Annotated in this window: 103 protein-coding genes, 4 tRNA genes and 1 other RNA gene (1 of these 108 running past the window's edge); 79 read left to right on the top strand and 29 right to left on the bottom strand. The window is 60.5% G+C overall.

Going from position 1 to position 113048, the window contains the following annotated elements; all coding sequences use genetic code 11:
- Positions 1–1355, top strand: partial view of a DNA helicase Rep gene (gene rep, locus AWX27_RS18160; protein ID WP_004934177.1) — the 3' portion only. 670 nt of this gene lie to the left of the window's left edge; only the last 1355 of its 2025 coding nucleotides appear in the window; its start codon lies beyond the left edge, outside the window; it ends in the stop codon at positions 1353–1355.
- Between the two features lie 178 nt (positions 1356–1533).
- Here the strand turns inward: rep and ppx are convergent, their stop codons facing one another.
- Both ppx and rhlB read right to left on the bottom strand, forming a co-directional pair.
- The gene (ppx, locus tag AWX27_RS18155; RefSeq protein ID WP_047729463.1) at positions 1534–3030 is read right to left on the bottom strand and encodes an exopolyphosphatase; all 1497 of its coding nucleotides are present in this window, start codon (positions 3028–3030) and stop codon (positions 1534–1536) included.
- A 5-nt stretch (positions 3031–3035) separates the two neighbouring features.
- Complete coding sequence (rhlB, locus tag AWX27_RS18150) at positions 3036–4322, bottom strand: ATP-dependent RNA helicase RhlB (protein WP_060424233.1); 1287 nt, start codon at positions 4320–4322, stop codon at positions 3036–3038.
- Positions 4323–4453: 131 nt separating this feature from the next.
- Between rhlB and trxA the strand changes: the two genes are divergently transcribed.
- From trxA to AWX27_RS18050, 20 genes are all read left to right on the top strand, one after another.
- On the top strand, positions 4454–4780 hold the full coding sequence (trxA, locus tag AWX27_RS18145) for a thioredoxin TrxA (RefSeq protein WP_004934187.1): 327 nt from the start codon (positions 4454–4456) through the stop codon (positions 4778–4780).
- Positions 4781–5180: 400 nt separating this feature from the next.
- The gene (rho, locus tag AWX27_RS18140) at positions 5181–6440 is read left to right on the top strand and encodes a transcription termination factor Rho (RefSeq protein WP_004934188.1); all 1260 of its coding nucleotides are present in this window, start codon (positions 5181–5183) and stop codon (positions 6438–6440) included.
- Positions 6441–6736: 296 nt separating this feature from the next.
- Positions 6737–7834 carry a UDP-N-acetylglucosamine--undecaprenyl-phosphate N-acetylglucosaminephosphotransferase gene (gene wecA / locus AWX27_RS18135; RefSeq protein ID WP_004934192.1) on the top strand — a complete coding sequence of 366 codons (1098 nt, stop codon included), beginning with the start codon at positions 6737–6739 and terminating at the stop codon, positions 7832–7834.
- 20 nt (positions 7835–7854) lie between these two features.
- Positions 7855–8907: an ECA polysaccharide chain length modulation protein gene (gene wzzE, locus AWX27_RS18130; protein WP_029988858.1), complete on the top strand. Its 1053-nt coding sequence runs from the start codon at positions 7855–7857 to the stop codon at positions 8905–8907.
- A gap of 85 nt (positions 8908–8992) precedes the next feature.
- On the top strand, positions 8993–10123 hold the full coding sequence (wecB, locus tag AWX27_RS18125) for a non-hydrolyzing UDP-N-acetylglucosamine 2-epimerase (RefSeq protein ID WP_060424231.1): 1131 nt from the start codon (positions 8993–8995) through the stop codon (positions 10121–10123).
- Positions 10120–11382, top strand: coding sequence for a UDP-N-acetyl-D-mannosamine dehydrogenase (gene wecC, locus AWX27_RS18120; RefSeq protein ID WP_060424229.1), 1263 nt, complete (start codon positions 10120–10122; stop codon positions 11380–11382). The genes wecB and wecC overlap by 4 nt, the downstream gene beginning before the upstream one ends.
- Entirely contained in the window at positions 11373–12446 is a 1074-nt protein-coding gene (gene rffG / locus AWX27_RS18115) for a dTDP-glucose 4,6-dehydratase (RefSeq protein WP_172906339.1), read from the top strand. The genes wecC and rffG overlap by 10 nt, the downstream gene beginning before the upstream one ends.
- Before the next feature lie 48 nt (positions 12447–12494).
- Positions 12495–13376 carry a glucose-1-phosphate thymidylyltransferase RfbA gene (rfbA, locus tag AWX27_RS18110; protein ID WP_060424226.1) on the top strand — a complete coding sequence of 294 codons (882 nt, stop codon included), beginning with the start codon at positions 12495–12497 and terminating at the stop codon, positions 13374–13376.
- Positions 13354–14085, top strand: coding sequence for a dTDP-4-amino-4,6-dideoxy-D-galactose acyltransferase (gene rffC, locus AWX27_RS18105; RefSeq protein WP_060424224.1), 732 nt, complete (start codon positions 13354–13356; stop codon positions 14083–14085). The genes rfbA and rffC overlap by 23 nt, the downstream gene beginning before the upstream one ends.
- The gene (rffA, locus tag AWX27_RS18100; protein WP_060424222.1) at positions 14072–15202 is read left to right on the top strand and encodes a dTDP-4-amino-4,6-dideoxygalactose transaminase; all 1131 of its coding nucleotides are present in this window, start codon (positions 14072–14074) and stop codon (positions 15200–15202) included. The genes rffC and rffA overlap by 14 nt, the downstream gene beginning before the upstream one ends.
- Position 15203: 1 nt before the next feature.
- Positions 15204–16454: a lipid III flippase WzxE gene (gene wzxE / locus AWX27_RS18095; RefSeq protein ID WP_049198179.1), complete on the top strand. Its 1251-nt coding sequence runs from the start codon at positions 15204–15206 to the stop codon at positions 16452–16454.
- On the top strand, positions 16451–17536 hold the full coding sequence (locus AWX27_RS18090; RefSeq protein WP_033649866.1) for a TDP-N-acetylfucosamine:lipid II N-acetylfucosaminyltransferase: 1086 nt from the start codon (positions 16451–16453) through the stop codon (positions 17534–17536). Before wzxE ends, AWX27_RS18090 begins: the two co-directional genes overlap by 4 nt.
- Positions 17533–18900, top strand: a complete 1368-nt coding sequence (gene wzyE, locus AWX27_RS18085; protein WP_060424219.1) for an ECA oligosaccharide polymerase — start codon at positions 17533–17535, stop codon at positions 18898–18900. The genes AWX27_RS18090 and wzyE overlap by 4 nt, the downstream gene beginning before the upstream one ends.
- Before the next feature lie 14 nt (positions 18901–18914).
- The gene (wecG, locus tag AWX27_RS18080; RefSeq protein WP_060424217.1) at positions 18915–19655 is read left to right on the top strand and encodes a lipopolysaccharide N-acetylmannosaminouronosyltransferase; all 741 of its coding nucleotides are present in this window, start codon (positions 18915–18917) and stop codon (positions 19653–19655) included.
- Positions 19656–20020: 365 nt separating this feature from the next.
- The gene (locus AWX27_RS18075) at positions 20021–21424 is read left to right on the top strand and encodes a bifunctional threonine/serine APC transporter ThrP (RefSeq protein WP_038874078.1); all 1404 of its coding nucleotides are present in this window, start codon (positions 20021–20023) and stop codon (positions 21422–21424) included.
- A gap of 135 nt (positions 21425–21559) precedes the next feature.
- Positions 21560–21636, top strand: a tRNA-Arg gene (locus AWX27_RS18070).
- Positions 21637–21699: 63 nt separating this feature from the next.
- Positions 21700–21775, top strand: a tRNA-His gene (locus tag AWX27_RS18065).
- Positions 21776–21816: 41 nt separating this feature from the next.
- Positions 21817–21903 (top strand) — tRNA-Leu (locus AWX27_RS18060).
- A 74-nt stretch (positions 21904–21977) separates the two neighbouring features.
- A tRNA-Pro gene (locus AWX27_RS18055) sits at positions 21978–22054 on the top strand.
- A gap of 35 nt (positions 22055–22089) precedes the next feature.
- Positions 22090–22218, top strand: a non-coding RNA gene (locus AWX27_RS18050) — RtT sRNA.
- A gap of 703 nt (positions 22219–22921) precedes the next feature.
- On the opposite strand, the gene hemY is transcribed toward AWX27_RS18050, so the two are convergent.
- Genes hemY through hemC form a run of 4 tightly spaced genes read right to left on the bottom strand, consistent with a single transcriptional unit; the run spans position 22922 to position 26947 of the window.
- Entirely contained in the window at positions 22922–24118 is a 1197-nt protein-coding gene (hemY, locus tag AWX27_RS18045) for a protoheme IX biogenesis protein HemY (RefSeq protein WP_019452550.1), read from the bottom strand.
- Between the two features lie 3 nt (positions 24119–24121).
- The gene (gene hemX / locus AWX27_RS18040) at positions 24122–25246 is read right to left on the bottom strand and encodes a uroporphyrinogen-III C-methyltransferase (protein WP_038874084.1); all 1125 of its coding nucleotides are present in this window, start codon (positions 25244–25246) and stop codon (positions 24122–24124) included.
- A 22-nt stretch (positions 25247–25268) separates the two neighbouring features.
- Entirely contained in the window at positions 25269–26009 is a 741-nt protein-coding gene (gene hemD, locus AWX27_RS18035; RefSeq protein ID WP_060424216.1) for a uroporphyrinogen-III synthase, read from the bottom strand.
- Complete coding sequence (gene hemC, locus AWX27_RS18030; protein ID WP_060424213.1) at positions 26006–26947, bottom strand: hydroxymethylbilane synthase; 942 nt, start codon at positions 26945–26947, stop codon at positions 26006–26008. The genes hemD and hemC overlap by 4 nt, the downstream gene beginning before the upstream one ends.
- Positions 26948–27263: 316 nt before the next feature.
- On the opposite strand from hemC, the gene AWX27_RS18025 reads away from it, so the two are divergent.
- Positions 27264–29816 carry a class I adenylate cyclase gene (locus tag AWX27_RS18025; RefSeq protein WP_019452546.1) on the top strand — a complete coding sequence of 851 codons (2553 nt, stop codon included), beginning with the start codon at positions 27264–27266 and terminating at the stop codon, positions 29814–29816.
- 36 nt (positions 29817–29852) lie between these two features.
- Here the strand turns inward: AWX27_RS18025 and cyaY are convergent, their stop codons facing one another.
- The gene (gene cyaY, locus AWX27_RS18020; protein WP_049200053.1) at positions 29853–30173 is read right to left on the bottom strand and encodes an iron donor protein CyaY; all 321 of its coding nucleotides are present in this window, start codon (positions 30171–30173) and stop codon (positions 29853–29855) included.
- A gap of 78 nt (positions 30174–30251) precedes the next feature.
- On the opposite strand from cyaY, the gene AWX27_RS18015 reads away from it, so the two are divergent.
- The 6 genes from AWX27_RS18015 to uvrD all read left to right on the top strand — a co-directional run bounded on the left by AWX27_RS18015 (position 30252) and on the right by uvrD (position 35929).
- Positions 30252–30458, top strand: coding sequence for an LPS translocon maturation chaperone LptM (locus AWX27_RS18015; protein ID WP_080432960.1), 207 nt, complete (start codon positions 30252–30254; stop codon positions 30456–30458).
- Between the two features lie 71 nt (positions 30459–30529).
- Positions 30530–31354: a diaminopimelate epimerase gene (gene dapF, locus AWX27_RS18010; RefSeq protein WP_049200051.1), complete on the top strand. Its 825-nt coding sequence runs from the start codon at positions 30530–30532 to the stop codon at positions 31352–31354.
- Entirely contained in the window at positions 31351–32064 is a 714-nt protein-coding gene (locus AWX27_RS18005; protein ID WP_060424209.1) for a DUF484 domain-containing protein, read from the top strand. The genes dapF and AWX27_RS18005 overlap by 4 nt, the downstream gene beginning before the upstream one ends.
- Positions 32061–32972, top strand: a complete 912-nt coding sequence (gene xerC, locus AWX27_RS18000; RefSeq protein WP_033654013.1) for a tyrosine recombinase XerC — start codon at positions 32061–32063, stop codon at positions 32970–32972. The genes AWX27_RS18005 and xerC overlap by 4 nt, the downstream gene beginning before the upstream one ends.
- Positions 32972–33688 carry a 5-amino-6-(5-phospho-D-ribitylamino)uracil phosphatase YigB gene (yigB, locus tag AWX27_RS17995; protein ID WP_060424207.1) on the top strand — a complete coding sequence of 239 codons (717 nt, stop codon included), beginning with the start codon at positions 32972–32974 and terminating at the stop codon, positions 33686–33688. Before xerC ends, yigB begins: the two co-directional genes overlap by 1 nt.
- Before the next feature lie 78 nt (positions 33689–33766).
- Positions 33767–35929: a DNA helicase II gene (gene uvrD / locus AWX27_RS17990; protein ID WP_038874108.1), complete on the top strand. Its 2163-nt coding sequence runs from the start codon at positions 33767–33769 to the stop codon at positions 35927–35929.
- Positions 35930–35974: 45 nt separating this feature from the next.
- Here uvrD and AWX27_RS17985 read toward each other — a convergent pair whose 3' ends face one another.
- Entirely contained in the window at positions 35975–36448 is a 474-nt protein-coding gene (locus AWX27_RS17985) for a WbuC family cupin fold metalloprotein (protein ID WP_025160392.1), read from the bottom strand.
- A gap of 445 nt (positions 36449–36893) precedes the next feature.
- Here AWX27_RS17985 and corA point away from each other — a divergent pair, with 445 nt between their 5' ends.
- Complete coding sequence (gene corA, locus AWX27_RS17980) at positions 36894–37844, top strand: magnesium/cobalt transporter CorA (protein ID WP_004934262.1); 951 nt, start codon at positions 36894–36896, stop codon at positions 37842–37844.
- A 16-nt stretch (positions 37845–37860) separates the two neighbouring features.
- Here the strand turns inward: corA and rarD are convergent, their stop codons facing one another.
- Positions 37861–38748, bottom strand: coding sequence for an EamA family transporter RarD (rarD, locus tag AWX27_RS17975; protein ID WP_060424204.1), 888 nt, complete (start codon positions 38746–38748; stop codon positions 37861–37863).
- Positions 38749–38814: 66 nt separating this feature from the next.
- A complete protein-coding gene (locus AWX27_RS17970; RefSeq protein WP_033649641.1) occupies positions 38815–39285 on the bottom strand; it encodes a thioesterase family protein in 471 nt (156 codons plus the stop codon).
- A 203-nt stretch (positions 39286–39488) separates the two neighbouring features.
- Between AWX27_RS17970 and pldA the strand changes: the two genes are divergently transcribed.
- Genes pldA through rhtC form a run of 3 tightly spaced genes read left to right on the top strand, consistent with a single transcriptional unit; the run spans position 39489 to position 42876 of the window.
- Positions 39489–40367: a phospholipase A gene (pldA, locus tag AWX27_RS17965; protein ID WP_004934270.1), complete on the top strand. Its 879-nt coding sequence runs from the start codon at positions 39489–39491 to the stop codon at positions 40365–40367.
- Positions 40368–40410: 43 nt separating this feature from the next.
- Positions 40411–42243: an ATP-dependent DNA helicase RecQ gene (recQ, locus tag AWX27_RS17960; RefSeq protein ID WP_060424201.1), complete on the top strand. Its 1833-nt coding sequence runs from the start codon at positions 40411–40413 to the stop codon at positions 42241–42243.
- A 12-nt stretch (positions 42244–42255) separates the two neighbouring features.
- Positions 42256–42876 (top strand): threonine export protein RhtC, encoded by a 621-nt coding sequence (rhtC, locus tag AWX27_RS17955; protein ID WP_060424200.1) that lies wholly within the window; start codon positions 42256–42258, stop codon positions 42874–42876.
- Positions 42877–42924: 48 nt separating this feature from the next.
- On the opposite strand, the gene rhtB is transcribed toward rhtC, so the two are convergent.
- Positions 42925–43545, bottom strand: coding sequence for a homoserine/homoserine lactone efflux protein (rhtB, locus tag AWX27_RS17950; protein ID WP_025304879.1), 621 nt, complete (start codon positions 43543–43545; stop codon positions 42925–42927).
- 147 nt (positions 43546–43692) lie between these two features.
- Here rhtB and pldB point away from each other — a divergent pair, with 147 nt between their 5' ends.
- Positions 43693–44736, top strand: coding sequence for a lysophospholipase L2 (gene pldB / locus AWX27_RS17945; protein WP_060424198.1), 1044 nt, complete (start codon positions 43693–43695; stop codon positions 44734–44736).
- Positions 44737–44740: 4 nt separating this feature from the next.
- Entirely contained in the window at positions 44741–45538 is a 798-nt protein-coding gene (yigL, locus tag AWX27_RS17940; RefSeq protein ID WP_019452532.1) for a sugar/pyridoxal phosphate phosphatase YigL, read from the top strand.
- Positions 45539–45732: 194 nt separating this feature from the next.
- Here the strand turns inward: yigL and glpQ are convergent, their stop codons facing one another.
- Both glpQ and glpT read right to left on the bottom strand, forming a co-directional pair.
- Entirely contained in the window at positions 45733–46812 is a 1080-nt protein-coding gene (glpQ, locus tag AWX27_RS17935; protein WP_015376272.1) for a glycerophosphodiester phosphodiesterase, read from the bottom strand.
- Between the two features lie 83 nt (positions 46813–46895).
- Positions 46896–48248: a glycerol-3-phosphate transporter gene (gene glpT, locus AWX27_RS17930; RefSeq protein ID WP_047729425.1), complete on the bottom strand. Its 1353-nt coding sequence runs from the start codon at positions 48246–48248 to the stop codon at positions 46896–46898.
- Between the two features lie 364 nt (positions 48249–48612).
- Here glpT and glpA point away from each other — a divergent pair, with 364 nt between their 5' ends.
- The 3 genes from glpA to glpC are packed head-to-tail and all read left to right on the top strand — an operon-like array spanning position 48613 to position 52716.
- Complete coding sequence (gene glpA, locus AWX27_RS17925) at positions 48613–50262, top strand: anaerobic glycerol-3-phosphate dehydrogenase subunit A (protein ID WP_048795660.1); 1650 nt, start codon at positions 48613–48615, stop codon at positions 50260–50262.
- Positions 50252–51520 carry a glycerol-3-phosphate dehydrogenase subunit GlpB gene (glpB, locus tag AWX27_RS17920; protein ID WP_060424196.1) on the top strand — a complete coding sequence of 423 codons (1269 nt, stop codon included), beginning with the start codon at positions 50252–50254 and terminating at the stop codon, positions 51518–51520. Before glpA ends, glpB begins: the two co-directional genes overlap by 11 nt.
- Positions 51517–52716: an anaerobic glycerol-3-phosphate dehydrogenase subunit GlpC gene (glpC, locus tag AWX27_RS17915; protein ID WP_060424194.1), complete on the top strand. Its 1200-nt coding sequence runs from the start codon at positions 51517–51519 to the stop codon at positions 52714–52716. The genes glpB and glpC overlap by 4 nt, the downstream gene beginning before the upstream one ends.
- Positions 52717–52751: 35 nt before the next feature.
- Here glpC and AWX27_RS17910 read toward each other — a convergent pair whose 3' ends face one another.
- From AWX27_RS17910 to AWX27_RS17900, 3 genes are all read right to left on the bottom strand, one after another.
- Positions 52752–53315, bottom strand: coding sequence for a DcrB family lipoprotein (locus AWX27_RS17910; RefSeq protein WP_060424192.1), 564 nt, complete (start codon positions 53313–53315; stop codon positions 52752–52754).
- An 80-nt stretch (positions 53316–53395) separates the two neighbouring features.
- Complete coding sequence (locus tag AWX27_RS17905) at positions 53396–53830, bottom strand: GNAT family N-acetyltransferase (RefSeq protein WP_060424189.1); 435 nt, start codon at positions 53828–53830, stop codon at positions 53396–53398.
- A gap of 41 nt (positions 53831–53871) precedes the next feature.
- A complete protein-coding gene (locus AWX27_RS17900) occupies positions 53872–54531 on the bottom strand; it encodes a 7-cyano-7-deazaguanine/7-aminomethyl-7-deazaguanine transporter (RefSeq protein WP_060424186.1) in 660 nt (219 codons plus the stop codon).
- Positions 54532–54751: 220 nt separating this feature from the next.
- On the opposite strand from AWX27_RS17900, the gene tusA reads away from it, so the two are divergent.
- Entirely contained in the window at positions 54752–54997 is a 246-nt protein-coding gene (gene tusA / locus AWX27_RS17895) for a sulfurtransferase TusA (protein WP_025304890.1), read from the top strand.
- Between the two features lie 89 nt (positions 54998–55086).
- Here the strand turns inward: tusA and AWX27_RS17890 are convergent, their stop codons facing one another.
- Complete coding sequence (locus tag AWX27_RS17890) at positions 55087–57405, bottom strand: zinc/cadmium/mercury/lead-transporting ATPase (protein ID WP_060424184.1); 2319 nt, start codon at positions 57403–57405, stop codon at positions 55087–55089.
- A 681-nt stretch (positions 57406–58086) separates the two neighbouring features.
- On the opposite strand from AWX27_RS17890, the gene AWX27_RS17885 reads away from it, so the two are divergent.
- Complete coding sequence (locus tag AWX27_RS17885) at positions 58087–59550, top strand: serralysin family metalloprotease (RefSeq protein ID WP_060424182.1); 1464 nt, start codon at positions 58087–58089, stop codon at positions 59548–59550.
- Between the two features lie 55 nt (positions 59551–59605).
- Complete coding sequence (locus tag AWX27_RS17880) at positions 59606–59983, top strand: AprI/Inh family metalloprotease inhibitor (protein ID WP_060424180.1); 378 nt, start codon at positions 59606–59608, stop codon at positions 59981–59983.
- A gap of 40 nt (positions 59984–60023) precedes the next feature.
- Here AWX27_RS17880 and AWX27_RS17875 read toward each other — a convergent pair whose 3' ends face one another.
- Complete coding sequence (locus tag AWX27_RS17875) at positions 60024–60650, bottom strand: lysoplasmalogenase (protein WP_049200035.1); 627 nt, start codon at positions 60648–60650, stop codon at positions 60024–60026.
- Between the two features lie 158 nt (positions 60651–60808).
- Between AWX27_RS17875 and AWX27_RS17870 the strand changes: the two genes are divergently transcribed.
- The gene (locus AWX27_RS17870; RefSeq protein ID WP_060424177.1) at positions 60809–61165 is read left to right on the top strand and encodes a DUF2500 domain-containing protein; all 357 of its coding nucleotides are present in this window, start codon (positions 60809–60811) and stop codon (positions 61163–61165) included.
- 3 nt (positions 61166–61168) lie between these two features.
- On the opposite strand, the gene AWX27_RS17865 is transcribed toward AWX27_RS17870, so the two are convergent.
- Positions 61169–61441: a DUF1145 family protein gene (locus AWX27_RS17865; RefSeq protein WP_004934327.1), complete on the bottom strand. Its 273-nt coding sequence runs from the start codon at positions 61439–61441 to the stop codon at positions 61169–61171.
- Positions 61431–62051, bottom strand: coding sequence for a 16S rRNA (guanine(966)-N(2))-methyltransferase (rsmD, locus tag AWX27_RS17860; RefSeq protein ID WP_060424175.1), 621 nt, complete (start codon positions 62049–62051; stop codon positions 61431–61433). The genes AWX27_RS17865 and rsmD overlap by 11 nt, the downstream gene beginning before the upstream one ends.
- Before the next feature lie 242 nt (positions 62052–62293).
- On the opposite strand from rsmD, the gene ftsY reads away from it, so the two are divergent.
- From ftsY to rpoH, 4 genes are all read left to right on the top strand, one after another.
- On the top strand, positions 62294–63964 hold the full coding sequence (ftsY, locus tag AWX27_RS17855; protein WP_060424172.1) for a signal recognition particle-docking protein FtsY: 1671 nt from the start codon (positions 62294–62296) through the stop codon (positions 63962–63964).
- A gap of 5 nt (positions 63965–63969) precedes the next feature.
- Positions 63970–64641: a cell division ATP-binding protein FtsE gene (gene ftsE / locus AWX27_RS17850; RefSeq protein WP_004934337.1), complete on the top strand. Its 672-nt coding sequence runs from the start codon at positions 63970–63972 to the stop codon at positions 64639–64641.
- Positions 64631–65584 carry a permease-like cell division protein FtsX gene (gene ftsX / locus AWX27_RS17845; protein WP_060424170.1) on the top strand — a complete coding sequence of 318 codons (954 nt, stop codon included), beginning with the start codon at positions 64631–64633 and terminating at the stop codon, positions 65582–65584. Before ftsE ends, ftsX begins: the two co-directional genes overlap by 11 nt.
- 317 nt (positions 65585–65901) lie before the next feature.
- Complete coding sequence (gene rpoH / locus AWX27_RS17840; protein ID WP_038874147.1) at positions 65902–66759, top strand: RNA polymerase sigma factor RpoH; 858 nt, start codon at positions 65902–65904, stop codon at positions 66757–66759.
- Positions 66760–66822: 63 nt separating this feature from the next.
- On the opposite strand, the gene AWX27_RS17835 is transcribed toward rpoH, so the two are convergent.
- The 3 genes from AWX27_RS17835 to panM are packed head-to-tail and all read right to left on the bottom strand — an operon-like array spanning position 66823 to position 70491.
- Positions 66823–68841 (bottom strand): hypothetical protein, encoded by a 2019-nt coding sequence (locus AWX27_RS17835; protein WP_369819336.1) that lies wholly within the window; start codon positions 68839–68841, stop codon positions 66823–66825.
- Positions 68842–68884: 43 nt separating this feature from the next.
- On the bottom strand, positions 68885–70102 hold the full coding sequence (locus tag AWX27_RS17830) for a DUF3142 domain-containing protein (protein ID WP_060424165.1): 1218 nt from the start codon (positions 70100–70102) through the stop codon (positions 68885–68887).
- Complete coding sequence (gene panM / locus AWX27_RS17825; RefSeq protein ID WP_049198652.1) at positions 70099–70491, bottom strand: aspartate 1-decarboxylase autocleavage activator PanM; 393 nt, start codon at positions 70489–70491, stop codon at positions 70099–70101. The genes AWX27_RS17830 and panM overlap by 4 nt, the downstream gene beginning before the upstream one ends.
- A gap of 405 nt (positions 70492–70896) precedes the next feature.
- Here panM and AWX27_RS17820 point away from each other — a divergent pair, with 405 nt between their 5' ends.
- The 12 genes from AWX27_RS17820 (at position 70897) to AWX27_RS17765 (ending at position 83308) form a co-directional block, all read left to right on the top strand.
- On the top strand, positions 70897–72012 hold the full coding sequence (locus AWX27_RS17820; protein ID WP_060424161.1) for a branched-chain amino acid ABC transporter substrate-binding protein: 1116 nt from the start codon (positions 70897–70899) through the stop codon (positions 72010–72012).
- Positions 72013–72129: 117 nt separating this feature from the next.
- Positions 72130–73056, top strand: a complete 927-nt coding sequence (gene livH, locus AWX27_RS17815; RefSeq protein ID WP_060424158.1) for a high-affinity branched-chain amino acid ABC transporter permease LivH — start codon at positions 72130–72132, stop codon at positions 73054–73056.
- Positions 73053–74336, top strand: a complete 1284-nt coding sequence (locus tag AWX27_RS17810) for a high-affinity branched-chain amino acid ABC transporter permease LivM (RefSeq protein WP_060424155.1) — start codon at positions 73053–73055, stop codon at positions 74334–74336. Before livH ends, AWX27_RS17810 begins: the two co-directional genes overlap by 4 nt.
- Positions 74333–75103 (top strand): high-affinity branched-chain amino acid ABC transporter ATP-binding protein LivG, encoded by a 771-nt coding sequence (livG, locus tag AWX27_RS17805; RefSeq protein WP_025304904.1) that lies wholly within the window; start codon positions 74333–74335, stop codon positions 75101–75103. The genes AWX27_RS17810 and livG overlap by 4 nt, the downstream gene beginning before the upstream one ends.
- Before the next feature lies 1 nt (position 75104).
- Entirely contained in the window at positions 75105–75806 is a 702-nt protein-coding gene (gene livF / locus AWX27_RS17800; RefSeq protein WP_038874157.1) for a high-affinity branched-chain amino acid ABC transporter ATP-binding protein LivF, read from the top strand.
- 44 nt (positions 75807–75850) lie between these two features.
- Positions 75851–77038, top strand: coding sequence for an aminotransferase-like domain-containing protein (locus AWX27_RS17795; RefSeq protein WP_049202437.1), 1188 nt, complete (start codon positions 75851–75853; stop codon positions 77036–77038).
- 312 nt (positions 77039–77350) lie between these two features.
- Positions 77351–78670, top strand: coding sequence for a sn-glycerol-3-phosphate ABC transporter substrate-binding protein UgpB (ugpB, locus tag AWX27_RS17790; RefSeq protein WP_049195230.1), 1320 nt, complete (start codon positions 77351–77353; stop codon positions 78668–78670).
- Between the two features lie 78 nt (positions 78671–78748).
- A complete protein-coding gene (ugpA, locus tag AWX27_RS17785; RefSeq protein WP_015376293.1) occupies positions 78749–79636 on the top strand; it encodes a sn-glycerol-3-phosphate ABC transporter permease UgpA in 888 nt (295 codons plus the stop codon).
- On the top strand, positions 79633–80478 hold the full coding sequence (gene ugpE, locus AWX27_RS17780; protein WP_019455301.1) for a sn-glycerol-3-phosphate ABC transporter permease UgpE: 846 nt from the start codon (positions 79633–79635) through the stop codon (positions 80476–80478). The genes ugpA and ugpE overlap by 4 nt, the downstream gene beginning before the upstream one ends.
- A 5-nt stretch (positions 80479–80483) precedes the next feature.
- Positions 80484–81554 (top strand): sn-glycerol-3-phosphate import ATP-binding protein UgpC, encoded by a 1071-nt coding sequence (locus AWX27_RS17775; RefSeq protein ID WP_060424153.1) that lies wholly within the window; start codon positions 80484–80486, stop codon positions 81552–81554.
- Complete coding sequence (gene ugpQ / locus AWX27_RS17770) at positions 81554–82291, top strand: glycerophosphodiester phosphodiesterase (protein WP_047729384.1); 738 nt, start codon at positions 81554–81556, stop codon at positions 82289–82291. The genes AWX27_RS17775 and ugpQ overlap by 1 nt, the downstream gene beginning before the upstream one ends.
- A 60-nt stretch (positions 82292–82351) precedes the next feature.
- Complete coding sequence (locus AWX27_RS17765; protein WP_049202434.1) at positions 82352–83308, top strand: AEC family transporter; 957 nt, start codon at positions 82352–82354, stop codon at positions 83306–83308.
- Here the strand turns inward: AWX27_RS17765 and AWX27_RS17760 are convergent.
- The gene (locus tag AWX27_RS17760; protein ID WP_038874168.1) at positions 83289–83618 is read right to left on the bottom strand and encodes a hypothetical protein; all 330 of its coding nucleotides are present in this window, start codon (positions 83616–83618) and stop codon (positions 83289–83291) included. The two genes, AWX27_RS17765 and AWX27_RS17760, sit on opposite strands and share 20 nt — an antisense overlap.
- Before the next feature lie 151 nt (positions 83619–83769).
- Here AWX27_RS17760 and AWX27_RS17755 point away from each other — a divergent pair, with 151 nt between their 5' ends.
- Entirely contained in the window at positions 83770–84630 is an 861-nt protein-coding gene (locus AWX27_RS17755; RefSeq protein WP_048232416.1) for a carboxylate/amino acid/amine transporter, read from the top strand.
- Between the two features lie 36 nt (positions 84631–84666).
- Here AWX27_RS17755 and metR read toward each other — a convergent pair whose 3' ends face one another.
- Positions 84667–85611 (bottom strand): HTH-type transcriptional regulator MetR, encoded by a 945-nt coding sequence (gene metR, locus AWX27_RS17750; protein WP_038874173.1) that lies wholly within the window; start codon positions 85609–85611, stop codon positions 84667–84669.
- A 90-nt stretch (positions 85612–85701) separates the two neighbouring features.
- Between metR and metE the strand changes: the two genes are divergently transcribed.
- The gene (gene metE / locus AWX27_RS17745; RefSeq protein ID WP_072265470.1) at positions 85702–87990 is read left to right on the top strand and encodes a 5-methyltetrahydropteroyltriglutamate--homocysteine S-methyltransferase; all 2289 of its coding nucleotides are present in this window, start codon (positions 85702–85704) and stop codon (positions 87988–87990) included.
- An 84-nt stretch (positions 87991–88074) separates the two neighbouring features.
- Here the strand turns inward: metE and AWX27_RS17740 are convergent, their stop codons facing one another.
- Complete coding sequence (locus AWX27_RS17740) at positions 88075–88902, bottom strand: dienelactone hydrolase family protein (protein WP_060424147.1); 828 nt, start codon at positions 88900–88902, stop codon at positions 88075–88077.
- 487 nt (positions 88903–89389) lie between these two features.
- Here AWX27_RS17740 and udp point away from each other — a divergent pair, with 487 nt between their 5' ends.
- The 12 genes from udp (at position 89390) to hemB (ending at position 100010) form a co-directional block, all read left to right on the top strand.
- Positions 89390–90151, top strand: a complete 762-nt coding sequence (gene udp, locus AWX27_RS17735) for a uridine phosphorylase (protein ID WP_004934432.1) — start codon at positions 89390–89392, stop codon at positions 90149–90151.
- Positions 90152–90281: 130 nt separating this feature from the next.
- A complete protein-coding gene (locus tag AWX27_RS17730; protein ID WP_049209368.1) occupies positions 90282–91064 on the top strand; it encodes a tyrosine-protein phosphatase in 783 nt (260 codons plus the stop codon).
- A gap of 79 nt (positions 91065–91143) precedes the next feature.
- Entirely contained in the window at positions 91144–91674 is a 531-nt protein-coding gene (locus tag AWX27_RS17725; protein ID WP_019455291.1) for a DedA family protein, read from the top strand.
- 140 nt (positions 91675–91814) lie between these two features.
- The gene (gene rmuC, locus AWX27_RS17720; protein ID WP_060424144.1) at positions 91815–93362 is read left to right on the top strand and encodes a DNA recombination protein RmuC; all 1548 of its coding nucleotides are present in this window, start codon (positions 91815–91817) and stop codon (positions 93360–93362) included.
- 78 nt (positions 93363–93440) lie between these two features.
- Complete coding sequence (gene ubiE / locus AWX27_RS17715) at positions 93441–94196, top strand: bifunctional demethylmenaquinone methyltransferase/2-methoxy-6-polyprenyl-1,4-benzoquinol methylase UbiE (RefSeq protein WP_025304918.1); 756 nt, start codon at positions 93441–93443, stop codon at positions 94194–94196.
- A 13-nt stretch (positions 94197–94209) separates the two neighbouring features.
- On the top strand, positions 94210–94818 hold the full coding sequence (locus AWX27_RS17710) for a ubiquinone biosynthesis protein UbiJ (RefSeq protein ID WP_060424142.1): 609 nt from the start codon (positions 94210–94212) through the stop codon (positions 94816–94818).
- A complete protein-coding gene (gene ubiB, locus AWX27_RS17705) occupies positions 94815–96446 on the top strand; it encodes a ubiquinone biosynthesis regulatory protein kinase UbiB (protein ID WP_038874180.1) in 1632 nt (543 codons plus the stop codon). Before AWX27_RS17710 ends, ubiB begins: the two co-directional genes overlap by 4 nt.
- Positions 96447–96526: 80 nt before the next feature.
- The gene (gene tatA / locus AWX27_RS17700) at positions 96527–96790 is read left to right on the top strand and encodes a Sec-independent protein translocase subunit TatA (protein WP_004934452.1); all 264 of its coding nucleotides are present in this window, start codon (positions 96527–96529) and stop codon (positions 96788–96790) included.
- Positions 96791–96793: 3 nt separating this feature from the next.
- The gene (gene tatB, locus AWX27_RS17695; RefSeq protein WP_060424141.1) at positions 96794–97363 is read left to right on the top strand and encodes a Sec-independent protein translocase protein TatB; all 570 of its coding nucleotides are present in this window, start codon (positions 96794–96796) and stop codon (positions 97361–97363) included.
- A gap of 3 nt (positions 97364–97366) precedes the next feature.
- A complete protein-coding gene (gene tatC, locus AWX27_RS17690; protein WP_004934456.1) occupies positions 97367–98137 on the top strand; it encodes a Sec-independent protein translocase subunit TatC in 771 nt (256 codons plus the stop codon).
- 53 nt (positions 98138–98190) lie between these two features.
- Positions 98191–98973: a 3'-5' ssDNA/RNA exonuclease TatD gene (gene tatD, locus AWX27_RS17685; RefSeq protein WP_060424396.1), complete on the top strand. Its 783-nt coding sequence runs from the start codon at positions 98191–98193 to the stop codon at positions 98971–98973.
- 14 nt (positions 98974–98987) lie between these two features.
- The gene (gene hemB / locus AWX27_RS17680) at positions 98988–100010 is read left to right on the top strand and encodes a porphobilinogen synthase (protein WP_033636707.1); all 1023 of its coding nucleotides are present in this window, start codon (positions 98988–98990) and stop codon (positions 100008–100010) included.
- A gap of 45 nt (positions 100011–100055) precedes the next feature.
- Here hemB and rfaH read toward each other — a convergent pair whose 3' ends face one another.
- Positions 100056–100544, bottom strand: coding sequence for a transcription/translation regulatory transformer protein RfaH (gene rfaH / locus AWX27_RS17675; RefSeq protein WP_004934466.1), 489 nt, complete (start codon positions 100542–100544; stop codon positions 100056–100058).
- 246 nt (positions 100545–100790) lie between these two features.
- Between rfaH and pepE the strand changes: the two genes are divergently transcribed.
- From pepE to fre, 3 genes are all read left to right on the top strand, one after another.
- The gene (gene pepE, locus AWX27_RS17670) at positions 100791–101516 is read left to right on the top strand and encodes a dipeptidase PepE (RefSeq protein WP_060424139.1); all 726 of its coding nucleotides are present in this window, start codon (positions 100791–100793) and stop codon (positions 101514–101516) included.
- A gap of 86 nt (positions 101517–101602) precedes the next feature.
- A complete protein-coding gene (gene ubiD, locus AWX27_RS17665; RefSeq protein WP_025304926.1) occupies positions 101603–103099 on the top strand; it encodes a 4-hydroxy-3-polyprenylbenzoate decarboxylase in 1497 nt (498 codons plus the stop codon).
- Between the two features lie 50 nt (positions 103100–103149).
- Positions 103150–103851, top strand: a complete 702-nt coding sequence (gene fre / locus AWX27_RS17660; RefSeq protein WP_004934474.1) for an NAD(P)H-flavin reductase — start codon at positions 103150–103152, stop codon at positions 103849–103851.
- A gap of 172 nt (positions 103852–104023) precedes the next feature.
- Here fre and fadA read toward each other — a convergent pair whose 3' ends face one another.
- Both fadA and fadB read right to left on the bottom strand, forming a co-directional pair.
- Positions 104024–105187, bottom strand: coding sequence for an acetyl-CoA C-acyltransferase FadA (gene fadA / locus AWX27_RS17655; RefSeq protein ID WP_060424136.1), 1164 nt, complete (start codon positions 105185–105187; stop codon positions 104024–104026).
- A 10-nt stretch (positions 105188–105197) separates the two neighbouring features.
- Positions 105198–107387 carry a fatty acid oxidation complex subunit alpha FadB gene (fadB, locus tag AWX27_RS17650; RefSeq protein WP_060424134.1) on the bottom strand — a complete coding sequence of 730 codons (2190 nt, stop codon included), beginning with the start codon at positions 107385–107387 and terminating at the stop codon, positions 105198–105200.
- A gap of 233 nt (positions 107388–107620) precedes the next feature.
- On the opposite strand from fadB, the gene AWX27_RS17645 reads away from it, so the two are divergent.
- The 5 genes from AWX27_RS17645 (at position 107621) to hemG (ending at position 112917) form a co-directional block, all read left to right on the top strand.
- Complete coding sequence (locus AWX27_RS17645) at positions 107621–108817, top strand: MFS transporter (protein ID WP_060424132.1); 1197 nt, start codon at positions 107621–107623, stop codon at positions 108815–108817.
- 112 nt (positions 108818–108929) lie between these two features.
- Positions 108930–110261 (top strand): Xaa-Pro dipeptidase, encoded by a 1332-nt coding sequence (gene pepQ, locus AWX27_RS17640; RefSeq protein WP_060424129.1) that lies wholly within the window; start codon positions 108930–108932, stop codon positions 110259–110261.
- The gene (locus AWX27_RS17635; RefSeq protein WP_060424127.1) at positions 110261–110875 is read left to right on the top strand and encodes an IMPACT family protein; all 615 of its coding nucleotides are present in this window, start codon (positions 110261–110263) and stop codon (positions 110873–110875) included. Before pepQ ends, AWX27_RS17635 begins: the two co-directional genes overlap by 1 nt.
- 35 nt (positions 110876–110910) lie before the next feature.
- Positions 110911–112362, top strand: coding sequence for a Trk system potassium transporter TrkH (gene trkH / locus AWX27_RS17630; protein WP_060424124.1), 1452 nt, complete (start codon positions 110911–110913; stop codon positions 112360–112362).
- A gap of 21 nt (positions 112363–112383) precedes the next feature.
- Complete coding sequence (gene hemG / locus AWX27_RS17625; protein ID WP_025304933.1) at positions 112384–112917, top strand: menaquinone-dependent protoporphyrinogen IX dehydrogenase; 534 nt, start codon at positions 112384–112386, stop codon at positions 112915–112917.
- Positions 112918–113048: the final 131 nt, after the last annotated feature.

Genomic DNA, 113048 nt, shown 5'->3' with positions numbered 1-113048 from the left:
ACGAGCTGGTTAAGCTGCTGGTGGGCAACCGCGCGCGCTTTACCGTGGTGGGTGACGACGACCAGTCGATCTACTCCTGGCGCGGCGCGCGGCCGCAGAACCTGGTGCTGCTGAAGGAAGATTTCCCGGCGCTGCAGGTGATCAAGTTGGAGCAAAACTACCGTTCCAGCGAGCGCATTCTGAAGGCGGCCAACATTCTGATCGCCAATAACCCGCACGTGTTTGAAAAACGGCTGTTTTCCGAGCTGGGATATGGTGAAGAGCTGAAAGTGGTGACCGCCAACAACGAGGATCACGAAGCCGAGCGGGTGGTGGGGGAACTGATCGCCCACCACTTCGTAAAAAAGACCAACTACGGCGACTATGCGATCCTGTACCGCGGCAACCACCAGTCGCGGGTGTTTGAAAAGATGCTGATGCAAAACCGCATCCCGTACAAGATTTCCGGCGGCACCTCGTTCTTCTCGCGCCCCGAGATCAAGGATCTGCTGGCCTACCTGCGCGTGCTGACCAACCCGGAGGACGACAGCGCCTTCCTGCGCATCGTCAATACCCCCAAGCGCGAGATCGGCCCGGCGACGCTGCAGAAGCTCGGCGAATGGGCCAACCAGCGCAATAAGAGTTTATTCCACGCCAGTTTCGATCTGGGGCTGAGCCAGCACTTGACCGGGCGCGGGCTGGAGTCATTGCAGCGCTTTACCCACTGGCTCGGCGGTATCGCCCAGCAGGCGGAACGTGAGCCGGTGGCGGCGGTGCGCGATCTGATCCGCGGCGTGGACTATGAGAGCTGGCTGTTTGAAACCTCGACCAGCCCGAAGGCCGCCGAAATGCGGATGAAGAACGTCAACACGCTGTTCGGCTGGATGACCGAGATGCTGGAAGGCAACGATCTGGACGAGCCGATGACGCTGACCCAGGTGGTGACGCGCTTCACCCTGCGCGACATGATGGAGCGCGGTGAAAGCGAAGAAGAGCTGGATCAGGTACAGCTGATGACGCTGCACGCTTCCAAAGGGCTGGAGTTCCCCTACGTATTCCTGGTGGGCATGGAAGAGGGCCTGCTGCCGCACCAGAGCAGCATCGATGAAGACAATGTCGATGAAGAGCGGCGTCTGGCCTATGTGGGGATCACCCGCGCGCAAAAAGAGCTGATCTTCACCCTGTGCCGCGAGCGCCGTCAGTACGGCGAACTGGTGCGGCCGGAGCCGAGCCGCTTCCTGCTGGAGCTGCCGCAGGACGATTTGGCGTGGGAAACCGAGCGCAAAGTGGTGAGCCCGCAGGAGCGGATGCAGAAGGGGCAGAGCCATCTGGCCAATATCCGCGCCCAGCTGGCCAAGGCCAAAGGCGGGAATTAAAAAGACAGGGCTAGATTACTGACAAAGGAGGAAAAAGCGTGGTTTTTCCTCCTTTGAGGTTATCAGCCGAAAATCAATGAATTGATTTTCCTTATTTTTTATATGCTGTCTTCTGTAAACCTGGCAATGTCATCAGGTTTGCCATTAACCTTCAGGCGCTCATCGCGCCCTGGTCATTTCAACGCTGTTCTTCCAACCGCAGCGTCCAGTGGACGTAGCTCTGCCAGTGGCTTTCCTGCTCCAGCGCCTCGGCGCGCAGCGGATGCTGTTCCAGCCAACCCGGCGGCAAGATCACCGTCAGTTCGTCGTCCTGATTGGCGCGTAACCGCACCGCCGGCAGCGTGTCATCGCGGCGGCGGCTGGCGAAGATGATCGCCAGGCGCAAAATGCGGCACAGACGCTGCGCAGTGCGCGGCGGCAGGGCGTTTTGCTGGTTCAACAGCGACAGGTCGAGGGTGTTGCTCTGGTTTTGCAGCAGGGTGGCCAGCAGTTTTTTCTGCGCCGGGGTAAAGCCGGGTAAGTCCAGGTGGCGGATTAGATAAGCGGCGTGTTGCGGAGCCTGCTTGAAATCGACGCTGAGGCCGAGTTCGTGGATCAGGCTGGCGCTGTGCAACAGCTCGCGACATCGCGCATCCAGCTGCCACTCGTTGGCGACCTGCTGCGAGAAGTTGGCGGCGAGTTGGCTGACGCGTTCGGCCTGCTCGGTGTCGATCAGGTAGCGACGCTGCAGGTTGCGGATGGTGCGGATGCGAATATCCTGCTCCACCGGCAGATGCAGCATGCCGTAAACCAGGCCTTCACGCAGCGCCCCGCCGGCCAGCATCATGCTCTCGATGCCCAGCTCCTGGAAGATGGCCAACAGAATGGACAGGCCGCTCGGGAACACCAGCGCGCGCTCCAACGTCAACCCTTCGATCTCCAGCTCTTCCAGCTTGCCGCACTGAATGGCGCGCTGTTTCAGCTGGCGCAGCTTGGGCAGGGTGATGCGTTCATCCATGCCTTGCGCCACCATGATCTCCTGCAGCGCCTGCACGGTGCCGGAAGCGCCGACGCAGATCTGCCAACCTTGCTGGCGCAGCTGCGGTGCGATCGGCCGCACCATTTCGCGCGCGGCCTGTTCGGCGCGTTCGAAGTTTTCTTGCCCAAGGTTGCGATCGCTGAAATAGCGTTCCAGCCAGGTGACGCAACCCATCGACAGGCTATACAGCTGCGATGCCTGTGCGCCGGTGCCGGTGACCAGTTCGGTGCTGCCGCCGCCGATGTCGACGACCAGCCGCCGATCCGGCCCGCCGGTGGTGTGCGCAACGCCGTGATAAATCAGCCGCGCTTCTTCTTCGCCGCTGATCACCTGCACCGGGCAGCCGAGGATTTGCTCGGCGACCTGCAGAAACTCATCGGCGTTGGACGCCAGGCGCAGCGTGGCGGTGGCGACGACGCGGATCTGCTCGCGCGGAATGTCCTGCAGGCGTTCGGAGAACAGCCGCAGGCACTGCCAGCCGCGTTGCATGGCCTCATGCGACAGGTGATTGTTCTGATCCAGCCCGGCCGCCAGGCGCACCTTGCGCTTGATCCGCGCCAGAGTCTGAATGCTGCCGGCCACCTCGCGCACCACCAACATGTGGAAGCTGTTGGAGCCGAGATCGATGGCAGCATAAAGCGTGCTGGAACTGAGCATGGCGATCAGCTCGAACGTTTACGGTTGCTGCGCGGCGCGCCGCCGCGACGAGGCGCGGAGTTGCGACGTGGGCCGTTGCCGCCGCGCGGACGCGACAGGCGCTTCGGCGCCGGCAAATCGGTCAGCAGCGCATCGCTGTTGTACTTGCTCACCGGAATGCTGTGGTCGATATAGGTCTCGATCGCCGGCAGGTTGAGCGCGTACTCTTCACACGCCAGGCTGATGGAGTGGCCGCTGGCGCCTGCGCGGCCGGTACGGCCGATGCGGTGCACGTAGTCTTCGCAGTCGTCAGGCAGATCGTAGTTGAAAACGTGCGTGACGGAAGGGATGTGCAGACCGCGCGCGGCGACGTCGGTGGCGACCAGGATATCGAGGTTGCCTTTGGTGAAGTCGTCGAGGATACGCAGGCGTTTTTTCTGCGCCACGTCACCGGTCAGCAGGCCGACGCGGTGACCGTCGGCGGCCAGATGGCCCCAGATGTCTTCGCAGCGGTGCTTGGTGTTGGCGAAGATGATGGCGCGATCCGGCCACTCTTCTTCAATCAGCGTCTGCAGCAGGCGCATTTTTTCTTCGTTGGACGGGTAGAACAGCTCTTCTTTAATGCGGTGGCCGGTTTTCTGTTCCGGTTCCACTTCAACATATTCGGCGTTGTTCATCTGCTCGAAGGCCAGTTCGCGTACGCGATAGGACAGGGTGGCGGAGAACAGCATGTTCAGGCGTTGATCGGCCGTAGGCATACGGCGGAAAAGCCAACGGATGTCTTTGATAAAGCCGAGATCGTACATGCGATCGGCTTCATCCAGCACGACGACCTGCATCGCGCCGAGATCGACATAGTTCTGTTTGGTGTAATCGATTAAACGGCCGGTGGTGCCAATCAGAATGTCCACGCCGCTTTCCAGCACTTTCAGCTGTTTGTCGTAGCCGTCGCCGCCGTAGGCCAGGCCCAGTTTCAGGCCGGTGCTCTGGGAGAGCGCTTCTGCATCGGAGTGGATTTGCACCGCCAGTTCACGCGTAGGCGCCATGATCAAGGCGCGCGGCTGATTGGTCTGGCGATCCTGTTTCGCCGGGTGAGTCAGCAAATAGTGAAAAGTAGACGCCAAAAACGCCAGCGTCTTTCCGGTACCGGTTTGCGCCTGACCTGCAACGTCACGCCCGGAGAGCGTGAGCGGCAATGCTAACGCCTGGATGGGCGTGCAATTGTGAAACCCTTTTTTCTCAAGGGCTTCAAGGACTAACGGGTGCAGGGCGAAGTCGGAAAACTTCTGTTCGGTCAAGTGTGTTTTGCTCATAGTGTGGTAGAATATCAGCTAACTATTGCTTTACGAAAGCACATCCGTTGAAATAAACGCGGTGCAATAAAATCACCTTGAGTTGGTTAATGCTACACCAACAAGGTAGACATAATCCTGTGGAGTAGAACATGAGCGATAAAATTATTCACCTGACTGACAGCAGCTTCGAAGCCGATGTGCTGAAAGCGGAAGGGCCGATCCTGGTCGATTTCTGGGCTGAATGGTGTGGGCCGTGCAAGATGATTGCTCCGATTCTGGATGAGATTGCCGAAGAGTTCGAAGGCAAACTGACCATCACCAAGCTGAATATCGATCAGAACCCGGCTACCGCGCCTAAGTACGGTATCCGTGGTATCCCTACGCTGTTGCTGTTCAAGAACGGTGAAGTGGCCGCGACCAAGGTTGGCGCGTTGTCCAAAGGTCAGCTCAAAGATTTCCTGAACGCGAATCTGTAATCGGGCGGGAAGCCCAGTATCAGGCGCCTGGCGGTGATGTTCAATTCACCGCTAGACGCCTGCCAAGAAGCGTGTTAAGTTTAACCACACTGCATATAGAACTTGCCCGAAGTTTTAAATCTAAAGAGTTTGAATCTAAAGCTATACTCTGTGTCGAACCACTGGCGTTGAAAGTAAACTGAACTCAGCCCGTGTTTTGGCAATCAAACGGTTTTGCAAAAATCATTTTTAAGGTACCTTCGATCTTCAACCGTCAATGCGTGCGCCCGATGTAAGCCATTTCTTACCGCGACGGCTCTGCGCCCGGTGATCGAACGTCCAGTAAACAGGCACGCATCTCGCTGCCATACCATTCACGATACAAGTTCGAGACATACCCCGAGTTTAAGAACCCACCACTATGAATCTTACCGAATTAAAGAATACGCCGGTTTCTGAGCTGATTACTCTCGGCGAAAATATGGGGCTGGAAAACCTTGCCCGCATGCGCAAGCAGGACATTATCTTCTCCATTCTGAAGCAACATGCGAAAAGCGGAGAAGATATCTTCGGCGACGGCGTGCTCGAGATATTGCAGGATGGATTCGGTTTCCTCCGCTCTGGAGACAGTTCCTACCTCGCCGGTCCCGACGACATCTATGTATCCCCTAGCCAAATCCGCCGCTTCAACCTCCGCACAGGTGACACCATTTCCGGTAAGATTCGTCCGCCAAAAGAAGGCGAGCGCTATTTTGCCCTGTTGAAAGTCAACGAGGTCAACTACGACAAGCCGGAAAACGCCCGCAGCAAGATCCTGTTCGAGAACTTGACCCCGCTGCACGCCAATTCCCGTCTGCGGATGGAGCGCGGCAACGGTTCGACCGAAGACCTGACGGCGCGCGTACTGGATCTGGCGGCGCCGATTGGCCGCGGCCAGCGTGGCCTGATCGTGGCACCGCCGAAAGCCGGTAAAACCATGCTGCTGCAGAACATTGCGCAGAGCATCGCCTACAACCACCCTGACTGCGTGCTGATGGTGCTGCTGATCGACGAACGTCCGGAAGAAGTGACCGAGATGCAGCGTCTGGTGAAAGGCGAAGTGATCGCATCGACCTTCGACGAACCGGCTTCGCGTCACGTGCAAGTGGCCGAAATGGTGATCGAGAAGGCCAAGCGCCTGGTTGAACACAAGAAAGACGTGATCATTCTGCTCGACTCCATCACTCGTCTGGCGCGTGCCTACAACACCGTGGTACCGGCCTCAGGCAAGGTGCTGACCGGTGGTGTGGATGCCAATGCCCTGCATCGTCCGAAGCGCTTCTTCGGTGCGGCACGTAACGTGGAAGAGGGCGGCAGCCTGACCATCATCGCGACCGCGCTGGTTGATACCGGTTCGAAGATGGACGAAGTGATCTACGAAGAATTTAAAGGTACCGGCAACATGGAATTGCATCTGGCGCGTAAAATCGCCGAGAAACGCGTATTCCCTGCGATCGATTACAACCGCTCCGGTACCCGTAAAGAAGAGCTGCTCACCACCTCCGAAGAGCTGCAAAAAATGTGGATCCTGCGCAAAATCATCCATCCGATGGGTGAGATTGACGCGATGGAGTTCCTCATTAATAAGTTGGCGATGACTAAAACCAACGATGAATTCTTCGATATGATGAAGCGCTCATAATTCGTTAAAAAATTCGCTGAACGCCACGCCTAGTCGTGGCGTTTTTCGCTTTTGGCGGATACGATAAGTAGCAGTAATGGAAAAGTAAGTTGTTTCCTCGACTTATTGAGAATTCATCTTGTTTGTCGGTCGGTTTCTCGCCGGTCGGCTTTGCTGCTGTCGTTTTGTCAGCCGAAGCGAAGAAAATAGGCATGAATCACCGTTGTCATAGGAAATGACCGAAAGGTGGCGGGGGCCGATGGCACAAGCTATTGCCCGTGGTAAGCTGCCTTATCTTCTACAGAGATCTGTTAACTGTGAACTTACTCACTATGAGTACTGAAATTCTATTTGTTTTCCTGTTTTCTTTGGCTTTTCTCTTTGTTGCCCGCAAGGCGGCAAAACGTATTGGTCTGGTAGATAAACCCAATTATCGCAAACGCCATCAGGGGCTGATTCCGCTGGTCGGCGGTATTTCCGTTTATGCCGGGCTGTGCTTCGCGTTTTGGATTTCTGAACAACCTATCGCGCACGCCAAGCTTTATCTTACCTGCGCCGGCATTCTGGTGTTTGTGGGCGCGCTCGACGATCGTTTCGACATCAGCGTTAAAATCCGCGCCCTGGTGCAGGCGTTGGTCGGCATCGCCATGATGGTGTTCGCGGGCCTCTATCTGCGCAGCTTCGGCCATGTGCTGGGCGACTGGGAGATGCTGCTGGGGCCGTTCGGCTATCTGGTGACGCTGTTCGCGGTATGGGCGGCGATCAACGCCTTCAACATGGTCGACGGCATCGATGGCCTGCTGGGGGGCTTGTCGTGCGTCTCCTTCGGCGCGCTGGGCCTGTTGCTGTACCTGAGCGGCCATCATGAGCTGGCGTTCTGGTGCTTTGCGATGATTGCCACCATCGTTCCCTATATTTTGCTCAACCTTGGCATCCTTGGCCGCCGTTATAAGGTGTTCATGGGGGACGCCGGCAGTACCCTGATCGGCTTTACCGCCATTTGGCTGCTGCTGCAAAGCTCGCAGGGAAAGGCACACTCGATTAACCCGGTGACCGCGCTGTGGATCATCGCTATTCCGCTGATGGACATGATAGCAATCATGTATCGTCGTTTACGCAAGGGGATGAGCCCCTTCTCTCCCGATCGTCAACATATTCACCACCTGATCATGCGCGCCGGCTTTACGCCGCGGCAGGCTTTCGTGTTGATCACCCTGGCGGCCGCATTGCTGGCGGCGGTTGGCGTGATCGGCGAACGCCTGACTTTTATCCCAGAGTGGGTTATGTTGGCATTATTCTTGCTTGCTTTCTTCCTGTACGGTTACTGCATCAAGCGCGCCTGGCGGGTTGCGCGGTACATTAAGCGTATCAAGCGTCGCCTGCGGCGTTCGAGCGATAACAAGCAAGTATCTTAACCAGAGGCTTTTTGGCTGTGATGAATCCAGAAACAACGTCTGACAAGCATACCCCGGCGGTGGATAACGAACTTGATATCCGCGGCCTGTGCTGCACCCTGTGGCGCGGCAAACCGTGGATTATCGGCATTGCGGTGCTGTTCGCGGCGGTCGCGCTGATCGTCTCTTATCTGGTTAAGCAAGAGTGGAGCGCGACCGCCATCACCGACAGACCGACGGTGAATGCGCTGGGCGGTTACTACTCGCAGCAGCAGTTCCTGCGTAATCTGGACGTGCGCACGCTGCCGGCGACGGCCGGCGATCAGCCGAGCATCGCGGATGAAGCGTACAATGAGTTCATCATGCAGCTGGCAGCTTACGATACGCGTCGCGATTTCTGGCTGCAGAGCGATTACTACAAGCAGCGTCAGGAAGGGGATGCCCGCGCCGATGCGGCGTTGCTCGACGAACTGATCAACAACATCCTGTTCACGCCGCGCGACGACAAGAAAGTGCCGAACGACGGCGTGAAGCTGACGGCGGAAACCGCCGCCGACGCCAACCGCCTGCTGCGTCAATACGTGGCCTTCGCCAGCCACCGCGCAGCCCTGCACCTGAACGAAGAGATCCAGGGGGCGTGGGCCGCCCGCACCACCTCGATGAAGGCGCAGGTCAAACGTCAGGAAGCGGTGGCGGAGTCGGTTTACAAGCGTGAGCTGAACACCACGCAGCAGGCGCTGAAAATCGCCGAGAGCCAGGGGATAAGCCGCACGCAAACCGACACCCCGGCCGAGCAACTGCCGGATTCGGATCTGTTCCTGCTGGGCCGGCCAATGCTGCAGGCGCGTCTGGAAGGCCTACAGGCTTCCGGCCCGACCTATGACCTGGATTACGATCAGAACCGCGCGATGCTGGCGACGCTGAACGTTGGCCCAACGTTGGATGAGAAGTTCCAGACCTATCGCTATTTGCGTACGCCGGAAGAGCCGGTAAAACGCGACAGCCCACGCCGGGTCTTCTGGCTGATTCTGTGGGGCGCGATGGGCGCTTTGGTTGGCGCGGGTGTTGCCTTGGCGCGTCGGCCGCGTAGTTAAAAATAATATAATAATCTGATGCAGGGCGCGTGAGCGCCCCATTCGCAGGCGGGGCCTGCGATTAACCGACCAAAAGAGATTCGCTGTGAAAGTGTTGACTGTTTTCGGCACCAGGCCGGAAGCCATTAAAATGGCGCCGCTGGTACATGCACTGGCCCAGGATGAGGCCTTTGACGCAAGAGTCTGCGTAACGGCACAGCATCGTGAGATGTTGGATCAGGTATTGCGGTTGTTTGAGATTACGCCGGATTACGACCTGAACATCATGAAACCCGGTCAGGGGCTGACGGAAATCACCTGCCGCATCCTGGAAGGGCTGAAAGGGGTGCTGGAAGACTTCAAACCGGACGTGGTGCTGGTGCATGGCGATACCACCACCACGCTGGCGACCAGTCTGGCGGCGTTCTATCAACGCATCCCCGTCGGGCATGTCGAAGCCGGGCTGCGCACCGGCAATCTGTATTCTCCCTGGCCGGAAGAGGCCAACCGCAAACTGACCGGCCATCTGGCGATGTACCATTTTGCGCCAACCGAAAACTCGCGCCAGAATCTGCTGCGCGAGCTGCTGCCGGACAACCGTATTTTCGTGACCGGCAATACGGTGATCGATGCGTTGTTCTGGGTGCGCGACCGCGTGATGAGCGATGCCGCGCTGCAGGCTGGCCTGGCGCAGCGTTACCCGTTCCTCGACGCCGACAAGAAACTGATTCTGGTCACCGGCCATCGCCGCGAAAGTTTTGGCGGCGGCTTTGAGCGAATTTGCAGCGCGCTGGCGGAGATTGCCCGCAACCACCCGGAAGTGCAGGTAGTGTATCCGGTGCATCTCAATCCGAACGTCAGTGAGCCGGTGAATCGCATCTTGAAAGGCATCGACAACGTCATGCTGATCGAGCCGCAGGATTATCTGCCGTTTGTCTATTTGATGACCCAGGCCTATATGATCCTGACCGATTCCGGCGGTATTCAGGAAGAGGCGCCATCGTTAGGCAAACCGGTGCTGGTGATGCGCGACACCACCGAACGCCCGGAAGCGATAGATGCGGGCACGGTACGCCTGGTCGGTACCGATGTAGCCAAAATTGTTGAAGCGGTGACCCGGCTGTTGACGGACGAAAGCGAATATCACGCGATGAGTCGGGCGCACAACCCATACGGTGACGGGCATGCCTGCCAGCGTATCCTCGAAGCTTTAAAGAATCATCAGGTGACACTATGAGTTTTGACACTATTTCGGTTATCGGCCTGGGTTATATCGGCTTGCCAACGGCGGCGGCGTTCGCTTCCCGCAAGAAAAAAGTGGTGGGTGTAGATGTTAACCAACATGCAGTAGATACCATTAACCGCGGTGCGATCCACATCGTCGAGCCGGATCTGGACAAAGTGGTCAAGGACGCCGTCGACGGTGGTTTCCTGCAGGCGGTGACCAAACCGCTGGCGGCCGATGCGTTCCTGATCGCGGTGCCTACGCCGTTCAAGGGCGATCACGAGCCGGATCTGGCCTATGTCGAAGCGGCGGCGAAATCGCTGGCGCCGGTGCTGAAAAAGGGCGATCTGGTGATCCTTGAGTCCACCTCGCCGGTGGGTGCCACCGAACAGATGGCGGAATGGCTGGCGCTGGCGCGCAGCGATCTCAGCTTTCCGCAACAAGCGGGCGAAGCGGCGGACGTGAATATCGCCTACTGCCCGGAGCGCGTGCTGCCGGGGCAGGTCATGGTGGAACTGATTCAAAACGACCGCGTGATCGGTGGCATGACGCCGAAGTGCTCGGAACGTGCCAGCGCGCTGTACAAGATTTTCCTCGAGGGCGAATGCGTGATCACCAACTCGCGCACTGCCGAGATGTGCAAGCTGACGGAAAACAGCTTCCGCGACGTGAATATCGCCTTTGCCAACGAATTGTCGTTGATCTGCGCCGAACAGGGGATCAACGTCTGGGAACTGATCCGCCTGGCGAACCGCCATCCGCGGGTGAATATTCTGCAGCCGGGGCCGGGCGTCGGCGGTCACTGCATCGCCGTCGATCCGTGGTTTATCGTGGCGCAGAACCCGCAGCAGGCGCGCCTGATCCACACCGCTCGCCTGGTGAACGACGGTAAACCGCTGTGGGTGGTCGACCGGGTGAAAGCGGCGGTGGCCGATTGCCTGGCCGCCACCGACAAGCGCGCGTCCGAGGTCAAAATTGCCTGCTTCGGCCTGGCCTTCAAGCCGAATATCGACGATCTGCGTGAAAGCCCGGCGGTCGAGGTCGCACATCTGATTGCCGAATGGCACGTCGGCGAAACGCTGGCGGTGGAACCGAACGTCGAACAGCTGCCGAAGTCGCTGGCGGGCCATGTGACGTTGATGCCAATCGCTGAGGCGTTGCAGCAGGCCGATGTGATCGTGATGTTGGTCGATCACCAGCAGTTCAAGGCCATCCGGCCGGAAGATGTAAAACAAACATGGGTAATTGATACCAAAGGAGTATGGCGTTGAAACGTATTTTAGTCACCGGTGGTGCCGGTTTTATTGGCTCCGCAGTCGTGCGGCACATCATCGAGGCCACCGGCGATAGCGTGGTGGTGGTGGATAAGCTGACCTATGCCGGTAACCTCGAGTCTTTGGCGGTGGTGGCTGAGAGCGATCGCTATGCTTTCGAGCAGGTCGACATCTGCGATCGCGCCGAGCTGGATCGGGTATTTGCCCACTATCAGCCGGACGTAGTGATGCACCTGGCGGCGGAAAGCCACGTCGATCGCTCTATCGACGGCCCGGCGGCGTTTATCGAGACCAACGTGGTTGGCACTTACACTATGCTGGAAGCGGCGCGCCACTACTGGCAGCCGCTGGCGGCGGAGAAGAAACTGGCCTTCCGTTTCCATCATATCTCCACCGACGAAGTGTACGGCGACCTGCACGGCACCGACGATCTGTTCACCGAAACCACACCGTATGCGCCGAGCAGCCCCTATTCAGCCTCCAAGGCGTCGAGCGATCATCTGGTGCGCGCCTGGCTGCGCACCTACGGTCTGCCGACCCTCGTGACCAACTGCTCGAACAACTACGGCCCTTATCACTTCCCGGAGAAGCTGATCCCGCTGGTGATCCTGAATGCGGTAGCAGGCAAACCGCTGCCGGTCTACGGCAACGGCGCGCAGGTGCGCGACTGGCTGTATGTCGAGGATCACGCGCGCGCGCTCTATCAGGTCGTGACCGAAGGCGTGGTAGGCGAAACTTACAATATCGGTGGCCATAACGAGCGCAAGAATATCGAAGTGGTGCAGACCATTTGCGATTTGCTGGAAGAACTGGCACCGAACAAGCCGCAGGGCGTGGCGAACTACCGCGATCTGATCACTTACGTGAAGGATCGCCCGGGCCACGATATGCGTTACGCTATCGACGCCGGCAAAATTGATCGTGAGCTGGGCTGGCGGCCGCAGGAAACCTTCGAAAGCGGTATTCGCAAGACGGTAGCCTGGTATTTGACTAATGAAACTTGGTGGCGCCGAGTGCAAGACGGTTCTTATGCCGGCGAGCGTTTGGGGCTATCAGATTAATTTAACGCCGCGTCGCTTTGCGACGGTGCGGCGGGTTTTGGAGTAAGTATGAAAGGTATTATTCTGGCCGGCGGTTCCGGCACGCGTCTGCATCCGATTACTCGTGGTGTGTCCAAGCAACTGCTGCCGATCTACGACAAGCCGATGATCTATTATCCGTTGTCGGTGCTGATGCTGGCGGGGATCCGCGATGTTTTGATTATCTCGACCCCGGAGGACTTGCCTTCCTTCGAGCGTTTGTTGGGTAACGGCGAGCAGTTCGGCGTCAATCTCAGCTACGCTGCGCAGCCTAAGCCGGAAGGTTTGGCGCAGGCGTTTCTGATCGGCGAAGAGTTTATCAACGGTGATTCTTGCTGCCTGGTGTTGGGAGATAACATCTTCTTCGGCCAATCTTTCAGCCCGAAATTAAAAACCGTCGCGGCCCGCGCCGAAGGTGCCACCGTGTTTGGTTATCAGGTGATGGATCCTGAACGCTTTGGTGTCGTGGAATTTGATGACAACTTCCGTGCGCTGTCGATCGAAGAAAAGCCGAAGAAACCGAAATCCGATTGGGCGGTGACCGGCCTGTACTTCTACGATAGCCAGGTGGTGGAGTTTGCTAAGCAGGTGAAGCCTTCCGAGCGCGGCGAGCTGGAAATCACCAGCATCAACCAGATGTATCTGGAGCGCGGTGAACTGACCGTAGAGCTGTTGGGGCGTGGTTTCGCCTGGTTGGACACCGGGACTCACGACAGCCTGCTGGAAGCCAGCAGCTTCGTGCAGACAGTAGAAAAGCGTCAGGGCTTTAAAATCGCCTGCCTGGAAGAGATCGCCTGGCGTAACGGCTGGCTGGATGACAAGGGGCTGAAACGCGCCGCCACCTCATTGGCCAAAACGGGCTACGGCAAGTATTTGTTGGATCTGCTGCATGTGCGTCCACGCCACTATTGAGCCTTTGGCGTGGGAAAGCGAGTTTTTCGCGCTGGACAGCGCGAAACTCAGCTTCTCCTCCTCGGCTCCGGCGCTTGCCGAAGCCGACTTGGCGGCTTATGCCCTGGTGCAGGCCAAAATTCCTGCGCAGCAACTGGCATTGGCGGATGGCCTCGCCGGCTTGGGATTTCGTCTGGTTGAGGGTGAGGTCGATCTGGTCCTGGCTCTTGAGCGTGAACGAGCGGCGGAACTCGGCGACGGAGCCCAGACTTCCCGTCTGGCAACCGAGTCCGATATCCCGGCATTGCGTGCCGCGGCGGCTCAGGCGTTCACCGTCAGCCGCTTTCGCGCACCTTGGTATCAACCTGATGACAGCGGCCGGTTTTATGCTTTGTGGATTGAAAAGGCCGTTTTAGGCACGTTCGATCATCAGTGCCTGTTGGCTCTGGACAACCAGGGGCAACCTGAAGGCTTCGTCAGCCTGCGTGACATTGGCGGCCAGGAAATGCGCATCGGCCTGCTGGCGGCTTTCCCCGGCGTATCCGGTCGGGGCATTGGCACTCGGCTGATGACGGCGGCGATCGCCGAATGTCGGCGTCAAGGTATGCAGCGCCTGCGGGTCGCAACCCAGATAAGCAATATCGCCGCATTACGACTCTATCAACGACAGGGTGCCGTGATTGAAAGCACCGCGTACTGGTTATACAGAGGTAGACATGATTCCATTTAACGCTCCACCGGTTGTTGGCACTGAACTGGAATATATGCAGGCTGCCATGGGCAGCGGCAAGCTATGCGGCGACGGCGGCTTTACCCGTCGCAGCCAGCAGTGGATGGAACAGCGTTTCGGCAGCGCGAAAGTGTTGCTGACGCCTTCCTGCACCGCGTCGTTGGAAATGGCCGCCATCCTGCTGGATATTCAGCCGGGTGACGAAGTGATCATGCCGAGCTTTACCTTTGTTTCCACCGCCAACGCCTTTGTGCTGCGCGGGGCTAAAGTGGTGTTCGTCGACCTGCGTCCGGATACCATGAACATCGACGAAACCAAAATCGAAGCGGCGATCACCGATAAAACCCGCGCGATTGTGCCAGTGCACTATGCCGGCGTTGCCTGCGAGATGGATACCATCATGGCGCTGGCGAAGAAATATAACCTGTTCGTGGTGGAAGACGCCGCGCAGGGCGTGATGTCGACCTACAAAGGTAAGGCATTGGGCACCATCGGTCATATCGGCTGCTTCAGCTTCCATGAAACCAAAAACTATACCGCCGGCGGCGAAGGTGGTGCGACGCTGGTGAACGATCCGGCTCTGGTCGATCGGGCGGAAGTCATCCGCGAGAAAGGCACCAACCGCAGCCAGTTCTTCCGTGGTCAGGTCGACAAATATACCTGGCGCGACATCGGCTCCAGCTATCTGATGTCTGACCTGCAGGCCGCCTACCTGTGGGGCCAGCTGGAAGTGGCGGAACGCATCAACCAGCGCCGCCTGACGCTGTGGCAGAAGTACTACGACAGTTTCCTGCCGTTGGCGAAGGCCGGGCGCATCGAGCTGCCGAGCATACCGGCGGACTGCAAGCACAATGCGCACATGTTCTATATCAAGCTGCGGGATATCGACGATCGCACGGCCTTTATCGACTACCTGAAGGAAGCCGAGATCATGGCGGTGTTCCACTATATCCCGCTGCATGACTGCCCGGCCGGCGAACGTTTTGGTCGCTTTGCCGGCGAAGACCGTTATACCTCGCAGGAAAGCGCGCGCCTGGTGCGCTTGCCGCTGTTCTACAATATGTCCGATGTCAATCAGCGTACGGTAATCAATACCATCCTGAGCTTCTTTGCCTGATATGTCGCTGGCAAAAGCATCGATATGGACTGCCGGCTCCACGCTGATCAAAATCGGCGTGGGGTTGTTGGTGGTGAAGCTGCTGGCGGTGGCGTTTGGCCCCAGCGGGGTGGGGCAGGCGGGTAACTTCCGCCAGTTGATTACCGTGCTGGGCGTGCTGTCCGGCGCGGGTATTTTTAACGGCATCACCAAATACGTGGCGGAGTACCACCAGGATCCGCAGCGTCTGCGTCTGGCGGTAGGCACCGCGTCGAGCATCGTGCTGGGTTTTTCGACCTTGCTGGCGCTGGTGTTTCTGTTCGCCGCCGAACCGATCAGCATCGGGCTGTTCGGGCATGCCGATTACGTCGATGTGGTGCGTGCCGTCGCCTTCATTCAGATGGGCATCGCCTACGCCAACCTGTTCATGGCGGTGCTGAAAGGCTACCGCGACGCGATGGGCAATGCGCTGGCGGTGATCGGCGGCAGCCTGATTGGCGTGGTGGCTTATTACCTGTGCTTCACGCTGGGTGGCTATGAAGGCGCGTTGGCGGGGCTGGCGCTGGTGCCGGCGTTGGTGGTGTTGCCTGCCGGGCTGATGCTGTGGCGGCGCAAAACGCTGCCGCTGCGCTATCTGGCGCCGCGTTGGGACAAACTCGTGGCCGGCAATCTCGGCAAATTCACCCTCATGGCGTTGATCACGTCGGTGACGCTGCCGGTGGCCTACGTGATGATGCGTAACCTGTTGGCCGCCCATTACGGCTGGGATGAGGTGGGGATTTGGCAGGGCGTCAGCAGCATTTCCGATGCCTATCTGCAGTTTATCACCGCTTCGTTTACCGTCTATTTGCTGCCGACGCTGTCGCGGCTGACGGACAAGGGCGCCATCTCACGGGAGATCGTGCGTTCGCTGAAATTCGTGCTGCCGGCGGTAGCGGCGGCGAGCTTTACGGTTTGGGTGCTGCGCGATTTCGCTATTTGGCTGCTGTTCTCGGACAAGTTTGTCGCCATGCGCGATCTGTTTGCCTGGCAGCTGGTGGGCGACGTGCTGAAAGTCGGGGCCTATGTGTTCGGCTATCTGGTGATCGCCAAAGCGTCGCTGCGCTTCTATATCCTGACGGAAGTCAGCCAGTTTCTGCTGCTGACGCTGTTCTCGCACTGGCTGATCCCGCTGCACGGCGCGTTGGGGGCGGCTCAGGCCTATATGGCAACCTACATCGTGTATTTCGCGCTCTGTAGCTGCGTGTTCCTTATTTATCGTAGACGAGTATGACCACACTGATTCACGTTCTGGGATCCGATATCCCGCATCATAACCAGACGGTGCTGCGCTTCTTCAACGACGTGCTGGCGCCGCGTTTGCCGGCTGAGCAGACGCGGCATTTTATGGTGGCGGCCAAGGATGTGGCGGCACTGGGTGATTTCCCCGCCCTGAACATTGAGCCCTACGCAGACAAGAAAAGTCTGGCGGCGGCGGTCATCGCCCGTGCCCAGGCCGATCGCGATGCGCGCTTCTTCCTGCACGGCCAGTTCAATCCGGGGCTGTGGTTGGCGCTGCTGAGCGGCAAGATCAAGGCGCGTCAGGTCAGTTGGCATATTTGGGGCGCCGATCTGTATGAAGACGCCACCAGCTGGAAATTCCGGCTGTTCTATCTGCTGCGCCGCATTGCGCAGGGGCGAGTAGGGAACGTGTTTGCTACTCGCGGCGACGTGATTCACTACCAGCAGCGCCATGCGCGGGTGCCGGCCTCGCTGCTGTACTTCCCGACCCGCATGGATCCGGCGCTGACCGACGTTCACGTCGAGAAAAACCTGGCCGGGCCGATGACGATTCTGGTGGGCAACTCCGGCGATCGCAGCAATCGGCATATCGAAGCGCTGCAGGCGATTCATCAGCAGTTCGGCGCCGACGTGCGCGTGATCCTGCCGATGGGTTATCCGGCCAACAACGATGCCTACATCGAGCAGGTGCGCGCCGCCGGGTTGCCGCTGTTCGGCGAGAAAAACCTGCAGCTGCTCACGCAGCAGGTGGCGTTTGAGGACTATCTCAATATTTTACGCGCCTGCGATCTGGGCTATTTCATTTTCAATCGCCAGCAGGGGATTGGCACCCTTTGCCTGCTGATTCAGTTCGGCGTGCCTTTCGTGCTCAGCCGGCAAAACCCGTTCTGGCAGGATTTGGCGGAACAGCATCTGCCGGTGCTGTTCTACGGCGATTCGCTGGACGAGGCGGTGGTGCGCGAAGCGCAGCGTCAGCTGGCGGCGGTGGATAAACAGGCGATCGCCTTCTTCAATCCGAACTATGTCGACGGCTGGCAGCAAGCCCTGGCGTTGGCGGCGGGAGAGCACTCATGACGTTGGCGCAATTCGGCGGCCTGTTTGTCGTCTATCTGGTCAGCCTGACGTTTATTCTGACGCTGACCTACCAGGAGTTTCGGCGCGTGCGCTTTAACTTCAACGTCTTCTTCTCGCTGCTGTATTTACTGACGTTCTATTTCGGTTTTCCTTTGACCTGCCTGCTGGTGTTCCAGTTTGACGTCGAGGTGGTGCCGGTGGAGTTTCTGCTGTACGCCCTGCTGTCGGCGACGGCGTTTTACGCCATCTATTACGTCACCTACAAGACCCGACTGCGCAAGCGCCGCACAGAGCCGCGTGCGGCGCTGTTTACCATGAACCGGGTAGAGACTCATATGACCTGGGTGCTGCTGGCATTGGTGGCGATCGGTACCGTTGGGATCTTCTTCATGCAGAACGGCTTCCTGCTGTTCAAGCTCAATTCCTACAGCCAGATTTTCTCCAGCGACGTGTCCGGCGTAGCGCTCAAGCGGTTCTTCTACTTCTTCATTCCGGCGATGCTGGTGGTCTATTTCCTGCGGCAGGATCTGCGCGCCTGGTTCTTGTTCCTGGTGGCGACGGTGGCGTTCGGTATTCTGACCTACGTGATCGTCGGCGGCACCCGCGCCAACATCATCATCGCCTTCGCGCTGTTCCTGTTTATCGGCATCGTGCGCGGCTGGATCACGCTGTGGATGCTGGCGGCGGCGGGCATATTCGGCGTAGTCGGCATGTTCTGGCTGGCGTTGAAGCGCTACAGCCTGGACGTCAGCGGCGCGGAAGCGTTCTATACCTTCCTCTACCTGACCCGCGATACCTTCTCGCCGTGGGAAAACCTGGCGCTGCTGCTGCAAAATTACGACAAGATCGATTTCCAGGGCCTGGCGCCGATCGTGCGTGATTTCTACGTCTTTATTCCAACCTGGCTATGGCCGGGCCGGCCGGACGTGGTGCTGAACTCGGCCAACTATTTCACCTGGGAAGTGCTGAACAATCACTCCGGGCTGGCGATTTCGCCGACGCTGATCGGTTCGCTGGTGGTGATGGGCGGCGCGCTGTTTATCCCGCTCGGCGCGATTCTGGTGGGCATGATCATCAAGTGGTTCGACTGGTTGTATGAGTTGGGCAAAACCGAACCGAACCGCTATAAGGCGGCCATTCTGCAGGGGTTCTGCTTCGGCGCGGTGTTCAACATCATCGTGTTGGCGCGCGAAGGGGTAGACTCATTCGTGTCGCGCGTGGTGTTCTTCTGCATTATTTTCGGCGCCTGTTTGGTGCTGGCGAAGTTGCTGTATTGGCTGTTCGATACAGCCGGGCTGATCAAGGCCAGAGTGACGCGCACCCGCGCGCTGGCGTCTCCGCCCCGGGCGAACGGTCTTTTGTAAGGGTAATGAGAACGATGGAAGCAAAGATTTCGGTGCCGCAGTATGAGCTGCGCGGTTTCAGCCTGTGGGGCTTTCGCGATATGGCGCACTGCATGGACTTTTTGTTCGACGGCGGCCGGGTAAAACAGGGCACGCTGGTAGCCATGAACGCGGAAAAGATCCTGAAGGCGGAAGAGGACCCGGCGCTGCATGCGTTGCTGGATGAGGCGGAGTACAAGTACGCCGACGGCATCAGCATGGTGCGTTCGATTCGCCGCAAATACCCGGCGGCGGACGTTTCGCGCGTGGCGGGTGCCGATCTGTGGGAAGCCTTGATGCAGCGCGCCGGCCGTGAAGGCACGCCGGTCTTCCTGGTCGGCGGCAAGCCCGAGGTCTTGGCGGAAACCGAGCAAAAGCTGCGCAGCCAGTGGAATGTCAACCTGGTGGGCAGCCAGGACGGCTATTTCAAACCGGATCAGCGAGAGGCGCTGTTCGAGCGTATTCGCGCCAGTGGCGCCGCTATCGTGACGGTGGCGATGGGATCGCCGAAGCAGGAAATTCTGATGCGTGACTGTCGCAAGGTGCATCCGCAGGCGCTGTACATGGGCGTGGGCGGCACCTACGACGTCTTTACCGGCCATGTGAAGCGTGCGCCCAAGGTGTGGCAGAACCTCGGTCTGGAATGGCTCTACCGCCTGCTCAGCCAGCCCAGCCGCATCGGCCGACAGTTGAAGCTGCTGAAGTTTGTCGGCTACTACTACAGCGGCAAGATGTAATCCCTCATCCGGGGCGGAAAGTGCTGTTCCGCTCCGGTCTGCTGTACCAATAATCTGCTTTTGCACGTTTCTCCCGCATATCTATAACCCCCGGCCCTAAACGTCGCTGCATTTATTCCATAAAGTTTTAAATTGCGGTTTGCTTATAGCGGCGAAATGCGAAACGATACCGCCCGGAAATTATCCCTGGCTGCTGAAGCCTGATGCGACAGCGCTGAACGATGTCCCTCTCACGGTAACTTCGCTCCGACTACCCGTTGATGCCAACCCGATCGGCAGGGGATGATTTATTCTTTTAATAATGACAATAACGACCGGCAGCGGCCGGCAGGCAAACACAACCCGAGAAAAATTATTGAGGATTTATGGCACACAAAGAGAAACCGCAAGGGCTACACCGGGGCCTTGAGGCCCGGCATATCGAGCTTATCGCTCTGGGGGGCACCATCGGTGTCGGCCTGTTTATGGGGTCGGCCAGTACGCTGAAGTGGGCGGGGCCGTCGGTGCTGCTGGCTTACATCATCGCCGGGCTGTTCGTATTCTTCATTATGCGTTCGATGGGAGAAATGCTGTTCCTCGAGCCGGTCGCGGGCTCGTTTGCCGTTTACGCGCATAAGTACATGAATCCCTATTTCGGTTACCTGACCGCCTGGGGCTACTGGTTTATGTGGATTGCCGTCGGCATTTCCGAGATCACCGCCATCGGGGTGTATGTGCAGTTCTGGTTCCCGGAAATACCGCAGTGGGTGCCGGCGCTGATCGCCGTGGCGATGGTGGCGCTGGCCAACCTGGCGGCGGTGCGCCTGTATGGGGAGCTGGAGTTCTGGTTCGCCATGATCAAGGTCACCACCATCATCGTGATGATTCTGGTGGGGCTGGGGGTGATCTTCTTCGGCTTCGGCAACGGCGGTGAACCTATCGGTTTCGCCAATTTGACGGCGCACGGCGGTTTCTTTGCCGGCGGCTGGAAAGGCTTCCTGTTTGCGCTGTGCATCGTGGTGGCGTCCTATCAGGGGGTTGAGCTGGTGGGCATCACCGCCGGAGAAGCCAAGAACCCGCAGGTGACGCTGAAACGCGCGATTAACAATATCCTGTGGCGCATCCTGATCTTCTATGTCGGCGCAATCTTCGTCATCGTCACCATCTTCCCGTGGAACGGCATCGGCACCACCGGTAGCCCGTTCGTGCTGACCTTCGCCAAGATCGGCATCGTTGCCGCCGCGGGCATCATCAACTTCGTGGTGTTGACCGCCGCGCTCTCCGGCTGCAACAGCGGCATGTACAGCGGCGGCCGCATGCTGTACGCCCTGGCCAAGAACCGCCAGCTGCCGGCGGCGCTGACCAAGCTTTCCGCCAGCGGCGTGCCGGTGAACTGCATCGCCGTCACCATCGGCTGCCTGTTGGTGGGTTCCGCGCTGAACTACATCATCCCGAATCCGGAGCAGGTGTTCGTCTATGTCTACAGCGCGAGCGTGCTGCCGGGCATGGTGCCGTGGTTCGTGGTGCTGATAAGCCAGCTTTATTTCCGCCGCGCCCATAAGGAAGCGATCAAAAATCACAGCTTTAAGTCGATCATGTTCCCGTATGTGAACTATCTGACCATCGCTTTTCTGATTTGCGTGCTGGTCGGCATGGGAATCAACCCGGATACGCGGATTTCCCTGCTGGTCGGGGCGATTTTCTTAGCCGGCGTCAGCCTGTGCTACTTCGCTTTCGGCATGCACAAGAAACATCATCCGGCTGAAAATCGGGTAGAAACGCGCCAATAAACGGTGAAAAGGGGCTACGGAGTGCGCTTTTGTGCGCGGGAGTGAGCAAAGCGTAATCAAACGCAACATTTCTGCGAAAAAGCACTAGACAGAATTGGCGTAAATCCGTAGTATCCCCTCCCGCAACGGCGCTACGCGCCCGTAGCTCAGCTGGATAGAGCGCTGCCCTCCGGAGGCAGAGGTCTCAGGTTCGAATCCTGTCGGGCGCGCCATTAAGTTTGTGCGCAGGAGCTGCGGTGGTAATATTACCGCGTGAGTAAGAAGAAGTAGTAATGGTGGCTATAGCTCAGTTGGTAGAGCCCTGGATTGTGATTCCAGTTGTCGTGGGTTCGAGTCCCATTAGCCACCCCACTTCCTAACGAAGTGAAGATTTAGCAGTATTTTGTGACAGTGCGAAGGTGGCGGAATTGGTAGACGCGCTAGCTTCAGGTGTTAGTGTTCTTACGGACGTGAGGGTTCAAGTCCCTCTCTTCGCACCACGCAAAATATCTGATAAATATAAGATTTATATGGACAACGGTCTGATAAATCGGGTAGTATGAGCAACACAAATCGGCGAGTAGCGCAGCTTGGTAGCGCAACTGGTTTGGGACCAGTGGGTCGGAGGTTCGAATCCTCTCTCGCCGACCACATTCGAAAAACCTGCTTTTTAAAGCAGGTTTTTTTTCGTCTGTCGTTTATGAGGATGAGCACCTCCGCAGGGGGGTCGAGCCTCGCGAAGCGAGACAACGTTGCTTCAGCAACGGCCCGCAGGGCGCGCATCAAAGATGGGCGTAATCCTCTTTCGCCGACCACTCTCAAAGAAACCGACGCAAGTCGGTTTTTTTACGTCTGTCGTTTATGAAAGCAAGTTCTTCTCAGCATGACGAAGGGAACATCGACAAGCCCGTGCAGCACCGCACGGGCTTTTTGCCTTCCTGGGGGAGCATCTGGTGTCGGCCTGCAAACGTGTTGGTTTTCAGCGACAATACCATCCTGCGCTGTCGTCAGGTTGAGACAAATAATTCATTGATTTTAAAGGGTAAATATAGCTTTGACTTAAGTCGTCGTTTCGAGGCGACAACCTGATAAAGGCCGCCGGCAAGGAACACCAGAGAGTGATTTGTGACGGGAAAGGAAGGGTTAAATAAAAATCCAATAATTTCAATATATTGATGTATATTTTTCTATTTGAGAGCCTAAATTTAAAAGTTGGCACGCCAAATGCTATATCTATTGCGTAGATGCTCATTCCACCTCTTATGTTCGCCTTAGGCCTCATAAACCCTGGGAATGACGCAGAGCCGATTTAGGGTGCCTATCGCCCACGAGAACGATGACTAACCCGTCATCACGCTCAGGGCAGAACGTTGAGTGAGGCACCGCCCCTGTTGTCCTAGACCTGATTGCTTCTTTATACACTTGCCCTGCGGCAAGTGTTTTTTTTGCGTTTCAGAAAGCCATTGGGCAAAAAAAAGCGCGGCATCGGGGCCGCGCTTTTCTCTCTCAGGCAGGGCGTTATTCGCCGCCGTTCTGTTTCAGCGTTAACATCAGTCCCTCACGCCGCATCTGCGCCGCTTCATCCGAACGATGCAGTTTCTCCAGCGTATCGGCCAACCAGGCATAGTCGTAGGCATCCGGGCGCTGTTTCAGCGCTTCACGGAAGGCGTCGGCCGCTTGCTGCCACTCGCCGTGCTTCATCAACAGCTGCCCCAGCGTGCTGTTCAGCAGCGGCGTCGCGCCGTGTTGTTTCATCTGCTGACGCAGCGCTCTTTCCAACTGCTCGGGGTTGCCGGATTTCAGCCGCGGCAGCAACAGCACCAGGCGCTCGTCGTATTGGCGCTTCAGGCTGTCGAGCACAATCTCCTGCGCCAGTTCGTGGTCGTTGCATTCGATAAGGTGTTCCACCATCGCGATTTGCAGCGGCACTTCGTGACGCGTCTTGCGGCTCTGATCTTTCCACCAGCGCTTCAGGCCTTCGCTGCCTTCGTCCGCCATCGCCTGATTCATCAGCCCGATGTACGCCTGTTGCTGCAATGCCTGCAGCTGCTCCTCGCTGTGGAGTTCGATTTTACGCATCGACGGCAGCACTTCCAGCAGCGACGCGTAGGCGCCAGTGCGCAGATAGGCTTGTTCCGCCAGACGCAGCACTTCCGGATGACGCGGTGCCTGGTTCAGCAGGCGATCGACGCCGTGGCGCGCGGCGTGGTTCTCGCCCTGCGCCAGCTGGATACGAACCCGGGTGATGTCCACCGGCAGCTGATCGGTGTCGGCCGCTTCGGCGGCGCGCTCCAGATACTGATTGGTACGGAAGTCGTCGCCGCGTTGCTGTGCGGCCTCGGCGGCCAGCAGGTAGTTCACGACCGGCTGTTCGGCGTGGTCGGCGTTGCGCGTCATCAGCTTCTCGACCTGCTTGTAGTCGCCTTCCGCCAGCTTGATCAGCGCGGCTTTGGTTTGCTGGCGCGCGCGGGTGCGCTTGCGGCCGATAAACCAACCGCGCGTGCGGGCGCCGGTACGGAAGATGCGGCGCAAGATCCACTCGATCGCCAGCAGCACCACGAACAGCAGCACCAGCATAATCACCAGGCCGGTGACGCTGGTTTCAATATTGTAATTGTCGGTCTGGATCAGCACATAGCCCTGATGCCCGGCCAGCATCGGCCCGAGCACCACGCTGGCGATCACCACCAGGAACAGAAATAGCACGCGTAACATGGCTTAACCCTCCTGGTGAGCGGCAGGGGACTGGGTCATCAGGTTGCGCACCCGGGTCTGCATCACTTTTTCCAGCAGCGGCTGGCTTTTCAGCTGATCCGGCACGTCCATCGAGATCGACTGTTGGCTCAGGCTGTCCAGCTCTTCCAGGAAGGCCTTGGTCGCCGGATCGGTGGTGTCGAAATAGGCGCGCACCCAGGTGGAGACGGTTTCCAGCGATTGCTTGTAGGTCTCGTTCTGGTGGCGCGGGATGGCCTGTGCGGCCACCAGCAGGCGCGAACGGATGTTTTCGCGCAGGTAGATGTCTTGGTTCGGTGCCAGCAGCGGCTCGGCGCTGGTGTCGCGGCGACGGATGGTGATGAAGTCGGCCATGAAATTGCGCCAGCTCTTGGCCAGGTTCTGCCGCCACTCGCCGATCGAGCTGGAGAGTTCGCTGCTGTTTTGATCCATCGGCGCTTCGTCGGTGTCGTTATCCGCCAGACGCAGGTTATCCACCTGATTGGACAGCTGATTGACCTTGAGGATGATGCCGTCGTAATCGACCTGGGTCAGCGTAGAAAGCGTGCTGATGTCTTCGGTAATGGCGCGGCGCACGTCGAGCAGGCTCGGATCGTTCATGTCCGCCAGGCTGGCGTCGGCGCTTTTCAGCAGCGCGGCGGCGCTGGTGACGTCCTGATCGCTCCACAGCTTGCGGCCGGCCATTTTCACCAGGAAATCAGCCTGCGCCAGCAGCCAGGTTTTGGCGTCGCTGCCGGAGATGGTCGCCACTTTTTCCTGCAGTTCGCTCAATTGGCGCGCCAGATTCGCCTGCTCGCGATCGGCGGCGTCCAGGGTTTTACCCTGCTGCTGCAACAGGCCCTCCAGCGCATTTCTTTCCTGCTGTTGGCTCTGCTTCACGCCTTCAAGCTGCTGCTGCAGCGCCTGATTGGCGGCGATCAGCTGTTGCGCCTGCTTGTGCGTGTGGTAATAGCCGCCCGCGCCGAGGGCGATGACCAGCACGATAGCGATCGCGCCGAGCACCGGGCCGGTGTTCTTTCCTTTGCGGCTGGCAGCGGCTGGCTGCTGGGAGCTCTCAACCGCGGTGGTTGGCTCTTCAACCGGGGCGGATGGGGTATTTTGTTCCGTCATAGTGGCACATCCCATAGTCAGATTATTGTAGCGCGCGGATCAGCGCGTCATTATCGGCGTTGTCAGCTACCCGAATCGTACGCCAGCCCAAGTCCCGGGCGAGGGTAGCCAGGCGTTCGCTCACTACTACCAGGCTGCAACGCAGCAGCCATGAAGAACGATAGTAATCAGGAACTAAAGTATAGAGCTGTTGTAACATTTCACCGCTGGTCACCACCAGCGTATCCACACCGGCGCGCTGCCAGTGGGCGCTTTGCTCGCTGCCGTCGTAGTGCACCGGGCTGCGTTGATAGCATTCATAATAGCTGACGTCGGCGCCGCGCTCGCTCAGCGTTGTGCCCAGCAGCTCGCGGCCGCCGTTGCCGCGTAAAATCAGCGCGCGTTTACCCGCCAGCTTTTGCAGCGCCGGCAGCAGCAGCAGCGTTTCGCTGATCTCGCGTTCTCGCGGGTATTCCACCGGCAAACTGCTGATACGGTGCAGCGCCAGCCCGGTGGTGCGGCCTATGGCGTAATAAGTCAGGTGCGCGGGCCAGCTCAGCCCGGCGCGGCCGATGACCGAATCGGCATAGTTCACCGAATGCTGCGACAGCACGAACACCAGATCGCCGGTGCCAAGCTTCTGCAACGCCTGCGGCAGCTGCGGCAGATCGCCGCCGGGGGCGAAGTCGATCAGCGGTGCATGATAGGCAACCCGGCCGAGTGCGCGCAGCCGGCTCACTAACTGCTCGCCCGAAGGCGATGGGCGGGTTACCAGGATCGTCATGCCGGCGGATTTCCCTGGTAAACTTCGCGCAGGATCTCGCGTGCGCCGCGCGCCAGCAGCTCTTCCGCCAGCTCAACGCCCATCCGTTCGGCCTCGACGGCCGGGCCGCGGCGTTCGCCGCGCACCATCTGGCTGCCGTCCGGCGCACCGACCAGGGCACGCAGCCACAGGCTGTCGCCATCCAGTTCGGCATAGCTGCCGATCGGCACCTGGCAGCCGCCTTCCAGACGGGTGTTCATCGCCCGTTCGGCGCGTACGCGGGTTTCGGTGGCCGCATGGTTTAACGGCACCAGCAGCGCGCGGGTGACGCTGTCGTCGAGGCGGCATTCAATGCCGACCGCACCCTGGCCGACCGCCGGCAGGCACTCTTCGGCGCTCAGCGGGCTGCGGATGCGTTGCTCCAGCCCCAGGCGTTTCAGGCCGGCCACCGCCAGAATAATCGCGTCGTAATCGCCGTTGTCCAGCTTGGCCAGGCGAGTGCCGACGTTGCCGCGCAGGTCGCGCACGATCAGATCCGGGCGACGTTCACGCAGTTGGCACTGGCGGCGCAGGCTGGAAGTGCCGACCACGCTGCCCTGCGGCAGCTGATCGAGCGAGGCGAAACGGTTGGAAACAAAAGCGTCGCGCGGATCTTCGCGTTCGCAAATGGTGGTCAAACCCAGGCCGGCAGGGAAATCGACCGGCACGTCTTTCATCGAGTGCACGGCGATGTCGGCGCGACCTTCCAGCAGCGCCAGCTCGAGTTCTTTAACAAACAGGCCTTTACCGCCGACTTTCGCCAGCGGCGTATCCAGAATAACGTCGCCGCGCGTGACCATCGGCACCAACTCGACCTGCAGGCCGGGATGGCAGGCCATCAGACGTTGCTGCACATAATGTGCTTGCCAAAGTGCAAGCGGGCTTTGTCGGGTGGCAATTCGAATAATTTTGTCTAACATGCTTGTTACCGTTTTTATATTTCGCCATCCATCCTACCACTGAGAGCCAATACTGTCAGTGCAAGAAGCCGGAGGCGGAAAAAGGACAACGGAATCAAAGGGACGTGTGATGTGCTTTGGGGCAGTTAACACTGCGGGTAAATCGTTTAGGGAACCGCTACAATAATTGTGAAGCGTTACCTCCTTTACGGTCAATCAGCAAGGTGTTAAATTGATCACGTTTCCAGCAATAAGTCGCCAAATATTCTTCTTACACTAACGGCGCTTATGGAATACGGGTTTTTTTCTAAACACCGGGATAATCAGGCGAGACGTCTTGTACCTCTACATCGAGACATTGAAGCAGAGACTGGATGCGATCAATCAGCTACGCGTCGATCGCGCCCTGGCGGCTATGAAGCCCGCGTTTCAACGGGTATACAGTCTGCTGCCCACCTTACTGCACCACCACCACCCGCTGATGCCGGGTTACCTGAACGGTAACGTTCCCCATGGCATTTGCCTCTACACGCCTGATGAAACTCAACAAGATTACCTGAACGATTTAGAAGACAAATGGGGCAGCCCGTTTGACAAACCGGCCAGCGGCGAGCTGCCGATCACCGGCGTCTACTCGATGGGCAGCACCTCGTCTATCGGCCAAAGCTGCAGCTCGGATCTCGACATCTGGGTCTGCCACCAGTCCTGGCTGGACAACGAAGAACGCACCCGCCTGCAGCAAAAATGCAGCCTGCTTGAGAAGTGGGCCGCCTCGATGGGGGTGGAAGTCAGCTTCTTCCTGATCGACGAAAACCGCTTCCGCCATAATGAAAGCGGCAGCCTGGGCGGCGAAGACTGCGGCTCGACGCAGCATATCCTGTTGCTCGACGAATTCTACCGCACCGCGGTGCGCCTGGCCGGCAAACGCATCCTGTGGAACATGGTGCCGGGCGAAGAAGAAGCGCACTACGATGAATACGTGCTGTCGCTGTACGCGCAGGGCGCGCTGACGCCGAATGAGTGGCTGGATCTCGGCGGCCTGAGTTCGCTGTCGGCAGAAGAGTACTTCGGCGCCAGCCTGTGGCAGCTGTACAAGAGCATCGATTCGCCTTACAAGGCGGTGCTGAAGACCCTGCTGCTGGAAGCCTATTCCTGGGAATACCCCAATACCCAGCTGCTGGCGACGGACATCAAACACCGCCTGCATCAGGGGGAGATCGTCAGCTTCGGGCTCGATGCCTATTGCATGATGCTCGAGCGCGTGACCCGCTACCTGACCGACATCAACGACACCACCCGCCTCGATCTGGCCCGCCGCTGTTTCTACCTGAAAGTGTGTGAAAAGCTGTCGCTGGCCAAGGCCTGTGTCGGCTGGCGGCGCGAGATCCTCAGCCAGCTGGTCAGCGAGTGGGGCTGGAGCGAAGAGCGTCTGGCGATGCTGGACAACCGCGCCAACTGGAAAATCGAACGGGTGCGTGAAGCGCATAACGAGTTGCTCGACGCGATGATGCAGAGCTACCGCAACCTGATCCGTTTCGCCCGCCGCAACAACCTCAGCGTCAGCGCCAGCCCGCAGGATATCGGCGTGCTGACCCGCAAACTGTACGCGGCGTTCGAGGCGCTGCCCGGCAAGGTGACGCTGGTGAACCCGCAGATTTCGCCGGACCTGTCGGAAAACGATTTAACCTTTATTCACGTGCCGGTTGGCCGCGCCAACCGCACCGGCTGGTACCTGTATAATCAGGCGCCGGCCATGGATTCGATCGTCAGCCATCAGCCGCTGGAATATAACCGCTACCTGAACAAGCTGGTGGCCTGGGCCTATTTCAACGGCCTGCTGACTCCGCAGACCCGCCTGCACATCAAGAGCGGCAACCTGTGCGACACCGCCAAGCTGCAGGAACTGGTGGCCGACGTTTCTCATCACTTCCCGCTGCGCCTGCCGGCGCCGACGCCGAAAGCGCTGTACAGCCCGTGCGAAATTCGCCATCTGGCAATCATCGTCAATCTGGAAAACGATCCGACCGCCGCCTTCCGCAACCAGGTGGTGCACTTCGATTTCCGCAAGCTGGACGTGTTCAGCTTCGGCCAGCAGCAGCAGTGCCTGGTCGGCAGCATCGATCTGCTGTACCGCAACTCCTGGAACGAAGTGCGCACCCTGCATTTCAGCGGCGAACAGTCGGTGCTGGAAGCGCTGAAAACCATTCTCGGCAAAATGCACCAGGACGCCGCGCCGCCGGAGTCGGTGGAAGTGTTCTGCTACAGCCAGCACCTGCGCGGCCTGATCCGCACCCGCATCCAGCAGTTGGTGTCGGAGTGTATTGAGCTGCGCCTGTCCAGCACCCGCCTGGAGCCTGGCCGCTTCAAGGCGGTACGCGTCGCCGGGCAGACCTGGGGGCTGTTCTTCGAGCGCCTGAGCGTGTCGGTGCAAAAGCTGGAGAACGCGGTGGAATTTTACGGTGCGATCTCCAACAACAAGCTGCACGGCCTGTCTATCAAGGTGGAAACCGATCAGGTGCATCTGCCGCCGGTGGTGGATGGCTTCGCCAGCGAGGGGATCATCCAGTTCTTCTTCGAAGACACCTCGGACGACAAGGGCTTCAACATCTATATTCTGGACGAGTCGAATCGGGTGGAGGTGTATCACCACTGCGAGGGCAGTAAAGAGGAGCTGGTGCGCGACGTCAGCCGCTTCTACTCTTCATCGCACGATCGCTTTACCTACGGCTCCAGCTTCATCAACTTCAACCTGCCGCAGTTCTATCAGATCGTGCAGCTCGACGGGCGCACGCAGGTGATCCCGTTCCGCAGCAACGTGCTGTCCAGCCTGTGCGTGACGGTGGCCGATGGCGCCGCACAGCCGCTCAAACAGCAGTTCCAGCTGCATTGACGCCGCAAGGGCTCGGTTGCCGAGCCCTGCATCGCCTCAGGAAAACTGCAGTTCCTCACCGGCCTGTGCGCTGGCCGCTTCGCTGAGCAGCTGATAAAACGGCTGCCCGCTGCGATCGCATAGCCAGACGCCGTCGCGGTAGTTGAAGTGGTAACCGCCGGCCTTGGTGGCGAGCCACACCTGGTGCAGCGGCTCCTGGCGGTTGATGACGATTTTGGTGCCGTTTTCGAAGCTCAGCGTCATCACGCCGCCATTGGTTTCGTAATCGATGTCCGCATCGCCGTCAAAATCGTCCAGTGTCTCTTCAATATTCAGCATCAGCTGGTCGGCCAACTGATGAAACTCGCTGTCGTTCATATTCAATTCCTATTGCTTTTCATGATCCACCTGCGATTATAGAGACCTTGGACGCATGAATTACAGGCATTAATGCAAATGAAAAAACAACTACGCTATGCGCTGATGGCAGTTCTGCTTACCGGCCTCGCCGGCTGTGGTCTGAAGGGCCCGCTTTACTTCCCACCTGCCGATTCCGCCGGCCAAAAACCGGCCAAGCCGCCGGTGCAAACGGGCGATCAGGTGCAAAAGAACCGGCAGGAGCAGTCTGGCTCTCAGCAAAAACCGTCGATGGTCGACCAGTAACACCCTGTTTGCGGTGGCGAGCGCCGCCGCAAAATCAAGACGGATAGCGCGTCCAGATAGCGGAGTATGATATGCAGTTCTCCAAAATGCACGGTCTGGGCAACGACTTTATGGTGGTCGATGCCGTTACACAGAATGTCTATTTTTCACCTGAGCTGATCCGCCGGCTGGCCGATCGGCACCTGGGCGTCGGCTTTGACCAGATGCTGGTGGTAGAACCGCCTTACGATCCCGAGCTGGATTTTCACTACCGAATTTTCAACGCCGACGGCAGCGAAGTGGCGCAGTGCGGCAACGGCGCGCGCTGCTTCGCGCGCTTTGTGCGGCTGAAAGGGCTGACCAACAAGCGCGATATCCGCGTCAGCACCCAAACCGGGCGCATGGTGCTCAGCGTCACCGACGACGATCTGGTGTGCGTCAACATGGGTGAGCCGAACTTCGATCCGCAGGCGGTGCCGTTCCGCGCCGCCAAGGCCGAAAAGACCTACATCATGCGCGCGGCGGAACAGACCGTGCTGTGCGGCGTGGTGTCGATGGGCAACCCGCATTGTGTTTTGCAGGTGGATGATGTAAAAACCGCCAAGGTGGAGCTGCTCGGGCCGGTGCTGGAAGGGCATGAGCGCTTCCCGGAACGGGCTAACATCGGCTTTATGCAGGTGGTCAGCCGCGATCACATCAAGCTGCGCGTCTACGAGCGTGGCGCCGGTGAAACGCAGGCCTGCGGCAGCGGCGCCTGTGCGGCGGTGGCGGTGGGGATCCAACAGGAATTGCTGTCAGAAGAGGTGCATGTAGAACTGCCGGGCGGCAGCCTGCATATTCGCTGGAAAGGGCCGGGCAACCCGCTGTTTATGACCGGCCCGGCAACCCATGTCTATGACGGATTTATTCATCTATGAAGAGCGTAGAAGAACAGAGCGTCGCCGGCCTGGCGCTGGATGACGACACCGTGATGCAGTATCTGCTGCAGAACCCGGATTTCTTTATTCGCAATGCACGCCAGGTTGAGCAGATGCGCGTGCCGCACCCGGTGCGCGGCACCGTTTCGCTGGTGGAATGGCATCTGGCCCGCCAGCGCAATCACATCGAACGGCTGGAAGAAGAGATCACGCTGTTGATGGAACAGGCCAGCGCCAACGAAGCGCTGTTCGCCCGGTTGCTGCACCTGCAGGCCGATTTGGCCACCGCCGATAGCCTGCAGGACATGCTCAACCGGCTGCAGCGCTGGGCGCGCGGCTTCGGTTTGGCCGGTGCCACGGTGCGCCTGTTCGCCGAACGCTGGAAGATCGGCGCGCCTTCCGACTTTACCCACCTGGCGCTGACGCGTTCGGCGTTCGAGCCGTTCCGCATTCAGCGGCTGGGCAGCGAACAACACTACCTCGGCGGCCTGAACGGCCCCGAACTGCTGCTGCTGCTGCCGCAGGCCAAACAGATTGGCCAGATTGGCTCGGTGGCGCTGTCGATGCTGGGCGACGACGGCGAACTGGGCATGGTGATCTTCAGCAGCCGCGATACGCAACACTATCAGCAGGGCATGGGCACGGTGATGCTCAATCAACTGGCGCGCATGCTGCCGGAACTGCTGGAACGCTGGGTCGAACGCGCATGACGCCGATTGCGCCCAGCCTGCAGCAGCCGGTGGACGCTTTTCTGCGTTATCTCAAGGTAGAACGGCAACTCAGCCCGCTGACGCAGCTCAGCTATTCGCGCCAGCTGGCGGCGCTGATGCGCCTGGCGCAGGAGATTGGCGTCACCGACTGGACGGCGCTGGACGCCGCCCGGGTGCGCATGCTGGCGGCGCGCAGCAAACGCGCCGGCCTGCAGTCCGCCAGCCTGGCGCTGCGGCTCTCTTCGTTGCGCAGTTTCCTCGACTGGCTGGTCAGCCAGGGCGTATTGCACGCCAACCCCGCCAAAGGCATCCGCACGCCGCGCAGCGGCCGCCATCTGCCGAAAAACATCGACGTCGATGAAATGAACCAGCTGCTGGAGATCGATCTCAACGATCCGCTGGCGGTGCGCGATCGCGCCATGCTGGAGGTGATGTACGGCGCCGGCCTGCGCCTCTCCGAGCTGGTGGGGCTGGATTGCCGCCATGTCGACATGGCCGCCGGCGAGGTGTGGGTGATGGGGAAAGGCAGCAAAGAGCGCAAATTGCCGATCGGGCGCACCGCCGTCACCTGGCTGGAACATTGGCTGGCGATGCGCGATCTGTTCGGGCCGGAAGATGACGCGATGTTCCTGTCCAATCAGGGGCGGCGCATCTCGACGCGCAACGTGCAAAAGCGCTTCGCCGAATGGGGTGTGAAACAGGGCGTCAACAGCCATATCCACCCGCACAAGCTGCGCCACTCCTTCGCTACCCACATGCTGGAGTCCAGCGGCGATCTGCGCGCGGTGCAGGAGCTGCTCGGCCACGCCAACCTGACCACCACGCAAATTTATACCCACCTCGACTTTCAACATCTGGCGAACGTGTACGATGCCGCGCATCCGCGCGCCAAACGGGGGAAATCCTGATGCATTTTTATCGCCCGCTGCGCCCGCTGGCGGCGCTGACTTTCGATCTGGACGACACGCTGTATGACAATCGCCCGGTGATTAGACAGACCGAACAACAGTCGGTGGCCTTCCTGCAGAGCTACCATCCCGGTCTGAACAGCTTCCAGTCGGCGGATTTCCACCGCCTGCGTCAGGAGCTGTGCGAGCAGGATCCGGAGATCTACCACGACGTCACCCAGTGGCGCTGGCGCGCTATTCATCTGGCGCTGAGCCGGCAGGGGCTGCGCGATGCCGACGCGGCGATCGGGGCCGATGCGGCGATGCAAAACTTCGCGCTGTGGCGCAGCCGCATCGAGGTACCGGAAGCGACCCACGCCACGCTGAAGGCGCTGGCCGCGCGCTATCCGCTGGTGGCGATCACCAACGGCAACGCCGATCCGGCGCAGTGTGGCCTGGACGGCTATTTCCAGTTCGTGTTGCGCTCCGGGCCGGACGGCCGCGCCAAACCGTACCAGGACATGTATCACCTGGCCGTCGAGCGGCTGGGCGTGGCGCCCGAGCAGATTCTGCACGTGGGCGACGATCTGACTACCGACGTCGCCGGCGCGCTGCGCGCGGGGCTGCAGGCCTGTTGGATCAACGATCGGCAACGGGATCTGATGCGGGCCGCCGACAGCCGCCTGTTGCCGCATATTGAGATTTCGCAGTTGGCATCGCTGACAGCATTGTTATAATCCCTGCCAGAACTCTGTATAAATTTCCAGTGAAAAACCCGCCAGCGGCGGGTTTTCCCTTAACCATTAGTGGTGCCTATGGACGTCTCCGATCTGCTCGACAGCCTGAATGAAAAACAACGTGAAGCCGTGGCGGCGCCGCGCAGCAACCTGTTGGTTCTGGCCGGGGCGGGCAGCGGCAAGACCCGGGTACTGGTGCATCGCATCGCCTGGCTGCTGTCGGTGGAGAACTGTTCGCCGTATTCGATCATGGCGGTGACCTTCACCAACAAGGCGGCGGCGGAAATGCGCCACCGTATCGAACATCTGATCGGCACCAGCCAGGGCGGCATGTGGATCGGCACCTTCCACGGCCTGGCGCATCGTCTGTTGCGCGCCCACCATCTGGAAGCCAACCTGCCGCAGGATTTCCAGATCCTCGACAGCGACGACCAGCTGCGGCTGCTCAAGCGCATCATCAAGGCGCTGAACGTCGACGAGAAGCAGTGGCCGCCGCGTCAGGCGATGTGGTACATCAACGGCAAGAAAGACGAGGGCCTGCGGCCACAGCACGTCGAGACCTACAACAACCCGGTAGAGGCCACCTGGCTGCGCATCTACCAGGCCTATCAGGAAGCCTGCGATCGCGCGGGGCTGGTGGATTTCGCCGAGCTGCTGCTGCGCGCGCACGAGCTGTGGCTGAACAAGCCGCATATCCTCAACCACTACCGCGAACGTTTCACCAACGTGCTGGTGGACGAATTCCAGGATACCAACAGCATCCAGTACGCCTGGATCCGTCTGCTGGCGGGCGGCAACAGCAACGTGATGATCGTCGGCGACGATGACCAGTCGATCTACGGCTGGCGCGGCGCGCAGGTGGAAAACATCCAGCGCTTCCTGAAAGATTTCCCCGGCGCGGAAACCATCCGCCTGGAGCAGAACTACCGTTCCACCAGCAACATCCTGAAAGCGGCCAACACCCTGATCGCCAACAACGACGGGCGCATGGGCAAAAACCTGTGGACCGAAGGCGGCGAAGGCGAACCGATCTCCATCTACTGCGCCTTCAACGAACTCGACGAAGCGCGCTTCGTGGTCAACCGCATCAAGACCTGGCAGGACAACGGCGGGGCGCTGAACGACTGCGCCATCCTGTACCGCAGCAACGCCCAGTCGCGCGTGCTGGAAGAGGCGCTGCTGCAGACGGCGATGCCGTACCGCATCTACGGCGGCCAGCGCTTCTTCGAACGCCAGGAAATCAAGGATGCGCTGGCTTACCTGCGCCTCATTTCCAACCGCAACGACGATGCGGCCTTCGAGCGCGTGGTCAACACCCCGACGCGCGGCATCGGCGATCGTACCCTCGACGTGGTGCGCCAGGCGGCGCGCGATCGCCAGCTGACGCTGTGGCAGGCGACGCGCGAGCTGATGCAGGACAAAGTGTTGGCCGGCCGCGCCGCGTCGGCGCTGCAGCGCTTTATCGAACTGGTGGAGTCGCTGGCGCATGAAACCGCCGACATGCCGCTCCACGTGCAGACCGACCGGGTGATCCGCGATTCCGGGCTGTTCATCATGTATGAGCAGGAGAAAGGCGAAAAGGGGCAGGCGCGCATCGAAAACCTTGAGGAACTGGTGACGGCGACGCGCCAGTTCAGCTATCAGGAAGAAGATCAGGATCTGATGCCGCTGCAGGCGTTCCTGTCACATGCGGCCCTGGAGGCGGGCGAAGGCCAGGCCGACGCCTATCAGGACGCGGTGCAGCTGATGACCCTGCACTCCGCCAAGGGCCTGGAGTTCCCGCTGGTGTTTATCGTCGGCATGGAAGAAGGCATGTTCCCGAGCCAGATGTCGCTGGATGAAGGCGGCCGTCTGGAAGAGGAGCGCCGCCTGGCCTATGTGGGCGTAACGCGCGCCATGCAGAAGCTGACGCTGACCTATGCCGAAACGCGCCGTCTGTACGGTAAAGAGGTTTACCACCGGCCGTCGCGCTTTATCGGCGAGCTGCCGGAAGAGTGTGTGGAAGAAGTGCGCCTGCGCGCCAGCGTATCGCGCCCGGTCAATCACCGCCGCATGGGTACGCCGATCAGCGAGAACGATACTGGTTACAAGCTGGGCCAGCGCGTGCGCCATCCCAAGTTTGGCGAAGGCACCATCGTCAATCTGGAGGGCAGCGGCGAGCACAGCCGGCTGCAGATCGCTTTCCCGGGCGAGGGCATCAAGTGGCTGGTGGCGGCCTACGCTCGCCTGGAAACGGTATAAAGAGAGGGGAGAGTTGCAGGGGCATGCCCCTGCAATCGTTCATTATCAGTGAGGGTAGCGATCGCCGACCTGCGCGGTGGCATACCAGCGCATCACCGCTTCGGTGCCTTCGCCGCCTTCCTGCGGCGCCCATTGCATGCAGTCCTCTTCGGTCAGTGCCTGATACGGGCCCTGCTTCACTTCGAATACCACGCCGCCGGCATCGACCGACAGCACCGCATGCCAGGTAAATGCCGGCATCTCCAGCACTTTGGTTTCTTCGCCGAGCAGGGTGCGCTGCGTGACGACGCCGTCATCGTTGAACTGCAACACGACAAAACGGCCGCGCAGCGGCGTCAGCAATTCCCAGGTTTGCGGGTGACGGTGCGGGCGGATATAGGTGCCGGGTTCCATGGCGATCGCCAGGCGTTGCACCGGGTCGCTCAACTCTTCGTGTAAAGTGCGGTGCGCGCGCAGGCGGGCCACGCTGGCGGCCTGTTCGCTCATCGCGGTCAGTTCATGGGCGGTAATCTGTTTCATCATTTAAATCCGCATGCTTGTCGTACCATTAGGGTGATGTCATCTTAACAACATTCTTGGTGGCGGTAAGCGATCGCCGCGACTTTTTCAGCACGGTTTAAGCGCCATTTTTACCATTGATCATCGTGATGATTTGTTGCGCAATTATCCCGCCTAACGTGTTGACAGGCTTTTTCCTCTCGGCGTAACATGCGCGCACTATTATCATTGAGGACAGACGCCTTGGACACACCCAGTAGATACTGGCTCACTGACCTGCGCCGCAGGTATAACTTCTAAGGCTCTCCGTTTTTGCTGATAGCCTTCGTGGTTGTCGGCGACCCCGCAAAGCGTCGCTATGAGTCAGATCTCTTCATGGTCTGAAACAAATCGGTGATACGCATCCCCTCTGTTTCTGTGCTTCAACGCGTTGTCCGCACCCGTTACCTTCACGGAGTTTTGGCACATGCTGAGCGCTTTTAAATTAGATAACCGCCGCTTGTCCCGTCTGGAGCTGGACGACTCGGATGATCTTACGTCATCGCTGTGGGTTGACCTGGTCGAGCCGGAAGAGGGCGAGCGTGAGCGCGTGCAGAATGAGCTGGGACAAAGCCTGGCGACGCGTCCCGAGCTGGACGACATCGAAGCCTCCGCCCGTTTCTTCGAAGACGAAGACGGTCTGCATATCCACTCCTTCTTCTACTTTGAAGACGCGGAAGATCACGCCGGCAATTCCACGGTGGCGTTCACCATCCGCGACGGCCGCCTGTATACCCTGCGCGAGCGTGAACTGCCGGCGTTTCGCCTGTACCGCATGCGCGCCCGCAACCAGACCATGCTCGAAGGCAACGCCTACGAACTGCTGCTGGATCTGTTCGAAACCAAGATTGAGCAGTTGGCGGACGAGATAGAGAACATCTACAGCGATCTGGAACAGCTCAGCCGGGTGATCATGGAAGGGCATCAGGGCGACGAATACGACGCCGCGCTGTCGACGCTGGCGGAGCTGGAAGATATCGGCTGGAAGGTGCGTTTGTGTCTGATGGATACCCAGCGCGCGCTCAACTTCCTGGTGCGCAAGGCGCGTCTGCCGACCGGCCAGCTGGAGCAGGCGCGTGAAGTGCTGCGCGACATCGAATCCCTGCTGCCGCACAACGAATCGCTGTTCCAGAAAGTGAACTTCCTGATGCAGGCGGCGATGGGCTTCATCAACATCGAGCAGAACCGCATCATCAAGATCTTCTCGGTGGTGTCGGTGGTGTTCCTGCCGCCAACGCTGGTGGCCTCCAGCTACGGCATGAACTTCGAATTCATGCCGGAGCTGAAATGGTCGTTCGGCTACCCGGGCGCCATCACCTTGATGATCCTGGCCGGCCTGGCCCCTTACCTGTACTTCAAGCGCAAGAACTGGCTGTAACCCGGCGGCGCCGGGCTCAGCGCAGCTTGCGCTGGGTATAGAGCGCGTCGAGGGTGAACAGGATCAGCGCCGCCCAGATAAAGCCGAAGGTCACCAGTTTGTCCTGGCCGACGGTTTCGCCGTAGAAGGTGACCGCCAGCAGGAACATCAGCGTCGGGCCGAGATACTGGAAGAAACCGAGTGTCGACAGGCGCAGCCGGGTGGCCGCCGCGGTGAAGCACAGCAGCGGCACGGTGGTGACGATGCCGGCGGCGACCAGCAGCAGGTTCAGCGACCACGGGTTGGCGCTCAGGTGGCTGGTGGGACTGTCGGCGAACAGGAACAGATAGGCCGCCGCCACCGGCAGCAGCCACAGCGTTTCGATCAGCATGCCGGTCTGGGCGTCGATGGCGATTTTCTTGCGCAGCAGGCCGTAGAAGGCGAAGCTGAACGCCAGCCCCAGACCGATGATCGGCAACGAGCCGAACTGCCAGAGCTGTACCAGCACCCCGGTGAACGCCAGCGCCACCGCCACCCACTGCATGCGGCGGAAGCGTTCGCCGAGAAACAGCATCCCCAACAGCACGTTAACCAGCGGGTTGATGAAGTAGCCCAGGCTGGCCTCGAGCATATGGTGGTTGTTCACCGCCCAGATGAACAGCAGCCAGTTGCCGCCGATCAACAGCGCGGTGACCGCCAGCAGCAGCAGCCGTTTGCGATTTTGACAGGCGGCCCGCACTTTCGGCCAGCTGCGGCCCAGCGAGATCAGCGCCAGCATGAAGAAAAATGACCAGATGATCCGGTGGGTGAGGATCTCATCGGCGGGCACTTGCTGAATCAGTTTGAAATAGGCCGGGGCGATGCCCCACATAAAATAGGCGGCCAGGGCGAAGAAAATGCCCTGACGCGTTTGCTTTGCGTCCATGACGTCACTCGGGTGGGGAACGTAAGATGCGGTGAGTGTACTGAAGACGCTCACCGCACACAATCATCAGCCGACCAGATAGGTGGCGGTGGCGCTCGCGATATGCAGGCCGTCGTGGTTATGCAGCTCTACGCGCGCGACGGCGACTTTGTTGCCGCTGCGCAGCACGCTGGCGGAGGCGACGAAGTGCTCGCCGCGGCCGGGGCGCAGGTAATCGACGCGCAGATCGATGGTGCCCATGCGCGACAGCTTGGCGGCGATCTCCTCTTCGATCAGCGGCTCCAGGCGCGTCAGCACGCCGCCAGCGCAGGCCAATCCGGCGGCGACGTCAAGCACCGCGGCGATCACGCCACCGTGCAGAATTTCCTGTGCCGCGTTGCCCACTAGCTTGCGTTGGTTGGTGAAGCTCAGCTCGACGTAATCATCGTCGAAGCGGCGTAGCTCCAGACCAAGCTCGCGGTTGAACGGCATGTGGTAGACAAAAATTTCGCCGATCTTGCGGCGGGCGGCTTCCAGGGTCAGTGGTGTGGTCGACATAGCGGGTTTCCGTTTTTCTTTTGCGTTTTAAGGGAGCTAACTGGTCAGTCCAGGTTAATGGAATGTTGATTTTATGCTTAACCTTTGTTGCTTTCCAGACTATTCCAATAAAACCGGCCTGCGCTGCGGTAAAGCCTCCTTTGTGTGTAAAATGGCCTGATTTTTTCCGGGCTTGCCCTTTTTCGTTGGAGTGAGGAGAGGTTATGCGCATTTTGTCAGGGATCGTTTCCGCCACGCTGCTGATGCCGGCGCTGGCATTGGCTGAGGAAGCCAAAGAGCAGCAGATTCACGATAAGCCGGCGGTGCGTGGCAGCATTATCGCCAACCTGCTGCAGGAGCACGATAATCCGTTCACGCTGTATCCTTACGATCCCAATTATCTGCTGTACACCGACACCAGCGATATCAACAAAGAGGCCATCAAGACGTACAACTGGGCCGACAAGGCGCGCAAGGACGAGGTGAAATACCAGCTTAGCCTGGCGTTTCCGCTGTGGCGGGGCATTGCCGGCGACAACTCGGTGCTCGGCGCGTCTTATACTCAGCGCTCCTGGTGGCAATTGTCCAACCGCGGCGAGTCTTCGCCGTTCCGCGAAACCAACTACGAGCCGCAGCTGTTCGTGGGGTGGGCGACCGATTACCGTTTTGCCGGTTGGACGCTGCGCGATGTTGAAATCGGCGTTAACCATCAGTCTAACGGCCGTTCGGATCCGACGTCGCGCAGCTGGAATCGCGGCTATGCGCGGCTGATGGCGCAAAACGGCAACTGGCAGGTGGATCTCAAGCCCTGGTTCCGTTTCTCGGAGAGCTCGAGCAACGACGACAACCCGGACATCACCAAATACATGGGATACTACCGGCTGAAGGTCGGTTACGCCTGGGGCGACAGCGTGTTCAGCGTCGACAGCCACTACAACTGGAACAGCGGCTACGGCGGCGCGGAGCTGGGCTGGAGCTATCCGATTACCCGCAACGTGCGCTTCTATACCCAGGTGTTCAGCGGCTACGGCGAATCGCTGATCGACTACAACTTCCGGCAGACACGGGTGGGCGTTGGTGTCATGCTGAACGATATTATGTAATCATACCCGGTGGGTGTGTACCGATGAAAAAATGGGGAAGTGTGTGTCAACCGCAGCAGTGATTAACAGAGAGTTGCTGGCCGAGCAGGTATTGCGCGATACCTTTGGCTACCAGCAATTCCGTCCGGGCCAACAAACGATTATCAACGCCGCGATCGGCGGGCAGGATTGCCTGGTGGTGATGCCGACCGGCGGCGGCAAGTCGTTGTGTTACCAAATCCCGGCGCTGGTGATGGACGGCCTGACCCTGGTGGTTTCCCCGCTGATCTCGCTGATGAAGGATCAGGTCGACCAACTGTTGGCCTACGGCGTTTCCGCCGCCTGCTACAACTCGACGCAAACCCGCGAGGAGCAGCTGGACGTTATGGCCGGCTGCCGCAACGGTACCATCAAGATGCTGTACATCGCCCCGGAACGGCTGATGATGGAAAGTTTCCTCAGCCTGCTCGATCACTGTCCGCCGGCGATGCTGGCGGTGGATGAGGCGCACTGTATTTCGCAGTGGGGCCATGACTTCCGGCCGGAATATCGCGCGCTGGGTCAGCTGAAACAGCGCTTCCCGTCGATGCCGGTGATCGCGCTGACCGCCACCGCCGACGAGTCCACCCGCGGCGATATCGTGCGCCTGCTGTCGCTGCAGGACCCGCTGGTGCAGGTCAGCAGCTTCGACCGGCCGAACATCCGCTACACGCTGGTGGAAAAATTCAAACCGCTCGATCAGCTGTGGCGCTTCGTGCAGGATCAGCGCGGCAAGAGCGGCATTATCTATTGCAACAGCCGCGCCAAGGTGGAAGACACCGCCGCGCGTCTGCAAAGCCGCGGGCTGAGCGTCGGCGCCTACCACGCCGGGCTGGACAACGATCGCCGCGCGCAGGTGCAGGAAGCGTTCCAGCGTGACGATCTGCAGGTGGTGGTGGCTACCGTCGCCTTCGGCATGGGCATCAATAAACCCAACGTGCGCTTCGTGGTGCATTTCGACATCCCGCGCAATATCGAATCCTATTATCAGGAGACCGGCCGCGCCGGGCGCGACGGCCTGCCGGCCGAAGCCATCCTGCTGTACGATCCGGCCGACATGGCCTGGCTGCGCCGCTGCCTGGAGGAAAAACCCGCCGGGCAGCAGTTGGACATCGAGCGCCACAAGCTGAACGCCATGGGCGCGTTCGCCGAGGCGCAAACCTGCCGCCGTCTGGTGCTGCTCAACTACTTCGGCGAAGGCAAGCACGAGAACTGCGGCAACTGCGACATCTGCCTCGATCCGCCCAAGCGCTACGACGGGCTGGAGGACGCGCGCAAGGCGCTGTCCTGCGTGTACCGCGTCGGCCAGCGCTTCGGCCTCGGGTACATCGTGGAAGTGCTGCGCGGTTCCAACAACCAACGCATTCGCGAATACGGCCACGATAAGCTGCCGGTGTACGGCATCGGCCGCGATCAAACCACCGAACACTGGACCAGCGTGCTGCGTCAACTGATCCACCTGGGCTTTATCACCCAGAACATCGCCATGCACTCGGCGCTGCAATTGACCGAGGCGGCGCGTCCGGTGTTGCGCGGCGAGGTGGCGCTGCAGCTGGCGGTGCCGCGCATCCAGAGCCTGAAGTCGCGCAGCAGCGCCAACCAGAAATCCTACGGCGGCAATTACGATCGCAAGCTGTTCGCCAAGCTGCGCAAACTGCGCAAATCGATCGCCGACGAAGAAAACATTCCGCCTTACGTGGTGTTCAACGACGCCACGCTGCTGGAAATGGCCGAACAGATGCCGATCAAGGCCGGCGATCTGCTGAGCGTCAACGGCGTCGGCCAGCGCAAACTGGAGCGTTTCGGCGCGCCCTTTATGGCGATGATCCGTGACCATCTCGACAATGATGAAGACTGAGGGCGATAAATCATGCTGATGCTGTTTCTTACCGTGGCGCTGGTACATCTGATTGCGCTGATGAGCCCGGGGCCGGACTTCTTTTTCGTGTCGCAAACCGCCGCCAGCCGCTCGCGCCGCGAGGCGATGATGGGCGTGGTCGGTATTTCGCTCGGCATCGTGGTGTGGGCCGGCGTGGCGTTGATGGGGCTGCATCTGATCCTGCAGAAGATGGCCTGGCTGCATCAGATCATCATGGTCGGCGGCGGCATGTACCTGTGCTGGATGGGATGGCAGCTGCTGCGTTCCGCGCGGGCGCAGCAAGCGCAGCCGGCGGCGGAGACTCAGGTGGCGTTGCCGAAGGCCGGGCGCAGCTTTATTCGCGGCTTCCTGACCAATCTGTCCAACCCGAAAGCGGTGATCTATTTCGGCAGCGTGTTCTCGCTGTTCGTTGGCGACAGCGTCGGCGCCGGGGCGCGCTGGGGACTGTTCCTGCTGATCGTCGCCGAGACCTTCGTCTGGTTCAGCCTGGTGGCGGTGGTGTTCGCGCTGCCGGCGATGCGCCGCGGCTACCAGCGGTTGGCCAAGTGGATCGACGGGGTGGCGGGCGTGCTGTTTACCGGCTTCGGGTTACACCTGATCTTTACCCGCTGACCGGCGGTGACATGCCCAAGGCCGAACAGCGATGCCCGGCCTTTTTTGTCAGGCTTTGCGGGCGGTCGCCAGCAGCCCTGCCACCAAAATGAACAGCGAACCGAACACCCGGTTGAGCAGCTGCATCTGGCGCGGCGTTCTCAGCCAGCCGGCGATGCGCGTCGCCAGGGTGGCGTAACCGATCATCACCAGAATATCCACCACCACGGTAGTGACGCCGAGCACCAGATACTGCTCGGCCTGCGGCTGATTAGGCAAGATGAACTGCGGGAACAGCGCAGCGAGGAACACGATGCTTTTCGGGTTGGTCAGGTTGACCAGCACCGCGCGGCGGAACAGACGGCGGCGCGGCATGCTGCCCGCCAGCGCATGCAGATCCAGCGCTCCGGCGGCGCGCCATTGCTGGATGCCGAGCCACACCAGGTAGGCGGCGCCCAGCCATTTCAGCAGCTCGAACGCCAGCAGCGATTGCGATATCAGCGCGCCGAGGCCGATGCCCACCAGTACGATGTGCGCGCTCAGACCGACCTGCAGCCCGGCGATCGACGCGGCGGCGCCGCGATAGCCGTGGCTGATGCCGGTGCTCATGGTGTTGATGGCGCCTGAGCCGGGGGACAGGCTGAGGATAAGCGTGGTCAGCAGGTAGGTTAACCACCAGTCCAAGGTCATGGTTCTCGGCTCCCTGAAAGTGTCGTTTTGTGCCACAATGCGCCGAGGCGGCGCCGTTTTTTGTAAGAATTGAATCACAATACGCTAGTATGATTTCTTGTGCCAGCGGTCACATTTTCCGCCGGCCCCACAGGGAAAACGCTCTCGATGACCTCGTTCACTCTCAGCTCCGATGACTGGTTAACGCGTGAAACGCAGTTCGCTGCCTTCGCCACCGGGCCGCTGCTGGACTTCTGGCGGCTGCGGGAAGAGGGCGAGTTCAGCGGCGTGGACGGCGTGCCGATCCGCTTTGTGCGTTTTCGCTCCGCGCGACATCAGCGGGTGGTGGTGGTCAGCCCCGGCCGCATCGAAAGCTACGTGAAATACCCCGAGGTGGCCTACGATCTGTTCCACTGCGGTTACGACGTGGTGATCGTCGATCATCGCGGCCAGGGGCGCTCCGGCCGTTTACTGGCGGATACGCACCGCGGTCATGTGGTAAACTTCGCCGACTACGTGGACGATTTCGAGCAGCTTTGGCAGCGCGAGGTCGAATCGCGCGGTTATCGGCAGCGCTTCGCGCTGGCGCATTCGATGGGCGGTGCGATCCTGGCGCAGTTCCTGCAGCGCCGGCCGCAGGCATTCGACGCGGCGGCGTTTTGCGCGCCGATGTTCGGCATCCAGTTGCCGATGCCGGGCTGGCTGGCCGACCGCATTCTCGACTGGGCGGAGACGCGCCCGGCGATCCGCGACTACTACGCGGTGGGCACCGGCCAGTGGCGTCCGTTGCCCTATGTGGTCAACGTGTTGACCCACAGCCGCGAGCGCTATCGGCGCAGCCTGCGCTATTACGCCGATTACCCCGAGCTGCAGGTGGGCGGGCCGACCTACCATTGGGTGCGGGAGAGCATCCGCGCCGGCCGGCAGATTATCGCTCAGGCCGGGGAGATAACAACGCCGCTGTTGCTTTTGCAGGCCGGTGAGGAACGGGTGGTCGACAACCGTTCGCATCAGGCTTTTTGTCAGGCTCTGTCAGACGCGGGGCGCCCTTGCGAAGGGGGGCTCCCGTGGGTTATCAACGGCGCACGCCATGAGATCCTGTTCGAGCGGGACGCGATGCGCGCCGAAGCACTGAACGCAATCCTGCGCTTCTTTGCTCAACACTTAGGCGGCGCGCTGCCGCCGACAACTCCATCAGAGGTTAGAACATAACGCTATGTATCACGTCGTCGCTTCCGATTTAGATGGCACGCTGCTGTCTCCCGACCATACCCTGTCGCCGTACGCCAAAGAAACGCTGAAGTTGCTGACCCAGCGCGGCGTGCATTTCGTGTTCGCCACCGGCCGCCACCATATCGACGTGGCGCAGATCCGCGACAGCCTGGAGATCAGCGCCTTTATGATCACCTCTAACGGCGCGCGGGTGCACAACACCGCCGGCGAGCTGATTTTCAGCCATAACCTGGACGGGGATATCGCCCGCGATCTGTACGGCATGCTGCACGACGATCCGGAGATCACCACCAACGTCTACCGCAACGATGACTGGTTCATCAACCGCGAAAGCCCTGAGCAGGAAGAGTTCTTCCAGGAGTCGGTGTTCAAATATCAGCTGTTCGAGCCGGGCCTGCTGGAAACCGACGGCGTCTGCAAGGTTTACTTCACCTGCGAAGATCACGAGCGGCTGCTGCAGGTGGAAGATGCCATCAACGCGCGCTGGGGCGATCGGGTCAACGTCAGCTTCTCGTTCCCGACCTGCCTGGAAGTGATGGCGGGCGGCGTGTCGAAAGGGCATGCGCTGGAAGAAGTGGCCAAGATCATCGGCTATACGCTGCAAGAGTGCATCGCCTTCGGCGACGGCATGAACGATCTGGAGATGCTGTCGATGGCCGGTAAGGGCTGCATCATGCGCGATGCGCATCAGCGCCTGAAGGATATGCTGCCGGAGCTGGAAGTGATCGGCTCCAACGTCGATAACGCGGTGCCGCACTACCTGCGCAAGATGTTCCTCTGAAATAACAAGGGCGCCTTGCGGCGCCCTTAAAGTCAATGATAAACCGGATGACGTTGCCGAGCTGACAGTGGGCAATATCTAAAAAACAAGGAAAATCAATTTATTGATTTTCGACTGATATCCACAAAGGAGGAAAAACCACGTTTTTTCCTCCTTTGTCAGCAATTCAAGGGCGCCTTGCGGCGCCCTTGGCATTACTTGTGCTGGCCCTGCTTCTGCAGGAACTGCACGCCCTTGTCCGGGAAGTCGGTGAACACACCGTCGACGCCGGCCTGGTTGTAAATCACGTCATACAGCTGGTTCACGTCGGTCACGTACTTCGGCAGCGCATCGGCGCGGATGGTGAACGGGTGCACCGCCAGCTTGCTGGCATGCGCTTCTTTCACCATGTCGGTCAGCACGATGTGGCCCGGCTTGGATTGATCCGCGACCACCAGCATGTGGTAGTCCGGCCCGATGCCGTCGGCATACTGAGCGATTTTCTTCATCGCGCCCGGCTTGAACATCCAGTCGTAGTCGTATTCTACCCACTTGCCGTCGGCTTTCTGCTCGTAGGTTTCCTGCCAGTCGTTATAGGCGATCAGCTGCACCAGCTTCAGATCCATGCCCAGCTTCGGCTCCAGCTCGTTCTTGATGCGTTTGAGCTCGTTGGCGTCGAAGCACTGCAGGTAGACGTTATCGTTCTTGCCGGTGTAACCGTACTGCTTGAGTACCGCCAGCACTTTGCTGGAGATGTCTTTGCCTTCCTGTTTGTGGAACCACGGCGCCTTGATTTCAGGGTAGATGCCGATGTTTTTGCCGGTCGAATGGTTCAGACCCTGCACGAACTCGATCTCTTCCTGGAAGGTGTGTACGCGGAAGTCGGATTTGCCCATCGGGAAGCGGCCAGGATAACCCTGTACCTTCTTGCCGTTTTCGATTTCAAAGCCTTCGGTGAACTTCAGCGATTTGATCTCCGCCAGCGTAAAGTCGATGGCGTAGTAGCGGCCGTCTTTGCGCGCGCGGTCCGGGAAGCGTTCGGCGACGTCGGTGACGCGATCGAGGTAATGGTCGTGCAGCACCACCAGCTCGTTGTCCTTGGTCATCACCAGATCTTGTTCGAGGTAATCGGCGCCCTGGGCGTAGGCCATCGCTTTCGCCGGCAGGGTGTGTTCCGGCAGGTAGCCGCTGGCGCCACGGTGGGCGATCACCACTTTGTCCGCCGCCTGTGCGGCGCTGACCATCGAGGTGGCGAGAATGATCCCTGTCAGCAGGGCTTTGACTTGAGTCCGCATTCCGTTTTTCTCCGTGTTGTTGGGGGCAGGGTAGTAAAAAGGCCGCAGGGCGGCCTTTAAATCATGCAAAAGTCGTGTGACGCTTAACCGCGCTTGGCGGCGATTTCCGCGTGGTGTTTCTTTTCGTTCAGCATGGTCAGCAGCAGCAGGATAACCGCCAGCACGCCGCCGCCGATCATCACCATGAAGCCGCCGTCCCAACCGAAGAAGTCCACGGTGTAACCGACGATGGCGCTGGCCGCAACCGAGCCGCCCAGGTAGCCGAACAGACCGGTGAAGCCCGCGGCGGTGCCGGCGGCTTTCTTCGGCGCCAGCTCCAGCGCGTGCAGGCCGATCAGCATCACCGGGCCGTAGATCAGGAAGCCGATGACCAGCATACAGATCATGTCCACGGTCGGGTTACCGGCCGGGTTCATCCAGAACACCACGGTGGCGATGGTCACCAGCGTCATGAAGAACACGCCGGTGGCGCCGCGGTTGCCTTTGAACACTTTGTCCGACATCCAGCCGCACAGCAGGGTGCCCGGGATACCGGCGTATTCATACAGGAAGTAGGCCCAGGACGACTTGTCCAGCGCGAAGTGTTTCACTTCTTTCAGGTAGGTCGGCGACCAGTCCAGAATGCCGTAACGCAGCAGATAGACGAACACGTTGGCGACCGCGATGTACCACAGCAGCTTGTTCGGCAGAATGTACTGCATGAAGATCTGCTTGGCGGTCAGCTCTTCTTCGTCTTTTTCGCTGTAGTCGTCCGGATAGTCGTTTTTGTACTCTTCAATCGGCGGCAGGCCGCAGGATTGCGGGGTGTCGCGCATCAGGGCGAAGGCGATCAGGGCCACCAGGATGGCACCGAAGGCCGGCATGTACAGCGCCGCGTGCCAGTCGTTGAACCAGGCCATACCCAGCAGGAACAGCAGCGGCGGCAGGCCGCCACCCACGTTGTGGGCGCAGTTCCAGATGGAAACGATGCCACCGCGTTCTTTCTGCGACCACCAGTGCACCATGGTGCGGCCGCACGGCGGCCAACCCATGCCCTGGAACCAGCCGCACAGGAACAGCAGGACGAACATGATGGCGATGCTGGAGGTGGCCCACGGCACGAAGCCCATGAACAACATCACCGCCGCCGCCAGGATCAGGCCGGCAGGCAGGAACACCCGCGGGTTGGAACGGTCGGAGACCGAACCCATGATGAATTTGGAGAAGCCGTAGGCGATGGAGATGCCCGACAGCGCGAAGCCGAGGTCACCGCGGCTGAAGCCTTGTTCGATCAGGTAAGGCATGGCCAGGGTGAAGTTCTTACGCACCAGATAGTAAGCGGCGTAACCGAAGAAGATCCCCAGGAAAATTTGCCAGCGCAGCTTACGGTAGAGCGGGTCTACCTTATCGCTCGGCACACGGGCGGTGTGTGCGGCCGGCTTAAAAATACTCAACATGAGCGCCTCCGATGGCTTTATCTGTTATCACATCAATATGACCTTTTACGTTCATTTGATGATTGAGCGGATATCGAATGTGGTGTTTTTGTGTTCCATAACGAGCGCCATTGTCATCAAATACGCCTGGTGTCGCTGTGACGAATGGCGCAATTGTTACACTTTCATGAAACCACGGCGGATTTTGAGCGATTCGTTAACGTTATGAAATAGAAAAACGTCCAAAAATCGTGATTATGATCACATTGATGGTTTTTTGTGGACATTTTTATTTCGTTTCATGTTCGTTATTGTTCCTTATCAAACAAAGACCCTAATAACCGTGGCTCAATAGGCTCATAACTACCGATCCTGAGGGAGCGACATGAGCAGCTATTTTGACGGCGGCGAAACGGATGTGATCATCATCGGCGGCGGCGCCACCGGTGCAGGCATCGCCCGCGACTGTGCGCGGCGCGGCTTGCGCTGCATCTTGCTGGAGCGCCACGACATCGCCACCGGCGCCACCGGCCGCAACCACGGTTTACTGCACAGCGGCGCGCGCTATGCGGTGACCGACGGCGAGTCGGCGCGCGAGTGCATCGAAGAGAACCGCATCCTGAAACGCATTGCCCACCACTGCATCGAGCGCACCGATGGGCTGTTCATCACCCTGCCGCAGGACTCGCTGGACTATCAGCAACAGTTTATCGCCGCCTGTCGCCAGGCCGACATCGACGCTGAAGCGATCGATCCGCAGCTGGCGCTGCGCCTGGAGCCGGCGGCCAACCCGGCGCTGATCGGCGCGGTGCGGGTGCCGGACGGCACCGTCGATCCCTTCCGGCTGACCGCCGCCAACATGCTGGACGCGCGTGAACACGGCGCGCAGATCCTGACCTACCACCAGGTGGTGGGGCTGCTGCGCAGCGGCGACCGGGTGACGGGCGTGCGCGTTTACGACCATCAGAATCAGCGGCGTTATGAGCTGCATGCGCCGGTGGTGGTCAACGCCGCCGGCATCTGGGGCCAGCAGATCGCCGAATACGCCGACTTGCGCATCCGCATGTTCCCGGCCAAAGGGGCGCTGCTGATCCTCGGCCACCGTATCAACAACATGGTGATCAACCGCTGTCGCAAACCGGCGGATGCCGACATCCTGGTGCCGGGCGACACCATCTCGTTGATCGGGACTACCTCGACCCATATCGACTACGACCAAATTGACAACATGCTGGTGACCCCGCAGGAGGTGGACATTCTGATCCGCGAGGGAGCGCTGCTGGCGCCCACCCTGGCGCAGACCCGCATTCTGCGCGCCTATGCCGGGGTGCGGCCGCTGGTGGCCAGCGACGACGATCCCAGCGGGCGCAACGTCAGCCGCGGCATCGTGCTGCTCGATCACGCCGCTCGCGACGGGCTGGAAGGGTTTATCACCATCACCGGCGGCAAGCTGATGACCTACCGCCTGATGGCGGAGTGGGCCACCGATAAGGTGTGCGAAAAGCTTGGCGTAAACCGCCCGTGCACCACCGCGCAGGACGCGTTGCCCGGCTCCCGCCAGTCGGCGGAGGAAACGGTGCGCAGCGTGGTTTCTCTGCCCGCCAGCATTCGCGGCTCGGCAATTTACCGCCACGGCGATCGCGCCAGCCAGGTGCCGGCGGCCGATCGGCTCGACACCAGCCTGGTGTGCGAATGCGAGGCGGTGACCGCCGGGGAAGTGCGCTATGCGGTCAATTCGCTGACCGTCAATAACCTGGTGGATCTGCGCCGCCGCACCCGCGTCGGCATGGGCACCTGCCAGGGGGAACTCTGCGCCTGCCGCGCCGCCGGGCTGCTGACGCGCTTCAAGGTCAGCACGCCGCAGCAGTCCATCGCGCAGCTGTCGCAGTTCCTCAACGAACGGTGGAAAGGCGTACGGCCGATCGCCTGGGGCGATGCGCTGCGTGAGAGTGAATTTACCAGCTGGGTTTACCAGGGGTTATGCGGGCTTGAGGCCCAGGCCGACAAGGAGCAGGAGGCGGATGATGCGATTTGACGTAGTGGTGATTGGCGGCGGCCTGGCCGGCCTGAGCTGCGCCATTGCCGTGGCTGAACAGGGCAAACGCTGTGCGGTGGTCAGTTCCGGCCAGAGCGCGCTCTACTTCTCCTCCGGCTCGCTCGATCTGCTGGCGAGATTGCCGGACGGCACGCCGGTCGAGATGCCGCTGGCGGCGTTACCCCAGTTGGCGCAGCAGGCGCCGCAGCATCCGTATGCCCTGATCGGGCCCGGCCGGGTGGCGGCGCTGTCCGCCGCCGCGCAGCGGCTGCTGGAGCGCTGCGGGCTGAACCTGCAGGGCGAGGGCGCCAATAACCATCTGCGTATTACGCCGCTGGGGACGCGCCGCGCCACCTGGCTCAGCCCGCAGGCGATCCCGACGCTGCCGCTGACCGGCCAACTGCCGTGGCGGCGTATTGCGGTGATCGGCATCGAGGGGTTCCTCGACTTCCAGCCGCAGATGGCCGCCGACTCCCTGAGCCGGGAGCTCGGCGTAGAGACGGAGGTAGCCTATCTGCACATGCCGGCGCTGGACAGATTGCGCAATAACCCCAGCGAGTTCCGCGCGGTGAACATCGCCCGGGTGCTGGATTTGATGGAAAGCCTGCCGCCGATGGCCGAGGAGCTGCGGCGGTTGGCGGGCGAGGCCGACGCGCTCTTCCTGCCGGCCTGTTTGGGCCTGGAGGACGATGCGTCGCTGGCGGTGCTGCAGGATGCGGTCGGCAAACCGATCCGGCTGCTGCCGACGCTGCCGCCTTCGGTGCCCGGCATGCGCTTGCATCAGGCACTGCGGCGGCGTTTCCAACAGCTGGGCGGCGTTTTCATGCCTGGCGACAGCGTGCTGCGCGCCGAGTGTGAAGCTGGCCGCGTCACCGGCCTGTATACCCGTAACCACGGCGATATTCCGCTGCGGGCGCAGCAGGTGGTGCTGGCCAGCGGCAGCTTCTTCAGCAACGGGCTGGTGGCGGATTTCGACGGGGTGCGCGAGCCGATCTTCGAACTGGACGTGCACAGCCGCGCCGATCGCGCCGACTGGAGCCGGCGCGAGCTGTTTGCACCGCAGCCTTATCTGCAGTTTGGCGTGCGCACCGACGGCAGGCTGCGGGCGATGAAACAGGGAATGCCGTTCGACAATCTGTATGCCATCGGCGCGGTCGCCGGCGGCTACGATCCGCTGCAGCAGGGCTGCGGCGCCGGCGTGTCATTGATCGGTGCGCTGCACGTCGCGCAGCAGATCGCCGCGGAGGAAAACGCATGAGCCTGCATCAGGACCACAGCTTTGAAAGCTGCATCAAATGCACCGTCTGCACCACCTACTGCCCGGTCGCCAAAGTGAACCCGCTCTATCCGGGGCCAAAACAGGCGGGGCCGGACGGCGAGCGGCTGCGGCTGAAAGATCCGGCGCTGTACGACGAAGCGCTGAAATACTGCACCAACTGCAAGCGCTGTGAAGTGGCCTGCCCGTCCGACGTCAAAATCGGCGACATCATTCAGCGCGCCCGCGCCGACTTCGCCCAGAGCAAGCCGACGCTGCGCGACGCCATCCTCAGCCACACCGACATCATGGGCTCGCTGTCGACGCCGTTCGCGCCGATCGTCAACGCCGCTACCGGGCTGAAACCGGTGCGCAAGCTGTTGGACAAGGCGCTGAAGATCGATCACCGTCGCGAACTGCCGAAATACTCGTTCGGCACTTTCCGCCGCTGGTACCGGCAACAGGCGCAGGTTCAGCAGCGTTATGCCGAGCAGGTGGCGTTTTTCCACGGCTGCTTCGTCAACTATAACCATCCGCAGCTGGGCAAGGATTTGATCCGGGTGTTCAACGCGCTGGATATCGGCGTGCAGCTGCTGAAACGCGAGAAATGCTGCGGCGTGCCGCTGATCGCCAACGGGTTTATCGAGCAGGCCAAAAAGCAGGCCAGGGTCAACGCCGAATCGCTGCATGAAACGGTGTTGGAACGCGGTATCCCGGTGGTGGCAACCTCATCGAGCTGCACCTTCACCCTGCGCGACGAATACCCTCATCTGCTGGACGTGGACACCACCCCGGTGCGCGATCGGGTGGAGCTGGCGACGCGCTATCTCTATCGCCTGATCAATCAGGGGCGTAGCCTGCCGTTGAAGCACACGCCGCTGCGGGTGGCATATCACACGCCTTGCCATATGGAGAAGATGGGCTGGACCGCCTACACCCTGGAGCTGCTGCGGCAGATACCGGGGCTGGAGCTGGTGGTGCTGGATTCGCAGTGCTGCGGCATCGCCGGCACCTACGGGTTCAAATCGGAGAACTATGCCACTTCGCAAGGTATCGGCGCGCCGCTGTTCCGGCAGATAGAAGAGAGCGGGGTGGATCTGGTGGTGACCGACTGCGAGACCTGCAAATGGCAGATAGAAATGTCCACCAGCAAGCGCTGTGAACATCCGATCACCCTGCTGGCGCAGGCGCTGGCGTAAAAACGAAAGGGCCGGCAAACCGGCCCCCTGTGGGATTACTGCTTCAGCTTCAGGGTGGAGATGATGCCTTCGGCTTCGGTCTGCGCCTGCTGCTGATTGTCTGCCGGCAGCGAGATCTGGATGGTCAGCAAGTTGTTGTTCAGTGCGCCAACCAGAATGGAAGAGTAAGCTTTCTTGCCACTGTTGGTGACGATGCTGTCCAGCTGACGCAGCGGCACGCCGTCTACGTCGATAGCCTTGTTGGTAATCAGCTGCAGATTGGCGTCGTTCGCGCGTTGGTTGTTTTCCAACCGTTGGGCCAGGGTTTCCAGACTGTCGGCGGTCTTGTCGCCCAGGATCACAACCACTAGGCGCTGGCTGGTGCTGTCAGCATATGCGTGCATGTTGTTGGCCGGTTTTTCCAACTTGCTGGTTTGATCCGCCATGCCGACCGGCAGGGTGAACGTCAGTTTACCGTCCAGCAGGCTCACCTGCTGCCCGGCCGGCGCGCTGGCCGCCGCGCCGTCTGGCGCTGCCTTGGTGTCTTTGGTGTTGCCGTCGCAGGCCGCGAGGCCAAGCGCCAGCAGGCTGATACCCATCAATTTCGCTACTTTACGCATCGGGCTTCCTTATTCCTTTCCGGTAGGGATTCACTGTCGTATCGCAACCTATTCCAGGTTGAAATGCAAGGCAGATGTTGTCACAAGTTTTTTTCCAGTAATAGCCGATAATCAGCCACTTCGCCTTTCTTTTCCAGCTGAACAATCTGATAGTGGTGGGTGAGCAGCATCGTCAGCATGGCGCGGAACCGGTTACGGGTTTTGACCGTCAGTTGGCGATAGCCCTGCGCCCGCGCCCAGCGTTCCTGTTCGGCCAACAAGACCTGCGCCACGCCGTGGCGGCGGAATGCCGGCAGCACGCCACCCAGCCAGCTGTAAAACACCGTTTCCTGCCGTTGATAACCGAGTTTGAAACCGGCCGGCTGCCCGTCTATCTCGGCGATCAACAGGCTGGCGGAGGCGGTGCCGATACGCTGCTGCAGATCGGCCAGGCTATGCAGGTTGCCGAATTCGGGGATGCGTTGGTAAAGGCGGTGGATTTCTTCGAGCGTGGCGTTGCGAACGATTGGGGTCATGGGCGGCCTCCAAAGGATAGGGCCGCCCAGAATAGCACGGCTCAGCTCGGCTGCAGGCTGCCGCTGCGCGCCGCGATGCGTTTGAGCAGCATGTTCAGCAACACGCCGTACATCGGCAGGAAGAACAGCAGGCAGATCATCACCTTGAAGCTGTAATCCACCAGCGCGATCTCCACCCAGTTGTTGGCCATGAAGGGATCGCTGCTCTTGTAGAAGGCGATGAAGAAGAACGCCAGTGTATCGCTGATGTTGCCGAAGAACATCGCCGCCGCCGGCGCTACCCACCAGGCGCTGCGCTGGCGCAGGCGGTTGAAGACGTGAACGTCGAGGATCTGGCCGAGCACATAGGCCATAAAGCTGGCGACGGCGATGCGCGCCACGAACAGGTTAAAACTGCCCAGCGCCGCGAATCCCTGCCACTCTCCCTGATAGGTGACGGTGGAGATCACGTAAGAGATGAACAGCGCCGGCACCATTACCGCCAGGATAATCCGCCGCGCCAGGGGCGCGCCGAAAATGCGCACGGTCAGATCGGTCGCCAGGAAGATAAACGGGAAGGTAAAGGCGCCCCAGGTGGTATGGAAGCCGAAAACGGTGATCGGCAGCTGCACCAGGTAGTTGCTGGAGGTAATGATGGCGATATGAAACAGCGAAAGCCAGACCAACGCCGTGAAGCGCTGCTGTGCGGTAAACGAATACATATTGTAGCCTTTTTAGCAGTGGGGTGAGGGAACCCAGTGTGTCTTGTTAAAACAGCAAAAAACGCTGCGCGGCGGCATGATACGCGTTTGCGCAACCAATGCAATGGTTAAATTTAACGCAAACGTTAACGCATCTTGCGCAGAAAAACTACCGGCGTAAACTAGGCGCTAATGAGATGCGGCGAGCGTTCGCCGATCGTTTTTGAACGAGAAAAATTGCATGACTGACTTATTTGCCCAGGCAGACCAGACGCTCGACGCGCTGGGCCTGCGTTGCCCGGAACCGGTGATGATGGTGCGTAAAACCGTGCGCCATATGGACAACGGCGAAACGCTGCTGATTATCGCCGACGATCCGGCTACCACCCGCGATATCCCGGGGTTCTGCCGTTTTATGGAACACACGCTGGTGGCGCAGGAGACCGAGCAGGCGCCATACCGTTATCTGTTGCGTAAAGGCGTATAACGGCGGCATGATCGTGTCGATGAAAGAAAAGTCTCTTTCCCCGAAATGACAACGGGCGCGGTATGCCGCGCCCGTATTGGTTTCCGAACTTAGCTGCGCTTTTTCAACAGCCGCAGCGCGTTGGCGGTGACCAGCGCGGTGGCGCCGGAGTCAGCCAGCACCGCCAGCCACAAACCGGTCAGCCCCAGCAGACTGGTGATCAGGAAGACCCCCTTCAGCCCCAATGCGATGGTGATGTTTTGCCGGATATTGGCGTGGGTGGCGCGCGAGATGCGGATCATCTCCGCGACGCCTACCAGCCGGTTGTGGGTCAGGGCGGCATCGGCGGTTTCCAATGCCACGTCGGTGCCGCTGCCCATGGCGATGCCGATGCTGGAGGCCTTCATCGCTGGGGCGTCGTTGATCCCGTCGCCGATCATCGCCGTCGGGCGCAGTTCGCTCAGTTCGGTAACCGCGCTGACCTTATCTTCCGGCAGCAGACCGGCGCGATAGTCGAGCCCCAGCTCGCCGGCGATCGCCGCGGCGGCGCGCGGGTTGTCGCCGGTCAGCATCACGCCGCGAATACCCAGCGCGTTCAGTTCGGCTATGGCCTGTTTGGCGTCGCCGCGCAGCGTATCGCGCAGCGCCAGCAAGCCGATGGGCGCGCCGTCTTCCAGCACCACCACCGCCGTTTTGCCGGCGTTTTCCAGCTTGTCTACCTGGCTCTGCCATTGGGCGTCGAGCAGGCCCGGTGCCAGCTTGCCCGGCGCGCTGATCAGCACGGTCTTGCCGTCCACGATCCCTTCCACGCCGACGCCGGCCAGCGCGCGGCGCGCCTGCGCCAGCGGCAGCTCCGTCCCGCTTTCGGCGGCGCGGTTGATGATCGCCTGCGCCAGCGGGTGATGTGAACCGGCTTCCACCGCGGCGGCAAGCTGCAGCAGCCGCTGTTCGGTGAGTGTGCCGATCGGCAGCACGTCGGTCACCGTCGGCTTGCCTTCGGTCAGGGTGCCGGTTTTATCGAAGGCGATAGTTTGGATCTGGCCCAGTTGCTCCAGCGCCGCACCGCCTTTAATCAGCGCGCCGCGCCGCGTGGCGGCTGCCAGCCCGGATGTGATCGCCGCCGGGGTCGAGATCACCAATGCGCATGGGCAGCCGATCAGCAGCAGCGTCAGGCCACGATAGATCCAGGTATCCCACGGCTGTGAGAACAGCAGCGGCGGCACCAGGATCACCGCGACGGCCAGCAGCATAATGGCCGGGGTGTAATAACGGCTGAACCGATCGAGGAAGCGTTCTATCGGCGCGCGGCGCTCTTCGGCCTCCTCAATCAGCTGCAAAATGCGGTCGATGGCGTTTTTGCCGGGCTCGGAGATCACCTTCATCTGCGCCGCCTGATCGACGGACAGGCTGCCGGCGGCCACTTTCTCACCCTGTTGGCGCTCGACCGGTACCGATTCGCCGGTCAGGGCGCTTTCGTCGAAGCTGGCGAATGGATTGAGCAGCTCGGCGTCGGCCGGCAGGCGCCCGCCGGGTGCGATTTCAATCACGTCGCCCGGACGCAGGCTGGCGACCGGCACGCGTTTGCGCTCCGCACCTTGCAGCAGCAGCGCATCTTCCGGCACCAGCTCCATCAGCGCCGTCACCCCGCGCCGCGCGCGGTTGGCGGCGTAGGATTCCAGCAGTTCACCGACCATAAACAGCAGCAGCACCATCGCCGCCTCGGCGGTGGCGCCGATGAACAGCGCGCCGATGGCCGCCACGCTCATCAGCGTTTCGATGGCGAACGGCGTGCCGGAACGAATCAGACGCAGCGCCTTGGCGGCGACCGGTGCCAACCCGACCAGCGTGGTGGCGATAAAGGCGATGCGGCCCAGCTCCGGGTTAACCCGATCCAGCACCCAGCTGACGACCATCAGGGTGGTCAACAGCAGCAGCGGTGCGAATTCGCCGAAGCGTGAGGTTTTCGGCGCGGCGGCTTTGGCGGTCTGAGTGCCGAGCAGGGTAAAGCCGGCCTGGGCGACCGCGTCCTGGATCCGCAGGCTGATATCGGACTGCGCATCGACCACCAGTTTCTCGGTGGCGAACAACACGCGCGCGCTGTCGACGCCGGGGAGTGCGGTGACGGCATTTTCGATTTTCTTGGCGCAGCTGGGGCAGTCCATGCCGGTGACTTTCCAGCTGAAACGTTGGCTACCGGAAGGGGGAGCGGCGGCCAGCCTGTCGCTTTCCTCGTCCGGATCGTCGGGCGCGGCGGTGCAGCAGCCGCTATCGCCATGATCGTGATGGTGGTGGGCGTGTTCGGCCTGTGCGGCGGCGTTTTTCGGCTCGCTGCTGCAGCCATGCTGGGTTTTGCTGTGGCTGTGGTTGCAGCCGCATCCGCCTTCGGTGTGGTGATGTTCCTGATGATTATGGTTTTGCTGGTTGTGCATAACGTCCCCCTTCGGGCTGTTAAACGGGTTTGCTCAGCTGACTCTACACCCTGGAGTCAACTCCAGAGTCAAGCGCCGGATGAGAATTATTGCTAACGGCGTTCGAGTGTATAAAGGGGTATTCATTCAATAATGAATAATGCGAATTTAAATCTATAGGCTTTTCTTATCCCCTATTTGGGTGAAAAGCCTCACTGCCGTTAGTTTAAATAAGAAAATAATATTCCTATAGAAACTAAAAAGTCGCCTGACCTAATAATAAAGAGTTATTAACCTATAACGCTTTAGCAAAATTTACCTTTTTGCCCGTGCCAAGCCAGCATGATTCGCTTGTGCCTGCAGGCCGCATTGTTATTGAAGTTTGGTGCCAACTTATCCTCGTTAAGTTTCATTTGTTTTGTAAAGAAGCCTAAAAAGCAGCATAACAAACTTTCGTTAAGACAATAAAAGGTTGATTATTTTATGTTCAGTTTCGCGGCCCTGCCTATAATTGGAATCGATTACCATTTTTAATGGCAATCTTATTTGCTGATATATATGCATTAATTCTACCTAACACACTGCCGGCAACGGCGCATAAGCCCCTTCCAGCAAGCTTAAGGTTCATTAACCGTAGCTTACGGGGAGGTTATGTCTATCTGTCTGATTGATAACGATCAGATAATGAGTGGAATCGAACCAATGCAATCTACTAAAAAGGCAATTGAAATTACTGAATCCAACTTCGCAGCCGCCAAAACCGGCTACGATGCTGTAGCCGACCTGCTGCATTATCATGAGCGTGGCAACGGGATTCAGATTAATGGCAAGGATTCATTTTCTAACGAGCAAGCTGGGCTGTTTATTACCCGTGAGAACCAAACCTGGAACGGTTACAAGGTATTTGGCCAACCGGTTAAATTAACCTTCTCCTTCCCGGACTATAAGTTCTCTGCCACCAACGTCGCCGGCGACACCGGGCTGAGCAAGTTCAGCGCGGAACAGCAGCAGCAGGCTAAGCTGTCGCTGCAGTCCTGGGCTGACGTCGCCAATATCACCTTCACCGAAGTGGCGGCCGGTCAAAAAGCCAACATCACCTTCGGCAACTACAGCCAGGATCGCCCCGGCCACTATGATTACGGCACTCAGGCCTATGCCTTCCTGCCGAACACCATTTGGCAGGGCCAGGATCTGGGCGGCCAGACCTGGTACAACGTCAACCAATCCAACGTGAAACATCCGGCGACCGAAGACTACGGCCGCCAGACGTTCACCCATGAGATTGGCCATGCGCTGGGTCTGAGCCATCCGGGCGATTACAACGCCGGTGAAGGCAACCCGACCTACCGCGACGTCACTTACGCGGAAGATACCCGTCAGTTCAGCCTGATGAGCTACTGGAGCGAAACCAACACCGGTGGGGACAACGGCGGCCACTACGCCGCTGCTCCTCTGCTGGATGACATTGCCGCCATTCAACATCTGTATGGCGCCAACCTGTCGACCCGCACCGGCGACACCGTGTACGGCTTTAACTCCAACACCGGTCGTGACTTCCTCAGCACCACCAGCAACTCGCAGAAAGTGATCTTTGCGGTCTGGGATGCGGGCGGCAACGATACCTTCGATTTCTCCGGTTATACCGCTAACCAGCGCATCAACCTGAACGAGAAGTCGTTCTCCGACGTGGGCGGCCTGAAGGGCAACGTCTCGATCGCCGCCGGGGTGACCATCGAGAACGCCATTGGCGGTTCCGGCAATGACGTGATCGTCGGCAACGCGGCCAACAACGTCCTGAAAGGCGGTGCGGGCAATGACGTGCTGTTCGGCGGCGGTGGGGCGGATGAGCTGTGGGGCGGTTCCGGCCAGGATACCTTCGTGTTCTCTGCCGCCAGCGATTCTGCACCGGGTGCTTCGGACTGGATCCGCGACTTCCAGAAAGGGATCGACAAAATTGACCTGTCGTTCTTCAACAAAGAGGCGCAGAGCAGCGATTTCATCCACTTCGTCGATCATTTCAGCGGCGCGGCCGGTGAAGCATTGCTCAGCTACAATGCTTCCAACAACGTGACCGATCTGGCGGTGAACATCGGGGGTCATCAGGCGCCGGACTTCCTGGTGAAAATCGTCGGTCAGGTAGACGTCGCCACCGACTTTATCGTGTAACACAGCAACGACACGCCCGGCGCAGTCTCGGCCGGGCGTGATGCGGGAGCCCGGTATGAAAGGTACTTTAACGCGCACCGCTCTGGCGGCGAGCGGCATGATAGTGACGAGTGCGGTCATGGCCGGCAGCCTGGCGCTGCCGACCGCGCAGTCGCTGGCGGGGCAATGGCAGGTGGCCGACAGCGAACGGCAATGCCAAATCGAGTTTTTGGCGAATGAGCAAAGTGAAACCAACGGCTATCAGCTGGTGGATCGGCAACGTTGTCTGCAAAGCGTGTTTGCGGCCGAGGTGGTGGGCTGGCGCCCGGCGCCGGACGGCATCGCCCTGCTGCGTGCGGATGGCAGCACGCTGGCGTTCTTCTCGCGCGACGGCGATCTGTATCGCAATCAGCTGGGCGCCGATGATGCCTTAACGTTGAAAGCGTTGGCTTGATGTGGGAACGGGTTCGGCGTGCCGAACCCGCGGCAGGTCGTTACAGATAGAGTGAGCGCACGATCAGGAAGTGGCCGGAGAAGTAACAGAAAGCGACGATGGCGTCCGCTGCGCGGAAGGTGAAACGGTAGCGGTTGATCAGCCAAACCACGTTGGCCAGCAGCAATAGCGAGGTGCCGGTCAGCAGCGAGAAGCCGAAATCGGTGCTGCGCAGGAAATATTGTTCGCCCGCCAACCAGACCATCAGCAGCGTCATCGCCACGTAGGTGACGATCGGCCAGCGCATCTCTTCCAGCCGGGTCCAAAGGGTGGCCAGCAGCAACGCGCCTATCGCCAGCAGCGCCAGCGGCAGCGGCCAGAACAGACTGAACGTCATCTGGCTGGCGAAGCTCAGGGTATACAGCAGGTGGGAGAGGAAAAAGGCGCCGATGGCGTACAGCACCCGCTCGCGCGGCAACAGGAGCAGCGCGTCGCCGATCAGCGTCGCCAGCAGGCCGAGTACGATCAGATAACCTGCCGCGCTGAGCACCGGCGCCTGCCAGGCCAACAGCAACAGCAGCAGCAGCGTGACGGGTTTGAACACCCAGCGTTGCCAGCGCGGCCCACGGTATGAGGCGTCGACGAACAGCCAACCGGAAAAGAATACGGCAAGGAACGGCCAACTCATTATGTCTTCCTTATGTATGAGGGAGCCGCAACAACCGGCTCCAAACTGTCACCCATGTCACTTCTTATTTCAGTGTAGGTAGCCTGCCGACGATCGACAATGCTTTCTTGAGAATGCTATGTTTACGCCGATTTGGCCGCGAAGGAAATGGGAAACCGATGAGTAAGCCACCGTTGTTTTTTGTCGCCGTGATTGCGCTGATCGCCGTGCTGGCCACGCAACGCTATTTCAAACAGCGCCAGCAGGAGGCGGAAAACGACCGCGCACCGATGCGCAGTCTGCAGGTGACGGTGAGCGACAAGCGAAGCTTCCCGGTCGCCAAAACCCGTGCGCCGCAGCGCGAACCGCTGGTCAATGAGCCGATGTATTACGAGGTGGTGTTCCGCCCGGTACAGGGCGGTGAAGACATCCAGCTTCGGCTGAAACAGTGGCAATACAACCCGATAGAACAAGGCGCGCAGGGCACGTTGAACATGCAGGGCACGCGCTTCGTCTCTTTCACCGTTCAGCCGTAGCGGTCACTTCTTCTTGATGGGAGGCTGTTTCTTCTGCCAGGCCAACAGCTCGAACACGCCAAAGATAAAGATCTTGGCTTCTTGCCAGTAGCTGATCGGCTGATCCTTCGGCTGGGTGGATTTCAGCAGCACCAGCTGCAGGCCGTGCATCACCACCATAAAGAACAGCGCCACGTCGATGAAATACTTCAGCGGCTTGGGAAACGGATGGAACAGGTTAGAGAGCAGGAAGCCCCACACGCACAGCATCAGCAGGCGGCCCAGATTAATCAGCATGGTCGGTTTTCTCTTGCGAACGAATATAAAGGCGATAGGCCACCTGGCCGGCGACTTTCTCCCGGTGCAACTGCCAGCTGGCAGGCACGTCCGCCGCGGCGCTTTCCGCCTCGGCTTCTACATAGATCCAGGCCTCGTCGGCCAGCCAGCCTCGCTGCTCCAGCAACAAGGCGGTCTCCGCCAGCAGGCCTTTGCGAAACGGCGGATCGAGAAACACCACGTCAAACGGTTGGCCCTCGCCCGCCAGCCAGCTCAGCGCGTTGGTGTTGATAACCACCCCTTTGCCCTGCAGCAGCGCCAGATTTTTTTCCAGCTGCTGCGCCACCGGCCGTTCGAATTCCAGCAGCGTGGCGCTGCCGGCGTAGCGCGACAGCGCTTCCAGCCCTAATGCGCCGCTGCCGGCGAAACAGTCCAGACAGCGCGCGCCCTGAATCACCGGCGCCAGCCAGTTGAACAGGGTTTCGCGCACCCGATCGGTGGTGGGGCGCAGCCCCGGGCTGTTCGGCACCGGAAGCTTGCGACCGCGCCATTGGCCGCCGATGATGCGGATCTGTCCGGCTGCGGCCTGGGGCGGTTTTTTGGCCGTCGCCCGTGGCGAGAGTCTTGTCATAAGCGTTGTTTGATTTCTTTTGCGGCGCGGGGCCGCAGAGGTTAACGAAAAGTTGCCCCTATTCTACCGGTGACGGGCGTCGGGGGGAACGGTAAAACTTTGTTGTCTGATTTCACACCGGAAAGCATGCCGGATGCGTGTTGCTGCGCGAGGGAAAGTGATAGACTCGGCGGATTATTGTCAGCATATATCCTTCAGGTATGTAGGGTAAGCGAGCCTTCGGTACGGAGTAGAGTCATAACATGGCAAAAGATAAGAAACGTGGGTTTTTCTCCTGGCTGGGCTTTGGCCAGAAGGAAAAGGAAGAAGAGCAACAGCAACCTGAGCAGCCGGTAGAGCAGGCGGAGCCTCAGGCCGCGGAGACGCCGGCTGAACCGGCTGTCGCCAAGCTGGATGACAAGCTCCCCGCCCAGGAATCTGAACCTGCCGCCTCCGTCGACACCCCGGGAGAGTGGGATAACGGTCAGGCCGGCGAACAAATCGCGGAGAACCTGCCGGCGGCGGCCGAACACCCAACGGCGCAAGCGTTGGCCGAAGAGATTGTCAGCGTGACCGAGCAGGTAGTGGCGCAGCAGCAGCCGATCGCCGAGCCAGAGCCGGTTGTCGAACCTGAGCCGGTCGTTGAGCCAGAGCCAGTCATTGAGCCCGAACCGGTCGTCGAACCTGAGCCGGTCGTCGAGCCAGAGCCAGTTGTTGAGCCCGAGCCGGTCGTTGAGCCAGAGGCGGTCGTTGAGCCTGAGCCGGTCGTCGAGCCTGAGCCGGTCGTCGAGCCTGAGCCGGTCGTCGAGCCTGAGCCGATTGTTAAGCCAGAGCCTGTCGTCGAACCTGAGCCGGTCGTTGAGCCAGAGCCAGTTGTTGAACCTGAGCCGGTCATTGAGCCTGAGCCGGTCGTCGAGCCTGAGCCTGTCGTCGAACCAGAACCCGAGCCGGAAGAAGAAGAGCTGCTTGAACCTGTGGTGCCGGCCGCTGCGCAAGAGCAGGAGCGCCCGACCAAAGAAGGCTTCTTCGCTCGCCTGAAGCGCAGCCTGCTGAAGACCAAGCAAAACCTTGGCTCCGGCTTTATGGGGCTGTTCCGCGGTAAAAAGATCGACGACGACCTGTTCGACGAGTTGGAAGAACAGCTGCTGATCGCCGATGTCGGCGTGGATACCACGCGCAAGATCATCACCTCCCTGACCCAGCACGCCAGCCGCAAGCAGCTGAAAGACGCCGAAGCGCTGTACGGCAAGCTGAAGGAGGAAATGTCCGAAATTCTGGCCAAGGTCGATCAGCCGCTGGATGTCAGCGGGAAAACCCCGTATGTCATCCTGATGGTCGGCGTGAACGGCGTGGGTAAAACCACCACCATCGGTAAGCTGGCGCGTCAGTTCCAGGCGGAAGGCAAGTCGGTGATGCTGGCGGCGGGGGATACTTTCCGCGCCGCGGCGGTAGAGCAGCTGCAGGTGTGGGGCGAACGTAACCGCATCCCGGTGGTGGCGCAGCATACCGGCGCGGATTCCGCTTCGGTGATCTTCGATGCAGTGCAGGCTGCCAAAGCGCGCGGCATCGATGTCTTGATCGCCGATACCGCCGGCCGTCTGCAGAACAAATCGCACCTGATGGAAGAGCTGAAGAAGATCGTCCGCGTCATGAAAAAACTGGACGACCAGGCCCCCCATGAGGTTATGCTGACGCTCGATGCCAGCACCGGCCAGAATGCGGTCAGTCAGGCGAAATTATTTAATGAGGCCGTGGGCTTAACCGGCATCACGCTGACTAAACTGGACGGTACCGCCAAGGGCGGGGTGATCTTCGCCATCGCCGATCAGTTCGGTATCCCGATTCGCTATATCGGCGTTGGGGAAGGCATCGAAGATTTGCGGCCGTTTAAGGCTGACGATTTTATTGAGGCACTTTTTGCCCGAGAGGATTAATACGGATGATTCGCTTTGAACAGGTCAGTAAAGCTTATCTGGGCGGACGGCAAGCGCTGCAGGGGGTCGATTTCCATCTGCGCCCGGCGGAAATGGCGTTTCTGACCGGCCATTCCGGCGCGGGGAAAAGTACCCTGCTGAAACTGATTTGCGGTATCGAACGGCCCAGCGCCGGCCACATCTGGTTTGGCGGCCACGACATCAGCCGTTTGAAAAACCGCGAGGTGCCGTTCCTGCGTCGGCAGATCGGCATGATCTTCCAGGATCACCATCTGCTGCTGGATCGCACGGTGTATGACAACGTGGCGATGCCGCTGATCATCGCCGGCGCCAGCACCGAAGACATCCGTCGCCGCGTCTCCGCCGCGCTGGACAAGGTCGGTTTGCTGGATAAAGCGAAAAACTTCCCGATTCAGCTGTCCGGCGGTGAGCAGCAGCGCGTGGGCATCGCCCGTGCGGTGGTGAACAAGCCGGCGGTGCTGCTGGCGGATGAGCCGACCGGCAACCTGGACGACGCGCTGTCGGAAGGCATTCTGCGCCTGTTTGAAGAATTCAACCGTGTCGGCGTCACCGTATTAATGGCGACGCACGACACCGGGCTTATCGCCCGCCGTAATTACCGCATCCTGACGCTGAGCCAGGGCCGCATGCAAGGGGGCGCTCACCATGGCCAATAACGCAAAAACCGCCAAGAGCAAGGCGCTGCGCGGCGGCTGGCGCGAACAGTGGCGTTACGCCTGGATGAACGCCATCAAAGACATGCTGCGTCAGCCGTTGGCGACGCTGCTGACGGTGATGGTGATCGCCATCTCCCTGACGCTGCCGAGTGTGTGCTACATCGTGTGGAAAAACGTCAGCACCGCGGCCAGCCATTGGTACCCGACGCCGCAGCTGACGGTCTACCTGGATAAGTCGCTCGATGACGACGCGGCGCTGAAAGTGCTCGATGCCATCAAGGCGGAAGCCGGCGTGGAGAAGGTGAACTACCTGTCGCGTGAAGAAGCGCGCGGCGAGTTCCGCAACTGGTCGGGTTTTGGCGGCGCGCTGGACATGCTGGAAGAGAACCCGCTGCCGGCGGTGGCGATCGTCACGCCGAAGATGAGCTTCCAGAGTTCGGACACCCTCAACACCCTGCGCGATCGCGTAGCGGCGGTGCAGGGCGTGGAAGAAGTGCGTATGGATGACAGCTGGTTTGCCCGCCTGGCGGCGCTCACCGGGCTGGCGGGCCAGATCGCGGCGATCATCGGCGTGCTGATGATCGTGGCGGTGTTCCTGGTGATCGGCAACAGCGTGCGTCTGAGCATCTTCAGCCGTCGCGACACCATCAACGTGATGAAGCTGATCGGCGCCACCGACGGCTTTATCCTGCGGCCGTTCCTCAACGGCGGGGCGATGCTGGGCTTCGCCGGCGCGCTGCTGTCGCTGGTGCTCTCCGGCGCGCTGGTGTGGCAGCTGGAGTCGGTAGTCGCCGGGGTAGCCAAGGTATTCGGCACCACCTTCACCCTGCACGGGCTGGGCTGGGACGAGGCGCTGCTGCTGCTGATCATCTCCGCGATGATCGGCTGGATCGCCGCCTGGCTGGCGACAGTGCAACATTTACGCCGATTTACACCACAGTAAGATTTTTTTGGTATACTCTTCTCCTGCTGCTTTTGATCGCGTTGCGGGAGAAGAGTGACCTCAAGCGAAGTCAGCACCACACCTCTCTTCTTAGCGCACAAATTCCCTATCGGCCTGCACCCTCGTCACGTATTGTCAGCAACAATGCTTGCAAAAAAGGGTGAACTTATAGGGCGGAGTACGGTCAAAAATTGCAGCAAATGTTAAGGTGCCCGGCGTGTGGAACCGCTTTTGCTTCAGCAACTGCCGTAGAATCAATCATTTCCCCGCTGTAATAATCACCTGCATGATTTTGTATTCTCATAGAGAGGGTTTGAATGACCAAAGAAATGCAAACTTTAGCCTTAGTACCCCAAGGTAGCTTGGAAGCCTATATCCGGGCAGCCAACGCCTATCCGATGCTGACGGCAGAGGAAGAGCGGGAGCTGGCTGAACGGCTGCATTATCAGGGCGATCTGGATGCCGCTAAGCAGCTCATCCTGTCTCACCTGCGCTTTGTCGCTCATATTGCCCGCAACTATTCAGGCTACGGTCTGCCGCAGGCGGACCTGATTCAGGAAGGCAATATCGGCCTGATGAAAGCCGTTCGCCGCTTCAACCCTGAAGTCGGCGTGCGTCTGGTTTCCTTTGCGGTGCATTGGATTAAGGCGGAAATCCACGAGTACGTATTGCGCAACTGGCGCATCGTGAAAGTGGCGACCACCAAAGCGCAGCGCAAGCTGTTCTTTAACCTGCGCAAAACCAAACAGCGTTTGGGCTGGTTCAACCAGGACGAAGTGGAACTGGTGGCCCGCGAGCTGGGCGTCACCAGCAAAGACGTGCGCGAGATGGAATCTCGCATGGCGGCGCAGGACATGACCTTCGATCCGACTCCGGACGACGAGGCCCGCGATGGCCAGGCGATGGCGCCGGTGCTGTACCTGCAGGACAAGAGCTCAGACTTCGCCGAAGGCATCGAGGAAGATAACTGGGAAAGCAACGCCGCAGACAAACTGGCCTATGCGCTGGAAGGTCTGGACGAGCGCAGCCAGCATATCATCCGCGCCCGTTGGCTGGACGACGACAACAAGTCGACGCTGCAAGAGCTGGCCGATCAGTACGGCGTTTCCGCCGAGCGTGTGCGCCAGCTGGAAAAGAACGCCATGAAGAAATTGAAAATGGCGATCGAAGCCTGAGTCGATGCGATATTCGAAAAAAAAGCCCGGCAAGCCGGGCTTTTTCATGCCTGAAATTCGGCGTTATGGCGCAACAGTGGCGAAGTCCGGCGCCGGGCAGTCGTAGCCGAATTTTGCCGCCCACGGGTAGCGGGTGCCGGTGTTGATGTAGCGCTGATAAAGCGCCCGGCCGGTCTTGGCGTCGCGCTTGATAACCCAGCTGGCGGCGTTACACAGCACGGCGGCGTAGGCCTGGCTTTTCGGCGGCAGCAGATCGGCCGCCTGTTGCGCCAACCCCACCGCCTGCCAGCGATAGTGCAGGAAACGGTTGTCTTCCAATGGCAGCGCCGCCTTGGCGCGCGCAGCTTCTGCGCTGTCTATCCAGCTTTTGTGCTTCAGCTCGCGAGTATCGAACGCATCCCCCAGATAGGAATAGCCGGCGCCATAGATGGCGTAGTCCGGCGTCATCTCATAGCCGGTAAACTCCAGCCCCTGGGCGCGTAGCAGGTTGGCGGCGCGATAGTAAGCCTGTGCGCGCGTCAGCGGCGCGGCGGACTTGTCCTTGGCGGCCTTCAGCTCGTCGGCATACTGCTGCGCCGCTTGGCGGTAGTTGGGGATATCGAAGTAGGCCTGCGCCTCCGCGGCTCGCCCGGCGCGCATCAAGCGCCGCGCCAGCAGCTCGCGCAGCTGCACTTCCGGCGTGATCTGCTGGCCGCCGTAGTCGTCCGGGTTAACCGGCTTGAGCGGCGTCGTCGGTGCCGGGGCGTGCTTATCGACAAAGCCTTTCAACTCATCGACGGTCAGCACCCGCTCCGCCACGTCGGCCACGTCGGCCCAGTAGATCGCCTTGCCGCGATACAGCAGGTCCATCGCCTGCAGATAGTCGCCGCGGTTGAGCGCCAGGATAGCCTGTTCGCCGGCTACCCGGCACTCGGGCACGATGGTTTCCGCGACGAAGTCGGCGTTGCGCTGTTCGCCCCAGCTTTCGTCGGCGGGGAATGCGCTTGCCGCCTTGGCATAGGCGGCGGTGGCAGCTTTCACGTCACCGTCACGCAGCGCCATTTTGGCGCGCAGCCACCACGCCAGGCCGCTGTCGCCGGCGTTTTTCAGCAGGCTGGCCGCCATCGGGTACTGCCCGGAACGGTAGGCCAATGCCGCCAGCCGATCGCTGCCGGCGAAGCCGCTTTTCACCGTGCCGTCCAGCAGCGTCAGGATCTGGCTGATGATCTGTGCGGAGCGGCCGTTGCCGTCGGTATCCGCCATCTGCAGGTTGCCGCTGCGGGCGAACAGTTCAATGGTCACCAGCTGTTGGATTAAGGGATCGCCGATAACCTGTTTCAGCGTTTCCAGATGGTCGGGATTGACCAGGAAACTGGAGACGTACTGCAGCGACTGCCCGCCCCTCGGATCGCCCTGCGCCGCCTGCTGTGCGTACAGGTGGGCGGCGGGGGCGACGTCACCCAGCCACAGGTGGATGCGCGCCTGCTGCCCGAGGCTGCTTAGCGCCAGCTGATCGGGGTCGGCGGCGCCGCTTTTCACCCGATCGATCACTTGCTGGAACGCCGCCAGCGCCTGTTCAAGTTCGGCTTTAGGCGGATGCTCGGCGGCGGGCGCCGCTTCACCCGATTCATTCATCGGCGTGCCGTGGTCATTCATCAACACCCGACCAAGCGAATACTGCGCCCGTAGCCCCCAGTCGCCCTGTTCGGCGGCCGGCAGCTTCAGCACCTGCTGGAAATAGTCTGTGGCGCGCGGATCGTGGCTGGCGAAAGCGACGGCGCCCAGTTGATAAAGGCGCGCGGCGTTGGACAACCCCTGCGTATTGACGGCGTCAGCCTCTTCCACCGTTTTGGCGGCGCGCATTTTGCCGATCGCCACCGTTTCCGGCGACTGCGGCATCGGTTTCGGCGGCATCGGCGGCGGCGGGGCTTGCCAGTGCGGCAGCTGCTTATCCGCCGGCACCAGCCGGCCGGCTTCGAAGGCGAAATTGCCCTCCGGCATATACAGCAGGGTGCCGTTGCGGTCGATCAGCAGTCGGTTAGGAAAATCCGGGCCGCAGGCATAGCCGTTCAGCGGCAGCGCCAGCGCGGCGCCGATCAGCATGGCCAGCGGAAGAAGGCGGCGGGTGTTCCGTGCCGCGCGCGAATCAAGGTGTGACAAGAGTGCCTCCTGGCGTCAGTTGTTGGCAGCGCAGCCAGCCCAGCGGCCGGGATTGCCCGGCGCGCAGCTGGTCGCCGCTGATGCGGATAAAGCGTTGCCGTTGCGGTGCGGATTCCAGCCGGTAGTTGCCGACCGCGTCCGCTGCCAGGCAGTCGTCGGCGCGGATGACCACCTCTTGCGGCAGCGGGGCGTCCACCGGCCCGTTGTTATGAATTATCAGATCATACAGCCCGTTTTGCTGTGGCTGAGGCCTAAATTTTACCTGCCAGTCGACGTTCAGCGGCCGCCGTTCGATCACCGCTCGCAGCGTGGCGAGCGACCAGGCGCGCCGATCGTCCACCAGCGGCAAGCGAAACCAGATAATGCCGCGCAGCCGGGGCGGCGTTTGCTGCGCCAGCGCTTGCAGAAAATCGGCGATCTGCTGCGGCGCGACCGTCAGCTCGCGGCCGTTGCCCGCCACGCGCAGCGAGGATTCGCTCTCCACCTGCGCGCCCTGCGCATCAAACCCCAGCAGCGCCATGCCGTAGGCCGGCAGCGCGACGCGAAACGGCTTCGGTGTGACGGCGGCGTACTGCCGCACCCAGCGCAGCGCCAAGGGGCCGTCAAACAGCCCCTGCTGCGGCGAGAGCACCGCGTGCACCTGCAGGACGGAGCTGTCGGCCTGCTGCAGTACGCCGGGCAGAGCGGGTGAGCCGATCCAAGCCGGCAGGGCGGTGATGCCGAGTTGCAAAGCGGTGGGCAGCCGTTGGCGCAGCCGCTGTAGAAAGCGCTGGTAGTCCGGCAGGCGGGCGGTGGCGGCGTCATGATCGATCTCGACGCCGGTGACGGGCAGCCCGGCCGCCTGCCAGCGTTGGGTGAGCGCCAGCAGACGCTGGATAATGGCTTCTTGGTCCAGCTGCGGCAGCTGGCCGTCGAGGCGTGCTACCAGCCAGAGCGGGCGGCCGTCCTGCTTCAGCAGGCTGAGATCGGCTGGGATCTCCCGCCAGCCCTCGCGCGGATGTACCTGCAGCGCCAGCACGCGCAGCCCACCGAACAGATCGCGGCTGTGCGCCAGCGCATCGGCGTGCTGCGGCGTCCAGACCCGCTGCCAGACATAAACCTGCTGATCCCAGCCTGAGGCCAGGCGCAGCGCCTGCTGGCGCCCGAGGAGCGCGGCCGCCAGCCCCAGCGCAATCAAGACCAGCGCCGCCAGCCGGCGTTTCATTTTTGCCAGAGATCGCCCTGCGGTGCGAAGCCGCAGGCGCGCATGAAGTTATCGACTTCCCCGCGTTCGCGCGGCGCCAGGCCGGCGGTCGACAGCTGCCAGTGGGCGACCTGCGGCAGCTGGCGCTGCGCATCCTGCACCAGGTAAAGACCGACGCCACGGCGGCGCGTCACTTCGCGCACCAGCAGGTCCTGCAGTTCGGCGCGGTCGTCCTGCAGCGCGATTTTCACCGCCCCCAGCAGCCGCTCGTTGAAGCGGGCGGCGAATAGCGCCTTGCCGTCGCTCAGCCAGCTCTGCCACTGTTCCGGCTGCTGGTGCGGCCAAATTTTACCGAGGTCGATAAGGTCTTGCGGGGACAGCGCGGTCAGGCGCTCGATGGTCAGTTTCATGCAGAATTTCCGCGCAGCTAAATGATGCCGACAGTGTAATAGATCTTGTGCAGAGCGTTGTGTAAGTTTTTCTGTACGATTACTGTGCAATATGTTTTTTGCACGGGGCATTTTCCGAGTAAATAGTTAGTAAACGGATTGTTAACCAGCACAACGCACTACGCCTCAAGGTAAAGAGCGCAGATTTAATTCGAATTTTATCCTGTTTACACCGCTTGTTTCTGCCGGATGAAGTTGATTTGCAGAATAAAATTCCTGTTTAATGGCATGAAAAATAAAGTCTTATTAGAAAATAATGCCGATAAAACGCCTAAATCATTATTACTTATAACAAAAGCGGTCAATAACGATCGGGCGCAGGCAAACACAACAGGTACGTTCACAACGACAGATGGGGATTTGCGGATGAAATTAACAACAGGTAAGGCACTGCTGGCGGGTTGTATTGCGATGGCCATGAGCCAGGCGGCCATGGCGAAAGACATCAAGGTGGCGATCGTCGGGGCGATGTCCGGCCCGGTCGCGCAGTATGGCGACATGGAGTTTACCGGCGCGCGCCAGGCGATTGCCGATATCAACGCCAAGGGCGGTATCAAGGGCGACAAGCTGGTTGGCGTGGAATACGACGACGCCTGCGACCCGAAACAGGCGGTTGCGGTCGCCAACAAGGTGATCAACGACGGCATTCGCTACGTGATCGGCCACCTGTGCTCCTCGTCTACCCAGCCGGCGTCCGATATCTATGAAGACGAAGGCGTGATCATGATTACCCCGGCGGCCACCAACGCCGATCTGACCACCCGCGGCTACAAGATGATCCTGCGCACCACCGGCCTGGACTCGGATCAGGGCCCGACCGCCGCCAAATACATCCTCAGCGACATCAAGCCGAAGCGCATCGCCGTGGTGCACGACAAGCAGCAATACGGTGAAGGCTTGGCCCGCTCGGTGCGCGACAGCCTGAAAAAACAGGGCACCGAAGTGGCGATGTTCGAAGGCATCACCGCCGGCGACAAAGACTTCTCCACCTTGGTGGCGCGCCTGAAGAAAGAAAATATCGACTTCGTGTACTTCGGCGGTTACTACCCGGAAATGGGCCAGATCCTGCGTCAGGCCAAGCAGGCCGGGTTGACCACCCGCTTCATGGGGCCGGAGGGCGTGGGCAACTCCTCGCTGTCCAACATCGCCGGGGCCGTTTCGGAAGGCATGCTGGTGACGCTGCCGAAACGCTACGACCAGGTGCCTGCCAACCAGCCGATCGTCGATGCATTGAAAGCCAAGAAGCTGGATCCGACCGGCCCGTTCGTCTGGACCACCTATGCCGCGCTGCAGTCGCTGACCACCGGCATGGAGCGCAGCGGCAGCCAGGAGCCGGCGGATATCGTCAAGGATCTGAAAACCGGCAAGCCGGTGGAGACCGTGATGGGGCCGCTGACCTGGGATGACAAGGGCGATCTGAAAGGCTTCGAGTTCGGCGTGTTCGAATGGCATGCCAACGGCACGTCCACACCGATCAAATAAGCCATAATGATTAGGGTGGGGCGCAGCCCGCTGCGCCCGGCGGGTCGGCTTGCCGGCCCCGTCTCCCTTTACCCGCCGGTTCTCCGCCGGCGGGTTTCGCAGCCAAGGGTTCAGAGTATGTCAGAGCAGCTCCTCTATTTTCTGCAGCAGATGTTCAACGGCTTAACGTTGGGCAGCACCTATGCATTGATCGCCATCGGTTACACCATGGTTTACGGCATCATCGGCATGATCAACTTCGCCCACGGCGAGGTGTACATGATCGGTAGCTATGTCTCCTTTATCGTCATCGCCTCCCTGATGATGCTCGGTATCGACGTCGGCTGGTTGCTGATCGGCGCCGCGTTCCTGGTCTCGATCGTCATCGCCAGCGCCTACGGCTGGAGCATCGAGCGGGTGGCCTACAAGCCGGTGCGCAACTCCAAGCGCCTGATTGCGCTGATCTCGGCCATCGGCATGTCGATATTCCTGCAAAACTACGTCAGCCTGACGCAGGGCTCACGCGATCTGGCGCTGCCCAGCCTGGTGACCGGCCAGTGGGTGCTGGGGGAAAGCAACGGCTTCGCCGCCACCATCAGCACCATGCAGCTGATCATCTGGCTCGTGACCTTCCTGGCGATGCTGGCGCTGACGCTGTTTATCCGTTATTCGCGCATGGGCCGCGCCTGTCGCGCCTGTGCGGAAGACCTGAAGATGGCCAGCCTGCTGGGCATCAACACCGACCGGGTGATCTCGCTGACCTTCGTCATCGGGGCGGTGATGGCGGCGGTGGCCGGGGTATTGCTCGGCCAGTTCTACGGCGTCATCAACCCTTACATCGGCTTTATGGCCGGTATGAAAGCCTTCACCGCCGCGGTTCTGGGCGGTATCGGCAGCATTCCCGGCGCGATGATCGGCGGCCTGGTGCTGGGCGTGGCGGAAGCGCTGACCTCCGCCTACCTCAGCACTGAATATAAAGACGTGGTGTCGTTCGCGTTGCTGATCGTGGTGCTGCTGATCATGCCGACCGGCATCCTCGGGCGTCCGGAGGTTGAGAAAGTATGAAACTCAATCTGCTCAATGCGCTGATCGCCACGGCGGTGCTGTTCGTGATGGCGTCATTCCTGATGGGCATGCAGCTTAGCCTGGACGGCACCAAGCTGGTGGTGCACGGCGCGGCGGAAGTGCGCTGGATGTGGATCGGCATCGGCTGCGTCATCGTCTTTTTCTTCCAGCTGTTGCGCCCGCTGCTGCAGCAGGGATTGAAAAAAGTCTCCAGCCCGGCGTTCGTGCTGCCGAGCTTCGACGGCACCACGCCGCGGCAAAAGCTGCTGGCGGCTCTGCTCATCGTCGCGGCGGTCGCCTGGCCGTTCCTGGTCTCGCGCGGCACGGTGGATATCGCCACCCTGACGCTGATCTACGTGATGCTGGGCCTCGGCCTCAACGTGGTGGTGGGCTTGTCCGGTCTGCTGGTGCTCGGCTACGGCGGTTTCTACGCCATCGGCGCCTACACCTACGCGCTGCTGAATCACTATTACTGCCTCGGCTTCTGGGAGAGCCTGCCGCTGGCGGGCATCGTCACCGCCGCCTTCGGCTTCCTGCTCGGTTTCCCGGTGCTGCGGCTGCGCGGCGACTATCTGGCAATCGTGACGCTCGGCTTCGGTGAGATCGTGCGCATCCTGCTGCTGAACAATACCGAGATCACGGGCGGGCCGAACGGCATCAGCCAGATCCCGAAACCGACCTTCTTCGGCCTGGAGTTCAACCGCAGCGTGCGCGACGGCGGCTGGGATACCTTCCATAACTTCTTCGGCCTGAAATACGATCCGAGCGATCGCATCGTGTTCCTGTACCTGGTGGCGCTGCTGCTGGTGGTGCTGACGCTGTTCGTCATCAACCGCCTGCTGCGTATGCCGCTGGGGCGCGCCTGGGAAGCGCTGCGCGAAGACGAGATCGCCTGCCGCTCGCTGGGCCTCAGCCCGACGCGCATCAAGCTGACCGCTTTTACCATCAGCGCCGCTTTCGCCGGGTTTGCCGGTACGCTGTTCGCCGCGCGCCAGGGGTTCGTCAGCCCGGAATCCTTCACCTTCGTCGAATCGGCCTTCGTACTGGCGATCGTCGTACTGGGGGGCATGGGCTCGCAGTTCGCGGTCATTCTGGCGGCGATCCTGCTGGTGGTGTCGCGCGAGCTGATGCGCGATCTGAATGAATACAGCATGTTGCTGCTGGGTGCGCTGATGGTGCTGATGATGATTTGGCGGCCGCAGGGGCTGTTGCCGATGAAACGGCCGCAGCTGAAGCTGCAGGCGGCGGACATTCACGCGGGCAAGGGGGAGCAGGCATGAGCGTTCAACCTTTGCTGCAGGTGGAGGGCCTGTCGATGCGTTTCGGCGGGCTGCTGGCGGTCAACAACGTGGCGTTGACGCTGAACGAAGGTGAAATCGTGTCGCTGATCGGCCCCAACGGCGCCGGTAAGACCACGGTGTTCAACTGCCTGACCGGTTTTTACCGCCCGACCGGCGGCACCATCAAATTGCGCGATCGCCACCTGGAAGGGTTGGCGGGGCAGGCCATCGCCCGCATGGGGGTGGTGCGCACTTTCCAGCACGTGCGGCTGTTCCGTGAAATGACGGTGATCGAAAACCTGCTGGTGGCGCAGCATCAGCACCTGAAAAGCGGCGTGTTTGCCGGGTTGCTGAAAACCCCGGCCTTCCGCCGCGCCGAAGCCGAAGCGCTGGCGCGCGCGGCGGAGTGGCTGGAGCGCGTCGGCCTGCTGGAAATGGCCAACCGCTCGGCGGGCAACCTGGCCTATGGGCAGCAGCGGCGGCTGGAGATCGCCCGCTGCATGGTGACCCGGCCGGAGCTGCTGATGCTGGATGAACCGGCCGCCGGCCTCAACCCTAAAGAGACCGACGAGCTGGATCACCTGATCGTCGAGCTGCGCGATCGGCATAAGGTATCGGTGCTGCTGATCGAGCACGACATGAAGCTGGTGATGGGCATTTCCGACCGCATTTACGTGGTGAATCAGGGCACGCCGCTGGCGCAGGGCACACCGGCGGAGATCCGCAACAACCCGGACGTGATCCGGGCTTATTTGGGCGAAGAATAATATGTTGTCATTCAATCAGGTATCCGCCCATTACGGCAAAATTCAGGCGCTGCATCAGGTCAGTCTCACGATAAGCCAGGGCGAAATCGTGACGTTAATCGGCGCCAACGGCGCCGGTAAAACCACGCTGCTCGGCACCCTGTGCGGCGAGCCGCGCGCCAGCGAAGGCAGCATCGTCTTTCAGAACCAGGACATCACCCAGTGGCAAACCTCGCGCATCATGCGCGAAGCGGTGGCGATCGTGCCGGAAGGGCGGCGCGTCTTCTCGCGCATGACGGTGGAAGAAAACCTGGCGATGGGCGGCTTCTTCGCCGATCGCCGGCAGTATCAACAGCGCATCGAACGGGTGTTCACTCTGTTCCCGCGCCTGCTGGAACGCCGAAGCCAGCGTGCCGGCACCATGTCCGGCGGCGAGCAGCAGATGTTGGCCATCGGCCGCGCGCTGATGAGCCAGCCGAAGCTGCTGCTGCTCGACGAGCCCTCGCTCGGGCTGGCGCCGATCATCATCCAGCAGATTTTCGACATCATTCAGCAGCTGCGGGAAGAGGGCATGACCATCTTCCTGGTGGAACAAAACGCCAATCAGGCGCTGAAATTGGCGGACCGCGGTTATGTGCTGGAAAACGGCCGCGTGGTGTTGGAAGATACGGGGGCTGCATTGTTAGCCAACGAAGCAGTGAGGTCGGCGTATCTGGGCGGTTAATCCGCCCCCCTACGAATTAAAATAATCAGGTACGAGAAGAAGAAATGAAGACAGAAGGGTTACTCGCGCAGCGCATCGTTAACGTAAAAAGTTCGGCCATCCGTGAATTGCTTAAACACAGCAAGATGGAACACGTCATTTCGCTGGCGGGCGGCATCCCCTCTGATGCGCTGTTCGATTTCGAAGGATTGAGCATCGCCACCCAGCAGGCGATCACCGAACAGCCGAAAAGCGCGTTCCAGTATGGCCTGACCGAGGGCAGCCCGCTGCTGCGTGAGCGCATTTGCGCGCTGTGCGCCGAGCGCGGCGTCACCGCTGGCGCGGAAGAGGTGATGGTCACCGCCGGCTCGCAGCAGGCATTGGATTTGGTGATGCGCGCCATCGTCAACCCCGGCGACGTGTTCGTGGTGGAGCGCCCGACCTACCTGGCGGCGCTGCAAACGTTGGAGCTGGCGGAAGCCAACATCATGTCGGTCTCGTCCGACAGCGACGGCATGGTGGTGGAAGAGCTGGCCGAGCTGCTGAAAACCCAGCGCATCAAGGGCGTGTACGTGGTGCCGAACTTCGGCAACCCCAGCGGCATCACCCTGAGCGCCGCGCGCCGCGAACTGCTGGTGAAGCTGGCCGCCGAACATAACTTCCTGATCATCGAAGACGATCCGTACGGCGAGCTGCGTTTTACCGAAGAGCGCCACCCGACGCTGCATCAGGTGTCGCAGCGGGTGCTGGGCAACACCGACCACATCATCTATACCTCGACCTTCTCCAAGATCCTGGCGCCGGGCCTGCGGTTGGGCTGGGCGATCCTGCCGCCGTTCCTGCTGCATAAAGTGGCGATCATCAAGCAGGCGGCGGATCTGCACGCCAGCGCGCTGTCGCAGAGCATCGTCGAATGCTACCTCGGCCTGGGCCGCCTGCCGGCGCAGATCGACAAGATCCGCGCCGCCTACAAACAGAAGGGCGAGATCCTGGCCGGTTTGGTGGAGCAGGAGCTGGGCGACTACATCACCTTCGATAAGCCGAAGGGCGGCATGTTCCTGTGGGCGCGTTTCCGCCAGCCGTTCAACGCCACCGAATGGCTGAACGCTACCCTGCAGCAGGGCGTGGTGTTCGTGCCGGGGGAATACTTCTTCTCCGACAACCCGGATCGTTCGACCTTCCGCCTGTCGTTCGCCACCGCCACCGAACAGCAGATGCAGGAAGCGGTGGCGCGTCTGCGCCGTTCGCTGTAATCCTCGCGGCGGCGGAGCCCATGCCCGCCGCCGACATCAAACCGCCATCTTCACTTCACCTTGCCGTCATGTGGCTGTCATATAACGGTTATTTTTCTGTCATCCGCGCATGGCATGTTATCCCCCGTCATCTTTCGAGCCGCAGCGTTGTTGGCTGCCCGACTGCCCCCCTGTCACTTAGTTAGCTAAGCTCCAGGGTGCCAGCAGGTTGCCGCCTAGCTGCAACTCGAAAGCTATAGGGGGCACTCCCTCATCAAGAATTGATTCTTTTCGCTCACGCGCTTTTACACCAGCTTTTTTCAGGAGTTAGGCATGCTCACCTACGCTATTCGCAAAACCACGCTGTGCGTCGCGTTGACCCTGGCGGTCAGCACTCAGGCGCTGGCGGCGACCGAGATCCCGTTCTGGCATTCGATGGAAGGCGAACTGGGTAAGGAAGTGGATTCCCTGGCGGATCGCTTCAACCAGTCGCACAGCGACGTCAAGATTGTGCCGGTTTATAAAGGCAACTACGAACAGAGCCTGGCGGCGGGCATCGCCGCTTACCGCTCCGGCAAGGCGCCGGCGATCCTGCAGGTTTACGAGGTGGGCACCGCCACCATGATGGCCAGCAAGGCCATCAAACCGGTCTACGAAGTGTTTAAAGAGGCCGGCATCAACTTCGACGAGTCGGTGTTCGTGCCGACGGTAGCCGGCTATTACACCGACAACAAGAGCGGCCATCTGCTGTCTCAGCCGTTCAACAGCTCCACGCCGGTGCTGTACTACAACAAAGACGCCTTCAAGAAGGCCGGCCTGAACCCGGACCAGCCGCCGAAAACCTGGCAGGAGCTGGCGGCGGATACCGCCAAGCTGCGTGAGGCCGGCATGAAGTGCGGCTACGCCAGCGGCTGGCAGGGCTGGATCCAGCTGGAGAACTTCAGCGCCTGGCACGGCGTGCCGTTCGCCAGCGAAAACAACGGGTTCGGCGGCACCAACGCCAAGCTGGAGTTCAACAAGCCGCTGCAGGTCAAGCACATCGAGCTGCTGGAGGCGATGAACAAGAAGGGCGATTTCACCTACTTCGGCCGCAAAGACGAATCCACCGAGAAGTTTTATAACGGCGACTGCGCCATCACCACCGCTTCTTCCGGTTCGCTGGCGGACATCAAGCACTACGCCAAATTCAACTACGGCGTCGGCATGATGCCGTACGACGCCGACGCGAAAAACGCGCCGCAGAACGCCATCATCGGCGGGGCCAGCCTGTGGGTGATGAACGGCAAAGACGCCGCCACTTACAAGGGCGTGGCCGAGTTCCTGCAGTACCTGGCACAGCCGGAAATCGCCGCCGAATGGCACCAGAAGACCGGCTATCTGCCGATCACCACCGCGGCTTACGATCTGACCAAGCAGCAGGGCTTCTACGACAAGAACCCGGGTGCTGACGTCGCCACTCGCCAGATGCTGAACAAGCCGCCGTTGCCGTTCACCAAGGGCCTGCGCCTGGGCAACATGCCGCAGATCCGCAGCGTGGTGGATGAGGAGCTGGAAGGCGTGTGGACCGGCAAGAAAACGCCTCAGCAGGCGTTGGACGCCGCCGTGCAGCGCGGTGACGTGCTGCTGCGGCGTTTCGAAGCATCGACCAAGTAACCCTGCGTCGCGGGCCCGTCCGATCGGGCTCGCGTCTTCACGCCGATCCTTCCGTACCCGATTAATGGTTTAACTGCTATGTCATCTTCCCGTCCCGGTTTCGGCTGCAGCTGGTTGCCCTATGCGTTGGTGCTGCCGCAGCTGCTGATTACCGCCGTCTTCTTTTTATGGCCCGCCGGCGAGGCGCTGTGGTATTCGGTGCAGAGCCTCGATCCGTTCGGCCTGTCCAGCCAGTTTGTCGGGCTGGATAACTTTAAGCAGCTGTTTCAGGATCCTTACTATCTCGATTCGTTCTACACCACGCTGATCTTCAGCTTCCTGGTGGCGGGCATCGGGCTGGCGGTGTCGCTGTTCTTCGCCGCGCTGGTGGACTACGTGCTGCGCGGCAGCCGCCTCTATCGCACGCTGATGATCCTGCCCTATGCGGTGGCGCCGGCGGTGGCGGCGGTGCTGTGGATCTTTCTGTTCAACCCCGGCCTGGGGTTGATCACCCATTTCCTCAACGGGCTGGGCTATAACTGGAACCATGCGCAAAACAGCGGCCAGGCGATGTTCCTGGTGGTGCTGGCCTCGGTGTGGCAGCAGATAAGCTATAACTTCCTGTTTTTCCTCGCGGCGCTGCAGTCGATTCCGCGCTCGCTGGTGGAGGCGGCGGCCATCGACGGCGCCGGCCCGGTGCGGCGTTTCTTCCATCTGGTGCTGCCGCTGATCGCGCCGGTGAGCTTCTTCCTGCTGGTGGTCAATCTGGTGTACGCCTTCTTCGATACCTTCCCGGTGATCGACGCCGCCACCGGCGGCGGGCCGGTGCAGTCCACCACCACGTTGATCTACAAGATCTACCGCGAGGGCTTCGCCGGATTGGATCTCTCCAGCTCTGCCGCGCAGTCGGTGATCCTGATGCTGCTGGTGATCGGCCTGACGGTGATCCAGTTCCGCTTTGTTGAACGTAAGGTGCGCTATCAATGATTGAGAATCGACGCGGGCTGGATATCTTCAGCCATGTGATGCTGATTATCGGCGTGCTGGTGGTGCTGTTCCCGCTGTACGTGGCCTTTGTCGCCGCCACGCTGGACGACAAGCAGGTGTTCCAGGTGCCGATGACGCTGGTGCCAGGCGGCCACCTGTGGGAGAACATCCGCAATATCTGGCAGGGCGGCGTGGGCAACCTCAAGGTGCCGTTCTCGCTGCTGCTGCTGAACAGCGTGATCATGGCGCTGGCGATCACCTTCGGCAAAATTGCGGTGTCGGTGCTGTCGGCTTACGCCATCGTGTACTTCCGCTTTCCGCTGCGAAGCCTGTTCTTCTGGCTGATTTTCCTCACCCTAATGCTGCCGGTGGAGGTGCGTATTTTCCCGACGGTGGAGGTGATCTCCAACCTCAACCTGCTGGACAGCTACACCGGCCTGACGTTGCCGCTGATGGCCTCGGCCACCGCGACCTTCCTGCTGCGCCAGTTCTTCATGACGCTGCCGGATGAGCTGCTGGAGGCGGCGCGCATCGACGGCGCCGGGCCGATGCGTTTCTTCTGGGACATCGTGCTGCCGCTGTCGAAAACCAATCTGGCGGCGCTGTTCGTCATCACCTTTATCTACGGCTGGAACCAATACCTGTGGCCGATCCTGATCACCAGCGACGCCTCGATGGGCACCGCGGTGGCGGGCATCAAGAGCATGATCTCCACTTCCGGCGCGCCGACCCAGTGGAACCAGGTGATGGCGGCGATGATTCTGACTTTATTGCCACCGCTGGCGGTGGTGCTTCTGATGCAGCGCTGGTTTGTGCGCGGTCTGGTTGATAGCGAGAAATAACGACGATGGCAGGATTAAAACTACAGGCGGTCACCAAGTCTTACGACGGTAAAACGCCGGTGATCAAACAGATCGACCTCGATGTGGCGGACGGCGAATTCATCGTGATGGTCGGCCCGTCCGGCTGCGGCAAATCCACGCTGCTGCGAATGGTGGCCGGGCTGGAACGCACCACCAGCGGCGATATCTATATCGATACCCGGCGCGTGACCGATCTGGAGCCCAAGGATCGCGGCATCGCGATGGTGTTCCAGAACTACGCGCTCTATCCGCATATGAGCGTGTACGACAACATGGCCTACGGCCTCAAGATCCGCGGTTTCGGCAAGGATCATATCCGCCAGCGGGTGGAGGAGGCGGCGCGCATCCTGGAGCTGGAGCCGCTGCTCAAACGCAAACCGCGCGAGCTTTCCGGCGGCCAGCGCCAGCGCGTGGCGATGGGGCGCGCCATTGTGCGCGAACCGGCGGTATTCCTGTTCGATGAGCCGCTGTCCAACCTGGACGCCAAACTGCGGGTGCAGATGCGCCTGGAGCTGCAACAGCTGCACCGCCGTCTGAAAACCACCAGCCTGTACGTGACGCACGATCAGGTGGAGGCGATGACGCTGGCGCAGCGGGTCATCGTAATGAACAAGGGCGTGGCGGAACAGATCGGCACCCCGAGCGAAGTGTACCAACGGCCGGCTTCGCTGTTTGTCGCGGGCTTTATCGGATCGCCAGCGATGAACCTCTTGCCCGGCACCCTCAGCGCCGACGGCGGCCAGCTGCTGCTGGCGGACGGCATGGCGCTGCCGTTGCCGGCGGCCAAACCGCAGTGGGCGGGGCGGCAGTTGACGTTGGGCATTCGGCCGGAGCATATTCAACTGGTGGCGCAAGGCCAGGGCGTGCCGCTGCAGCTGCAGACGCTGGAACTGCTGGGGGCCGACAATCTGGCGCACGGCCAGTGGGGCGGCCACGGGGTGATCGCGCGGCTGTCGCACGAAACCTTGCCGGCGGCGGGCTGTACGCTATATTTGCAGCTGCCTGCTCAGGCGCTGCACTTCTTTGACACCCATAGCGGATTACGGATGGATTGATGACTAGACCCTGGCCTTACCCTCATATCGTCGCCCACCGCGGCGGCGGTTCTCTGGCGCCGGAAAACACCCTGGCGGCGATCGACGTCGGCGCGCGCCACGGCCACAAGATGATCGAGTTCGATGCCAAGCTGGCGCAGGACGGGCAAATTTTCCTGCTGCACGACGACACGCTGGATCGCACCAGCAACGGTTGGGGCGTGGCGGGCGAGCTGCCGTGGGACAAACTGGTGCAGCTGGACGCCGGCAACTGGTACAGCTCGGCCTTCAAGGGCGAGCGGCTGCCGCTGTTGTCGGAGGTGGCGGAACGCTGCCAGGAACACGGCCTGATGGCCAATATCGAGATCAAGCCGACCACCGGCAGCGACGATGAAACCGGCCGGGTGGTGGCGCTGGCGGCGCGGCTGCTGTGGCAAGGGCAGACCGATCCGCTGCTTTCCTCCTTCTCGGTAGAAGCGCTGGCGGCGGCGCAGCGCACCGTGCCGGATTTGCCGCGCGGCCTGCTGCTCGAGGACTGGGACGACAACTGGCGCGAGCTGACCGAACGCCTGGACTGCGTCTCGCTGCATATCGATCACAAAGCGCTGACCGCCGAGCGGGTAAAAGCGTTGAAAGACGCCGGGCTGCGCATTCTGGTGTACACCGTCAACCAACCGGATCGCGCGCGCCTGCTGCTCGACTGGGGCGTTGACTGCATTTGCACCGACCGGATAGATTTGATCGGCCCGGATTTTTAATCCGGCACCGATGAATCCCGCGACGACAAGCCTTGCCGCCGCACCACCGGAAGGAATGCGATGCCTGGCTTTATCCTGTCACTGTGGCACCAGATCGTGCTGTCTTTACCGCTGTTCGTCCTGATTGCGTTGGGTTATGGGCTGATTCGCTGGGGGAAATGGCCTGCCAGCATCACCGATGGCCTGACGCGCTTCGTGTTTTCCCTCGCCTTGCCCGCCATGCTGTTTCGCATGATGTGCGACTTCTCGCAGCGCCCGGCGGTCGACGCCCGGCTGCTGATCGCGTTCTTCGGCAGTTGCCTGATCGTGTTCGTGCTTGGCCGCCTCGTCGCCCGGCATCTCTTCCGGCTGGATGGCGTCGCCGGATCGGTGTTTGCGCTGGGCGGTATTTTCTCCAATAACGTGATGCTCGGCTTGCCGATCGCCGGCGTGATGCTGGGGGAGGCGGCGATCCCGTCGGTGGCGCTGGTGCTGGTATTCAACGGCCTGATCCTGTGGACGCTGGTGACGGTGTCGATCGAATGGGCGCGCAACGGTTCGCCGACGCTGAGCGGTTTTGTTAAAACCGCGCGTAGCGTGCTGACCAATCCGCTGATCGTCGGCATCTTGTCCGGCACCCTGTTCAGCCTGACCGGCCTGCCGCTGCCGGCCTTCGTCGATCGGCCGGTCAGCATGCTCGGCCAGGTGGCGGCGCCGCTGTCGCTGGTGGTGCTGGGCATGGGGCTTGCCGAGTACCGCATCAGCGAAGGCTGGCAGCTGAGCAGCGCCATCTGCGTGCTGAAGTTGCTGGTACAACCGTTAGTGATTTGGCTGCTGGCCTGGATGATGGATCTGCCGCCGATGGAAACCCGCGTTGTGGTGCTGCTGGGGTCGATGGCGGTGGGGGTGAACGTCTACCTGATGTCGCGCCAGTTCAATACGCTCACCGGCCCGGCCGCCACCAGCCTGGTGATGTCCACCGTGCTGGCGGCGATCACCACGCCGCTGATCCTCACCGTTATGGGCGTGCGGGCGTAGCCGGCATCGGTGCCTGCGGCACCGCTGGCGCGGTGCGATTGAACGGATCGCGCGGCTGATTGCCATTAGGCAGCAGTTGCCCGCCGTTCGGCGTGGTTTGCATCAGCTGTTGCCGCTGATTGTCGAACTGCCGCTGTTGCTGCAGGCGGCGTTGGTCCATTTGCCGATTGTTCAACAGGCGCTGTTGCTGGGCCTGCTGGCTGCTTTGGTTGAGAAACTGCTGCTGTGAACGCAGATCGGTTACGCCGTTGGCCGCCGCAGCCAGGCCGGGCAGCCACAGCAGGGCGAACAGGATGTGAGAAGTTTTCATGATGGTTACCTCGCCTTTTTATTAAGCCTAACCCAGCGGTGAAATTTTGCCGGTAGTTTATCTTTTGTTCGGATGTAAACCGCCTTTTCACCAACGCGGTGCGCATCTTCCGTTACAATCGCCCTTTCGGTCTTTTTAGGGTGAACCCATCGTGCTGCTTTTGGTTATAACCACCATTCTGTGGGCATTTTCTTTCAGCCTGATTGGCGAGTACCTGGCGGGCCACGTCGACAGCGGATTCTCGGCGCTGGTGCGCATCGGGCTGGCGGCGCTGGTGTTTCTGCCGTTTCTGCGTTGGCGCAACATCAAACTCAAGGTGATCCTGCTGTATATGCTGGTGGGCGCCTTCCAGTTGGGCATCATGTACCTGTTCAGCTTCCGCGCCTATCTGTACCTGACGGTGCCGGAATTCCTGCTGTTCACCGTGCTGACGCCGCTGTACATCACGCTGATCTACGACTTGCTGAGCGGCCGACGCCTGCGTTGGGGCTATGTCTTCAGCGCGTTGCTGGCGGTGCTGGGCGCGGCGATTATCCGTTATCACCAGCTGAGTGAGCATTTCTGGTGGGGGCTGCTGTTGGTGCAGGCGGCGAATATCAGCTTCGCCATCGGCATGGTCGGCTATAAGCGCCTGATGGAAGTGCACCCCTTGCCGCAGCACACCGCATTTTCCTGGTTCTACCTGGGGGCGGCGGCGGTGGCGGTGGTGGCCTGGTTCTTGTGGGGCAATCCGCAGCAGCTGCCGACCACCAATCTGCAGTGGGGCGTGCTGATCTGGCTGGGCGTGGTGGCGTCGGGGTTGGGCTACTTCATGTGGAACTACGGCGCGACGCAGGTGGATGCCGGCACGCTCGGCATCATGAACAATATGCATGTGCCGGCCGGTTTGTTGGTCAACTTGGCCATCTGGCAACAGCAGCCGCATTGGCCGAGCTTTATCATCGGCGGGGCGGTGATCGTCGCTTCGCTGTGGGTGCATCGCCGCTGGGTGGCGCCGAAACAGCTCGGCTAAGCGGGCGGGCCACCCCGGCCGGGGGGGCCCGAAAGTTTATACGCCGGCCGCCAACGCTTTGGCGCCGGTCGCGCCGGGACGTGCGGCGTCGCGCACAAACGGCAGATGATCGCAGGCGTGCTGGCGGGCCGAGCGGATAAAGGCTTCGGTCACCGCCTGGCGCTGTTCACCGTCGCGCACGGCGGCATACAGGCGGCTCCACAGGCCGTCACCCAGGGTTTTGGTCACCACCAGACCCTGCTGTTCGAAACTCTCCACCACCCAGTGCGGCAGCGCCGCAATCCCCATTCGCGCCGATACCATCTGGATCAGCAGCAGCGTGTTATCGACGTTCTTCAACGCCGGGCTGACGCCCGCCGGCTGCAGAAAATGCCGCCAGATATCCAGCCGTTGGCGCTGCACCGGGTAAATCAACAGCGTTTCGTCACTCAAGTCTTCCGGTTCGATGTGCGGTCTGCCGGCCAGCGGATGATCCGGCGCCAGCACCAGGCGCACCTCGAAATCGAACATCGGCGAATAGTGCAGGCCGCTGCGCGGCAGAATATCCGACGTCATCACCAGATCCAGTTCACCCTGTTGCAAGGCCGGTTGCGGATCGAAAGTCACGCCGGAAGTGAAGTCCATCACCACCTGCGGGAAACGCCGGCGGAAGTTGTCCAGCGCCGGCGTCAGCCACTGAATGCAGCTGTGGCATTCGATGGCGATGCGCAGCGTGGTCTGATGCGGCTCGTGGCAGGCCTGCAGCGCCTGCTGGATCTGCGGCAGCACCTGCTCCGCCAGCTGCAGCAGGATCTCGCCCTGGGCGGTGAAGCGCAGGGGCTGGCTCTTGCGCACGAACAGCTTGAAGCCCAGACGTTGTTCAAGATCGCTGAACTGGTGCGACAGGGCAGACTGCGTCTGATGAAGTTGGGCCGCCGCCCCCGCCAGCGAACCGCTGTTGCGCAGGGCCTGCAGCGTCCGTAAATGTTTCAGTTCGATCATGAGAGTCCTTCACATTGACAGTGAATAAATTGCGCTTGTGGTTAATACAGTACCTGCTGATTATGGATGTGTAAACATCTGGACGGCTAAATGGGGAATATGACGATGGCAATTTTGAATCACACACTGGGTTTTCCTCGCGTTGGGCTACGACGTGAGCTGAAAAAAGCTCAGGAAAGCTACTGGGCCGGCAACTCAACGCAGGAAGAGCTGTTGGCGGTTGGCCGCGAGCTGCGCGCTCGTCATTGGCAGCAACAGCAGCAGGCCGGGGTGGATTTGGTGCCGGTCGGCGATTTCGCCTGGTACGATCATGTGTTGACCACCAGCCTGCTGCTGGGCAACGTGCCGGCGCGCCATCAGAATGCGGATGGTTCGATCGATCTGGACACGCTGTTTCGCATCGGCCGTGGCCGCGCACCGACCGGCGAGCCGGCGGCCGCGGCGGAAATGACCAAATGGTTCAACACCAACTATCACTACATGGTGCCCGAATTCCAGCAAGGCCAGCAGTTCAAGCTGGGCTGGACTCAGCTACTGGACGAAGTGGACGAAGCGCTGGCGCTCGGCCATCGCATCAAGCCGGTGCTGTTGGGCCCGGTGACCTATCTGTGGCTGGGTAAGGTGAAGGGCGAGCCGTTCGACCGCCTGTCGCTGCTGAAAGACATCCTGCCGGTTTACCAACAGGTGCTGGCCGAGCTGGCGAAACGCGGCGTCGAGTGGGTGCAAATTGATGAACCTGCGCTGGTGCTGGAGCTGCCGCAAGCCTGGCTGGATGCGTTCAAACCGGCTTACGACGCGCTGCAGGGGCAGGTGAAGCTGCTGCTGACCACGTATTTCGACAGCGTCGGCCACAACCTCGATATCGTCCGCACGCTGCCGGTGCAGGGGCTGCACGTCGATCTGGTCGCCGGCCATGACGATATTGCCGCGCTGAGCGCCGCACTGCCGAACGACTGGCTGCTGTCGCTGGGGGTCATCAACGGCCGCAACGTCTGGCGCGCCGATCTGAGCCGCTGGTTCGAACGTCTTCAGCCGCTGGTGGGCACCCGCCCACTGTGGATCGGCAGCTCCTGTTCACTGCTGCACAGCCCGATCGACCTGAGCGTGGAAAGCCGTCTGGACGAAGAAGTGAAAAGCTGGTTCGCCTTCGCGCTGCAAAAATGCGCCGAGCTGGCGCTGTTGAGCTCGGCGCTGAACGCGCCTGACGCGGCCAGGCAGGCTGAACTGGATGCCTACAGCGCACCGATCCGCGCCCGCCGTCAGTCGAGCCGCGTGCATAACCCACAGGTTGAGCGCCGGCTGGCCGCGATCACCGCGCAGGACAGCGAACGCCACAGCGCTTACGCCGAGCGCGCCAGGGCGCAGCGCGAGCGTTTCAACCTGCCGGCCTGGCCGACCACCACCATCGGTTCGTTCCCGCAGACCACCGAGATCCGCGGCCTGCGTCTGGACTTCAAACAGGGCCGTTTGGACGGCAACAACTACCGCACCAGCATCGGTGAGCACATCAAACAGGCGATCGTCGAGCAGGAGCGCCTCGGGCTGGACGTGCTGGTGCACGGTGAAGCCGAGCGTAACGACATGGTGGAGTATTTCGGCGAGAACCTGGACGGCTTCGTGTTTACCCAAAACGGCTGGGTGCAGAGCTACGGCTCCCGCTGCGTGAAGCCGCCGGTCATCATCGGCGACGTCAGCCGCCCGGAAGCCATCACCGTCGAATGGGCCAAATTCGCCCAGTCGCTGACCGACAAGCCGGTGAAAGGCATGTTGACCGGGCCGGTGACCATCCTGTGCTGGTCGTTCCCGCGTGAAGACGTGACCCGCGAAGTGATTGCCAAGCAGATTGCGCTGGCGCTGCGCGACGAGGTGGAAGATCTGGAAAAAGCCGGTATCGGCATCATCCAGATCGACGAACCCGCCCTGCGCGAAGGACTGCCGCTGCGCCAATCCGACTGGGCCGCGTACCTGAACTGGGCGGTGGACGCCTTCAAACTGAACGCCGCCGTGGCGCGGGACGACACCCAGATTCACACCCACATGTGTTACTGCGAGTTCAATGACATCATGGACTCCATCGCCGCGCTGGACGCCGATGTGATCACCATCGAGACCTCGCGTTCCGATATGGATCTGCTGGAAGCCTTCAAAGAGTTCGAATACCCGAACGAAATCGGGCCGGGCGTCTACGATATCCACTCGCCGAACGTGCCGAGCGTGGAATGGATTGAAGCGCTGCTGCGTAAAGCGGCGCAGAATATCCCGGCGGAACGCCTGTGGGTTAACCCGGATTGCGGCCTGAAAACCCGCGGCTGGCCGGAAACCCGGCAGTCGCTGGCCAACATGGTATTGGCGGCACAGCGTCTGCGCGAGCACGCGTGATGCCGTGCGGCGGATAAACCGCCGCTTATAGATTTACTGGTGTGATGATTGGGCGCTTCGGCGCCCTTTTTTATGCGCGGGAAATTATTTGACGCCGTGCTGGGCGAACCATGCCAGCATGCGCTGCCATCCGTCTTGCGCCGCTTCGGCGTTGTAGCTGGGGCGATAGTCGGCGTTGAACGCATGCCCGACTTCGGGATACACCACGATTTCGGCCTCGGCGTTGGCGGCGCGGATCGCCTGACGCATGGTTTCCACCGTCTCCAGCGGGATGCCGCTGTCATGCCCGCCATACAGCCCCAGCACCGGCGCCGACAGGTGGGTGGCGACGTCGACCGGCTGCTTCGGTGAATTCAGCGTTTTCTCGCCGACCAGTTTGCCGTACCAGGCGACCGCCGCCTTCAACTGCGGGTTATGCGCCGCGTACAGCCAGGTGATGCGGCCACCCCAGCAAAAACCGGTGATCGCCAGCTTGCCGGCGTCGCCGCCGTGGCGGATAGCCCAGTGCGCGGCGTGATCCAGATCCGACAGCACCTGACGATCCGGCACCTTGGTGACCAACTGCTGGAACAGCTCGCCGATATCGGTGTAGTCGTTGGCGTCGCCCTGGCGGAAATAGAGCTCGGGCGCGATCGCCAGATAGCCCTGCTTGGCCAGGCGGCGGCACAGATCCTGAATATGTTCATGGACGCCGAAGATTTCCTGCACCACCAGCACGATGGGGAAAGGGCCGCTCTGGTCGGCGGGTTTGGCGACGTAGGCCGGCAGCGCGTCGCCCTGAGAAGGAATGGTCGTTTGCCCGGCGTGAATGCCCTGTTCGTCGGTGATAATCGCGGAGGCGGCCAACGGCGCGGCGGCCGGGGCGAATCCCCCCTGAGCCTGTTCTAATGTCATCACATGTTCGGTTTTCATTGCGGTCTCCGTGCAATAGAAAAAAGCGCTGAGATTAACTATAGGAAAGATTATCCATTATTGGCGCTGCGTGGCGCACTTTCGGACAAGTTGATAAAAAACGGCTAATTATCTGGCTTTGCGGCATTTTTAAGCGCTTTTTATCATGTTATTACGCGTTTTGCCCCGCGTAAGTGCCATAAGGTGCGTTAGAGGGCTTTTTTGTCCCTAAGCAACCGATAAGATGGGGTTATTTTGGATTGATCAGCTAAATAGTTTCAGCCGGCAACCAACGGGCAGAGGGCGGCAAGATTTGTCGGCTAGACTGAGGTATAGCGGTGCGCTCTGGGTGCGTTACAGTGCTTTTTTGTGATAAAAATCACAAAAAATATGTAGCATGTAATTTGTTTCTCTTTTCATAGTGACTATCGTCACGAAATTAAGCGGCGATTTTCAGTAGAGTGCTTTTTTGTTCCTCCCAATAAACATGATCCATGAGGAGTCTCGTATGTCTCAGTCTGACGTTTTTCATCTCGGCCTCACCAAGAACGATTTACAAGGGGCCCAGCTTGCCATCGTGCCGGGCGATCCGCAGCGCGTAGAGAAGATTGCCAAGCTGATGGAAAATCCGGTGCATCTGGCCTCCCATCGTGAATTCACTACCTGGCGCGCGGAGCTGGACGGCAAGGCGGTGATCGTCTGCTCTACCGGTATCGGCGGCCCGTCTACCTCTATTGCGGTGGAAGAGCTGGCGCAGCTGGGCATTCGCACCTTCCTGCGCATCGGCACCACCGGCGCCATTCAGGCGAACATCAACGTCGGTGACGTGCTGGTCACCACGGCGGCGGTACGCCTCGACGGCGCCAGCCTGCACTTTGCGCCGATGGAGTTCCCGGCAGTCGCTGACTTCGCCTGCACCACCGCGCTGGTGGAAGCGGCCAAGGCCAGCGGCGCTACCACGCACATCGGCGTGACCGCCTCCTCCGATACCTTCTATCCGGGCCAGGAGCGTTACGACACTTACTCCGGCCGCGTAGTCAGCCGCTTCAAAGGCTCGATGGAAGAGTGGCAGGCGATGGGCGTGATGAACTATGAAATGGAATCCGCCACGCTGTTGACCATGTGCGCCAGCCAGGGCCTGCGTGCCGGCATGGTGGCCGGGGTGATCGTCAACCGCACCCAGCAAGAGATCCCGAACGCCGAGACCATGAAAAACACCGAAAGCAAAGCGGTGCAGATCGTGGTGGACGCCGCCCGCCGCCTGCTGTAATCGCCTTTCCCCCAACGGGCCGCCGACGCGGCCCGTTTTTCCATTCGCGGCGAATCTGTTACGGTGATACTCCTCAGCGCTGCGCCGATGGCTGCCGCGCGTTGTCATAACAAAAACAACGAGGACGTTTATGACCGCCCAGATCCTGCTTCATCCTTCGCTCGCGCCGCTCGACGGCGGCATCAATTTCCGCGACTTCGGCGGCAACGGCGTGGCCGACGGGCGCCGCATCAAGCGCGGCCTGCTGTTCCGCTCCGGTTCCCTCGAGCGGCTGACGGAAAACGACTGCACCTTTCTCGCCGGCGTGCCGGTGCGCTCGGTGCTGGACTACCGCGATGCCGACGAGGTGCAGGCCAAGCCGGATATTCTGTGGAATGGCGCCGATTATCACCACGTGCCGGCCAACCCGCTGAGCAGCGAAGTCAACGCCAACCTGGAGAAGCTCACCAACGAGACGCTGGCCGCCTTCGACGCCCGCGCGTTCATGCTGGAACTGTATCGCCGCCTGCCGTTCGGCAATGCGGCCTATCAGCGGCTGGCGCAGCTGTTGAGCAATCCTGGCGGCGGCGCCATCGTGCAGCACTGCGCGGTCGGCAAGGATCGCACCGGGGTCGGTTCGGCACTGGTGCTGTTTGCGCTGGGGGCCGACGAAGCGACGGTGCTGGAAGACTATCTGCTGACCGAAACCACGCTGGCCACTTTCCGCGAGCAGATGCTGGATCAGCTGTCTATCAAGCTGAATGCGGCGGCGCTGGAGCAATTCGCCTACGTGCTCAGCGCGCGCGAGGAGTTCCTGATGACGGCGTTGGGCTGCATCCGTCAGCAATACGGTTCCACCGACCGCTGGCTGGAAGCGGAATACGGCCTGGGCGCAGCCCAGCGCGAAGCGCTGCAGGCGTTCTACCTCGAGTAAATCGCCGCGCGTTTAGCCGGGGTTTAACTCGCCCCGGCCTATCCTAGGCGGCGAATTATCGCGTATCAGGAGCCCCGCATTGAGCCTCAATGACGTTATCAACTGGGTCAGCGACGTCGTGCGTCAGCACGAAGGCTGGGCCATTCCCATCATCTTTTTCCTGGCGTTCGGCGAGTCGCTGGCGTTTTTGTCGCTGCTGCTGCCGGCCACGGTGATCCTGCTGGCGCTGGGCGCGCTGATCGGCGAAAGCGGCATCGCCTTTTGGCCGATTTGGGCCGCTGCCGCCGTCGGGGCGTTTTTCGGCGACTGGCTCTCTTACTGGATCGGCTATCACTATCAGGACCGGGTGGCGCATATGTGGCCGCTGTCGCGCAATCCGCAGCTGCTGGCGCGCGGCCACGCGTTCTTTGAACGCTGGGGCGTGCTGGGCATCTTCATCGGCCGCTTTTTCGGCCCGCTGCGCGCCGTGGTGCCGCTGGTGGGCGGCATTTGCGGCATGCCGCAGCGTTATTTCCAGTTAGCCAACGTCACGTCGGCGATGATCTGGGCGTTCGGCATTCTGGCGCCGGGGGCATTCGGCATCAAGTGGCTCAGCCAGTGGCTGGGCTGATTTCTCGCTAAATTGCGCAGCGCCGCGCAATATTGTGCACGGCGGGCAAAATCAGGCTGGACATCCATACAGGCTCCCCTTAACGTGACGGGCAATGGGCGTGCGAAACGCCGGAACGGCAAGGTGCAACAGGAGGCAGGGTGGATACCAGTCTGATTTATGGGATTGGCGGCGTAACGATCGGCATGCTGTTGGGGTGGTTGATCGCCAGTCTGCGGGTGCAACAGACGAATGCGCAGCATGAAACCGAGCTGCGGTTGCTGGAGCAAGCGTTGCAGCAGGCGCAGCAGGAAACGGCGGCGCGGCAGGAGGCTCTGCAGCGCCATGAGCAGCAGCTGCGGCAGAGCGAGCTGGAGCTGCGTAACCTGCACAGCCAGCTGGCGGCCGGGCATGAAAAGCTTCAACAGCTCAACCATTGGCGCAACGAATGCGAATTGCTCAACCAGGAGCTGCGCGCCCAGCGCGAGGTTAACAGCGCGCAGGAGGCTGAGCTGCGCGAAGTCACCATCCGTCTGGAAGAGACGCGCATGGCGGCGGAGGAGAAGCAGCGCCTGCTTATCAACAGCGAACAACGCCTCACCACCCAGTTTGAAAACCTCGCCAACCGCATTTTTGAACACAGCGGCCGCAAGGTGGACGAGCAAAATAAGCAAAGCTTGGATCGGTTGCTGCTGCCGCTGCGTGAACAGCTGGACGGTTTCCGCCGTCAGGTGCAGGACAGCTTTGGTCAGGAGGCGCGGGAACGTCACACACTGACGCACGAAATACGTAATCTGCAGCAGTTGAACGCACAGATGGCGCGCGAGGCCATTAACCTCACCAAGGCGCTTAAAGGCGACAACAAAACGCAGGGCAACTGGGGCGAAGTGGTGCTGAGCCGGGTGCTGGAGGCCTCCGGCCTGCGCGAAGGGCACGAGTATGAAACGCAGGTCAACGTGCGGGTGGATCACCAGAGCCGCATGCAGCCCGATGTGATCGTGCGCCTGCCGCAGGGCAAGGACGTGGTGATCGACGCCAAGATGTCGCTGATCGCCTACGAGCGCTATTTCAACGGTGAAGACGAGGTGGAGCGCGAAGCGGCGCTGAGCGAACACATCGCCTCGCTGCGTGGCCACATTCGCATGCTGGGCCGCAAGGACTATCAGCAGCTGCCGGGGCTGCGCTCGCTGGATTATGTGCTGATGTTCATTCCGGTCGAGCCTGCCTTCCTGCTGGCTATCGATCGCGAGCCGGAGCTGATCAGCGAAGCGCTCAAGCACAACATCATGCTGGTCAGCCCGACCACGTTGCTGGTGGCGCTGCGCACTATCACCAACCTGTGGCGCTATGAGCATCAAAGTCAGAACGCCCAGCGCATCGCCGATCGCGCGGCGAAACTGTATGACAAGATGCGGCTGTTCGTGGACGATATGTCCGCGCTGGGGCAGAGCCTGGACAAAGCGCAGGGCAGTTATCGTCAGGCGATGAACAAACTGAGCGAAGGCCGTGGTAATCTTATCGGCCAAATTGAAGGTTTTCGCGCGTTGGGGGTTGAGGTCAAGCGGCCGATCAACCCGCTGCTGGCGCAGCAAGCCGGCGCGCAACACGATGAAGCGGAAGAGGCGAACGACGATGATGTCGCCGCGCTGCCGCAGACGAAAGACGATGACGATACCGCCGGGGAACCAGGCTTCGTTTCGCACGGCTGAGGCCGTGGCGAGGTGGGGTATTCCCCAGGCTTCTGGTACACTCATCCACACAAAATTGACTGAATAGCAGGCAGGACAATGGCAGATCAACCGCAGGAAACCACCGATTTCGGTTTTCGCACCGTCGCTAGAGACGAAAAACAGGCCATGGTGGCGGACGTTTTTCATTCGGTAGCGGCAAAGTATGACGTGATGAACGACCTGATGTCGTTCGGCATCCACCGTATCTGGAAGCGTTTCACCATTGACTGCAGCGGCGTGCGCCGTGGGCAGCGCGTGCTGGATCTGGCCGGCGGTACCGGCGATCTGGCGGCCAAGTTCTCCCGCATGGTCGGCGAGCAGGGGCAGGTGGTGCTGGCGGACATCAACGATTCGATGCTGAAGATGGGACGCGAGAAGCTGCGCGATCGCGGCATCGTCGGCAACATCAATTACGTGCAGGCCAACGCCGAAGCGCTGCCGTTCCCGGACAATTACTTCGATTGCATCACCATCTCCTTTGGCCTGCGCAACGTCACCGACAAAGACAAAGCGCTGCGCTCGATGTTCCGCGTGCTGAAGCCGGGCGGTCGCCTGCTGGTGCTGGAATTCTCCAAGCCGCTGCTGGCGCCGCTGAGCAAAGCTTACGATGCCTACTCGTTCCACGTATTGCCGAAGATCGGCGAGCTGGTGGTGAAGGATCCGGACAGCTACCGCTACCTGGCGGAATCGATCCGCATGCACCCCGATCAGGAAACCCTGAAGGGCATGATGGGCAACGCCGGTTTTGAAAACGTCACCTATTTCAACCTGACCGGTGGGATTGTCGCCCTGCATCGCGGCTTCAAGTTCTGAGAGGGAGATGCCGATGCTGTTTACCCCTCTGCTGACCGGTGCGCTGGAAACCTCGCTGAATAATCTGCTGTTTCGCGATCGCAGCATGAAAGCCGCTCGCCAACGCCTGGCGGGCAAGGTGCTGCGTATCGAACTGGAAGAGCTGGCTTCACCGCTGGTGCTGGTGTTCAGCGAACTGCGCGTGGACGTGCTGGGGCAGTCTGAGGACAGCGCCGATTGCACCGTGCGCAGCCGCATTCCCGCCTTACTGAAGCTGCGCGATCGCCAGCAGTTGCCGGTGCTGATGCGCAGTGGCGAATTGACGGTGGAAGGCGATATTCAGGTGGTGCAACAGCTGGTTGGCCTGCTCGATCTGGCGGAGTGGGATCCGGCGGAGTGGCTGGCGCCCTATATCGGCGATATCGCCGCCCAGGGCATTACGCAGGCGCTGGGAAAAGGCGCCTCGCTGCTGAAAACCGGCTTTATGCGCCGGCAGCAGGACATGGCGGAGGCGTTGACGGAAGAGTGGCGTCTGGCGCCGGGGCCGCTGGAAGTGGTGTGGTTCAACGAGGAAGTTGATGCACTCGCCCGCAGCGCGGAAGCGCTGTCTGCCCGCATGGACAAGTTGGAGGGCAAGCGATGACCCCAGGCGAACTGCGCCGTTTGTATTTTATCGTCCGCGTTTTTCTCAGCTATGGGCTGGACGAACTGATCCCTAAAATGCGTTTGACGCTGCCGCTGCGCTTCGGCCGCCGGCTGCTGTTCTGGATGCCGAATCGGCACAAGGACAAGCCGCTGGGTGAACGCCTGCGGCTGGCGCTGCAGGAACTGGGGCCGGTCTGGATCAAGTTCGGCCAGATGATGTCGACCCGCCGCGATCTGTTTCCGCCGCAGATTGCCGATCAGCTGACTTTGTTGCAGGACCGGGTCGCGCCTTTCGACGGCGCGCTGGCGCGTAAACATATCGAACTGGCGATGGGCGGCCCGCTGGAAACCTGGTTCGACGATTTCGATCAGCAGCCGTTGGCCTCTGCTTCGATCGCGCAGGTGCATACCGCGCGGCTCAAAACCACCGGCCAGGAAGTAGTGCTGAAGGTGATCCGGCCGGATATCGGGCCGATCATCAAGGCCGACGTGCGCCTGATGTACCGTTTGGCCGGCTGGGTGCCGAAGCTGTTGCCGGACGGCCGCCGTCTGCGCCCGCGCGAAGTGGTGCGCGAGTACGAGAAAACCCTGCTGGACGAATTGAACCTGCTGCGAGAAGCGGCCAACGCCATTCAGCTGCGCCGCAATTTCGACGGCAGCCCGATGCTGTACGTACCGGAAGTTTATTCCGACTACTGCCGTGAAAGCGTATTGGTGATGGAGCGCATCTACGGCATTCCAGTCTCGGATATCGCCACGCTGGAGCAGCAGGGCACCAACATGAAACTGTTGGCGGAACGCGGCGTTCAGGTGTTCTTTACCCAGGTATTCCGCGACAGCTTCTTCCATGCGGACATGCATCCCGGTAATATTTTCGTCAGCTACGAACATCCGGAAGATCCTTGCTATATCGGCATCGACTGCGGCATCGTCGGCTCGCTGAACAAGGATGATAAACGCTACCTGGCGGAAAATTTCATCGCCTTCTTCAACCGCGATTACCGCAAGGTGGCGGAACTGCACGTCGACTCCGGTTGGGTGCCGCGCGACACCAATGTGGAAGACTTTGAATTCGCCATCCGCACCGTGTGCGAGCCGATTTTCGAGAAACCGCTGGCGGAGATTTCCTTCGGCAACGTGCTGCTGAACCTGTTCAACACCGCACGCCGCTTCAATATGGAAGTGCAGCCGCAGCTGGTGTTATTGCAGAAGACCTTGCTGTATGTTGAAGGACTGGGGCGCCAGCTCTACCCGCAGCTGGATTTGTGGACCACGGCCAAGCCGTTCCTTGAGAGCTGGCTGCGCGATCAGGTCGGCATCCCTGCCGTGGTGCGCGCGCTGAAAGAAAAAGCACCGTTCTGGGCGGAGAAGCTGCCGGAACTGCCCGAGCTGTTTTACGACAGCCTGCAGCAGCATAAACTGTTGCAACAAAGCGTTGATAAGCTGACCAACCAAATGCAGGCTCAGCGGGTTCGTCAGGGGCAGTCACGTTATTTGTTCGGCGTTGGCGCTACACTCTTGGTAAGCGGCACGCTGTTGCTGCTGGGGCAAATCGAGGTGTTTCCTGCCTGGATGATGGCCGCCGGCATCGTATGCTGGGTGATTGGCTGGAAGCGAACCACCTGATTTAATTCGTCACTCTGGTAAAGTCGGCCCTATAATGCGGGCTGGCTTTGAAAGACCCTTTAAAATTAGAGGTAATTAAAATGGGCGGTATTAGTATTACGCAATTGTTGATCATCGCAGTGATCGTGGTGTTGCTGTTCGGTACCAAAAAACTGCGCACGCTGGGCTCCGATCTCGGCGCCTCGATCAAGGGCTTCAAGAAGGCGATCGGCGACGACACGCCGTCGACCCCCAACACGGCTGAGAAAAGCAGCCTGGATGACGCTGACTTCTCGGCCAAGCCTATTACCGATAAGCAGCCGGAAGTGAAACCGGAAGAGTCGAAGAACAAAGAGCAGGTATAAACCGTGTTTGACATTGGGTTTAGTGAGCTGCTGCTGGTGCTGGTGATCGGCCTGGTTGTTCTGGGGCCGGAACGGTTGCCGGTCGCGGTCAGAACGGTGTCGGGCTGGATCCGCGCGCTGCGCTCGCTGGCGGCCTCGGTGCAGCACGAACTGTCTCAGGAACTGAAGCTGCAGGAGCTGCAGGACAGCCTGAAAAAAGCGGAACAGGCCGGTTTGCAGAACCTGACGCCGGAGCTGAAGGCGTCAATGGATGAGCTGAAAGACGCGGCGGAATCATTGAAACGCACCTACCGGGGCGAGAAAGAAGAGCTGGCGAACACCATTCATAACCCGCAGGTCACCGATCCGGAAGCCTTGCACGACGGCGTGACGCCGGCGGAAGCGGCAACCAGCGCCAGCGCGCCCGCCGCCGTGCCAAAACCGGCAGCGGAGCCTGAGGCCGTCGCGCCTGTGTCACCGGCCGCGCCAGTGCCAGCGCAGCAGGCTAAAGCGCCGGTGGAAACCGCGCCGGCACCTGTCGAACCTGTTGCGGATAAAACCCCAGCGTCTCACCAACCTAGTGGCGATCGTTAATACATGGCTGTTGAAGATACCCAACCCCTTATCAGTCATCTGATAGAGCTGCGCAAGCGGCTATTGAACTCGATTATTTGCGTGCTGGCGGTGTTCGTGGTGCTGGTGTTTTTCGCCAACGACATCTACCAGCTGGTCTCTGCGCCGCTGCTCAAGCAGCTGCCGGCCGGGGCGAGCATGATCGCTACCGACGTGGCGTCACCGTTCTTTACGCCGATCAAGCTGACCATGATCGTCTCGGTGTTCGTCTCAGCGCCGATGATTCTGTATCAGGTGTGGGCATTCATCGCACCGGCGCTGTACAAGCATGAACGCCGCCTGATGATGCCGCTGCTGGTGTCCAGCAGCCTGCTGTTCTACCTCGGCATGGCTTTCGCCTACTTCATCGTGTTCCCGCTGGCCTTCGGCTTCTTTGCCAAGACCGCGCCGATGGGGGTGACCATTGCGACCGACATTAAAAACTACCTCGATTTCGTCATGGCGCTGTTTATGGCGTTTGGCGTCGCCTTCGAAGTGCCGGTCGCCATCATTCTGCTGTGCTGGAGCGGCGTCACCTCGCCGGAAGATCTGAAGAAGAAACGGCCGTATGTGTTGGTCGGCGCGTTTGTGGTCGGCATGCTGTTGACGCCGCCGGACGTGTTCTCGCAAACCCTGTTGGCAATACCGATGTATTTGCTGTTTGAAGTGGGGGTGTTCTTCGCTCGCTTCTATACCGGTAAACGTCGCCCGCAGGCGGAAGAAGAAGACGAGGGTGACGAACCCCCAGCACCCTGATCCACATTGATTGCGAAGCCGCCCATTGGGCGGCTTTTGCTTTGGAAAAAACCATGTTTGATATCGGCGTTAATCTCACCAGCAGCCAATTCGCCAAAGACCGCCAGGCGGTGGTGGAACGCGCCCGCGTTGCGGGCGTGACGGGGATGTTGATTACCGGCACCGATCTGGCGGAGAGCCGCGAGGCCGCCGAACTGGCGCAGCAACATGCGGGCTACGGTTGGTCTACCGCCGGCGTGCATCCGCACTACGCCAGCGGTTGGGATGAACACACCGCCGAGCAGATTTATGCGTTGGCCGCGCGCCCTGAAGTGGCGGCGATCGGTGAATGCGGCCTGGATTTCAATCGCAACTTCTCGACGCCCGCGCAGCAGGAAGCGGCGTTCACCGCGCAGCTGGCGCTGGCGGCGGAGTTGGCGCTGCCGGTGTTTCTCCACTGCCGCGACGCACACGCACGTTTTGCCGAGCTGTTGGCGCCGTGGTTGGATAAACTGCCCGCGGCCGTGGTGCACTGTTTCACCGGCACCGCCGAAGAATTAACAAGCTGCCTGTCGCTGGGCCTGTCGATCGGGATTACCGGTTGGGTCTGCGACGAGCGGCGCGGCCTGGAATTGCGCGCCCTGTTGCCGCAGATCCCGGCCGAGCGTCTGTTGCTGGAAACGGACGCCCCTTATTTGTTGCCCCGGGATTTACAACCTAAACCCGCATCTCGCCGCAACGAACCCTGTTTCCTGCCCCATATCGTGCATCAGGTCGCCGTCTGGCGACAGGAAGAGCCGCAATGGCTGGGGCAAAAAACCGATGAGAACGCCCGCCGGCTATTCCGGCTGGTTTGAGCTAGGAGAAAACTATGAGCTATGCATTTCCGGGTACCTTCCCTGGTCGCCGTATGCGCCGCGTGCGCCGTCATGACTTCAGCCGCCGCCTGGTCGCCGAAAACCAACTGACGGTCAACGACCTGATTTATCCGGTGTTTGTCATGGAAGGCAGCAACCGTCAGGAAGAAGTGGCCTCGATGCCGGGCGTATCGCGCATGACGATCGATCTGCTGGTCAAAGAAGCGGAAACCATCGCCAAACTCGGCGTGCCGGTGATCTCCCTGTTCCCGGTGATCGAGCCGGGCCTGAAATCGCTGCATGCGGAAGAAGCCTATAACCCGGAAGGGTTGGTGCAGCGCACGGTGCGCGCGCTGAAAGACGCGGTGCCTGAGCTGGGCATTCTGACCGACGTAGCGCTCGATCCCTACACCACGCATGGGCAGGACGGGGTCATCGATGAGCAGGGCTATGTGATTAACGACGTGACCAAAGACATCCTGGTGCGTCAGGCGCTGTCCCATGCCGAAGCGGGTGCCGAAATCGTGGCGCCGAGTGACATGATGGACGGCCGCATCGGGGCGATCCGCGATCGTCTGGAATTGCAGGGCCTGGTGAATACCCAGATTATGGCCTATTCCGCCAAGTATGCTTCCTGTTACTACGGCCCGTTCCGCGATGCGCTGGGCTCCAGCGGCAACCTGAAGGGCGGCAACAAGAAGACCTATCAGATGGATCCGGCCAACAGCGACGAAGCGCTGCAGGAGATTGCACAGGATCTGCAGGAAGGCGCGGACATGGTGATGGTGAAACCGGGCATGCCGTACCTCGACGTCGTACGCCGCGTGAAGGATACCTTCGGCGTGCCAACCTTCGCTTATCAGGTGTCCGGCGAGTACGCGATGCATATGGCGGCGATTCAGAACGGCTGGCTGCAAGAACAACCTGCGGTGATGGAATCGTTGATGTGCTTCAAACGCGCCGGCGCCGACGGTGTGTTGACCTACTTCGCCAAGCGTGTCGCCCAGTGGCTGCACGACGACGCGATGCGTCGTTAAGCGCCAACTGAGCCAACAAAAAGGCGCCTGAGGGCGCCTTTTGCATTACATCTTCTGGAACTGTCGGTTGTCGATGCTTTGACTGACCTGTTTGTTGATCAGGTTCAGCAACAACATGGAACGCGCCTCGCCGTCCGGCTCGGTGTAGATCGCCTGCAGCCCTTCGAATACGCCGTCGACGATCAGAACGGTATCCCCCGGCTGCGGGGTTTCCGGATCGACATAGGTTTCGCTGGCGTGCGTGCGCAGCTCATCGATCACCTTGCTCGGGATCACGCTCGGCAACGCGCCGAAACGCACGAAGTGGCTGACGCCGCGGGTGGCGCTGATGGTGGTGGTGTGAATGCGCTCCGGGTCGAACTCCACAAACAGATAGTTGGGAAACAGGGGTTCGCTGACCGCGATGCGCTTGCCGCGCACGATCTTTTCCAGCGTGATGATCGGGCTGAGGCAGTTTACCTGCTGCCGTTCCAGATGTTCCTGCGCTCGCAACAGCTGACCGCGTTTGCAATAAAGTAGATACCAGGATTCCATAATTTCACATGCCTTTCTGCCAGCCGGTAAGCATATCAAAAGCTATTCCGGATACATAGTGATGCAAGTTTCAGCGTGTAACATCACCTATCTCTATGAATATGCGGCTATTAGCGAGGGGTCACACACTTATCGATACGGCGCTGGTATAACAGAGGGCTGAAAATTTGTTACCGTCACAGTATGGCAAGGCGTTGCGCTACCGGCTGTGACGCTATTCATCGTTTTTGACCGAGGGGGAAAGAAATGGAGCTGTTTCTATTGAGCAACGGCAAGCTGTCTGGCGAAGCCGAGCTGCTGGGGTACGCCAAAAGCCAACTGCTGGCGATGATTGCGCGTCGCGGCATCAAATCCGCCGTCTTTATCCCTTACGCCCTGATCCGTTATGACTACGACCAGCGTGCGCAGGAACTGGCGCAAACGCTGGGCATCGAAGTCACCAGTATCCACCACGCCGCTTCGCCGGCGGCGGCGATCGCGCAGGCGGAGTGTATTTTGGTCAGCGGCGGCAATACCTGGTTGCTGAACCAAATGCTGCACGAACAAGGCCTGATCGTGCCTATCCAGCGCGCGGTGCGCGAGCGTGAGGTGCCTTACGTCGGCTGGAGCGCCGGTTGCAACGTGGCTACGCCGAGCATTCGTACCACCAATGATATGCCGGTGCGCTGCAGCGTGGTGCTGCCGGCTCTGGGGCTGTTCCCGGTGCAGATCAACCCGCATTACATCGACGCGCATATCAGCGGCCACATGGGCGAAACCCGTGACGAGCGCCTGGCGGAGTTCTGCGCGGTCAACCCGAGTGAATCGGTGGTGGCGCTGCGTGAAGGCAGCCTGCTGCACGTTGAAGGCGATGCGCTGCGTTACTTCAGCGCTAACGGGCAGGGCTTCAAGGTGTTCCGCCACGGCGAGGAGACGCGCGAATATCAGGATACGCGTGCGCTGGCCACGCTGGTGCCGTTCAACTGCGGCTGAGGGCCACCCCGCAGCGGGCGGCGTTAACAAAATTGCAGCAACAACCGTGAAGAGGGCTTATAATGCCCTCCCCACTGGCCGTTATAATGATCAGCATGAAATACCGTGACTTACGCGATTTCCTCTCGTTGCTGGAGAAGAGAGGGGAACTAAAACGCATCAGCCAGCCGATCGATCCTTACCTGGAAATGACGGAGATTGCCGATCGCACCCTGCGGGCGGGCGGCCCGGCATTGCTGTTTGAAAACCCGAAAGGCTACGACATGCCGGTGCTGTGCAACCTGTTCGGCACCGCCAATCGCGTGGCGATGGGCATGGGGCAGGAAGACATCAGCGCGCTGCGCGAAGTCGGCAAACTGCTGGCGTTCCTCAAAGAGCCTGAGCCGCCGAAAGGCTTCCGCGATCTGTTCGACAAAATGCCGAAGTTCAAGCAAGTGCTGAACATGCCGACCAAGGTGCTGGGATCCGCGCCTTGTCAGGAGCAGGTATGGCAGGGTGAGGATGTCGATCTGGGCCGTATTCCGGTGATGCACTGCTGGCCGGAAGACGCCGCGCCGCTGATTACCTGGGGGCTGACGGTGACCCGTGGCCCGCATAAGGAACGGCAAAATCTCGGCATCTATCGCCAGCAGGTGTTGGGCAAGAACAAAGTGATCATGCGCTGGCTGTCGCATCGCGGCGGCGCGCTGGATTATCAGGAGTGGTGCCAGGCGCACCCCGGCGAGCGTTTCCCGGTCGCGGTAGCGCTGGGCGCCGATCCCGCCACCATCCTCGGTGCGGTCACGCCGGTGCCGGATACCTTGTCTGAATACGCTTTTGCCGGGCTGCTGCGCGGCAATAAAACCGAAGTGGTCAAGTGCCTTTCCAACGATCTGGAAGTGCCCGCCAGCGCCGAAATCGTGCTGGAAGGCTATATCGAGCCGGGTGAAATGGCGCCGGAAGGCCCCTACGGCGACCACACCGGTTACTACAATGAAATCGACCAGTTCCCGGTGTTCACTGTCACCCACATCACCCAGCGCCGCAACGCGATCTACCACTCGACCTATACCGGCCGCCCGCCGGATGAGCCGGCGATCCTGGGCGTGGCGCTGAATGAAGTGTTCGTGCCGATCCTGCAAAAACAGTTCCCGGAAATCGTCGATTTCTATCTGCCGCCGGAAGGGTGCTCGTACCGCCTGGCGGTAGTGACCATGAAAAAACAGTACGCCGGCCACGCTAAACGCGTGATGATGGGCGTCTGGTCGTTCCTGCGGCAGTTTATGTACACCAAATTTGTTATCGTCTGCGATGACGACGTCAATGCGCGCGACTGGAACGACGTGATTTGGGCGATCACCACACGAATGGATCCGGCAAGGGATACCGTTCTGGTGGAGAATACGCCGATCGACTATCTGGACTTCGCCTCGCCGGTTTCCGGCCTGGGTTCGAAGATGGGGCTGGACGCCACCAATAAATGGCCGGGTGAAACCGATCGCGAATGGGGCCGTCCGATTCAGATGGATGAAAAGGTACGTGCGCGCGTCGACGAAATCTGGGATGAGCTCGCAATCTTCAGTGACAGGGAACCGACGCTGTAGCGTCAGGCCCTGTTCTCAGCTTTGCATTGATGACCCGACAGAGGGAACGCATGACAATATTGAGCTGTAAAGTGACCTCGGTAGAGGCCATTACCGATACGGTTTATCGGGTACGTCTGGTGCCCGAGCAGCCGTTTTCTTTCAAGGCAGGGCAATATCTGATGGTGGTGATGGACGAGCGCGACAAGCGTCCGTTCTCGCTGGCATCTACCCCGACGCAGCAAGATTATATCGAGCTGCACATCGGCGCTTCGGAGCTGAATCTGTATGCCATGGCGGTGATGGATCGCATCCTGAAAGAGCAGGCGATCACCGTCGACGTGCCGCACGGCGACGCCTGGCTGCGGGAAGAGGGCAGCCGTCCGCTGGTGCTGATCGCCGGCGGCACCGGCTTCTCTTACGCGCGTTCAATCTTGTTGACCGCGTTGGAGCAGCAGCCCGATCGCGACATTTCGATCTACTGGGGCGGGCGTGAGCTGAAGCACCTGTACGATTTGAGCGAGCTGGAAGCGCTGTCGTTGCAGCATCCGAATCTGAAGGTGATCCCGGTGGTCGAGCAGCCGGAAGCCGAATGGCGCGGCCGCAGCGGCACCGTGCTCAGCGCGGTGCTGCAGGATTTCGGTACGCTGGCGGAGCACGATATCTATATCGCCGGGCGTTTCGAGATGGCGAAAATCGCCCGTGAGCGTTTCTGCGCCGAGCGCGGCGCGCTGGAAGCGCATATGTTCGGCGACGCGTTTTCGTTTATCTGACAGAGGCGATGCGCAGTGAACGGGGTGGCCGAGGGTCGCCCCGTTTTTATTTGGGCGCCGGCAAACTTCAGGCATAAAAAACCCGCCCCTGACAGGCGGGAAGAACGGCAACTAAACTTGGCGGGATGCCGCGATTTGAAGTGGTGACGCGGTCATCCCAAGATAGACACAGCTAAACGCGTTCGAAGACGGTGGCGATGCCCTGGCCCAGGCCGATGCACATGGTCGCCAGGCCGAACTGCGCGTCGCGACGTTCCATGTTGTTCAACAGGGTGGTCGAGATGCGGGAGCCTGAACACCCCAGCGGGTGGCCGAGCGCGATGGCGCCGCCGTTCAGGTTGATCTTGTCGTCGATGCTGTCCATCAGTCCCAGATCCTTGATGCACGGCAGAGACTGGGCGGCGAACGCTTCGTTCAGCTCGAACAGATCGATGTCCTGCACGCTCAGACCGGCGCGTTTCAGCGCCAGCTTGCTGGCCGGCACCGGGCCGTAACCCATGATGGAAGGATCGCAGCCGACGACCGCCATCGAGCGGATGCGGGCGCGGGCCTTCAAACCGAGCGCTTTGGCGCGCGATTCGCTCATCAGCAGCATGGCGGAAGCGCCGTCCGACAGGGCGGAAGAACTGCCGGCGGTGACGGTGCCGTTGACCGGATCGAACGCCGGACGCAGGGCCGACAGGCTTTCGACGGTGGTTTCCGGGCGAATGACTTCATCGAAATCGTAACGGGTCAGCACGCCATCGGCGTCGTGGCCGTTGGTCGGTATGATCTCGTTTTTGAAGTAACCTGCCAGCGTCGCCGCATGCGCGCGCTGGTGGGAGCGGGCGGCGAACTCATCCTGCATCTGGCGGCTGATGTTGTGCATCTTGGCCAGCATTTCGGCGGTCAGCCCCATCATCCCGGCGGCTTTGGCCACGCTGCGGCTCAGCCCCGGATGGAAATCCACGCCGTGGTTCATCGGCACATGACCCATGTGTTCCACGCCGCCGATCAGGCTGACGTGCGCGTCGCCGACCATGATGGCGCGCGCCGCGTCGTGCAGCGCCTGCATCGAAGAGCCGCACAGGCGGTTGACGGTCACCGCCGGTACGCGGTGCGGGATCTCGGCCAGCAGCGCGGCGTTGCGGGCGATGTTGAAGCCTTGTTCCAGCGTCTGCTGCACGCAGCCCCAGTAAATGTCATCGATCTCGGCGGCATCCAGCGCCGAGTTGCGGCTCAGCACTTCACGCATCAGGTGAGCGGAAAGATCTTCGGCGCGCACCTGGCGGAAGGCGCCGCCCTTGGAGCGGCCCATCGGCGTGCGTACGGCATCAACAATAACTACGTTTTCCATCTTTATGACCTCATGCCGGTTGGCGGGTAGCGACGTCGGACAGCGGTGTCGCCACCGGGTAGTAGCTTTCATTGCGTTCGGCCTTGGCGCGCAGACCGGCCGGCACCTGATACAGGGCGCCGAGGTGTGCGTAACGCTGGGCCAGCTCAACGTAGTTGGCGGTGCCGAGCGTATCCAGGTAGCGGAACGCGCCGCCGTGGAACGGAGGGAAGCCAATGCCGTAAACCAACGCCATATCGGCTTCCGCCGGGCTGGCGACGATCTTCTCTTCCAGGCAGCGAACCACTTCGTTGATCATCGGGATCATCATGCGCGCGATGATTTCTTCGTCGCTGATGGTCTGGCGTGGTTGGCTCACTTCGGCCAGCAGAGCATCGGTCTGCTCGTCGTTGTCCTTGCGCGGTTTGCCTTTGCTGTCCTGGCTGTAGCGGTAGAAGCCCAATTGATTTTTCTGACCGAAGCGCTGGTTGTCGAACATCACGTCAATGGCGTCGCGATAGTCTTTGCTCATGCGATCCGGGAAGCCGGCGGCCATTACCGCCTGCGCGTGGTGCGCGGTGTCGATGCCCACGACGTCGAGCAGGTAGGCCGGGCCCATCGGCCAGCCGAACTGTTTTTCCATCACTTTATCAATCTGACGGAAGTCGGCGCCGTCGCGCAGCAGCAGGCTGAAGCCGGCGAAATACGGGAACAGCACGCGGTTGACGAAGAAGCCCGGGCAGTCGTTCACCACGATTGGCGTTTTGCCCATGCGGCTGGCGTAGGCCACCACTTTGGCGATGGTGTCATCGCTGGTCTGTTCGCCGCGGATGATTTCAACCAGCGGCATGCGGTGTACCGGGTTAAAGAAGTGCATGCCGCAGAAGTTTTGCGGGCGCTTCAGCGATTTTGCCAGGTGATTAATCGGAATGGTCGAGGTGTTCGACGCCAGAACGGTGTCCTCATCGATCAGGTTTTCCACTTCCGACAGCACGGCGGCTTTGACCTTCGGATTCTCGACGACCGCTTCAACGATCACCTGTGCGCGCTCGATGCCGGCGTAGTCCAGCGTCGGCTGAATGGTCGACAGCACCTGCGCCATTTTCAGGCCATCCAGCTTGCCGCGCTCCAGCTGCTTATTGAGCAGCTTGGCCGCTTCGCTCATGCCCAGCGTCAGCGACTTGTCGCTGATGTCTTTCATGATCACCGGCACGCCTTTCAGCGCCGATTGGTAGGCGATGCCGCCGCCCATGATGCCGGCGCCCAGCACCGCCGCCTGTTTCGGCGCATCCACATTCTTGGCCAGCTTTTTCGCCTGGCCCTTCACGAACTGGTCGTTAAGGAAGATGCCGACCAGCGCGCGCGCTTCGTTGGAACGCGCCAACGGCACGAAGCTGGCGGTTTCCAGTTTCAGCGCTTCATCGCGGCCCAGCTTGGCGGCAGCTTCAATGGTTTTCACCGCGGTCATCGGCGCCGGGTAATGTTTCCCGGCGGTCTGCAGCACCATGCCTTTGGCGGTGGTGAAGCTCATCGCTGCTTCAATCGGGCTGAGCTTCAGCGGCTCCAGCTTAGGTTGACGCGCGGCGCGCCAGTCCAGCTTGCCGTCGATCGCCTGTTGCAGCATTTTCAGCGCCGCTTCGGCCAGTTTTTCCGGTGCCACTACCGCATCCACCAGACCGACTTTCAACGCGTCTTTGGCGCTGACGTCTTTGCCGGCGGCGATGATTTCCAGCGCGCTGTCGTTACCCAGCAGGCGCGGCAGGCGGACGGAACCGCCGAAGCCCGGCATGATGCCCAATTTGGTTTCCGGCAGGCCGATGCGCGCGTCCGGTGAGGCGACGCGGAAATCGGTCGCCAGAATGCATTCGCAACCGCCGCCGAGCGCATAGCCGTTAATGGCCGAAATGGTCGGCACCGGCAAATCTTCCAGCCGGTTAAAGACGTTGTTGGCGAACACCAGCCACTCTTGCAGCTTTTCAGCCGGTGCGGCGAACAGAGAAAGGAATTCGGTGATATCGGCGCCGACGATAAACGCGGCTTTGGAGGAGCGCAGCAGCAGCCCCTTCAGCTCAGGCTGGTTTTCCAGCACGGTGAGCGCTTCGCCCAGGCTGGCGACGGTGCGGGTGTCCAGCTTGTTGACCGAGCCCGGTGCGTTGAACACCAGCTCGGCGATGCCGTTATCGAGCCAGTGCAGTTGTAATGTTTCGCCTTGGTAGAGCATGTCTATCTCCTGAATCAGCGTATGATCTGGTATGACCAGATGATGAGGAGTGTGGTTTTTATGTTAAAAATATGCAAATGAGAGATTGCATATTTGCTGGTCGGATCACATCTCGCCAAGTTAGTTTTTTGATTTAAAACGAAGTTATATTTTATGTGCTATCGGCATTTGCTGGAGTCTGTCGGCCCTCATACACTTGCCTGCAGCGATTTAGCATTCAGACGAGGTAAGGCATGACTAAGGCGGCTTGTGTCAAACGCAGCGGCTTATGGAGTATTCCCGCCAGAACCATGACGCTGGCGTGTCTGTTGGTATTTATGGCGCAGATGGCGACGACCGTGTACCTGCCTTCGCTGCCGACGGTGATGCGCGAGTTGGCAATGAGCCGGCGCGCCACCGAGCTGTCCATTTCGATCTTCGTCATCGGCGCTGCCTTGCCGGTGCTGTTCTGGGGCGCGGCTGCCGATCGCTTTGGCCGCCGAGCGCCGCTGACGCTTTCCCTGCTGCTTTTCATTGGCTGCAGCGGGCTGTTGGCGCTGTGCAGCAACGGCGCCCAGCTGCTGGTGCTGCGCGCGCTGCAGGGTGTGGGCGCCGGTGGCGCGGCGATCATTGCACGCATCATCGTGCGGGATAACTGGAGCGGTGACGAGTTGGCGCGGCGGCTGTCGGTGCTCTCTATCGCTTTTATCACCGCGCTGGGCGGCGGTCAGTTCGTCGGCGGCCTGCTCAGCCAATATTCGCACTGGCAGATGGGCTTCGTCTTGATGGGTGCCACCGGTTTGGTCATTCTGGCGCTGATGGCGACGCTGCCGCTGGAGGCGGGGCGCGATCGCGGGCCTCGCCCGGCGATGACGGCTACCTACTTCGCCATCCTGCAGCGGCCGGGATTTTTTTGGCCGGCCTGCGTCGGCGGGCTGGGTTTCGCCACCACGGTGACGTTGCAGGAGGTGAGCCCGTTCGTCATGCAACAGGGTTTTGGTCTCAACGTCACGGCGTTCGGCGCGCTGGGCTTGGTGATCGGCATCGCCTACTTTAGCGGCGCGTTGACGGTGAACCGTACGGTGGCGCGCGTCGGCGGGAAAAAACTGATGCAAACCGGCAGCGGCATCGTGGCCCTGGCGACGGTGGCGATCCTGATATTGTGGTGGAGCGGCATTCTGGCCGGCCTTTCCGGTATGGCGCTGTTCATCGCGCTGTATTGCCTGACTATTTTTGGCCAGGCGGTGTTGTTTCCCAACAGCATGGCGATGGCGGTCAGCGACGCCAAAGAGTACGGTGCCTATGCGATGGCGCTGTGCGGCTTTCTGCAGCAGTGTCTGGCGGGCGTCGCCGCGGCCGGCGCGGTGTTGTTGGAGCACCATGGCCTGTGGGCGCTGGCGATAGCGGTGCTCGGCCTGGCCGGTTGGCTAATGGTTAAACTGCGGATGTAACGGCATTTGCAGGGAATTGCGAGCTGCTCCGCATGCCCAACGCGATGAGGTTGGTGCGTCGGAGCGCTGTGTTAAGATGGCTTCTTTCGTGCTAAGGCATAAGGGTACTGTGATGGAAACGCTGGCTTCTTTGTATAACGACCACCTGGCAGAGCTGCAAAAACGCGCGCGCGAAGTGCTGGAGCGCAACAAGTTGGATGCGCTGCTGATTCACTCCGGAGAACTGCAAAAGGTATTTTTGGACGACCATAGCTATCCGTTCAAAGTGAACGCGCATTTCAAAGCCTGGGTGCCGGTGACGTCGGTGCCGAACTGCTGGTTGTGGATCGACGGTGTTAACAAGCCGAAGCTGTGGTTCTACTCCCCGGTTGACTACTGGCACAGCGTAGAGCCGCTGCCGGACAGTTTCTGGACCAAATCCCTTGAATTGATGCCGCTGGCCAACGCCGACGCCATCGCCCAGCAGCTTCCGCCGCAGCGCGAGCGCGTGGGCTATATCGGTTATGCGCAACAGCGCGCCCGCGATCTCGGCATCCCTTCCGAGAACATCAACCCGAAAGCGGTGTTGAACTACCTGGATTTCCACCGTTCGATCAAAACCGGCTATGAGCTGGCCTGCATGCGCGAAGCGCAGAAGACGGCGGTAACCGGCCATCGTGCGGCGCATGAGGCCTTCCTCTCCGGCATGAGCGAGTTCGACATCAACCTGGCCTACCTGACGGCGACCGGCCACCGCGATACCGACGTACCTTACGACAACATCGTGGCGCTGAACGAACACGCTTCGGTGCTGCACTACACCAAGCTGGATCATCAGCCGCCGGCCGAATCCCTGAGTTTCCTGATCGACGCCGGCGCGGAATATAACGGCTACGCAGCCGATCTGACCCGCACCTACGCGGCGCAAAGCGGCAGCGAGTTCGCCCACTTGGTGAAAGATCTCAACGGTGAGCAGCTGGCGTTGATCGACACCATCAAAACCGGCGTGCGTTATACCGACTACCATGAGCAGATGCACCAGCGCATCGCCAAGCTGCTCAAGAATCACAAGTTGGTGAACGGCCTCAGCGAAGAGGCGATGGTTGAAACGGGTATCACTACGCCGTTCCTGCCGCACGGGCTGGGCCACCCGCTGGGCCTGCAGGTGCACGACGCCGCCGGCTTTATGCAGGACGAGCAAGGCACCCATCTGGCGGCGCCGTCCAAGTATCCGTTCCTGCGCTGCACTCGCGTGTTGCAGCCGGGCATGGTGTTGACCATCGAGCCGGGTCTGTACTTCATCGACTCTCTGTTGGCGCCGTGGCGCAGCGGTGAGTTCAAGCAGCACTTCGCCTGGGATCGCATCGATGCGCTGAAGCCGTACGGCGGCATCCGCATCGAAGACAACATTGTGATCCACGAAAAGCGCATCGAGAACATGACGCGCGATCTGAACCTGGCCTGATGCGGCCGTACCCGATACCGGCGGAAGCGACCTGCTTTACCGAAGAAATAAAGAAGAGCCGTTTTATCACCCTGCTGGCGCCGACCAGCGGGGTAGAAGCGGCAAAGGCGTTTATTCAGCAGGTGCGGGATGAGCACCCGGCGGCGCGGCACCATTGTTGGGCATTCGTCGCCGGCAGCCCCGATGACTCGCAGCAGCTGGGGTTCTCCGACGATGGAGAACCGTCGGGCACCGCCGGCAAACCGATCCTCGCGCAGCTGATGGGCAGCGGTATCGGCGAAGTGACCGCCGTGGTCGTTCGTTACTATGGCGGCGTCAAGCTGGGCACCGGCGGGCTGGTGAAAGCCTATGGCAACGGTGTTCAACAGGCGTTGAAGCAGTTGGCGTTGGTACAAAAGGTGCCGGAAGCAGAATATATCTTGCAGTGCGACTATGCGCAGTTGGCGCTGGTGGAGAACTTGCTGCAGCAAACCGCAGGCCGGATCCTGCAGGGCGAATACGGCGCCGCCGTCGTGCTGCATCTGGCCTTGCCGGCCACCGAGGTCGAGCTGTTTGGAAATAAATTGCGTGATCTCAGTCGCGGTAATTTGCAATTAACCCCCATTTCGCAATAATTCCTCCCAATTGAATTGCTAAGGATCGTGCTGAAATGCATTTTCGCGCCATAACCCGTATCGTTGGTCTGCTGGTCATCCTGTTCTCCGGGACGATGTTTATTCCCGGCCTGGTGGCATTGATTTACCGCGATGGGGCGGGGCGTGCATTCAGCCAAACCTTCTTCGTGGCGCTGACCATCGGTCTGATGCTGTGGTGGCCGAACCGCAAACAGAAACACGAGCTGAAGCCCCGGGAAGGCTTCCTGATCGTCGTGCTGTTCTGGACCGTGCTGGGCAGCGTGGGGGCATTGCCGTTCCTGTTTTCGGAACGGCCCAACCTGTCGCTGACCGACGCCTTCTTTGAATCCTTCTCGGGATTGACAACCACCGGTGCGACGACGCTGGTGGGATTGGACTCGCTGCCGAAGGCCATTCTGTTCTATCGCCAAATGCTGCAATGGATGGGCGGCATGGGGATCATCGTGTTGGCGGTGGCGATACTGCCGATACTCGGCGTCGGCGGCATGCAGCTGTATCGGGCGGAAATGCCCGGGCCGCTGAAAGACAACAAGATGCGTCCACGCATCGCCGAAACCGCCAAAACCCTGTGGCTAATCTATGTGTTGCTGACCGTCGCCTGTGCGCTGGCGCTCTGGGGGGCTGGGATGTCGGTGTTCGACGCCATCGGCCACAGTTTCTCGACCATCGCCATCGGCGGTTTTTCTACCCACGACGCCAGTATCGGTTATTACGCCAGTCCGACCATCAACACCATCATCGCTGTGTTCCTGTTGATTTCCGGCTGTAACTACGGCCTGCACTTCGCTTTGCTAAGCGGTCGCAGTCTGAAGGTGTATGGGCGCGATCCTGAATTCCGCATGTTCATCTTCGTCCAGTTGACGTTGGTGATGGTATGCACGTTGGTGCTCTGGGGGCATGGCGTCTATAAGAGCGGTATGGAAACGCTCAATCAGGCGTTCTTCCAGGTGGTATCGATGGCGACCACGGCCGGTTTTACGACCGACAGCATCGCCAAGTGGCCGCTGTTTCTGCCTATGTTGTTGCTGTGCTCGGCGTTCATCGGCGGTTGCGCCGGCTCGACCGGCGGTGGCCTGAAGGTGATCCGTATCCTGCTTCTGTACCTGCAGGGATCGCGCGAGTTGAAAAGGTTGGTGCACCCCAACGCGGTCTATACCATCAAATTGGGCAACCGCGCGCTGCCGGAACGCATCCTGGAGGCGGTATGGGGATTCTTCTCTGCCTATGCGCTGGTGTTTATCGTCAGCATGCTGGCGATCATTGCCACCGGCGTTGACGACTTTTCCGCGTTCGCCGCAGTGACGGCAACGCTCAATAACCTCGGCCCCGGCTTGGGCGTAGTGGCGGATAACTTCACCACGATGCCGGCGGCGGCCAAGTGGATCCTGGTGGTGACGATGCTGTTCGGGCGCCTGGAAGTGTTCACATTGCTGGTGCTGTTCACGCCAACCTTCTGGCGTGAGTGAGCCTGATATAAGGAGTACGCCATGAAGGCATTGATACTTTATTCGAGCCGTGACGGGCAAACACGCGCTATCGCTTCTTATATAGCAAGCAAGCTGCAGGACACGCTGCGTTGTGAGGTGATCGATCTGCTGCAGGCGGAACAGGTCGATCTTAGCCAGTATCAGCAGGTGATGATCGGCGCTTCTATCCGTTACGGGCACTTTAACCCGGCGCTGGATAAATTCGTCAAGCGTCATGCCGAGCAACTGAATCGAATGCCGAGCGCGTTCTTTGCCGTGAACCTGACCGCGCGTAAACCGGAAAAGCGCTCGCCGCAAACCAACGCTTATACTCGCAAGTTCCTGCTGGCCTCGCCGTGGCAGCCAAAACAGTGCGCGGTGTTTGCCGGCGCATTGCGTTATCCGCGCTATCGCTGGTTCGACCGCATCATGATTCAATTTATTATGCGTATGACGGGCGGTGAAACGGATACCAGTAAGGAAGTGGAGTACACCGATTGGCAGCAGGTCGACCGTTTCGCCCAGGAATTTAGCCAGATCCAGTACGAAAAGTGACAAAAATGCGGGTTTGGCCAGCGTTTTGCCGAAAAAACCCGCGCTTGAAAAGTTTTTTGCAATTAGGGGTTGCGGCCCGCCGAGAACTCCCTATAATGCGCCTCCACTGACCGGGAACAACGACTGACAAG

The organism is Serratia sp. 2880STDY5682894 (assembly GCF_001537385.1).
Taxonomy (GTDB): domain Bacteria; phylum Pseudomonadota; class Gammaproteobacteria; order Enterobacterales; family Enterobacteriaceae; genus Serratia; species Serratia nevei.
Note: the sequence above shows the minus strand (reverse complement) of the source record. Positions and strands in the feature narration are given on the sequence as shown.

Excerpts from the sequence above, each read along its gene's own strand:
- ppx (WP_047729463.1), bottom strand. The coding sequence starts at position 3,030 with ATGCTCAGTTCCAGCACGCTTTATGCTGCCATCGATCTCGGCTCCAAC.
- rhlB (WP_060424233.1), bottom strand. The coding sequence starts at position 4,322 with ATGAGCAAAACACACTTGACCGAACAGAAGTTTTCCGACTTCGCCCTG.
- trxA (WP_004934187.1), top strand. The coding sequence starts at position 4,454 with ATGAGCGATAAAATTATTCACCTGACTGACAGCAGCTTCGAAGCCGAT.
- rho (WP_004934188.1), top strand. The coding sequence starts at position 5,181 with ATGAATCTTACCGAATTAAAGAATACGCCGGTTTCTGAGCTGATTACT.
- wzzE (WP_029988858.1), top strand. The coding sequence starts at position 7,855 with ATGAATCCAGAAACAACGTCTGACAAGCATACCCCGGCGGTGGATAAC.
- wecC (WP_060424229.1), top strand. The coding sequence starts at position 10,120 with ATGAGTTTTGACACTATTTCGGTTATCGGCCTGGGTTATATCGGCTTG.
- rffG (WP_172906339.1), top strand. The coding sequence starts at position 11,373 with ATGGCGTTGAAACGTATTTTAGTCACCGGTGGTGCCGGTTTTATTGGC.
- rfbA (WP_060424226.1), top strand. The coding sequence starts at position 12,495 with ATGAAAGGTATTATTCTGGCCGGCGGTTCCGGCACGCGTCTGCATCCG.
- rffC (WP_060424224.1), top strand. The coding sequence starts at position 13,354 with ATGTGCGTCCACGCCACTATTGAGCCTTTGGCGTGGGAAAGCGAGTTT.
- rffA (WP_060424222.1), top strand. The coding sequence starts at position 14,072 with ATGATTCCATTTAACGCTCCACCGGTTGTTGGCACTGAACTGGAATAT.
- wzxE (WP_049198179.1), top strand. The coding sequence starts at position 15,204 with ATGTCGCTGGCAAAAGCATCGATATGGACTGCCGGCTCCACGCTGATC.
- AWX27_RS18090 (WP_033649866.1), top strand. The coding sequence starts at position 16,451 with ATGACCACACTGATTCACGTTCTGGGATCCGATATCCCGCATCATAAC.
- wzyE (WP_060424219.1), top strand. The coding sequence starts at position 17,533 with ATGACGTTGGCGCAATTCGGCGGCCTGTTTGTCGTCTATCTGGTCAGC.
- wecG (WP_060424217.1), top strand. The coding sequence starts at position 18,915 with ATGGAAGCAAAGATTTCGGTGCCGCAGTATGAGCTGCGCGGTTTCAGC.
- AWX27_RS18075 (WP_038874078.1), top strand. The coding sequence starts at position 20,021 with ATGGCACACAAAGAGAAACCGCAAGGGCTACACCGGGGCCTTGAGGCC.
- hemY (WP_019452550.1), bottom strand. The coding sequence starts at position 24,118 with ATGTTACGCGTGCTATTTCTGTTCCTGGTGGTGATCGCCAGCGTGGTG.
- hemX (WP_038874084.1), bottom strand. The coding sequence starts at position 25,246 with ATGACGGAACAAAATACCCCATCCGCCCCGGTTGAAGAGCCAACCACC.
- hemD (WP_060424216.1), bottom strand. The coding sequence starts at position 26,009 with ATGACGATCCTGGTAACCCGCCCATCGCCTTCGGGCGAGCAGTTAGTG.
- hemC (WP_060424213.1), bottom strand. The coding sequence starts at position 26,947 with ATGTTAGACAAAATTATTCGAATTGCCACCCGACAAAGCCCGCTTGCA.
- cyaY (WP_049200053.1), bottom strand. The coding sequence starts at position 30,173 with ATGAACGACAGCGAGTTTCATCAGTTGGCCGACCAGCTGATGCTGAAT.
- AWX27_RS18015 (WP_080432960.1), top strand. The coding sequence starts at position 30,252 with ATGAAAAAACAACTACGCTATGCGCTGATGGCAGTTCTGCTTACCGGC.
- dapF (WP_049200051.1), top strand. The coding sequence starts at position 30,530 with ATGCAGTTCTCCAAAATGCACGGTCTGGGCAACGACTTTATGGTGGTC.
- AWX27_RS18005 (WP_060424209.1), top strand. The coding sequence starts at position 31,351 with ATGAAGAGCGTAGAAGAACAGAGCGTCGCCGGCCTGGCGCTGGATGAC.
- xerC (WP_033654013.1), top strand. The coding sequence starts at position 32,061 with ATGACGCCGATTGCGCCCAGCCTGCAGCAGCCGGTGGACGCTTTTCTG.
- yigB (WP_060424207.1), top strand. The coding sequence starts at position 32,972 with ATGCATTTTTATCGCCCGCTGCGCCCGCTGGCGGCGCTGACTTTCGAT.
- uvrD (WP_038874108.1), top strand. The coding sequence starts at position 33,767 with ATGGACGTCTCCGATCTGCTCGACAGCCTGAATGAAAAACAACGTGAA.
- AWX27_RS17985 (WP_025160392.1), bottom strand. The coding sequence starts at position 36,448 with ATGAAACAGATTACCGCCCATGAACTGACCGCGATGAGCGAACAGGCC.
- corA (WP_004934262.1), top strand. The coding sequence starts at position 36,894 with ATGCTGAGCGCTTTTAAATTAGATAACCGCCGCTTGTCCCGTCTGGAG.
- rarD (WP_060424204.1), bottom strand. The coding sequence starts at position 38,748 with ATGGACGCAAAGCAAACGCGTCAGGGCATTTTCTTCGCCCTGGCCGCC.
- AWX27_RS17970 (WP_033649641.1), bottom strand. The coding sequence starts at position 39,285 with ATGTCGACCACACCACTGACCCTGGAAGCCGCCCGCCGCAAGATCGGC.
- pldA (WP_004934270.1), top strand. The coding sequence starts at position 39,489 with ATGCGCATTTTGTCAGGGATCGTTTCCGCCACGCTGCTGATGCCGGCG.
- rhtC (WP_060424200.1), top strand. The coding sequence starts at position 42,256 with ATGCTGATGCTGTTTCTTACCGTGGCGCTGGTACATCTGATTGCGCTG.
- rhtB (WP_025304879.1), bottom strand. The coding sequence starts at position 43,545 with ATGACCTTGGACTGGTGGTTAACCTACCTGCTGACCACGCTTATCCTC.
- pldB (WP_060424198.1), top strand. The coding sequence starts at position 43,693 with ATGACCTCGTTCACTCTCAGCTCCGATGACTGGTTAACGCGTGAAACG.
- yigL (WP_019452532.1), top strand. The coding sequence starts at position 44,741 with ATGTATCACGTCGTCGCTTCCGATTTAGATGGCACGCTGCTGTCTCCC.
- glpQ (WP_015376272.1), bottom strand. The coding sequence starts at position 46,812 with ATGCGGACTCAAGTCAAAGCCCTGCTGACAGGGATCATTCTCGCCACC.
- glpT (WP_047729425.1), bottom strand. The coding sequence starts at position 48,248 with ATGTTGAGTATTTTTAAGCCGGCCGCACACACCGCCCGTGTGCCGAGC.
- glpA (WP_048795660.1), top strand. The coding sequence starts at position 48,613 with ATGAGCAGCTATTTTGACGGCGGCGAAACGGATGTGATCATCATCGGC.
- glpB (WP_060424196.1), top strand. The coding sequence starts at position 50,252 with ATGCGATTTGACGTAGTGGTGATTGGCGGCGGCCTGGCCGGCCTGAGC.
- glpC (WP_060424194.1), top strand. The coding sequence starts at position 51,517 with ATGAGCCTGCATCAGGACCACAGCTTTGAAAGCTGCATCAAATGCACC.
- AWX27_RS17910 (WP_060424192.1), bottom strand. The coding sequence starts at position 53,315 with ATGCGTAAAGTAGCGAAATTGATGGGTATCAGCCTGCTGGCGCTTGGC.
- AWX27_RS17905 (WP_060424189.1), bottom strand. The coding sequence starts at position 53,830 with ATGACCCCAATCGTTCGCAACGCCACGCTCGAAGAAATCCACCGCCTT.
- AWX27_RS17900 (WP_060424186.1), bottom strand. The coding sequence starts at position 54,531 with ATGTATTCGTTTACCGCACAGCAGCGCTTCACGGCGTTGGTCTGGCTT.
- tusA (WP_025304890.1), top strand. The coding sequence starts at position 54,752 with ATGACTGACTTATTTGCCCAGGCAGACCAGACGCTCGACGCGCTGGGC.
- AWX27_RS17890 (WP_060424184.1), bottom strand. The coding sequence starts at position 57,405 with ATGCACAACCAGCAAAACCATAATCATCAGGAACATCACCACACCGAA.
- AWX27_RS17885 (WP_060424182.1), top strand. The coding sequence starts at position 58,087 with ATGCAATCTACTAAAAAGGCAATTGAAATTACTGAATCCAACTTCGCA.
- AWX27_RS17880 (WP_060424180.1), top strand. The coding sequence starts at position 59,606 with ATGAAAGGTACTTTAACGCGCACCGCTCTGGCGGCGAGCGGCATGATA.
- AWX27_RS17875 (WP_049200035.1), bottom strand. The coding sequence starts at position 60,650 with ATGAGTTGGCCGTTCCTTGCCGTATTCTTTTCCGGTTGGCTGTTCGTC.
- AWX27_RS17870 (WP_060424177.1), top strand. The coding sequence starts at position 60,809 with ATGAGTAAGCCACCGTTGTTTTTTGTCGCCGTGATTGCGCTGATCGCC.
- AWX27_RS17865 (WP_004934327.1), bottom strand. The coding sequence starts at position 61,441 with ATGCTGATTAATCTGGGCCGCCTGCTGATGCTGTGCGTGTGGGGCTTC.
- rsmD (WP_060424175.1), bottom strand. The coding sequence starts at position 62,051 with ATGACAAGACTCTCGCCACGGGCGACGGCCAAAAAACCGCCCCAGGCC.
- ftsY (WP_060424172.1), top strand. The coding sequence starts at position 62,294 with ATGGCAAAAGATAAGAAACGTGGGTTTTTCTCCTGGCTGGGCTTTGGC.
- ftsE (WP_004934337.1), top strand. The coding sequence starts at position 63,970 with ATGATTCGCTTTGAACAGGTCAGTAAAGCTTATCTGGGCGGACGGCAA.
- ftsX (WP_060424170.1), top strand. The coding sequence starts at position 64,631 with ATGGCCAATAACGCAAAAACCGCCAAGAGCAAGGCGCTGCGCGGCGGC.
- rpoH (WP_038874147.1), top strand. The coding sequence starts at position 65,902 with ATGACCAAAGAAATGCAAACTTTAGCCTTAGTACCCCAAGGTAGCTTG.
- AWX27_RS17835 (WP_369819336.1), bottom strand. The coding sequence starts at position 68,841 with ATGCTGATCGGCGCCGCGCTGGCGCTGCCGCTGAACGGCTATGCCTGC.
- AWX27_RS17830 (WP_060424165.1), bottom strand. The coding sequence starts at position 70,102 with ATGAAACGCCGGCTGGCGGCGCTGGTCTTGATTGCGCTGGGGCTGGCG.
- panM (WP_049198652.1), bottom strand. The coding sequence starts at position 70,491 with ATGAAACTGACCATCGAGCGCCTGACCGCGCTGTCCCCGCAAGACCTT.
- AWX27_RS17820 (WP_060424161.1), top strand. The coding sequence starts at position 70,897 with ATGAAATTAACAACAGGTAAGGCACTGCTGGCGGGTTGTATTGCGATG.
- livH (WP_060424158.1), top strand. The coding sequence starts at position 72,130 with ATGTCAGAGCAGCTCCTCTATTTTCTGCAGCAGATGTTCAACGGCTTA.
- AWX27_RS17810 (WP_060424155.1), top strand. The coding sequence starts at position 73,053 with ATGAAACTCAATCTGCTCAATGCGCTGATCGCCACGGCGGTGCTGTTC.
- livG (WP_025304904.1), top strand. The coding sequence starts at position 74,333 with ATGAGCGTTCAACCTTTGCTGCAGGTGGAGGGCCTGTCGATGCGTTTC.
- livF (WP_038874157.1), top strand. The coding sequence starts at position 75,105 with ATGTTGTCATTCAATCAGGTATCCGCCCATTACGGCAAAATTCAGGCG.
- AWX27_RS17795 (WP_049202437.1), top strand. The coding sequence starts at position 75,851 with ATGAAGACAGAAGGGTTACTCGCGCAGCGCATCGTTAACGTAAAAAGT.
- ugpB (WP_049195230.1), top strand. The coding sequence starts at position 77,351 with ATGCTCACCTACGCTATTCGCAAAACCACGCTGTGCGTCGCGTTGACC.
- ugpA (WP_015376293.1), top strand. The coding sequence starts at position 78,749 with ATGTCATCTTCCCGTCCCGGTTTCGGCTGCAGCTGGTTGCCCTATGCG.
- ugpE (WP_019455301.1), top strand. The coding sequence starts at position 79,633 with ATGATTGAGAATCGACGCGGGCTGGATATCTTCAGCCATGTGATGCTG.
- AWX27_RS17775 (WP_060424153.1), top strand. The coding sequence starts at position 80,484 with ATGGCAGGATTAAAACTACAGGCGGTCACCAAGTCTTACGACGGTAAA.
- ugpQ (WP_047729384.1), top strand. The coding sequence starts at position 81,554 with ATGACTAGACCCTGGCCTTACCCTCATATCGTCGCCCACCGCGGCGGC.
- AWX27_RS17765 (WP_049202434.1), top strand. The coding sequence starts at position 82,352 with ATGCCTGGCTTTATCCTGTCACTGTGGCACCAGATCGTGCTGTCTTTA.
- AWX27_RS17760 (WP_038874168.1), bottom strand. The coding sequence starts at position 83,618 with ATGAAAACTTCTCACATCCTGTTCGCCCTGCTGTGGCTGCCCGGCCTG.
- metR (WP_038874173.1), bottom strand. The coding sequence starts at position 85,611 with ATGATCGAACTGAAACATTTACGGACGCTGCAGGCCCTGCGCAACAGC.
- metE (WP_072265470.1), top strand. The coding sequence starts at position 85,702 with ATGGGGAATATGACGATGGCAATTTTGAATCACACACTGGGTTTTCCT.
- AWX27_RS17740 (WP_060424147.1), bottom strand. The coding sequence starts at position 88,902 with ATGAAAACCGAACATGTGATGACATTAGAACAGGCTCAGGGGGGATTC.
- udp (WP_004934432.1), top strand. The coding sequence starts at position 89,390 with ATGTCTCAGTCTGACGTTTTTCATCTCGGCCTCACCAAGAACGATTTA.
- AWX27_RS17730 (WP_049209368.1), top strand. The coding sequence starts at position 90,282 with ATGACCGCCCAGATCCTGCTTCATCCTTCGCTCGCGCCGCTCGACGGC.
- ubiE (WP_025304918.1), top strand. The coding sequence starts at position 93,441 with ATGGCAGATCAACCGCAGGAAACCACCGATTTCGGTTTTCGCACCGTC.
- AWX27_RS17710 (WP_060424142.1), top strand. The coding sequence starts at position 94,210 with ATGCTGTTTACCCCTCTGCTGACCGGTGCGCTGGAAACCTCGCTGAAT.
- ubiB (WP_038874180.1), top strand. The coding sequence starts at position 94,815 with ATGACCCCAGGCGAACTGCGCCGTTTGTATTTTATCGTCCGCGTTTTT.
- tatA (WP_004934452.1), top strand. The coding sequence starts at position 96,527 with ATGGGCGGTATTAGTATTACGCAATTGTTGATCATCGCAGTGATCGTG.
- tatC (WP_004934456.1), top strand. The coding sequence starts at position 97,367 with ATGGCTGTTGAAGATACCCAACCCCTTATCAGTCATCTGATAGAGCTG.
- tatD (WP_060424396.1), top strand. The coding sequence starts at position 98,191 with ATGTTTGATATCGGCGTTAATCTCACCAGCAGCCAATTCGCCAAAGAC.
- hemB (WP_033636707.1), top strand. The coding sequence starts at position 98,988 with ATGAGCTATGCATTTCCGGGTACCTTCCCTGGTCGCCGTATGCGCCGC.
- rfaH (WP_004934466.1), bottom strand. The coding sequence starts at position 100,544 with ATGGAATCCTGGTATCTACTTTATTGCAAACGCGGTCAGCTGTTGCGA.
- pepE (WP_060424139.1), top strand. The coding sequence starts at position 100,791 with ATGGAGCTGTTTCTATTGAGCAACGGCAAGCTGTCTGGCGAAGCCGAG.
- ubiD (WP_025304926.1), top strand. The coding sequence starts at position 101,603 with ATGATCAGCATGAAATACCGTGACTTACGCGATTTCCTCTCGTTGCTG.
- fre (WP_004934474.1), top strand. The coding sequence starts at position 103,150 with ATGACAATATTGAGCTGTAAAGTGACCTCGGTAGAGGCCATTACCGAT.
- fadA (WP_060424136.1), bottom strand. The coding sequence starts at position 105,187 with ATGGAAAACGTAGTTATTGTTGATGCCGTACGCACGCCGATGGGCCGC.
- fadB (WP_060424134.1), bottom strand. The coding sequence starts at position 107,387 with ATGCTCTACCAAGGCGAAACATTACAACTGCACTGGCTCGATAACGGC.
- AWX27_RS17645 (WP_060424132.1), top strand. The coding sequence starts at position 107,621 with ATGACTAAGGCGGCTTGTGTCAAACGCAGCGGCTTATGGAGTATTCCC.
- pepQ (WP_060424129.1), top strand. The coding sequence starts at position 108,930 with ATGGAAACGCTGGCTTCTTTGTATAACGACCACCTGGCAGAGCTGCAA.
- AWX27_RS17635 (WP_060424127.1), top strand. The coding sequence starts at position 110,261 with ATGCGGCCGTACCCGATACCGGCGGAAGCGACCTGCTTTACCGAAGAA.
- trkH (WP_060424124.1), top strand. The coding sequence starts at position 110,911 with ATGCATTTTCGCGCCATAACCCGTATCGTTGGTCTGCTGGTCATCCTG.
- hemG (WP_025304933.1), top strand. The coding sequence starts at position 112,384 with ATGAAGGCATTGATACTTTATTCGAGCCGTGACGGGCAAACACGCGCT.